The sequence below is a fragment of the Nesterenkonia ebinurensis genome, from assembly GCF_008711175.1.
GTDB lineage: Bacteria > Actinomycetota > Actinomycetes > Actinomycetales > Micrococcaceae > Nesterenkonia > Nesterenkonia ebinurensis.
This window is the reverse complement of record NZ_VWNF01000011.1, coordinates 341512-455283: the sequence shown is the minus strand read 5'-3', so window position 1 is coordinate 455283 and position 113772 is coordinate 341512. Positions and strand designations below refer to the sequence as shown.

Genomic DNA, 113772 nt, shown 5'->3' with positions numbered 1-113772 from the left:
TCCGTGACCTGATCTCCTGACGCCCCACAGACCTCGGGCAACCTTCCAGCCACTTTTCAGCAATGATCCAGCGGGCATGGACACCGGGGGTGCTTGGATCGTCATCCAGGCAGTGGAGGCCCGCGCCGCCGCTAGGGCGAAATGTGCTCAGAGGTTGGCGTTGATGACCTCGGCGACCTCCTCGGCGATGTCCTGCCAGTCGTTCTCACCGTGCACACCAGCGCCGTTGACCGCAATCAGATGGTCATCGAAGAGGATCTCCATGGAGTAGCCGTCGGTACGGTAGAAGGCGGCATCACCGATCCCAGCCAGCTCCTGGACCTCGCCCAGGCTCTCCTCAGTCTCCAGGATGCCTTCATAGACATCAGCATTGGAGACCCGGTCGTCAGGACCGGTCAGGCTGATGCTCAGGAACCCGAAGTCCCACATGTCATCGGGGTGCTCCCACTCCCACTCGCACTGGTCGCGGGTCTGACTGTAATCGAGCTCTTCGATCTCAATGTCATATCCGCCGCCGAGGATCCCGTCCAGCTCGTCCTCGCTCAGCAGGTCGCAGGCAGCAAAGTCGCCGGTGTAGCTGCTGTTGTCATTGTCAAAGGGGTCTTCGCTGTCATCATCCAGGGCGCCGTCGTCATCCTCTTGGTCGAGGGGGTCATCCTGGTCCTCAGGCTCCTCGTCGTCGTCCCCTTCAGGATCGTCGGCGGGCGCGTCGACTTCTTCGTCGTGGGTCTCAGGCTCCTGGCCGAGCTGGCCGGGGGTGCGGTCATCGTCATCGCCGCAGGCTGCCAGGGTGAAGGTGAGTGCTCCGACGCCCAGCAGGGCGGTGAGGCTGCGGGTAGCGGGGTGCACGGTGGTGAAAGTCATGGAGTCGGTCCTGATCCGTCCTGAATTTTGAGTCATAGCCAAGGCAGTCACCAGGTTTACGGTACTTTTCGGAGTCTCACCTAGACGATTCCTGGGCAATCCCTGGGATGGATGCTAAGTAGAGTCCCGCAGCTGGCGCTTGGCGGAGATGACGCCGGTATCAAAGCCACCCAGGTGCAGATTGCCGTGGAAGCGGCCGTGCTCGATCTTGATGCACCGGTTCTGCACTGCATTCAGCCCCAGATCGGTGGCCACCTGCATGGCCTCCTCCGAGTGGATGCCCAGCTGCACCCACAGGGTCTTCGCACCCGCCTCAGCGGCCTCCCGGGCCAGGTCAGGAAGATCGGCAGGTTTGCGGAAGGCCACCACAATGTCAGGGGCCTCCGGAAGATCCTTCAGCGTGGCATAGCCAGGCTCGCCCAGCACAGTCTTGCCCACCAGGCGGGGGTTCACAAAGTACTGCCGGTAGCTGGAGTCAGACTTCAAATAGGTGGCCACAAAGTAGCTGGCCCGGGAGGGCTTATCGCTCATCCCGATGATCGCCACTGACTCCGCGGAGCGCAGCAGCTGCAGCCGGCGGGCCGGGCCGGGCTCATCCCAGAGCCCATTGGGGTGTTCTGAGGTGGTGGGTGTCGCGGTGCTCATCGGGTTGCCTCCTCAAGGGCTTGGTCCAGGTCCCAGATGATGTCTTCAACATCTTCCAGGCCCACAGAAATCCTGATCAGGTCATCAGGTACGCCTGCGGCCACCAGCTGCTCAGCATTCAGCTGCTGGTGGGTGGTGGAGGCCGGGTGCAGGATCAGGGTGCGGGCATCGCCCACATTGGCCAGATGGCTAGCCAGCTGCAGAGACTCGATGAACCGGACCCCATTCTCCCGGCCGCCGGAGATCCCGAAGCTGAACACCGAGCTCACTCCCTCGGGCAGAAGCTCCTTGGCCCGGGCATGGTGTCGGTGGCTGGGCAGTCCGGAAAAGTTCACATAGTCCACGCGCGGATCAGCCTCAAGCCACTGCGCCACCTTCTGCGCATTGGTCACATGCTCGACCATCCGTTGCGGCAGAGTCTCAATGCCCTGGATCAGCTGGAAGGCCGCCTGCGGGGTCAGGCTCGGCCCGAAGTCGCGCAGCTGCTCAGCGCGTAGCTTGGTCAGGAACCCGTACTCGGCAAAATTACCCCACCAGGACAGCCCCCCGTAGGACTCCACATGCTCGGTCATCTGCGGGAACCGGCCGTTGTCCCAGGGGAACTTCCCCGATTCGACCACGACGCCGCCCAGAGTGGTCCCGTGTCCGCCCAGGAACTTGGTCACCGAATGGGTCACGATATCAGCCCCGTGCTCCAGCGGACGGAACAGGAACGGGGTAGTCAGAGTGGAATCGACCACCAGCGGGATGCTGTGCGCATGGGCCACTTCAGCCAGACCTGGGAGGTCCACGATATCGCTGGCTGGGTTGGAGACCACCTCGGTGAAGATCAGTTTGGTGTTCTCCTGAAGTGCTGCCTTGAAGTCCGCGGCCTCGTCTGAGTTCACAAAAGTGGTCTCGATGCCGAACCGGCGCAGTGAGACATCCAGCTGGGTGACCGTGCCGCCGTAGAGCTTGGAGCTGGCCACGATATGGTCGCCCTGCTGGCACAGGGCGGCGAAGACCAGGAACTCCGCGCTCATCCCGGAGGCGGTGGCCACTGCTCCGATGCCGCCCTCCAGGGAGGCGATCCGCTCCTCCAGGGCGGCCACTGTGGGGTTGCCGATACGGGAGTAGATATTTCCGAACTTCTGCAGGGCAAAGAGGTTGGCGGCGTCGTCGGTGTCTTGAAACACGAAGCTGGTGGACTGGTGGATCGGCACCGCCCGGGTGCCGTAGGTAGCATCCGGGATAGCCCCGGCGTGCAGGGCCCGGGTACGGAAGCCGAACTGCCGATCAGTGGTCATTGTGGTGCGTTCTCCTTCACAGGTGCTGTGCCTAGAGTCTGACAGATTTGTTGGATCTTCGGCACGCAGGGTTCGTTCTGCAGGCTCGTGGTGTCGCCCAGGCGCTGACCGTCGTGGAGCTGGGTCAGCAGCCGGCGCATGATCTTCCCAGACCTGGTCTTGGGCACCTCGGGGACCGGGATGACGGTACGCGGTTTGGCCACCGGACCGATCACCTGCCCCACGTGGGCCCGCAGTCGGCTGATCAGATCAGACTCGGCGGCGCTGTGGTGTGGGATGCGCTCGCGGGCGGCAGCAGTGAGCACCACGAATGCGGCCGCGGCATGCCCGGTGGTGGGGTCATAGACTGGGGCGACCCCGGCCTCGACTACATCCGGGTGGCTGACCAGGGCGGATTCGATCTCGATGGTGGAGAGCAGATGCCCGGAGATGTTGATCGCATCATCGATCCGGCCCAGAATCCAGATGTCCCCCTCGGGGTCGTACTGTCCGGCGTCTCCGGCCAAGAACCAGCCGCGGCCGTTCTCAGCATGCGCGTACTTCTCCCAGTAGCTGCTGTAATAGCGTTCCGGATTCCCCCACACTGTCCGGGCCATCGAAGGACCGGGGCGGGTGATGACCACATTGCCCTGCACACCGGGGGAAGTGGGGCGGCCCTGATCGTCGACGACGTCAGCCCGCCAGCCCGGCAGCTCACGTGCCACGCTGCCGGGTTTGAACCCGGGGGACTCCGGGCGTGGGGAGAGCACCGTGGAGCCGGATTCGGACTGCCACCAGGTATCCACCAGGGGCAGGCCGGGTCTGCCGTGCTCATCGTGGCGGTCTCTGCCGATCTGAGTGCGCAGCCAGCGGGCCGCCTCCGGGTTGATCGCCTCGCCCACGGTGCCGGCCAACCGGACCGAGCTGAGGTCATAGTCGGCGGGCACACCGTCAGGGAACCAGCCCATCAGGGAGCGGACCAGGGTGGGGGCGGTGTAGTAGCTGGTCACCCGATGGCGGGCGATGATCTCTAAGTGGCGGCCCGGGTGTGGGACATTGGGCACGCCCTCGTAGATCACCTGGGTGGCCCCGGCGGCCAGCGGTCCGTATATCTCATAGGTGTGCGCGGTGACCCAGGCCAGGTCCGCGGTGCACCAGTGCACGTCCTGCTTGCGCTGCTCAGGGTCCGGGTGGGCGAAGAGCCGCAGGTAGCTGAACAGGGCGCCGGTGAGGTAGCCGCCGGTGGTGTGGACCAGACCCTTCGGCTTCCCGGTGGTCCCGGAGGTGTACATGATGAACAGTGGGGTCTCGGCGTCGAAGAACTCCGCGGCATGCTCGGTGGAAGCGGTCTCCACCACCTCATGCCACCACAGGTCGCGGCCTAAGCCGTCCCCGTTGAGATCCCTGCCGGTCCACGGGATCTCAGAGCCGGTCCGCCGGATCACCAGCACGTGCTCGACGGTGCCGCCGGCATCGGTGGTGAGCCCGGCGACTGCGGTATCGACGTTCTCCTTCACCGGCACGGCCTTTCCCCGCCGGTACTGACCATCGGTGGTGACCACCAGTTTGGTCCCGGTGTCCTGGACCCGGAAGCGCAGCGCCTCAGCGGAGAACCCGCCGAAGACCAGTTGGTGGACTGCCCCGATGCGCGCGCAGGCCAGGGTGATCACAATGGTCTCCACCAGCACCGGCAGGTAGATCACCACACGGTCTCCGGAGGTGAGGCCCAAAGCTTCTAAGGCGTTGGCGGCCTGGTTCACCCTGTCCTGCAGCTGCTCGTAGGTGATATCGGCTCGGTCACCGGGTTCCCCCTCAAAGTGCAGGGCCACGCGATCGCCGAGTCCGGCGGCCACGTGCCGATCCACACAGTTGACTGCGGCATTGAGCCGCCCGCCCTCAAACCAGCGGATCTCCGGGCCGCGGCGAGTCTCGGGATCTGGTGGAGTCCAGGTGTGCGTGGTGTGCCAGGGGGCCTCCCAGCTGAGCAACTCGGCGGCGCGCTCCCAGAAGCGCAGTCGTTCCTCTTCAGTCCGGGGCTCGGCCCAGCGGTGCACATCAGCGGTCACGGCAGCGGTTTGAACGCGCTCTGGTGGAAGACCAGACCGGTGCGGGTCTCATCCACGTTCAGGTCCAGAACTTCCAAGACCACCACATCGTGATCCCCAGCGGTGAATTGGCTGTAGATGCAGGTGCCCAGCTGCAGAGGAGAGTGAGCAATGGTCAAGGCCCCGCCGCCGTCGGCGGTGTACTCCACCCCGGTGAACCGCTGCGCCCGATCCTTGGAAGCGATCTGCCGGCAGAGCCCCTGCTGATCAGCGCCCAGCACCGAGACCCCCAGGCGGGTGGCGCTCTCGCGCAGCCGGGGCCAGGTCTTGGAGGAGTGCTGGACGGCGAAGGTCACCAGCGGCGGGTCCAGCGAGACGCCGACGGTGAAGGTGGAGGCCACCAGTCCCTCGGGGGCGCCGTCGATCTCAGCGCCGACCACCACCACGCCCTGGGGGAACTGGGCGAATGCGGCACGCAGGGCCAGCGGGTCGGCAGGGGCATCGGGCCGTGCAAGGGTAGCGGCGGACAAGCTCATAGAGACTCTCCCATCGATCCTGGCGGTAGCACCCTGCGTGGGCCCGGCGTACACCGAGCCTCCCGGGTTGCTGCGGCGTCACAGAGCCAGATCTCTCGGCCGCTCGGGATGGACCCCTCCACCGTACGACGCCGCTGGGCGAGGCAGCAAAGCCCGTGTCATATTTCGAGACATTCCGCACCGTCCCCGCCGTGCCGGCCCGGGCTGCGTGACGTTTTGTGACCACGGTTTGACGGATAGATATGTTCACCGCGTACAGTAGGCTCTCGCAACAACCAACCATCAAGAGCGACTGAGGGATCTGGCCCGAGGACGTCGCAGCAACCGGCCTATCAGGCAAGGTGCTAACGCCAGAACCGATGGGAGTGAGTATTTCTCGATGACTTCTGCACCCGTGCTTGAGCCGGTCAAGGCACCTGCAGCTCTGGATGACGCGCCAGAGGAGCGGGCGGTGCCCGACGGCTCGCTGACCGTCACCTTCAGGAATGTGGGCCGGAGCTTCGACGCCCGCACCGTGCTACGCGATGTCAGCCTGAAGGTCACACCTGGCGAGGTGGTAGCCATCGTCGGTGCTTCCGGCTGCGGAAAATCCACCCTGCTGCGCGCCGTCGGCGGTCTGGACAGCGGTTTCACCGGCGAAATCCTGATCGGGGACAGCTCGGTGACACCCTACGATGAGCGCACCGCGGTCGGGTTCCAGGAGCCGCGCCTGCTGCCCTGGCGCTCAGTGCGCAAGAACATTGAGTTGGGACTGCCGCGCACACTCAGCAAAGAGGCTGGCAGAGCCCGGGTCGATGAACTGCTGAAGCTGGTGGGACTGGCCGAGCGCGCCCACCTTCGCCCCCGGGAAATATCCGGCGGAATGGCGCAGCGGGCCTCGCTGGCCCGCGCCCTGGCCCGGCGTCCCGGTGTGCTGCTGCTCGACGAGCCCTTCGGCGCGCTCGATGCGCTGACCCGGCTGAAGATGCAGGACCTGCTGCTGGACATCCACGCTCAGACCGGCACCACGGTGCTGCTGGTGACCCACGACGTCGACGAGGCTCTGCAGCTGGCCGATCGGATCCTGCTGCTGGGTCACGGCGGCTCATCCTCCGCCGAAGGCGCCAGCGTCAAGCAGCTGCTGACCGTACCGGGCGAACGTCCCCGGGACCGTGCCTCAGCAGAGCTTGCCAGACTGCGCGGAGAGCTCTACGTCGGTCTCGGCGTGGACTCCCACTGAATTGCCGCCCGTTGATGAGCGGGCCCCTTTACTTTCACCCTTCTCCCATTCCAGAAAGGCCCTCTATGTCCAGCTCACGGCTTGCCCAGCCCATCATCGCCGCCTCCGCAGCCGCAGCGCTGCTGATGGCCAGCGCATGTGTGGAGGGTGAGGGCCCCGGCTCAGGCTCCGACGGAGAGCTTGAGACTCTGACCATCGACTTCGCCACCTACAATCCGCTGAGCCTGATCATCCTGGAACACGGCTGGCTCGAAGAGGAGCTTGAAGAACTCGGCACCGAGGTGGAATGGATCCAGTCCCAGGGCTCCAACGACGCCAATGAGAAACTCAGGGCTGAGGCGATCCATGTCGGCTCCACAGCCGGCTCAGCTGCGTTGTTGGCCCGGTCCAACGGCTCACCGATCCACACCATCCTCATTGAGAACCAGCCCGAATGGGCGGCCCTGGTCGCCAACCCTGACTCAGGGGTGAGTTCCGTCGAGGATCTCGAGGGCGCGTCGGTGGCTGCCACGCTGGGCACAGACCCCTACTTCTTCCTCATCCAGGCCCTGCAGGAAGCCGGCCAGGATCCCTCAGCTGTGGAGGTTCAGAACCTTCAGCATGCTGACGGCCGTGCCGCTCTGGCCAATGATGACGTGGTCGCCTGGGCCGGACTGGATCCGATTATGGCTTCTGCCGAAGCCGATGGAGCTGAGCTGTTCTACCGCAATGTGGACTTCAACACCTATAGTGTGATCAACGCGACCGAGGACTTCATCGAGAACCACCCCGATGTTGCCCAGATCGTGGTCAATGTCTACGAACAGGCACGTGAGTGGGCGCTGGAGAACCCCGAGGGCACCGCAGAGATCCTGGCCGAGTACGGAAACATCGATCTGGAGGTCGCTGAGACAGTGATCCAGGAGCGTTCGAACTTCGAGGTGGACCCGGTGCCGGGTGATGCCCAGTACCAGGTGCTGAGCGAGATCGGGCCGATCTTCATCGACACCGGGGATGTCTCCTCCCAGGACAGTATTGATGAGGCGCTGGAGTCTCTCTTCTCCCCGGAGTTCGCTGAGAACCGTGAGGCGACCACTGCTGAAGGCTCCGAGGGCGGTGCCGATGAGGCCAATATCCAAGAGGACGAGGACTGATGAGCCAGACATCCCTGCACACCCCGCCTGAATCAGCCAGCGGCACTGCGGTCTCCATCGCTGCAGAGCAGCGGGCCGCCGGGAAGTTCACTCCTGCCAAGATCGCCGGCCCGAAAGCTCTGAAGCGGATTCCCGGCGGCAAAGTCCTGATCGGTGCTGTCGTCCCATTACTGCTTCTGCTGCTGTGGTGGCTGGCCACTGATGTTCTCGGTCTCTTTCGCCCGGTGCAGTTACCTGCCCCGCAGTCGGTCTTCGACGCCGGAGTCGAACTGCTCAACCGCGGTGAGCTGTATCAGCACATTGCGATCTCGGTGCAGCGGGTGCTGACCGGGTTCGCCATCGGAGCCGGCTGCGGATTGTTCCTGGGGTCCGTGCTGGGCCTGTCGAAGATCGCCGACGCACTGCTCCACCCCACCATCGGGGCGTTCCGCGCGGTGCCTTCTCTGGCTTGGGTGCCGCTACTGATTCTGTGGATGGGCATCTACGAGGACTCGAAGGTCACGCTGATTGCCATCGGCGCCTTCTTCCCCGTCTTCACCTCAGTGCACGCCGCCCTGCGTCATGTGGACCCGCATCTGGTGGAGGCAGGACGTGCCTTCGGCTTTCACGGATTCCGACTGCTGGGCACCGTCCAGCTGCCTGCGGTGGTGCCCAGCGTCTTCTCCGGGCTGCGACTGGCTCTGGCCCAGGCCTGGCTGTTCCTGGTGGCCGCTGAGCTCATCGCCTCCTCGATGGGGCTGGGCTTCCTGCTCACTGAGTCGCAGAACAACGGCCGGACCGACCGGCTCCTGCTGGCCATCGTGCTGCTGGCGATTCTCGGCAAGCTGACCGATGCTCTGCTCGGGATGATCGAGCGCCGAGCCCTCAAGCGGTGGGCCTGAGCACGTGACGCTTTGTGAATGGAGCGTGACTGCCCCGCCGACTCTCTGCGCACAGTGAGTTTTCTCAACAACCAACCATCAAGAGCGACTGAGGGGTCTGGCCCGAGGACGTCGCAGCAACCGGCCATAGGGCAAGGTGCTAACGCCAGAATCGATGGAGGATCAATGACTGAAGTATTGCCCGTGCCGCCGGAGCTGCAGGAAGCTATCGTTGCCGTCGGCAAAAGTGCCCTGATTCGGGAGCAGGAACGCGCCCTTCCCCACCAGGAGATCAGCGCGCTGGCAGCCGATGGCATCGGACGGCTGCGAATACCAGAGGAGTTCGGCGGATTCGGACTGAACTGGGTGCAGACCACCGAGGTGTTTCTGGAACTGGCCGCGCAGGACAGCAACCTCCCGCAGGCTCTGCGCGCTCACCTGGCCGTTCAGGAAGACGCTCTCTGGAGAGGAGCAGACGACGACGCCGCCCGACGGTGGTTCGAGCGCCTGGCCCGGGGAGAGATTTCCGGCAACGGGTGGACTGAGCCTGGCAAAGGCACATACCACCGCTCCGGAACTGTTGTCTCCCGGACCCCTGAGGGACCTGTGGTCAATGGCGTCAAGTACTACACCACCGGTTCGATCTTCGCCGACTGGTTGGACGTCACTGCCAGGGACGAGGAGGGCAACGAACTCGGGGTGCTGGTCAAAAGAGACCAGCCGGGTGTGACCGTCAGCGACGACTGGAACGGCTTCGGCCAGCGAACCACCGGCTCCGGAACAGCTACGCTGGAGAATGCGGCGGTGGAAGAGCTCGAAATCAGGCTGCTGGCCGATCGTTTCCCCTACCAGACTGCGCTCTATCAGCACATTTTGCTGATCGTGCTGGCAGGCATCGCCGAGGCCGCTGCACGGGATGCCGCTGCGGCGCTGAAGACCCGGAAACGCACCTACTCCCATGCCAATACAGGAACACCTCGCACTGATCCGCAGCTGCTGCAAGCAGTGGGAGAGGTCGATGCCACCGCAGCACTGGCGCGTGCGCAGGTACTAGAGACAGCTCGCTCAATGGACGTAGCTTTCGCCACCCGAGGCCAGGACGAAGCAGCACAGATCAATGCGGCTGAACAGGCGGAGCTTGCCACCGGTCGTGCCCAGGTCGCGCTGCACCGACCCGTCCTGGAGGCGGTGACCCGGATTTTCGATGTGCTTGGAGCATCCGGTACTGACCGTGCCAAGGCGTTGGATCGCCATTGGAGGAACGCCAGGACAGTGGCCAGCCATAATCCGTGGATCTACAAAGCCCGAATCGCTGGTGATTATCGCGTCAACGGCACCGCCCCCGTTCGCCTGTGGAGCGTCGGAGAGCCCGAAGGAGCAAACAAATGAAGGCAGAAACTCCTGCAGAAGCAGGGCACCCCCGCTCGCACTGGAGCGGCACCGCCTCAGCCGAGGAGATCAAGTACTGGGCCGGAGCGGCTCAACGTGTGGCCGAGACCCTGGCAAAGGATGCTGTAGAGCGTGACCACGCCAACAACACACCGTTCGAAGAGGCCCAGCTGCTCAAGGACTCTGGGCTGGTGACCCTCCTGGAACCGGCGGAGTTCGGCGGGGGAGGTGGCCACTGGGAGACGGCTTTCCTCGCCGTGAGGATCATCGCCCGAGCTGACGCGTCCATTGCTCAACTGCTGGCCTACCACTACATCAACGTCGCCAATATTGTGCTGAACATCCAAGCCCCCGCCGACCGGCAGAGATGGCACCGGGCAACGGTCTCAGGCTCCTGGATCTGGGGGGACTCGGTCAACCCCACCGACCCTGACCTCAAACTCATTCCCCACGCTGAGGGCTACCGACTCACCGGCAAGAAGCGCTACTCCACCGGTTCTGCCGTCGGAGATGCGCTGCTGGTCAATGCCACCATTGCCGAAGGGCCGGACGAGGGCAAAGTGCTCTCTTTTGTCCTAGAGAACGGACGTGAAGGGGTGGAGTATGTGGACGACTGGGACTTTCTCGGCCAGCGGCTCTCATCCTCCAACACTGTCCTCTACCACGATGTTCAGGTGGCAGAGCAGGACATTCTCGGCTTTCTGGGCGAGGAGCCTTTCTCCACACTGGTGACTCCTGGCATCCAGCTCGCCTTTGGGAATCTCTACCTAGGGATAGCTGAGGGAGCGCTGGCCAGGGGGCGGGACCTCACCAACCGCCGGCCCAACGCGTGGTTCCTCTCGCAGGCGGAGCAGTACCGCCATGACCCGTTCGTTCAGCGGCTCTACGGGGAGCTGAAGTCCAAAGTCGCAGCGGTGGCCGCCCTGGTGGAGAAAGTCAATCGCAGATTCGACCAAGTGATCGGCCTGGGGTACGAGGTGACGGCGGAGCTGCGCGGAGAGCTCGCCATTGAGATCGCAGAGCTGAAAGTTATCTCCTCGGATGTGGCCACAGACCTGACCCATCGGATCTTCGAGGCGACAGGCACCTCCAGCACAGCCTCGAAGATCGGCTTCGACCTCTACTGGCGCAACATTCGCACCCATTCGCTCCACGATCCCGTCGACTATAAGAAGCTTGAGGTAGGTGCTCATTACCTCAACGGCGAGTTCCAACCCCTCTCCCTCTACACCTGAGAAAGCTAGCACCCTGGAAGGAATATCGTTCATGAGCCACTCCGTCGATGTCTCCCAATCCGGGACCGAGGTCAACACGCCCTACGCAGCAGCTGACACTCGTTACGAACAGTTCGAGTATCGCCGTGTGGGCAGAACCGGCCTTCTGCTTCCCCCGATCTCACTGGGACTGTGGTGGAACTTCGGCGACACCACTCCGTTCGCCGCCCAGCGGGAGATCATCCGGCACGCTTTCGACTCTGGAATCACCCACTTCGACCTGGCGAACAACTACGGCCCGCCCTACGGGGCCGCAGAGGAGAACTTCGGCCGGATATACGCCAAGGACTTCAAACCCTATCGCAACGAGCTGATCATCTCGTCCAAGGCGGGCTGGGACCAGTGGCGAGGTCCGTACGGGAACTTCGGGTCCCGGAAGTACCTGCTAACCAGCCTTGAAGAGTCTCTGCAACGGCTTGGCACCGACTATGTCGACATCTTCTACTCCCACCGCGTGGATCCGGATACCCCTCTTGAGGAGACCATCGGTGCGCTCGACACCGCCGTCCGGCAGGGCAAGGCGCTGTATGTGGGCATCTCGTCTTACTCAGCGGAACGCACCCGCGCGACGGCAGAGATCGCTGACCATCTGGGCACACCGCTGGTCATCCACCAGCCCGCCTATTCACTGCTCAACCGGTGGGTGGAAGACGGACTGCTGGACACTCTGCAGGCGACCGGACTGGGTTCGATTGCTTTCACTCCCTTGGCGCAGGGGCTGCTCACCAACAAATACCTGGAGGATCCCAAAGCTCAACCCGCCGGCAGCCGCTCCACTCTGTTCCAGCACCATCTTGGCGATGACAACATCAACCGCGTGCGCCGGCTCCATGAGATCGCAGAGCACCGAGGCCAGACTCTGGCTCAGCTCGCCATCGCCTGGCTGCTCCGCGAGGGCGGTGTCACCTCCGTGCTGCTCGGTGCCTCGTCCACCACGCAGCTCGACGAGAACCTCGCCGCGGTCAACAACACCAGTTTCACAGAAGCAGAGCTCTCTGACATAGACCAGATCACCCGGGGCGAGTCAGGGATCAACATCTGGTCGGTCTCATCCGACCTTTAAGGAGGCTTGATTGTCCCGCCAACCACTTATCCTGTCCGCTTTCCTGATGAACACCACCAGCCATATCATCGGTGGTGCGTGGCGGCGCCCAGATGCCGAGCAGCATCGGTTCAACGAGCTTCCCCATTGGGTCTCCCTGGTCCAGAAGCTTGAAGCTGCGGGCTTCGACATTGCTTTTTTCGCAGATGTGGTGGGACTCTACGGAGATCACGAGGGCGGTTGGGCCTCACATGTGCGCAAAGGGCTCCAGATTCCCTCCAATGATCCGCTCGTGCTGATCTCGGCGCTCGCGGCTGTGACCGACCGGATCGGCCTGGCCCTCACCTCTTCGGTCATCCAGGCCCACCCTTTCAATTTCGCACGGCAGATTTCTACCCTTGACCATCTCTCCGGAGGCCGGGTCGGCTGGAACGTAGTGACCAACTCCCAGGAGAATGCTCATCGAAACTTCGGTGGAGAAGGACTTGCCAAGCACGATGACCGCTATTCCTGGGCGGAAGAGTACTTGGACGTCTGCTACAAGCTGTGGGAAGGATCATGGGAAGACGATGCACTCGTTCAAGACAAGACCCGGCAGCATGATCGTGGGCAAGGGCTGCACGCTGATCCGGCGAAAGTCGCGAAGATCCATCATCAGGGTGACCGCTACCGAGTCGAGGGCCCACACCTCTCGGCTCCCTCTCCGCAGCGTACTCCATTCCTCTTCCAGGCAGGTTCCTCGCAGAGGGGTCGAGATGTGGCCGCGCAGCATGCAGAGGCCACTTTCTCGATGGCGCCGCGCAGAGACATCGCTGCAGAGCATGCACGCGACGTCAAAGAAAGAACCCGAAAGTTCGGCCGCGGTCCTGAGGATCTGAAGTTCATCCAAGGGCTTTCTTTCGTCATTGGATCAACGGAGGAAGAAGCACAGGCCAAAGCCAAGGAACTCGATGAGTCCATTGACGACCACGCACTGATCGCCCATACTGCAGGAAGTCTTGGGATCGACGTCGGCCACCTGCCCATCGACACTCCTTTGGAGGAGCTGGAGCATACGGAGCAGGCACAGGGGCATCTCTCGGAGATTAAACGCATGGCCCCGAACGGGAAAGTAACGCTGCGAGACCTGGCTCAATTCCGGGCACAGTCCACGCGCGTGACCGGAACGCCGGAGCAGATCGCCGACGCACTGGAGACTTGGCAGGATGCTGGTATTGACGGCATCAATGTCATGAACTCAACGATCCCCGGCTCCTATGACGAATTCATCCAGCACCTGCTCCCCGAACTCCGTGGACGCGGTCTTGCCCGGTCTGCTGATGAGGAGTCTGGGAAGAGGACACTTCGTGGCAGACTCACTGGATCCGATCGACTGCCAGTGACCCACCCAGCGGCTGGCTACTGCAGAGCGTTCACGGACTCCTCCGCTGAAGCGACGGAAATCCCAGCTGAGGAGTTTCTGAAAGCCAAGGGCTTCTGAGCCGATTGTTACGTTCTGTATCGCAGTTATGTTCATTTGGACCTCAACCCGCCTAGAGTGTCCGAGTAACCATCTCGAGCGGCTGAGAGATCTGGATCGTTGACGCCGCAGCAACCATCACCATGTGTGAAAGGTGCTACCGCCAGAACCGATGGGAGTTCCACACACCCCTGTGCTGCACTGTTGATGCGCTGCGGGAACTTCACCATCATCCAGATCCCGGTCGGTCCGGGACTGAGCACTGAATGACTGAGGAGTCCGCCGATGAGCATCACAAACACACAGCGAAAAGCGAGCAGGTCAGCGACTGGGGTCGCGGCCATGACGCTGGCACTGTCAGCCTGCGGTGCAGGCGGCGGGGGAGCAGAAGGAGATGCTTTCGAAGGAGAGCACGAGGGCGAGGAGCTGAATATTCTGCTCAACGCCTCACATGAGGGGGCCGGTGACTGGCTTGCTGAGCAGTTCGAGGAGGAGACCGGCGTCACCGTCAACGTCACCACGGTTCCCTACGACGAGATCGCCTCGCAGCTGACCCTGGACCAGCAGTCCGGGGCCAACGTCTACGACGTCTCAGCGCCTTGGTACGTCTCGCTGGGCGATCTGGCAGCTGACGGAAGCATCCAACCGATCACCGAGTTCGTAGAAGACACCCCCGAGATCGACGTCGACGATTTCATCCCCACGATCTGGGAGCCCTACGCCTATGTTGACGACGAGATCTACGGGCTGCCTTTCGACGGTGATATCCATGCTCTCTTCTACAACACCGAAATCCTCGAGCGCAACGGGTTTGATGAGCCGCCGGCAACTTGGGAGGAGTACGCCCAACAGGTGCAGACCATCACTGAGAACGAAAGCTCTGACGGGATCTACGGTGCAGCAGTGTTCGGCGAGCAGTCCCCGCTGATTCTGGGTGCCAGCTTCGCCAACCGGCTTGCCGGTTACGGCGGCGAGTTCCTCGACGAGAACGGAAATCCAGTGATCAACTCTCCCGAGGCAGTGGCCTCCCTCGAAGCGTTGGAAGAGATCTGGAACTATGCCCTGCCGACCCCTGCAGAAACTGACTTCGGTGCCGGCAACTCAGCCTGGTTCGCAGGCAATGTGGCGTTCATCGAGAACTGGACGGACCTCGGCGTCCGCTCCCAGGACCCTGACTCAGGCTCTGAAGTAGTTGACCAGTGGGGCGTCACCTATCTCCCCCGCGAGAGCGAGGGCGAGGATCCACGCGCCTCACTCGTCGCCGGATTCAGCTGGGTCGTGGCAGGAAACACCGACAACGCCGACCTCGCTCAGCAGTTCATCGCCTGGGCGGCCTCCACTGAGGTCAACTCAGCTCTTCTGACCGCTCTGCCGCCCACGGGTATCGACCCCAACCGTCTCTCGTCCTTGGAGGACCAGACGTACGCTTCGGACTTCCCCGAGTTGCAGGAGGTCAACGAGTCGACTCTGCACGGTGCACTGGCCTGGCCCACTGGTCCTAACGCCACTGAGGCCGCTCAGATCCTCACCGACGAGCTGGCCGCCTACCTTTCCGGTCAGCGGGACTCCGCCCAGGAGACGTTGGACACTGTTCAGTCCGAATGGGAGAGACTCCTTGTCGACTGACACCTTGCAGAGAGCTGAGGCTGCGGTTGCCCCGCCAGAGGCTCCTGAGAAATCTCAGACCTTTCGGCGCCGTCCGCGCATCTCCGAGCGCTTCCATCACAGGCTCTTCATCGCGCCCAGTGTCCTGGTGCTGCTGGTCCTGGCCGCCTATCCTCTGGTGTTCATCGCCTCCGCAGCCCTCACTCAGTCCAGCCTGGGTAACCCCTTTCAGGAGTTCGTCGGCACGGAGAACTTCCAGACAGCGCTGACTTCCTCCGCCGTGCAGAATTCGCTGACATTGGGCACCGGCTATGCTTTCGGCGTCGCTGCCGCCAGCACCGCGCTGGGCACGGCGACAGCGCTGGCTCTGTGGCGGTCGCTGCGTGCCGGTGCTTTCGTACGCACTGTTCTGCTGCTTCCTATGATCGTTCCACCGGTGATCGTCGGTATTCTCTGGAGCTTCATCTTCAGCCCCTCCGGGGGGCTTCTTGACACCTTGATCCGCCGCTTCACTCCAGGCTCTGGCACTTACGCGATACTCTCGGACACGACCTGGGCGATCTTCGGGGTGGCGCTGGCAGACGTTTGGGAGTGGACCCCGCTGGTAGTTCTGCTGGTCTTCACCGCCCTGCTCAGTCAGGACCCCGAAATCACAGAAGCCGCTCAACTCGACGGGGCTAGTGGTTTCCAGCTGTTCAGGCACATCACTTTGCCCATGGTGGCAGGAACGATCGTCGCCGCCTTCCTCATCAGGCTGATTCTGGCTTTCAAAGTCTTCGACCTGGTCTACGTCATGACCTCAGGCGGCCCTGGTTCCTCTACGCAGGTCCCCGCCTACCTGATCTGGCGCTCGGCGCTGCAGAACTTCGATGTCGGCATAGCCGCGACCATCACACTGCTGCTGGCTGTGGTCGTAACAGTGGTGACCATTCCCATCTTCCTGATCACCAAGAGGCTGCGCGATGACTAGTACGATCAACACCACCAACGCTGCCAAGGCGCTGAGCAGCCGACGCTTTCGCAAGGAGATTCCACAGCCCTGTCAGCAGAAACCCTCCCTGTTGGCCAGCGGCTGGGTGCTGCTGAGTCTCGTCGCGGCACTGGTGCCGCTGCTGTACCTCCTGTCGATCTCATTCATGACTCAAGGGCAGATCGCCGCTGGGATTCTGCTCCCCACGGAGCCGGCTTTCAGGAACTGGGCCAACGCATGGCACTCACCCATTCCGCAAGGGGTTCTGAACTCCCTGATTGCGGCCGCCGGTGGCGCGATTCTCACGCTCACCTTCGCGCTTCCCGGGGCTTGGACCATTGCACGGCACCGCACTGGAGGAAAAGCTCTGAGCGGACTCATCCTCAGCCCATGGCTGCTTCCACCGATTGTGGCGATCATCCCGCTGCTCACTCTGCTGCGCATCCTGGGTCTGACGAATACCCTGGAGGGCCTCACGCTTATCTATGCGCTCATCAATGTTCCGGTGGCGATATGGCTCCTCGACGGGTTCATCCGACGTATCCCCATCGAGGTCGAGGAAGCTGGGCGCATTGACGGTGCAAATGAATGGCAGCTGCTGACCCGCGTCGTCGTGCCGATGCTGATCCCTGCGCTCATTGCCGTAGGAGTGATCGTCGCCATCCTGAACTACAACGAGTTCCTCTTCGCGACGTTTCTGACTCAGAGCCAGGACACTCAGACCGTCCCTGTTCTGCTGGCGGGGATGCTCAGTGAACGGGTCCAGGACTTCGGCCGCCTCGCCGCATCGTCCCTGATGGCGGTTATCCCGGTCTTCACCATCGCCGTCCTCCTGCAGCGCTACCTCATTGAGGGTCTGACGACCGGCGCGGTGAAACAATGACGAGTTCCTGAAAGGAAAAACCAACTGATGACTAGTACACATGGAGCACCACCCACCACCTCCTCAGGTAAGCGTGAGATCCTGTTCAACGCTTTCGATATGAACTGCGTAGTGCACCAGTCGCCCGGCCTGTGGCGTCACCCGGAGGATCGGGCGCGGAACTACAACACCATCGGCTACTGGACCCACATCGCCCAGACCTTGGAGAAGGGCCTGTTCGACGGACTGTTCATCGCCGATGTGCTCGGTCCCTACGATGTGTTCGGGGCAAACCCGGAGGCCGCCCTGCGCTCTGGGGCGCAGATCCCGCTGCAGGACCCGTTCCTGTTGGTCTCAGCCATGGCTGCGGTGACCGAGAGTCTCGGCTTCGGCATCACCGCCGGCACCGCCTACGAGCACCCTTATCCGTTCTCTCGGCGGCTGGGCACCCTTGACCATCTCACCGGCGGTCGGGTGGGCTGGAACGTGGTGACCGGCTATCTGCCCTCCGCCGCCCAGAACATGGGCCAGGACGACCAGATGGAGCATGACAAGCGTTACGACCACGCCGATGAGTACATGGATGTGGTCTACAAACTGCTGGAGGGCTCCTGGGAGGACGACGCTGTGGTCGCTGACAAGGAGACCGGCGTCTTCACCGATCCGAGCAAGATCCACCGGATTGAGCACCACGGCGAGTTTTTCAAGACCCCCGGCATCGGCGTGGTCGAACCCTCTCCGCAGCGCATGCCGGTGATCTACCAGGCAGGGGCCTCGACCCGCGGCCGGTCCTTCGCCGGAAAGCATGCTGAGGCTGTGTTCATCAACCCGCCCACCAAGGAGCTGGCCAAAGCCTCGGTACAGAAGATTCGCCAGGCAGTCGCAGACGCCGGCCGGGACCCCTACGACGTCCGCATCTTCGCCATGCAGACCATCGTCACCGGAGAAGACCACGACGTCGCCCAGGCCAAGTACGAAGAGCTGACCAAGTACATCGACCCCGAGGGAGGCCTGGTGCTGATGTCCGGCTGGATGGGCATCGACCTCTCTCAGTTCGACCTCGACCAGCCCATCGGGGATGTCGAGTCCAACGCCATCCAGTCAACCGTCGAAACCTTTCAGAAAGCCTCAGGCCGGGAAGATGAGGCATGGACGGTCCGGCAACTGGCCGAGTGGGTCGGCGTCGGCGGCTTCGGCCCAGTCATCATCGGGGACGGGCCCACCGCCGCCCAGCAGCTGATCGAGTGGCAGGAGGAGACGGACGTGGATGGCTTCAACCTGGCTTACCACATCACCCCGGGCACTTTTGAGGACATTGTTGAGTACGTGGTGCCCGAGCTGCAGAAGCTGGGCCGCTACAAGACCGAGTATGCCCCGGGCACGCTGCGCAACAAGCTGTTCGGCCGCGGCGACCACCTGCCGGAGAACCATCACGCCGCTCAGTTCCAGCTGCGCCGCCGGAGGGATTAGTCAGGAAGATCAGATGAAGTAATGCGGGACTCGGGCGGCTATCCTTGAGAGGTTATGTCCGCAGAGTCCCCCATCCTGACCGCCGCACAGGCGCTCGCCGAGCATCTGGAGGCTATTGAGCAGCCGGTGCGCACCGAGGCACCGCTGAGTGACTCGCAGCTGCTGGCCCGCGCTCTGGCGGCCCGCGGGATCAGGCCCAGGCGGATCGCTCAGGGCAGATGGGTCTTCGAGTTCAGGGGCAATGTGATCGGCGGGTTCGCCAATCGGGTCACTACACTGGTCAGCGCGCATTCTAGGCGAGTGCTGCGCGATCCCGCTCAGCTGACCGCTCACCTGGATCTGATGGAAGTCCCGCATGGGATCCAGTACGACGGGGCCGCCGACCAGTTCCAGCCACCGCTGCCCATCGAGGTCGAACTCGCCCAGGACAAGGGCGAGGACTCAGTGTTACTGCAGGCCTACTGCGTGGGCAAGACCGCAGTCAGCGTGATCACCGCAGTGCCGGATGCGCAGAGCGGCAAGAGCCTCACCGTAGACCTCACCGAACGCGTGGTCGAGGAGATCCGCCAACTGGCAGTGGATGGGCTGCGGGCGGTGCCAGGACTGCTGGCCGGTGCGGTGAACCTGCGGGTGGGCTCATTGGACGGTGCTGCCGGCGGGGTGGTCATCAGCGTGAATGAGACCGCAAGCATCGTCCCGCACCACTACCCGAGCCTGGGGGAGGGCCGGCCGGTGGCCGATGCGCTGGCCGAGCATATCCTCTTCACCGCGGCGCTATAGGGCTATTCTGACTACCGATGCCTGAGACCTATTTTCCTGCTCCCGGAGGTGCCCGGCGCGGCCCGGGACCTCAGCCGCCGGCCCCGCCACCGCCGCCCCCTGCACCCCGGGGTGCATCACGGCCAGCAGTGGAACTGGGGAAGGATCCTTCGGTCACGGCCCGATTCGTCGTTGAGCATGTGGAGCCCAAGTACGATCAGCTGCGCCGGTGGAGCTCTACGCTGCCTCACGATGAGCTGCTGCAGCGGGCAGCTCGGCGCAAGCGGATGACCATCAAGAAGATCACCGAGTCCAATCAGCTGTTCTTCCTCTCCGGTGTGCTGGTGGGTGGGACCGACGGGGTGATCACCTCCCTGGTCAGCCATCAGGCCCGGCGGGTCTACCGGTCCAAGGCGATGACCAAGCGGTACCTCAGCTCCGCAGAGGTTCCTACGCCTAAGGGCAAGGCCATCAACCCCACCGACTTCTCCCGCGCGGTGAAGTATATGAAGGCCCTGGGCAAGCAGGTGGCAGTCAAGCCCTCCGCCGGCCGGGCCGCCAAGGGCATCACCGTGAATGTGACCCGTGAGAGCCAGCTGCGGGCCGCTTGGCAGGCAGCGATGGCTGCCCGGTCGGCCACCTCGGAGTCCCGGTACCTGATCGTCATCGAGGAGTACACCCCAGGCCTGGATGTGCGCTGCTATGTGGTGGGCGGACAGGTGGTGGGTGCGGTGGCCCGGCTGCCGCTCTATGTGGTGGGTGACGGCATCACCAGTGTGGGCAAACTGGCTGACGACGAGATCGCCAGGCGCAAGCCCAATGAATACCTCAAGCCTAGGCAGCCTGAGGTGACCGACTCCTTCCTGGCACCGATGGAGCTGACTCGTGACTCGGTGCTGTCGGCAGGTAAGCTGCAGTTCCTGACCCCGATTGCAGACACTACCCGCGGCGGCGGAGTCGCGGTGGATGTGCTGGACCTGGTCAGCGATGAGCTCAAAGAACTTGCCGTAGACGGCTTATGGGCCATCCCCGGACTGGGTGCGGCCGCAGTGGACCTGTTGGTCCCCGACCTGAGCACTGCTGAGGATGCGGTGGTGCTGGAGGTCAACCCCTACGCTAACATCATGCAGTTCCACTACCCCAGCTACGGGGAGCCTCGGAAGGTCAACGACGCCATTATGGAAGAGATTCTCGAGCGAGCTTCCCGGTGATCCACCCGTCCACCAGAGATTTCTGATCTGCGGAAAATCGATAGGCTGAGACCTATGCCTTCGCGCTCCTCTGGTCGACTGATGCTGGTGGTCACCGTGCTGCTGGTTGCTGCCAATCTTCGCCCGGCCATCACTGTGGTGGGTCCCTTGCTGGAACGCCTCGGCAGCCAGACCGGGCTCAGCCCTCTGGCTTTAGGAGCCCTAGGCTCAGTGCCGATCGTGGCCTTCGGGATGGTCTCCCCGTTCGTGCACCTGCTGGGCCGCAGGCTCGGGTTGGAACGGGCCATCTTCGTCTCATTGCTGGTGCTGACGGCCGGCACTCTGCTGCGCTCTGCCGGGGGTGAGGCTGCCCTCTACGCAGGCACTGCGCTTCTAGCGGCTGCGATCGGTGTGGGCAACGTGCTGGTGCCCGCAGTGGTCAAACGGGACTTTCCGGACCGGGTGCCGCTGATGACCGGCCTCTACACGGCTTCCCTGGTGGCTGCAGCCGCGGTGTTCTCCGGTGGTGCTGTGCCGCTGGCTGACTGGTTTGGCTGGGAGGGCGCACTCGCCTTGCCGGCAGCCTTCGCCCTGCTGGCTGCTGTCGGCTGGGCGATCCGGAAAGCACCGGAGCCTGCACCACAGACCGCCCCGGTGCTGCTGCCCGGTGGCGGCTTGCCAGCCACCATATGGCGCCAGCCCCTGGCCTGGCAGGTCACCCTGTTCTTCGGCCTTCAGTCGACCCTGTTCTACACTCTATTGACCTGGTTCCCCGCCATCCAGACCTCATACGGAATCACAGAGTCCGCCGCAGGGCTATGGCTGGGCATCTTCCAGGCCATTGGGGTGGCCGCCAGCCTGATCACCGGGCGCATCATGCAGTCCACCACTGACCAGCGCGGAATCTCTGCAGTGGTAATGGGGTTCATGGCGGTGGCCCTGCTGGGCATCATGCTGGCACCTGGCCTGATGCCGGTCTGGGCACTGTGCGCCGGGGTTTCCACCGGCTGCTCCTTGCTCTTGGCGCTGACCTTCATCTCGCTGCGGGCTGGTAGCCCCCGCCAGGTGGGCAGACTCTCCGGCATGGCCCAAGGACTGGGGTACCTGTTGGCTGCCTTCGGACCGATGCTGGCCGGAGCGCTCTACCAGGCCGCCGGCACCTGGACCCCAGTGCTCTGGGCGGCGCTGGTGCTGGCTGTATTGCAAGGAGTCACAGGCCACCTCGCAGGTCGCAATCTGCAGTTGGACTAAGGCTTGGCTCCGCCCTCATTGGCCCAGTCGGTGCCCTTGCGTTCGGTGGACTGGCCCGGATCGGAGATCACATCCCCGTTGTAGGTGGTCTTAGTCTGCGGTGACTTGAACTCCTCGGCCTTCTCCTGAACGATGTCCTCAGCCTCGTCCACTACGTCGGAGACCTTCTCCTCGGCCTCGTCAGCCTTCTCAGCGGCCTTCTTCAGCAGGTCTGAGGCAGCCGTAGCAGCCTTCTTGGTGCTCTCAGCCATATCATGAGAGACCTTGGTCGCGGTGTCAGAGGTCTTGGCCACAAAATCCTGGACGTCCTCGCGCTCCCAGGTCTCCTGGGCCTTGGTCTTGACCGACTCGATGCCCCGGTCGAACTTCTCCTTGCCGGTCTTGGTGCCGATCACGTAACCGATCGCCACACCGGCGCCTAGTGAAAGCAGTCCCATGGTGTTCTCCCTTTGTCTCTTCGTCTGCTGGATGATTCAAAACTAACGGGGAGTGCTACCCGATGTCACGGGGGCAATGCCCCTATTGGGCCCTGAACCGGCCCTGATTGTGGCTCAGGGTACGCCCATCCAGCATTGCAGAGACCGGATTACGCGCGCGTTGCGAGCCGCGGGTCCAGCTGATCCAGTGCCCCCGGCACTGGCTGTGCGGGGTCCGAACCCAGCTCCACCATCCGGTTCTGAGCGTCCACGTGTACCACTCGCGGTTCGTAGAGAGTCAGCTCGGCGTCGTCGAGCTGCACATAGGACATGATGATCACCAGGTCCCCGGGGTGCACCAGGTGCGCAGCCGCACCATTGATACCGACGACGCCGGATCCCTCCTCACCGGCGATGGCATAGGTGGAAAGCCGGGTGCCGTTGGTGATGTCCACGACGTCGACCCTTTCACCCTCCAGGATGTCGGCGGCGCGCAGCAGCTGTGCATCTACGGTGATGGAGCCCACGTAGTGCAGATCGGCGTGGGTGACGGTGGCGCGGTGGATCTTGCCGCCCAGCATGGTCCTCAGCATCGTTGCTCACTTTCGATGGTCTTCAAGCTTAAGTATCCAGCGTACGCGGCCGCAGGACTATTCCCGTCCCTCATCCTCGCGCTGGGGCTTCTCCACCAACGCGATGTAGCCGCGGTGGCCCAGCTCCACCAGGCCGCAGCCCATCAGTGAGGCCACAAAGGTGGCGGCCAGCAGTTCAGCGCTGGGCAGTGCAAACAGGTGGTACTGCTGGGAGATGGGCACCAGCAGCACCGCGGTCAGCAGCAGGTACATGGCCACGACCAGGGAGATCCGCATCAGTGTCAGTGGGCGCAGCGCGGTGTTGAGCACCCAGAGACCCACCAGAGTCAAGCAGATGAAGCTGGCGGTCTGGATCTCCGCAGCAGGATCCTCGAACCGGCGGCCGAACCAGGAGACCACCACCATGGCCAGTACAATCGCCACCGAGGGCGGTAGGGCGAAGAGCGCCGACCGCCTCAGGAAGCCGCGCCGGTACCGCTGCACATTAGGCATCACCGCCAGCACGAAGGCCGGCAAGCCCAGCATGACAAAGTCCGCAGTGGAGAACTGGCGCGGCAGGAAGGGGAAGGGCCAGAACGCCAGGGCGAAGAACAGGCCCAACAGCACCGCGTAAGCGGTCTTGGCCAGGAACAGGTTGGCCAGCCGCTCAGTGTTGGCGATGACTTTTCGGCCCTCATCCAGCACTGCGGGCAGCCGGGAGAACCTGCCGTCCAGCAGCACCATCCGGCTCACCGCCTTGGTGGCTGGGGCCCCGGAACCCATAGCAATCCCCAGATCAGCCTTCTTCACGGCCAGCGCATCATTGATGCCGTCACCGGTCATGGCCACCACATGACCATTGGCCTGCAGAGCTTCTACCAGAGCGGCCTTCTGCTGGGGAGTCACCCGGCCGAATACCTGATGAGTGGCTACTGCCGAGCGCAACACCTGGGGATCATCCGGCAATGTGGAGGCGTCCACCCCGTCCCCGTCGAACTCCATGCCGACCTCACGGGCCACCGCGGCCACTGTCTTGGGGTTATCCCCGGAAATTACTTTGAGGCTGACCTCCTGCTCCCGGAAATAGTCTAGGGTGGTGGCCGCGTCCCGGCGCACATTCTCTTTGAAGGTCACCATCGCCACCGGCCGCAGTCCTTCGGGCAGCTGCTCACCGCGCTGCAGCGGCAGGGTGCTGGTCTCATCCAGCGGACCGGCCAATGGAGCGTGGGCCAGCAGCAGGGTGCGCAGCCCTTGAGCAGCGATCCCGTCGGTGTGGCGCAACAATTGGGCCACGTCCACCTCGGCAGAGGCCTGTCCCTCGGTGAGGATCTCCGCGGCGCCCAGTATCCAGTGCCCAGCCAGCTCACCGGCGTCGGCCTCAAAGGTCACCGCTGACCAGCGGCGCATCGAGGAGAACCGCACCTCGTAGACCGGCCGGTGCCGGGGCAGCGCGGTGAACGGGACAGTCAGGGCAGCGGCTGTGGGATTGGCGTCCACGCCGTGACCGAAGTGAGCCAGCACCTGCTGCCAGGGCTCGGTGCCCTCCATCGCAGTGGAGCCGGGGTCCCGCACCCACCCTGTCGGCACCCCGGCCGCGTCCAGGGCGGTGGACCCGTGGAACACGATGGTCCCATCGGTCAGGGTGCCGGTCTTATCCAGGCATACCACATCCACCCGGGCCAGGATCTCCACCGCCGGCTGCTCCTGGATGAGCACCTGGTCCTTGGCCAGCTTCACCGCGGCCACCGCGAATGAGATGGTGGTCATCAGCGCCAGGCCCTGCGGGATCATGGCGGTCACCGAGGCCACTGCGGTCACTAGGGCCTCCCGCCAGGCGCCAGTCTCCCAGGCGATGGCCCAACCACCGTGGGCACGCATCTGACCGTTGAACACCACGGCGGAGATCGGGATCAGCACCAGGGAGAGCCAGAACGCGATCCGTTCCAGGGCGCGGCGGATCTCGGAGTTGATCTTCAGGTACTTCTTGGCCTCGGTGGTGAGCTTGACCGCATGGGCCTTCTCGCCGACCGCGGTGACCACGAATCGTCCGGAGCCGGCCAGTACAGCGGTGCCGGAGAGAATCGCATCTCCGCGCCGTTTGGATACCGGCACTGACTCTCCGGTGAGCATGGATTCATCAATATCCATGTCTTGGGAGGAGAGTACGACGCCGTCCGCGGGCACCTGGTCACCGCGGCGCAGTTCCAGCACATCATCGAGCACCACCTGTTCACGGTGGATCTGAATGATCATGCCATCGCGCAGCACCCGGATGTGGTCCTGGTGGAGCAGAGCGATCGCGTCCAGCTTCCGTTTCGCCCCGTATTCCTGGATCAGTCCGATGATCACATTGCCCACTGCGGCGATGGCGAAGAGCAGGTCCAGCCAGCGGCCCAGCACAATGATGATCAGTGCGCAGATCCCGATGAGCAGGTTGAAGGTGGTCATCAGGTGGGTGCGCAGGATCTCCAGTACCGAGCGAGAGGTGGTGTGCGGCTGCACATTGGCCAGCTGCAGATTGACCCGTTCGGCCACCTGGACCGAGTTCAGTCCTTTGGACTCCAGGACTCTGGGGTCGGGTGCGGACCTCAGCTCCGCGGGATCGCGGTCTTCGGTCTTCGCTTTAGCCACAACAGCCAAGTCTAAAAGGTTCCGCTGGTAGGCGCTGCCGTTGTGAGCATGTGCGAGGGTGCGTGCTGGGCAAGTCTGGCGGAGTGGAGCACATGCCGGAGGCATGTGTGACCGAGCCAGGCGCAGAACCAGTGCGTATCAGCGTGCAGCGCAGCAGGCATGGCCTATTGGCGGGATCTCTAAGGCGTTAACCTGCCTCAGTGCCGCGGACCGAGACCACCAGGTCCTCACCGCTGGCGCCCACCTGAATCTCCAGGTCGAAGGGGTGCTGCTCAGTCTCTTGAAGCTCCTCACCGGTGTGGTGATGCAGGGCCCCAAAGAGCCTCCCAGTATTGCTCGGGAGTGGCTTCGGGCGTGTATATCAATTGTATTGACCTGCTTCACGGCGGCAACGACGGCCGTTGCGGCCAGCACCAGTTCGATGATCCACCCGATGGTGGCCATGTTCCCTCCCCGACGACTTGGCCTGTTCGGGGAGGGGATCACGATCCTGAAGAGCCTCGGAACGGTCGGTGGCGGAAAAGTTTGGCACCTGACGCCGAGGTCGCGGAGGATTGTCGCTTATCAGGACTAAAGTAGTCGTTCTTACGTCAACAGCAAGGCCACAATTACCATCCCGGGGATTCCGAGGATCGTCGTCATCAGTACAGTATCCCTGGCGACAGTCTCCCCGGTCTGATAGCGAACAGCCATGACCAGAGCGTTCTGCGCACTCGGCAAGGATGCTAGAACCACTGCCGCCAGAAGGAGGCTGCCTTCCAGCTGGAAGAGCTGAGCGGCATAGATATAGGCTAGTAACGGATGAATCAGGAGTTTAAAAGGGACAGCTAGCAGTACGTCTTTGCGTCTGCCCGAATGCTTATCCAAGGGGCTGATCCCCACCAGAGAGATTCCGAAGGCTAGTAGCATAAGCGGTATCGCTGCCCCTGCCACCAATTCGAAAGATTCCTGCACGGGTCCCGGCATCCTCCATTCCTGCCATGAAAAGAGGAGTCCTACCAATGACCCGATGATGATGGGGTTGGTCAAGGACTGGGCTGCTGTTTTCAGGAATTTTGGGCGAATCTGAGCGTTGGGGCGGTTTCGGGCGATTGTCCAGTCCATGGTGCAAACGGCTAGGGGGATGAAGACCGCTAGCTGGAACATGACCACGGGAGCCGCCAACGCAGCATCGCCGAGCACATACGCCGCGATTGGGAATCCGAGATTTGCTGAGTTGACCAGAGAAGCGCTGGATCCCCCGATCACCAGTTCCCCCAATGTCCGCTCTCGCACCAGCATTTTGGATAGTAGGAGAAAACCGCACAGAGTGGAAAACGCGCTGAGAGCGGCGATAAGGAACTGCGTGCCGATGACGTCTTGAAACGATGTTCGCGAGATAGTGACAAACAAAAGACATGGTGAAGCGATGAAAAATGCCGCACGGCTCAGGACTGAGGTCGCATGCTCGCCTAGGACATTAACTTTCCCCACGATATAACCGACACCGATAATCAGCCAGATTACGCTGAAACCCGAGAGAACAGCGCTCACTGAGAGCTCCGAGATACTTGAGTAGACGGAAAAATTATACTTTTTGTCCAAAAATATATCGCGTATCTAATATCTTTATTTTTCGACAATGTTTCTTTCTCAAATTCAAGAGTAGTCATGTGTAGCCGGTGTTCCGGACTCCTTTCTTGGAAGTGCACTCGGTGAATTGTAACAGCCATGTTTCGTAGAGTGGCACAGCGTTCCAAATTGAGTGCTATGGTGGCATACACCGGTCATTTTGATGAACCAGCTATCAAACGGAGCGTAATTCACGTGAAAATCGAGTACACCCCACCTACGCGATCCGAAGGCGTAATCCCTCTAGAATTTATTCTCGCCACCCCAGCGAAAGTCGTTTGCTCAGCACTGTTCCTCTCGGGACGAGACCTGGAGGAGGTACGGAAAACCAGCTTCATCCATGCTCTAGTGGTTCACCACATGCACGAGGTGCTGCCAGATTTGATTGATATCACAGTGGACAAAGAAGCTCACACTGTGATGATGAGCCTCACGCCCAGTGAGGACAACGTTGATCACATTATCGACGGGTACCGGGAGTTCTATCGGGAGTTTTCGGAATTCGATGCTGACTGGAGCGCTGAGAGAGAGCGGCTGGTCGCTCTCGGGACGGTGTCCCGCACCGCCAAACTGATCAGTGAAGACCTAGGAAGCGCAATACTCCCTCTTGATGGTCGGCCCCTGGGATACGAACCAGTGTCTGTCAAGACAGCCCTGCCAGCAGCGGATACAGAGGCTTGGCCTAACGGTGACGTAGTGAATTGGAATGCTATTCCAGCAGGGGTCCAAGCAAGGTTTGCTGAAGCCGTAGATGCTGGATTCGCAGATCCTGATGCGCATACTGCCGCAGTGGTCGTCGTGCATAAAGGTGAGCTCGTCGCAGAGCGGTACCGCCCCGGCATTGCCTCAGATACGCAGTTGGAAAGCTGGTCGATGGGCAAAAGTATCACCGCTGCTCTTATAGGTGTTCTCATACAAGAGAGGCGTCTGAGTCTCAACGAACCGGCACCGGTGCCGGAGTGGCACGCGCAAGACGGAGACCCCCGTGCGGAGATTACTCTCAGGGACCTGCTCCAGATGAGTAGCGGTCTGAAGTTTCAAGGGCAGCAGAGTCCTCGGCAGAACTGGGTAATGGGAGTACCCGATCATCTCTATGTTTATGCAGACGTGGTCAACTCCTTCTCCTATGCCGTAAGCCATGGGCTGGAGTTCCCTCCGGGGACCAGCGGGCGCTATCTCAACTGTGATCCTTTGACTCTCGGTTACATTGTGAAGCGCACTGTGGAGAGTCTCGGTGAAGAATATCTCTCCTGGCCGCAGAGAGCCCTTTTTGACCGTATCGGAGTTAGGAGACAAGTCCTGGAACCCGATTGGTATGGCAACTACCTACTGACCGGGTTTGATTACGGCACCGCGAGGAACTGGGCACGTTTTGGTCTTCTCCACCTCCAGAACGGTGTATGGGGCGGAGAGCAGGTTCTGCCGGAGTGGTGGTCAGATTTTGTGAGCAGCCATGGCCCTGGATGGGATGAGCCGCGTTACGGTGGGCAGTTCTGGCTTAACGGTACAGGAGAGTTCGCACTGCCAAAGAGTACCTACATGGCCGCAGGCTTCGGCGAGCAACGGACTTTCGTGGTTCCTTCCCATGATCTGGTGATTGTCCGCATGGGTCACCGGGCTGATACCCCGGCCACCCGTGAGTCGACGAACCGAATGCTGGGCAAGATCCTTGAGGCCGCTGAAAAAGCTTAGGCAACGATTCACGATATTCAGATCTAACAGGCTCTTCTTACGGAGTCCTAGGCCATAAGCTCTGTGCGGAGTTAAGGGGTTGGCTGCAATAGCTCGAATGTATCAGGTGTTCAGCCCACTCAGCCACAGGGTCAAAGGTAATTATTAGCCAATCATTTGACACAATCTGTTCATTAAACTAGTGTTTAAATTTAATGGAATACTGTTCTAACTTAGCAAATACAGTTTTAATAAAATTAGAGAAATATTCACGTAATAAATTAGGGGGCAAGATGGTTTCTCAAGTTGAAGCCCGCACCGAACAACTGGATGCACTTGGCGTCTACGGTGGAGTGTCCGCATCATCTGACCCACGTGCTAGTGCCGTGGGGGCACAGTTGCTTGCCAGCGGCGGAAACGCGGTAGACGCAGCGATCGGTGTCGCCTTCGCCCTAGCCGTCCACGAGCCTGCCATGTCTCACCTAGGCGGACAGGGCAACATGGTGGTCCACATGGTAGAGAGCAACCAGACTCGAGCTATCGACTTCTATGCCTGCGCTCCGGGATCGGCCAAGCAAGACATGTACGAGTGGATCCCAAGCCCCACACAGGGCGGTTACCGGTTCCACACCCGTGATGACCGCAATACTGTCGGACCTTCCTCCGTTGCCATCCCCGGCAATGTCGCAGGATGGATTCGCGCTCATCGCCTTTGGGGGAAACTGCGGCTTAGCGAAGTGGTTGCTCCTGCGGTGCACGCCGCTGAAACAGGATCACGGGCCACTAAGCGCACTGCCAACTTTATCCGGGAGCAGCAGGAGAAGCTGGCCCGATTTGAGGCCTCGGCACAGACATTCCTGAAGGCCGATGGCTCTCCCAAGGTTGAAGGCGAGGTGATCCACCAGCCGTTCCTTGCGCAGACGATCGAGGCAATCGGTCGTGAGGGCGAAGAGTACTTCTACCGTGGTCCGGTCGCGAGAAAGATCCTGGCAGGGGTAGGCGCGGAGAATGGATGGCTCAGTAAAGATGATCTGGCCAAGTATCCAGATAAACTCTTGATTGAGCGGGAGCCAGACTGGGGCACATTTCGAGGACACAGGATCGCTGGGGCTACAGCCGCTTCCAGCGCGCTCCTCTTCAACCTGCTGGCAGTGCTCGACGGTCAAGAGCTTGATGAAACCGTAGACGATGAGGTGGCACAGCACCACTTCATCATTGAGGCCATGAAACTCGCCTTCGCTGAACGTGCTACCCATATCGGCGATACGGATTTCGTCAATGTTCCTCTCGAAGGCCTTTCCTCTCAAGAATATGGGTGGGACCGACGCGCCCTAGTCGATGCTGAGAAAGCGCAGTTCCCCGGACCAGGAAATCCCTGGAACTACCAGCATGCCGTCCCGGATTCCAGGAAGCTCACCGGTGTCCTTCCCGAAGAGCCGGCTCCGATCCAGGGGACCACCCACCACTCTCACGTGGACCAGTGGGGTAACTTCGTCTCCATCTCACAGAGCCTCGGAGATGCCTTCGGCTCTTGCGTGGTGGTTCCGGAAACCGGAGTGATTCTCAACAATGCCATGAAGCTGTTCGACCCGCGCCCTGATGCCGGACTGGCGGGCATTGCGCCTTATAAGCGCCCAATGGCGCCCTGGCCGAGCTTGGTCTTCGATGACAAAGGCCCGGTGATGGCATTGGGAAGTCCCTCAGGAACCAGAATCCCCAATGCGATCGCCCAAGTTCTGATCAACGTGTTCGTTCACGGCATGACGCTCCATAAGGCTGTGGTCCGACCCCGGCTGCACTGGTCCGGAGACGAGCTTGAAGTGGAACGTGACCTGGCGGCCAGGATTGGCGCCGGACTTTCAGCCTTGGGACATGAGGTCAAAGAGCGCGGCGCGAAATCCCCGTGGTTCGGAGCCGTGCAAGCTGTGCGGCGGGACCCGCAGACCGGGCGCTGCGAAGGCGTTGCCGACCCGCGTCGTAGCGGAGCCGCTGTGGGCGTACAATTCGCGCTCCATCACTGAATATCGCTCGAAAAAGTAAACACACAATGAGGGAGAGGACAATGAAACGAAAAGTGACTACCCTGTCGGTAGCAGCTCTATTCATAGCAGGCTGTGCCCCTGATCCTGACGCATTGGACGGCAATGGTGCGAATGGGGAGGAGGGTGGCTCCGGCGGTACTCTCCGGATTGGTCAGGAATACGACCTGGGTACACTCGACCCGGCCGTCCTTTCCGCAGTGGGTGACCGGCAGATGACGGCGAATATATTCGAAGGATTGCTCCGTTTCGAGTACGGCACTCTGGAGATCGAACCCGCACTGGCTACTGCCTGGGAATCGAATGAAGAAGGCACGGAGTGGACCTTCCAGCTACGGGAAGGTGTTCAGTTCCACGATGGCTATGGGGAAATGAGCGCTGATGACGTCGTATTCTCCTTCGAGCGCGTACTGGATGAAGCCACCGGGTCCCCCAACCGATCACTGTTGACCACCATTTCAGAGATCCGTGCCGAGGACGATTACACCGTCGTCTTCGAGATGAGCGAACCGGATCCGAGTTTTGAGTATAAGCTCACCGACTGGTACACCAGCATCGTGAGCCGTGAGGCGGTTGAAGAGCTTGGTGACGACTTTCAGCACAACCCCATCGGCACCGGTCGCTACCAGTTCGAAAACTGGACTCAGGGCCAGGAGACCGTGACGGTAGCTTTCGAAGACCACTGGGAGGGTGAGCCCAACCTGGACGAAGTGATTTACCGCGCGATTCCGGACGCCACCACCCGGCACAACTCCTTCATGGCCGGCGAGATTGATGTTAACCAGGTTACGGACCCAGAAATCTATGCTCAGATTGAGGACGTCGAAGGTGTTTCGATAGAACAGGTCCCAGGACTGATCACCCGGTTCATGGGAGTTAAAGCGGATGAGCCTCCCTTTGACGATGAGCGAGTCCGCGAGGCTATTAGCTACGCCATCAACCGCCCGGCCATGATGGACGGTATCTTCAGCGGCATCTCCACCCCGGCAGAGGGAATCCTCTCTCCCGATGTGGACCACGCGCTCACCGGCATTCTTGACTACGAATACGACCCGGATCGTGCGCTTGAGTTACTGGAGGAGGCCGGTTACGACGACGGAGTGGACGTCACCCTCACCATCGGTGACGTCGATCGGTTCACGCGACCTGCCACAGTGATTCAGCAGAACCTAGCCGAAGTCGGTATCAATATGGAGATTGTCACTGTGGAGAGCCAGACCATGCTGGACCAGCTCCGTTCGGATGATGGCCTGCAGATGTACCTGCTAAGCCGCGGCCAGGACCCCGCACCGGATCGTGTACTCGGCACCTGGTTCCACAGCGACGGAATCCCCAGCAACAACTGGGCACGTATCGACGATGAAGAAGTAGACGCGTGGCTGGACGAGGCGATGTCCACAATGGACATGGACCGGCGCGACGAGCTATTCGGCAATGTCCAGGAGTACGTGGCTGAAGGTCACTATCTCTACTTCATCGATCATGAGGACTTCATCTTCGCTGTTCAGGATCGGGTGGGCGGATTTCAGTCCGACCCCCAGCGCTCGCTCCGGCTCGACGATGTGACGATCCAGGACTGAGAACCAAGGGACACCGATGCTGAAACTCATCGCCAGTCGGATCCTGGCTGCGGTGCCGACTCTCTTCGGAGTCTTGGTAGCAACATTCCTGATTGTCCACCTCATCCCCGGGGACCCCATCTCCGCGATCCTCGGGGATGAGGCCACCGAAGAGCAGATCCAAACGACCCGAGAAGCACTAGGCCTCAACGATCCGCTCTATGTACAATTTGCGAACTATCTCACCCAAGTCCTGCAGGGTGACCTCGGTACGTCAATATCAGGCCGTCAACCTGTGGCAGACCAGATCATGGCGCGCCTTCCCGCCACCATCAGCCTGGCGATAGCAGGGGTGATCGCTTCGGTCATCATCGGTATCCCGCTTGGCATGCTGGCCGCCACCCGCAGGGGTGGTAAAACGGACTTCAGCGCCCTCCTCTTCACCACGGTCGGCGAAGCTGCTCCAGCCTTTTGGACAGGCATCCTGCTCTCCACCGTATTCGCCATCACACTGGGATGGCTGCCCGCTACCGGTGCTGGTACTCCCGGAGATACCTGGTCAGTCATACGATCTTTGATCCTCCCGGCTACTGCGCTCGGACTTGCTGGAATGGCGTTAATCGCTCGTATCACCCGCTCGAGCATGCTCGAGGTTCTCAACGAGGACTATGTCCGCACAGCGCGGGCAAAAGGAGTGCGTGAGTGGGTCGTTATCACGCGGCACGCCCTGCGCAACGCCGCCATCCCGGTGGTGACCGTCATCGGCCTCAACTTTGGGGTCCTCCTGGGAGGGACTGTAGTGATGGAGACAGTCTTCGCCCGCCCAGGAATCGGCAGCCTGCTGGTGAACGCAATCTTCGCCCGTGACTACCCGGTGGTCCAGGGCGTCACTTTGGTTATCGCGGTTTCCTTCGTATTGGTGAACCTCGTGACAGACATCGTCTACCGCTTCCTGGACCCGCGGCTGAGGGACGAGGTGACTAGCAAAGCATGAATAAGAGAGTCCTAAAAAGCAGACCCTTGGTGCTGGGCGGGTTCATCGTGATTTCCGTCGTTATGGTAGCGGTCTTCGCTCCACTTATCGCTCCCATGGACCCGAATTCACAGAGTCTTGAAAACCGACTAAGCGGATGGGGGACCCCCGGCTATATCTTGGGTACCGACCAGTATGGCCGGGACCTCCTCAGCCGACTGATCCACGGCGCACGAATCTCCCTCCTGGCCGGTGTCATCGCTGTCGCTGTCGGCGCTGTCGCAGGATTGGTGCTTGGGCTGCTTTCCGGCTACTTCGGTGGATGGGTAGACCTAGTCATAGGACGGATCTTCGACGTGTTGTTGGCGTTTCCTACTATCCTTCTAGCGCTTGCCATCGTCGCAGCTCTGGGCCCCTCCATGACAAACCTCATCATCGCCATCGGAGTTGCTACCACGCCGCACTTCGGCCGTGTAATTCGCGGAGCGATCCTCGCAGTGCGCAGCCGAGACTACATAGTTGCAGCTGAAGCATTTGGCGCTTCGGACTTCTACACCATGTGGCGCCACGTCCTGCCCAATGTTCTCCCGCCGGTAATCGTGACGACAAGTTTGGGTATTGGCTCTGCCATCCAGACGGAGGCCACACTGAGCTTCCTCGGCTTGGGAGTTTCTCCGCCCACTCCCACTTGGGGAAACATCATCAACGATGGACAAGCCTACCTCGGCATCGCCCCCGGCATCTCCTTATTCGCGGGTGCCGCGATTGTCGTCGCTGTCGTCGGCTTCAGTCTGTTCGGAGACGGCCTACGAGATCTTCTCGATCCCAGGGTGCGCAAATGAACCACATCATGACAGAAAGTGCAGAAGTGACCACACAGAGCAAAGGCGGCTACGTTCTCGAAGTCGATCGCCTTGTGACAGAGTTCGACACTCCCGACGGCACCCTCCGGGCAGTCAACGACGTGAGCTTCGGTGTCAGGCCAGGAGAGACCGTATGTATCGTCGGTGAATCTGGTTCCGGAAAAAGCACCACCATGCTTTCAGCCCTAGGCCTTATCAAGAAGGACGGAGGACGTATAGCAGGCGGGGAAGTCCGTTTCAATGGAGAGAACCTGCTGCGGATGTCCAAAGAACGGCTTCGCCGTATCCGGGGTCGGGAGATCGGAATGATCTTCCAGGACCCTATGAGTTCGCTGAACCCGGTCTTCACTGTGGGCGACCAGCTGGTGGAGGCAGTCCGCCTCCACCAGAAGGTAAACCGTGCCCAGGCACGAAAACGCGCCATCGGCGTCTTATCATTGGTCGGTGTTCCCAACCCCGAGGTTCGTTTTGACCAGTACCCACACCAATACTCGGGAGGCATGCGCCAACGTGCCATGATTGCCATGGCTATCATCAACGATCCCGCTGTACTGGTCGCTGATGAACCCACCACTGCTCTGGACGTCACGATCCAGGCCCAAGTGTTGAGAGTCCTAGCCAAGGCGCAGAAAGAGACAGGGTCCGCCACCATCCTCATCACCCACGACCTCGGTGTGGTCGCAGAAACTGCTGACCGGGTATTAGTCATGTATGGCGGACGAATCATCGAACAAGGAGACGTGGAGACAGTCTTCAAATCTCCTAAGCACCCCTACACCGTGGGTTTGCTGAACAGTCAGCCCCGCATAGACGAGAACGCGGAGCGACTCAAGCCCATCCCGGGTGAGCCCCCAAACTTGGCGGCTCTGCCTTCGGGCTGTGTCTTCTCAGAGCGCTGCGGACTTCGACAGGGACGTGAGGCCTGCACCTCGGAAGAGCCTTCTCTGCAGGAGACTGGCGAATCCGCCAGCCACAGTGCTGCCTGCCACTTCTGGCCCGAAGTTCGGCCGCCCGTGCATGAGCAGGAGACGATCAGCGTGCGCCCTAAGAGCGTAGGGGAAAATGCTCCTGCAGAGACGGTGCTCGAAGTCACAGAGCTGAAAAAGCACTTCAAGACCTCCGGTGGACTCTTCAAGCGCGGGGATAAACCGGTGAGAGCGGTGGACGGAGTTTCCTTCGACCTGCGGTCTGGTGAAACCCTGGGCCTGGTCGGCGAATCTGGATCTGGAAAGACTACAGTCGGGAAAGCTGCCCTGGGCCTGGTCGGAAATGTGGACGGCACTATCGTCTTCCTCGGCAAAGACATCGCCAGATATGGACGATCGCACCTGCGCCCGATCCGCAAAGACCTCCAGATGGTCTTCCAAGACCCCTACGGTTCCCTCGACCCGCGGATGAACGTTCGTAAGATCATCACCGAACCGATGTGGATCCACGGGATCGCTCCAGGTGAGAACGGCGTCGAACATTTGCTGGAGCGAGTAGGCCTTCGGGCTTCCATCGCCGAACGGTACCCTCACCAGCTCTCAGGAGGACAGAGACAGCGTGTCGGCATAGCACGTGCGCTGGGCCTCCGCCCTCGGGTTATGGTTCTCGACGAGCCCGTGTCCGCCCTCGACGTCTCAGTGCAGGCGCAAGTGATTAACCTTCTCAAGGAGATTCAGGCCGAGGACAATATCGCCTATCTGTTCGTCGCCCATGACCTCGCGGTGGTGCACAACATGTCTGACCGCGTTGCCATCATGTACCTAGGGAAAATCATGGAGATCGGCGATCGAGCCGAGGTGTATAAGAACCCCACGCACCCCTACACCCAAGCCCTGCTCTCAGCCGTACCCATTCCTGATCCGGGGGCCAGAGACGGTGAAGGCCGCATTGTGCTCAAGGGCGACATCCCTAATCCCTCCAGCCCGCCTTCAGGCTGCGTCTTCCGCACCCGCTGCTGGAAGGCCACTGAGAAATGTGCCATAGAAGTTCCTGCATTGGAAGATAGGCTCGGTATCGGTCACCCCAGCGCCTGCCATTACCCAGACGTTCCCCAGAAGAATCACAGTGTCACGGCGCGGGTATGACCCTTGCCCGTGCTGATGGGCTGTGAGAAAGCTGAATCTTGCCGGCTTTGGCGCATTGGAGCTGTTTTCACACCGTGATATCGGAGACACTAATCCTGAGAGAAGTGCAGGTTCGCAACCAGCGGCCCTTTAGACAAGGAGATCCATAAGTGAGTGGCAGCAACGGAGTGAACAGTGTCAATACCGCCCTGCGCGTTCTTGAAGGGGTCGCCAAGCAGGAAGCGGTAGGTGTCACCGAACTTTCCAAACAGTTGGGCATCCCCAAGAGTTCAGTCCAACGTATGCTCTACACCCTCCAGGAGGCCGGGTGGGTGCGCGAAACCGGGGAAGATGTCACACGCTGGACCCTAACCAGCCTTATGCTACGCCTGACAGGAGACCGGCAAAGGGGCTTGCGTCGCGCGGTGCTGCCGGTGATGGAGGCCCTACGGGATAAGACCCAGGAGACTATTCATCTCGCCATTGAGGAGTTTGAGACGGCAGTCATCATCGAACGGCTGGTTAGCCCGCAGCCAGTCCGCGCGAACGTGGATCTCGGGCAAGGCGCACCCCTGCTCGCCTCTGCCAACGGCAAGGCGATCATCAGTACCTGGAGGGACGACGACGTACGAACATTAATCGCCAAAGGGTTGAAGAACTATACGAGCGCCACAATCTCCAATGAGCGTGACCTGTGGAAGCAGATTGACTTCATCCGGGAGAAGGGTTACGCCACCCAAAGTGAAGAATGGCGGGAAGGTGTCGCCGCCGTCTCTGTCCCCCTGATCAATGGCAACCGCGCTGAGGGTGCCATCAGTATCTCCACCCCGGCATACCGGATGACCCAGGAGCGCCAGGAAGAATATGGCGAACTATTGATGGCGGCCATCAGCGCTCTGGAGTTCACAGCACCATCGTCAAGTAGCGAGTGACCAACCGCACTGCCGCGGCCCTCGTCTCCCAGCCCTCGGGCTCAGGAATCTCACTTACTACGTCATCCGGTCACTTTTGGAAGTTGGAGGATTCAAATAAGCCCTACACGCCATAACTAATACGAAGAGCCATCGCATCTCCGCGTTGTTTGGTCACCGCGGCGTAGTTCCAGCACATCATCGAGCACCACCTGTTCACGGTGGATCTGGATGATCATGCCATCGCGCAGCACCCGGATGTGGTCTTGGTGGAGCAGGGCGATCGCGTCCAGCTTCCGTTTCGCCCCGTATTCCTGGATCAGTCCGATGATCACATTGCCCACTGCGGCGATGGCGAAGAGCAGGTCCAGCCAGCGGCCCAGCACAATGATGATCAGTGCGCAGATCCCGATGAGCAGGTTGAAGGTGGTCATCAGGTGGGTGGACTCCAGGACTCTGGGGTCGGGTGCGGACCTCAGCTCCGCGGGATCGCGGTCTTCGGTCTTTGTTTTAGCCACAACAGCCAAGTCTAAGGCGTTAACCTGCCTCAGTGCCGCGGACCGAGACCACCAGGTCCTCACCGCTGGCGCCCACCTGAATCTCCAGGTAGAAGGGGTGCTGCTCAGTCTCTTGAAGCTCCTCACCGGTGTGGTGATGCAGGGCCTGGTAGCTGATCTCTGCTACCGGTTCCTCGAAGCTGACATGCCAGCCCTCAGCGTCGAAGGTCAGCTCAAAGTCCTCCGGATCGGGAAAGCTCCACTCGATGGTGTCAGCATCCACCTGGTTGGTGGTGGAGTGCCCAACAGGGCAGCCGGAGGGCATCAGCACCTGCTGGTTGCAGCTCTCAAAGTACTCTGCAAGCTCCTGGTGCAGCAGGGCCACCGCCTCCTCCGAGGCCTCAAGCTCCATGAACACCTGCTCGACAGGGGCACTGGGGTCCTCAGCAGCGACCACCACATGGTCAGCTGAGCCCACCAGCCACTGAGAGTCGATACTGATCTCCGCAACGGTGGGCACCAGGGCGGAGAGCCGGGCAGTCTCCTCCAGAAGGTTCACCGGTTCGCCGTTGATCTGGATCTGCCCGATGGCGCCCTCAGGGGCCCCGGGAACCTCTACTTGGAACCAGGTAACCGCCTGCGGGGCCAACTCCCAGGTGTCGAAGAACCCCCAGGTGGTGCCGGTGTGAGTCAGCGGCAGCTCAGTGGTGAAATCCTCCTCCAGGGCAGTGAAGCTCAGTGCGGCGTCGTCCTCGCCTGCGGCGAGCTGTGCATCAGAGATGCGCTCGGCGGAGTAGGCCAGCGGGCCGGGGGTCAGCAGCAGATTGTCCACCTCATTGTCCCGGGCGAAGCTGGGCACCGAGCTGAGCTGGCCCAGCGCCTCGGAGCTGGCCCCGGAGGAGAGGGCCTCCCAGTACCGCTCTGCGGTGACCTCTGGGGAGTAGAGGCGCTCATTGACTTGCCAGATCGCCACTACTGCAGCCACTGCGGCCAGGATCAGGCCCAGGCCCCAAGCCAGGGTGGGTAGCAGGTAGCCCTTGGAATCCTCTTCAGGCTGCTGCTCCGGTTGCTCTACCGGTGCCAAGAAGTTTGGCACCGGGGAATAGGCGGGGGAGTACCCGTCAGCTGGACGGGAGTGTCGGGATGTGTAGGAGTCATCGCTGCTCACCCGTACTAGCGTAGACCTGTGTGGGGGAATGGTGCTGCTCGCAACGCTGCCTTATAGGTGAAACGACGGTGTAACCTGCTTGAAATTTTAGCCTCTTACAGTAATGCGTACTAACTGTATACAAGCAGTATATCTACGGGATAGGCTATATGTGCCGCTTATCACTCGCTTATTGCGAGGGTGTTTCAGAGAGGAGGGCCAAGAATGTCACCTGGTGCTGCAGTGCTTAGCCACGAGGACCTGAGAGGTGTAAGTCACTCCTCTTTCGCTCAGCTCCTTCCGGACGACACCACGAGTTTCACAGTCCGCTCTCCCATTGACGGGCAGGTTGTGGGCACTCTCCGGGAGACCGGAACTGAGGAGGCAGTCAGTATCGCCGACCAGGCAGGCTCTGCTTTCGGCCAATGGCGCACCCTTCCTGCACGCCAGCGAGCCGAGTATTTGCTGGCATGGGCAGGCCGAATCATCAGTTGCACAGAGCTGATGGCTGCACTGATCACACTTGAATCAGGAAAGACGGCCGCTGAAGCGCGGGCTGAAATCCGATATGCGGCTGATTTCGCACGTCTCAGTGCCGAGGAGATCAGCCGAGAGGCAGGCATCATCCTCCCTGCACCCAGCGATACAGTCTCGCGGGAGGTCGGCTGGCAGGCTCTCGGTCCGATTCTGAGCATCACGCCCTGGAACTTCCCGGCAGCATTGGTTCTGCGCTCCTCTGCGCCTGCGCTGGCCGCCGGATGCACAGTGGTGCTAAAACCTGCCGAGCAAACCCCACTGACAGCCTCGCTTCTGCAACAGCTGTGGGAAGAGACCGGTGCGCCCACTGGAACATTCACCGTTATTCCGACCACGTATCCCGGAACAGTGGTGGCTGCTGCGATGAACTCCGGGATATTTCGAAAACTAACGTTCACCGGCAGTCAAGCTACCGGTACTGCGTTGTACATGCAGGCGGCTCAGCATCTGATGAGAGTCTCCATGGAACTTGGTGGCAATGCCCCGTTCATTATCTTTGAAGATGCAGACCTCGATCAGGCAGTGCAAGAGCTTCTTCGTTGTAAATTCCGGATCAACGGGCAGAACTGCACTGCCGTCAACCGGGTGTACGTCCACCACACTGTTACGGCTGAACTGGAAGAAAAGCTCCGCGCGGCGTATGAGAGTCTCCGCCTTGGTGACCCCCGCCACCCTGAGGTGAATGTAGGCCCAGTGATCAATACTGCTGCCGCAGAGAAAATCCGTGGCCTGGTCCAGGACGCTCAGGCCCAAGGAGCCCAGCTGCTCTGCGGGGGAAGCGTCGATGGCCGGTACGTAGAGCCCAGCCTACTGCGGGGAGTTGAGGACAGCATGCGGCTCTTCCAGGAAGAGATATTCGGCCCAGTGCTCGGGTTGAGTGTGTTTGAGACCGAGGAGGAGGTTCTACATAGGGCCAACCGAGTCGATGTCGGCCTGGCCGGCTATCTGTGCACCTCAGATGCAGCTCGCGCACATCGGGTCGCAGAGCATCTGGAGTGCGGAATCGTCGGCGTGAACAACGGAGCCCCAACAGGGGATGCCTCGATCCCCTTCGGCGGGACAAAGAAGTCAGGGATAGGCCGCTCTGGGGGGAGGTGGGGTGTACTCGAATACATGGAAACTCAATTCCGCCACTTTGAGCGCTGAATGCACAGAAGCTGTACTCGCAGCTAAACCGAACCCACATCTCTATGTAGTACACACGACAGTTCGTCCTTCGCACCGTTCACACAAAGGAACAACAATGACACTTTTTCATTATGCACATCGAATCACGGCACTTGCTCTTCTCGGTCTGCTGTCTCTGAGCAGTTGCGGCGAGGACGCCGGGGAGAATGCCAATGGTGACTCTGATGCTGATCTGGATAGTCCTATCGACCTCAGCATGGCCACTCTGGACCAAGGATCCGGGTGGTACAACTACGGGGTCAGCATCGGCCAGGCCCTCGAAAGCGATCTGCCCAGCGGCTCCGGAGTGGAGGTACTGCCCTACGCCGGCTCCATCGGCAACCCGGAGCTGGTGACCACTGGGGAGGCTGACTTTGCCACAACGTTCAGCGCTGTGGCAGCCTGGGCCTATGTCGGGGAGGAGGGAACCCCCTTTGAAGAGGAGCCTTTCGAAGATCTCAGGATCCTCGTAGGTGGCATTGACCAGTACTACTTTGGGCCGATCGCTCCAGCGAATGCTCCTTTCGACTCCATCGAGGAGATCGCTGAGGACCAGATGGCCCTTGATCTGGTCAGCCAGCCCCGCGGTTCGCTCGGTGATGTCGGAACCAACCTCATCCTCCAAGCGCACGGAGCAAGTGTGAGCGATATCGAGTCCTGGGGTGGCAGCTTTGAGCCCACCAGCACAGATGTGGCCTCCAACGCCATCCGGGACAACAACGCCGACCTGTGGATCCAAGCGATCAATGACGGGCATCCGAATATCACGGAGCTGGCCCAGACCAGCGACATTAAGTTCCTGGAGATCAGTGAGTCCGCCATCGAATATCTCAACGATTTCGGTCTCGAAGGTGCCGTCCTCCCAGCCGAAAGCTTTGTCGGCCAGGATGAAGACGTGCAGCTGGTTGGATTCACCACCGCGATCGTCGCCGGTGCAGACCTTGATGATGACATTGCCTATGCCATCACTCAGAGCATCATCGAAAACGCTGAGCAGCTCAAAGAGGCCAACGCCAGCATGGCGACATTCGATCCAGAGCTTGCGTTCACCGACGAGATGACCGCAGGCGTACCGCTCCACCCCGGTGCAGAGCAGTATTACCGTGACGCCGGTCTGATGGAGTGAGGCAGGACGGCAGAAACCAGGAGAGTTTTAGGTCGCTATGACAACAGGTGCACAGGCGATTGTGAAGACGCTGGCTGAGGCCGGGGTCCGACGGGTCTACGGCGTTCCGGGAGAACATTGCCTAGACCTGGTCGATGAGATACACCGCCGAGCTGAGATGGAATTCGTGGCCACCCGCCACGAGGGGGCTGCTGCCTATATGGCGGAGGCTGAAGGCAAGCTCACCGGAGCCCCGGGTGTCTGCATCGGCACTGCTGCGGTGGGAGCGGCCAACCTCTCCATCGGAGTACACACTGCTCGTCAGGACTCCACCCCACTGATCGCTCTTGTGGGCCAGGTTTCGACACGATGGCGCTACCGGGAGGCATGGCAAGAAGCGGACTTGACCGCAATGTTCCAGCCTCTAGCCAAGGCGTCTCTCGAGATTCCCCGAGCAAACCGGGCGGCCGAACTCACCGGACGGGCAGTGCAGATAGCTCTATCGGATCGACCAGGACCGGTGGTCTTGACCATCCCAGAAGATGTGCAGTCCGAACCTTCTGAGAACAGTTCTGTTCTCGTGCCCAAAGTGCCGAGCTCGGCCTTGGGCACGAGAGCAGTGCAGGAGATTAATCAGTTGCTTGATTACGCAGCACACCCGGTCATCATCGTCGGCGGCGGGACCAAGAACTACGCTGCCTCCGCAGAGCTCTCGTACATAGCGGGCCGAACTGGTGCCAAAGTGGTGGCCGGGTTCCGTCGGCACGATTCGTACCCCAATGACGATCCGCACTTTGCCGGTACCGTCTCGCTCAAAACGCAGCCGGCTGTTCAACAGGCAATGCACAACGCCGATGTGGTCTTGGTCCTGGGCACTCGCCTCTCCGAGCTGACCACCCTGCGATATAGATTCCCCTCCAGCAAGCAGACAGTCATTCATATCGACCCCTCTCCTGAAGTGCTCAGCCGGTCCACCGCGACAACCAACTACGCTTACGTCGCAGACCCAGTGCAAGCAATTGAAGATCTCGCAGCGGCCAGGGATTTTGTCCTGAACACCACTTCCGGGGATGATCAGAGCTCGGCTGCAGCGGAGGACGAAGGCTCTCCCGTCGGTGCTGCACCGCTTGAGACTGTTGCCTGGCACCTCAACCAACTCCTCGACGACGACGCTGTGATCACCTCAGACGCTGGTGACTTCTACCTTCCCTTTGCCCGGGGAATCTGCTACACCGGGGCGCGACGGTACCTTGGGCCCACCTCAGGGGCTATGGGTTATGCGCTTCCGGCAGCCATTGCCGTGGCGAAAAGCAGACCCGGACGAGAAGTTGTCGCGCTTGCCGGTGATGGTGGGCTCATGATGACCATCCAGGAGTTGGAGACCGCAGTCAGATTAGAGGTCCAACTCACTGTGGTGGTAGTCAATAACTCCTCGTATGGCAGCATCCGTCGTCATCAGAATGTGGACTATAGGGGCAGGCTCTGCGGAGTGGAGTTCGGTGAAGTGTCGTTCGCCGCGATGGCTGAGGCCATGGGCGCTCACGGAGTAACCGTCACTGTCGAAGACTTCCATGGCGCATATACACATGCCCGTCAGCGGGAGACGCCCACTCTCCTCGAGCTCAACTTCTCGCCCGATGCCCTGACAAGGTGATTATGACTCTCATCTCACAGTTCCGCCGCTTCCTGACCGTCGCTGCGATCATCGCCATCGGATGGTCAGGATTCCATCTATATGCGGCAGCTTACGGAACCCCGCACTCCATGGTCTTCCGCCCTCTGCACGTTGCCCTGGGCACAGCCCTCGTCTTTGCAGGATCCCCCGTGCTGAGACGGTGGCGGAAACGCGGAGACCATCAGGAAAGCTCGGATCCCTCCCCGGACCGGGAGGCCGACGAGGAAGAGAAGAGTCTTGAACCGCGCTGGGTGACGGGGATGGATCTGGTACTGGTGGCGGCCTCGCTCGGCATCGGAGCCTATTACCTGATGCACTCCCAGCGCATTGCTGAGCGGGTGACCTTTATTGATGACGTCCTGGCCACTGACATCATGGTCGGCCTGCTGCTGATCATCCTGGTGTTAGAGGCATGCCGGCGGGTGGTGGGAGTCAGCCTTTCCATCGTTGCCCTGGTCTTTCTCGGATACCAGATGTGGGGAGACCAGCTAAGCGGTGCCCTCAGGCACCCAGGACTTAACTTGGAGAGATTCATCGACCTGCAGTTTCTCTCCCCACAGGGAATGTTCGGTACCCCAGTAGGGGTCTCTGCAGACTATGTCTTCTATTTTATTCTCTTTGCCGCGTTCCTCGAAGTTTCAGGCGGCGGCCGACTTTTTATCGATATCGCACTGTCGCTGACCGGAAAAGCCAAAGGCGGGCCAGCGAAAGCTTCCATCATCGGTTCAGCGCTGATGGGCTCTATCAACGGTTCAGCGGTGGCCAATGTGGTCGGAACAGGTGTGTTCACCATTCCGCTGATGAAGCGGATGGGGTTCAAAGCACGGTTCGCTGCCGGTGTGGAAGCAATGGCGTCTACCGGAGGTCAGCTGTTGCCCCCGATTATGGGGGCTGGTGCTTTCATCATGGCGCAGATGCTGGGTATGCCGTATTACGAGGTGGTCATCGCCGCTCTCATTCCGGCCCTGCTCTACTTCGCCGCAGGGTTCTTCATGGTCGACAAGCAGGCGAGGAGAGACGACCTGCAGCCGCTGCCCAAGGACGAGCGAACCCCGCTGAAAGAGATTCTCACTCGACTGCATCTGCTGATCCCTTTGGGCTATCTGGTCTACATGATCCTCTCGGGACGCTCCCTGATGGCCTCAGCGTTCGAGGCCATCATCGTCGCTGTCGTCGTCGGTTTTCTCCGGCGGCAGACCTGGTTCACCCCGGTCACTATTCTCACCGCCTTGGAAAGCGGTGCCCGACGAGCCGTCGCCGTCGCGCTTCCCTGCGCGTTGGCAGGCATCGTGGTGGGGGTGATCGTCCAGACCAACCTTGGGCGGCGCTTCACCGACCTGGTGCTGAGCGTCTCCGGTGGCAACCTGGTGGTGGGACTCGTCGTCGTGATGGTGGCCACCATCATCCTCGGCATGGGCATGCCGACCACCTCTGCCTACATCATGGCAGCGGTTCTGATGGCACCCCCGCTGATTGAGCTCGGGGTTCCTGGCATCGCTGCGCACCTCTTCATCTTCTATTTTGCCTGCCTGAGCATGATCACACCACCAGTGGCTTTGGCGGCCTTTGCGGCAGCTGGTATCGCTGGAAGTCCCATTGCCCGGACCGGGATTACCGCATTCGTGATCAGTTTGGCGGCCTATCTGGTGCCCTATGCTTTTGTCTTCTCCCCAGCGCTACTGATGCAGGGCGGGGTTGAGCAGACCGTTTGGTACACCGCCACAGCGTTGCTCGGAGTCTACGCCCTGTCAGCTGCCGTTGTCGGCTATGAATCCGGCCGACTGACTTGGCCCTCCCGGCTCTTCCTGCTGCTGGGGGCAGTCGCACTGATCTTCCCAGGCTACACAGTCAGCGGCATCGCCGCTCTGGCAGTAGCTGGGCTTGTCATCGTTAGGGCGATCCGCAATAGACAACGCCGCACCGAGCAGACCGAGGTGCACGACCACGCTGATACCGCTACATCGTCGATATGACACAACGAGTAAGGAGAATCTCCATGACATCTACTAGCGCCGACTCCCGGGTGCTGATTGCTGGGGCAGGCCCGGTGGGAATGACGGCGGCACTGATCCTGGCTCGGGAGGGGGTGCCGGTCACCGTGCTGGAGGCGGGAAGCGCATTCAGCACCGAGTCCCGTGCCTCCACGTTCCACCCGCCAACCCTGGAGATGCTCGAAGAGCTCGATGTGCTGGATGAACTGATGAAGATTGGTCTCTACGTCCCAACGTTCCAGTACCGTGACCGTGAACGGGGCCTCATCGCAGAACTGGACCTCTCCCTGCTTTCCGGAGACACAAAATACCCTTTCCGGATCCAGTGTGAGCAGAGCAAGCTCACCCAGATCATCTACGAGAAGCTCAAGGATGTTCCTCACGTCGAGGTGCTCTTCGACTCCCGGGTGACTGTCGTGGAGCAGGACGACCACAGTGTCACGGCCGTTCTGGAAAACGGCAAACGCTACATCGGCGAATACCTCATCGGAACCGATGGGGCACGCAGCGCAGTGCGGAAGTCAGTAGGGGCAGAATTCGAAGGGGTGACCTACCCGGAGCGGTACCTGGTCATCTCGACCCACGAGGACATCACGTCGTGGATACCGGATATCTCTTTTGTCAACTACATATCTGACCCTCAGGAATGGCTGGTGCTGCTGCGGACCCCGGAGCACTGGCGGGCGATGTTCCCGGTTCGGGAGGGTGTCAGCGATGAAGAAGCCCAGTCCATGGAGAACGTGCAGCATAAGATGCAGACGATAGGCGATAAGCAAGGGGCATGGCCGATTCTGCATACGACGATCTACCGTGTGCATCAGCGGGTGGCGAATTCCTACCGGTTCGGCCGGGTCTTCCTGGCCGGGGACGCTGCCCATATCAATAATCCGTTGGGCGGTCTCGGCATGAACAGTGGCATCCATGATGTCTACCATCTGGCTCCGCTCATCGCTGGCCGGATCTCAGGGAGCCACGACGATGCGGATCTCGACTCCTATGATCTTTACCGACGACAGGTCAGTGAGGAGTACGTGGCAGTGGAAACAGACAAGAATTGGCGCAGACTTCGCGAGACGAACGAGGAGGAACGTTTGAAGCAGCAGCAGGAGCTCAGGGAGATCGTGGCCGATCCGGCCAGACATCTTGACTATGTCAGAGGAACCTGCATGCTTTCCGAGGTGGCGAACGCACGGTCATGAGTTCACGCAGCACCACATACACATGGTTGAAGAAGTACATCGCCACACTTCCGCGCGGAGAGGGGGTCTTCCTCACAGAGGCGGAAGTTGCTGAACGGGCAGGGACCTCCAGAACACCGGTGCGCGAAGCCTTTATGCGGCTTGAGTCGGAGGGGCTGCTGGAGCTGATTCCGCGACGTGGTGCCTATGTTCCGCCACTGTCCACCTCTGAGATCACCATGGTCATGGAGGCCCGTTCTATGGTGGAGGGCTGGAGTATTCGCCAGGTCATCTCCCAGCCGACTGACGGTTTGGTCGATGAACTCTATGAGCTCATCGAACAGCAGGAACAGGCGGTGAACGACCCCGTTGCATTCATCGACTTCGACCGGGCTTTTCACACCCATCTGATTTGGGCTGCCGGCAACACGGCGATCGCCCGTTTCTACGAAGGGCTGCGGGACCGCCAACTCAGGATGGGGATCTACGCGGTGAGCGCGAACGAAGAGCGGTCGCGGGTGGTGGTGGAAGAACACCGAGCCATTGTGCGCGGTATCGAGCAGACCGACCCTGAAGCGGCCGGCCAGCACATGTCACTGCACCTGAACACCACGCTCCGGGCCATGCTCAAAGCACCGGTCCCTAAGCCTCTGGACATCAGGGACGCTGCCGGAAGAAGGGAAGATGAGTTATGAAGATCGCTCTGCTGCAAATAGCCAGCCCCCGGACAGAAAGCCCCGATGCGCGCCGTAACAGGGTGCTGGACCAGCTGCACGCGGCCCCGCAGGCAGACCTCTATATGCTTCCCGAGTTGTGGCCAGGAGGGTTCTTCGCCTTTGACGCATATGCAGATTTGGCTGAGACCGACCAGGGTCCCACCCTCACTGCGCTCAAACGAGTCGCTACAGAACTGAACGCTTTCATCCATGGCGGAAGCTATGTAGAGACTGCTGGTACCAGTCTGCGGAACACTGCGGTGCTAATTAGCCCCATAGGTGAGGTGATCAGCAGGTACAGCAAGATCCACGGATTCGGCCACCAGTCGGAGGAGCGGGAACGGATGGCTGCTGGGGACACGCTTGATATCGCGGAGACCCCTTACGGGCGAGCCTCCTCGACCACGTGCTACGACCTGCGTTTCCCCGGCCTGTGGTCTCGGCTGGCCGACGGGGGAGCGGATTTGATCTTTGTACCGGCTGCTTGGCCGGCTATACGGCGTGACCATTGGCGGCTGCTGACCTCTGCCCGGGCTGTGGAGAACCAGGCTTTCGTCATCGCATGCAACGCAGCAGGAGAGCAGGCAGGCGTACAGCTAGCCGGAACCAGCAGAGTCGTCAGCCCCTGGGGGGAGCTGTTGGCTGAGGCAGGATCAGAGGAAGAAACACTGCTTGTGGAGATAGACCCCGCAGAGGTGAATAGGATCCGGGAAGAGTTCCCTGTCCTGCGAGACCGTTTAGACAATTACGAGACTGTACGACTGACAGGAACCCCGAGACTATGACGACGCCTTTCCGCCTCGAAGACCTGTTCCCTGGTCATCAGAAGCCCACCACGCTCATTGCCGGGTATACCGGAGCAGATCAACAGAAAGTTCGAGAGCATATTGACGAGCTTTCCTCGCTGGGCGTGGATCCGCCGAAGAACATCCCCGAGTTCTATCCGCTCAGCCCTGCTTCGCTCACCCAGGACAGTCGCATCTCTACCGGGCCCCGCACCTCCGGCGAGGCAGAACCGGTGCTGATCAGAGCCCAAGGACGAAACTTGCTAACCCTGGGATCGGATCACACCGACCGTGAGATTGAGGCACGATCCGTGCAGGAGTCTAAGGCTGTATGCCCTAAGCCGCTTGCCCATCATGCAGTGGAGTTCGACGCCGCCCTAGAGCAGCAGCATTGGAAAGACCTGAAGCTGATCTGTTCAGTCGACGGCGTGCCCTACCAGGACGGCACCGCAGCCCTGTTGCCGATCTTTGAGACGCTCCGCATCTACGAAGAGCGTTTCGGTGCGACGGACGGAGATCTGGTGCTCTTCGGAGGAACTGTTCCCCTGCTCACTGGAACATTCGTTTACGGCCAGCATTGGGAGTTCAGCCTGGAGTTCGCAGGTCAGAGACTGAGCTTAGCCTATGACGTGGCCATAGAACCCGCATTAAAGGAACTATAAGGAGTTTGAATTATGGCTAAACCTGAGATTGAATTCACCCCCAGTGCGCAAACGCCCTGGACCGTATGTGAGGGATTAGTCCCTGAACTGACCGAGCGTGTCCTCACCAGAGACGAAGAAACCGGGGTCGTGACCCGGATTCTGCATTTCGCCCCCGGAACGGACACCTCCCCGAACGGTGTTCAGAAGCATGACTTCTGGGAAGAGGTCTACATCCTCACTGGGTCCATCCGAGATCTCAGGTTGAACGAGACGTTCTGCGCCGGAGACTTCGCGGTGCGACCTCCCGGGATGGAGCACGGGCCCTGGGTCTCCGAGGAGGGCTGCACAACCTACGAGGTGCGCTACGTCAGCAGATAAGGGGAGAGTCGCCCTCGCCTACGCCACTACAGCGTTGGGGATTTCTGGGGTCTCGCTGATCGCTCCAGTACTGCCGGAGCTGGCGGCTGATTTCAGCGTTGAGATCAACCGGATGGCCCTCTTCCAAGCTGCCGTGATGCTTCCCGGCATTGTGACGGCAGTGCTGATGACCAAGCTGTTGAGCACATTCGGGCTCCGTCTGATTCTCGCCGGGGCGCTGGCTATCTATGGTGGGGCGGGGACGGCTGTGCTGGTGGTCGCCTCCTATGAGGCCGCATTGGTGCTCAGAGTCCTCCAGGGTGTGGGGAGCGGCGGTCTGGTCGCCATAGCGTTCGTGCTGCTGCGTCAATTGCCGAAGGCGCGGCGAGGGCGAGCCATCAGCGTCAACGCGTCCATCATGAGCTTCATGATGCTGCTTCAGCCGTTGCTCGGCTCGGCCTTGGGTGCAATATCGCCCCGTACGCCTTTCCTCTTCTACGCACTGTCCCTTGTACTGGCAGCGGCGACACTGATCATCATCCGCTCCGGAAACGACCTGCGCCCCCAACGAACGATCAAAGGGAGGTTCTCTAAGGGGCTCGCCCTCATCATGGCGATGAGCCTCACCCTCAACGTTCTCTTTTTCGGCTGGCTCCTCTACCTGACTCCGATCGTTCTGGAGCTCTTCGGGTGGGGACTTGGAGTGCGGGGAGTTGTCCTGGCATCCCAGTCTGGGTTGGCCACTGTGGTCACCATCGCCACTTCACGACTTCTGCTGAGAAAACGCTACTTTTTGCTGCTGACTGCTGGATGGAGTGCTTTCGGGATCAGTATGGGAGTGCTCGCGCTTACCCCTACATCACTAAGTGCTGTCATTCTGTTGTCTTTCGCCGGTACTTTCTACGGTGTGGTGAATCCAGTTCTGGTAACACTTGCCGCTCAAGGGAGAGCCGTGTCAGACCTTGGATGGTGGCAGAGCTCTAACAGAGCGGGACAGGTGCTGGGCCCGCTCGTCGGGGCAGGTGCCTGGGGATTGATGCCTCTGATAGGTGTCCTGCTTCTAGGAGCGGGGATCGCAGCGATTGGGAGCTTACTTTCTTGGAGGTATCGGCAAGTCCCCCCACCTCAATCTGCTTGAGTGTCAGCCGATGACCGTCCGGTGAAAGTTCTCGTGGCTGCGGCTGGCAGTGGGGCCGCGCTGTCCCTGATAGCGAGACTGATGGGCCTGGCTGCCGTAGCCGGTTGAGGCGGGGGAGGAGAGTCGGAAGAAGCACAGCTGCCCGATTTTGGAGCCCGGCCATAGCTTGATCGGCAGGGTGGCCATATTCGAGAGCTCTAAGGTGACCTGTCCGGTGAAGCCCGGGTCGATGAACCCGGCGGTGGAGTGGGTCAGCAGTCCCAGCCGGCCCAAGGACGATTTGCCCTCCAGGCGGGCGGCCACATCATCAGGCAGGGTGACGGTCTCATAGGTGGCGCCGAGCACAAATTCACCGGGGTGCAGCACGAAGGGCTCCTCCGGATCCACCTCCACCAGCCGGGTGAGGTCAGGCTGCTCGGCGGCGGGGTCGATATGGGCGTACTTATGGTTGTCGAAGAGCCGGAACATCCGTTCCAGACGCACATCCACACTGGAAGGCTGGATCATCTGCGCATCCAGCGGATTCAGTTGGATGCGCCCGGCCTCAAGCTCAGCACGGATGTCATTATCGGAAAGCAGCACGGACCTAAATTACCGCATGTGCAGCACGTAGTGTGTGCTCCCAGCAGCTGGGGTCAGGAGTATTGTTGTGCGCGGCAACGATCAGATCGGTCACAAACGAGGAGAGTCCATGGCAGCGGTCCTGTCCGGTTTCACCGTGGTCTGGCTGATCATCGCGGTGGGATTCGTGCTCGGCCGCCTGCGGGTGCTGGGACCCGAGGCCCGGGTGGTGCTCTCCCGGGTGGCCTTCTTCGTGGCCTCGCCCTGCCTGCTTTTCCTGACCATCTCCGGCTCACCCATCCGTGAGGTGCTGGGCCCCCAGTTCGCCATTGCCGCGATGAGCGCCTTCACCATGCTGGGACTGTTCATGGTGGTGGGCAGGTTCCTGCTGCCCGGCCGCTCTGGGGCCGATCTGGTGATCGGCGGAATGAGCGCCTCCCTGGTCAACGCCGCCAACCTCGGATTCCCGATCGCCGCCTATGTGCTCGGTGATATCAGCCTGGCCGCACCCATCGTGATGTTCCAGCTGGCGCTCTACGCCCCCATCTACATAGCGCTGCTGGACCAGTTGGCCACTGGGAAAGGCACCACGACGCGGGTGCGACCCCGTGCTCGCACGGAGGTTCTCCGCCGGATCGCCCAGACGCTGGGAAACCCGATGATTGTGGGTTGCTTGTTGGGTCTGCTGTTCTCCTGGCAGAACTGGCGGCTGCCGGAGCAGATCCATGAGTCGGTGCAACTGCTGGCCGGGGCCTCGATCCCGCTGATGCTGCTGACCTTCGGGCTCTCACTGGTGGGCTCCCACCCCCTGGACAAGGCGAGCGGGCGGCGGCGTGATGTGCTGATCGCCTCCGGCATCAAACTGGTGCTCCACCCGGGGTTGGCCTATCTGATCGCCGCCTTCATCTTCGGCCTCGACGGGCTGATGTTGCTGGCCGCAGTGGTGATGGCCTCACTGCCAACTGCTCAGAACGTGCTGGTGGCCGCGGTGCGCTACGGCACCGGGGAGGCCATCGCCAGGGATACTGTGCTGGTGACCACCATTCTCGGCATCCCCTCAATGGTGGCTGTCGCCCTGGTGCTGGCTTAGAGCTCACTGGGCACTGATCTTCGTGATGACGGTCGGCCGGGATCGCTGGCCGGTGCTCAACCAATGTGCTGACCTGGAGTGAGGACCCTCAGGGCTTCTCCGGCTCGGTCTGGCAGCAAGCTGTGACTGCTATGGGCCGCAGCGGGCTAGTGATCTGGATGAGCTAACCCGGGTACTGGAACACGGTCCGTTCGGCAATCCGCTGGCCATCTGAACAGCGCCCAGAAAGCAGAACCTGTGCACTCAGGTCAGCTGGTGGTCCGGGAGTTTGGCGTAGCCATTGGGGGCTTTGACCTTGCTGAAGAGTGCCAGGCCGATAGCCAGAATGGTCACCACCGCCACAATGATCGCCTTATCGGCGTTCTCCACATCGGGGTCACCCAGGGCGATCAGCAGCAGCAGGGCGATCAGCCCGGAGGTCATGAAGTCCACACTGCGCCCAGCCGTCTGATAAAGACCGAACAGCTCGGAAGCCCGGTCCGGCGGGGCGATCCGGCCCAGGAACCCGCGCGAGGCCGCCTGGGCGGGTCCTACGAACAGGCACAGGGCCAGGCCGAAGACCCAGAACGAGGTGGTGGGGGTCAGCGTGAGACCGAAGATCTCCCGGTCCACATCAAGGAAGAACAGCAGCACTCCCGAGGCCACCAGAGCGCCCACAGAGAAGCGGATGACCACGAGGGGCCCTACTTTGTCGTCGACCCAACCGCCGAGGATGGCACCTAGGGCGGCGATGACGTTCCCTGCGATGCCGAAGAGCAGAATGTCCCCCGGGGAGATCCCGTAGACAGAGGTTCCCAGGATCGCCCCGTAGGCGAAGACACCAGAGAGCCCGTCGCGGTAGACCGCCGAGGAGACGAAGAACCAGAAGGTGTTCCGGTCGTTGCGCCACAGCCCCACCACAGTCCGCCACAGCCGCTTATACGATTCCCAGATGGTCACCTGCTTCCCGATCTGGTGCTGGTCCGCGGTCTTGACCGGGGTCAGCAGCAGCGGCAGCGCGAAGATGAGGAACCATGCGGCGGCGGCCACTGCCACCATGCGGATGTTGAAGGAGTTCTCGGTGGGCAGTCCCAGCATCCCGCCCTCACCAGAGACCATCCCGAAATAGGCGATCGCGAGAATGAAGATCCCGCCCAGATAGCCCGCGCCCCAGCCGATCCCGGAGACCCGGCCCATTCGTGTGGAATCCGTGATATCGGTGATCATCGCATTCAGGTGCACATTGGCCAGGGTATCCACCAGGTTCATGGTGGCGATCAGGGTCACCCCGACCAGCAGCCAGCTGTCTTCCGGGCGCACGAAGAAGCAGGCTGCCACCAATCCGGTGACGATCAGCGTGAGCACGGTCAGCCAGAGCTTGCGCTTCCCAGAACGGTCTGCTCGCTGCCCGACCACCGGTGCGGTGGCGGCGATGATGATCCCGGCGATCAGGTTCGCGATGGTCAGCCACTGGGTGCCGTTGCTGTTCTCGCCGACCACATTGACCACATAGGGAGCAAAGACAAAAGTGACCATCACAGCCGAGACAGTGGCGTTCCCCCAGGACCACAGGCTCCAGGCGGAGATGACCCACTTGTTCAGCGGCTCGGCGCTGGCGGCAGCCCGCTGTGCGTGCTTCGCCGGCTCTGTGGTGCGGCTCATGAGGCGCATAGTACCCTGAGCCTGTTAACATGGAGGGAACTCCCAGGGAACCGGCATAAAGTATCTCACTCTGCGTATGCCGCTCACCGGGATATGACTTCGGAGTCCATCGCCGCTGCCAGGAACTGAGAGGGTCGCTACATGCTCACCGTGCTTGCTGTGCTGTTCGCAGTGAGCATTCTGGCCCCGGTGTTCTACTCCTGGTGGGGGCGGCGGGCCTTCTACCTATTGGCTGCAGTGCTCGCTGCCTCCTTCGTCTGGACCCTGGCGTATCTTCCCCATGTGATAGAAGCAGACCAGTCCGCCGGAATCGGTGAGCCCAACGCTCCTCCCGCAGAGGTCTTCGAGTGGATCCCTCAGCTCGGGGTGGAGCTGGCTTTCCGGATGGACGCGCTGAGTCTGGTGCTCTGTCTACTGATCACCGGGGTGGGCGCGGCGGTGATGCTCTACTGTGCCCGCTACTTCCCTCCGGGGGAGCGGGCCGCCGGGCCCTTCGCCGCCCAGCTCTTCGCCTTTGCCGCCGCCATGCTCGGCTTGGTGCTTTCTGATGACCTGGTGATGCTCTTCATCTTCTGGGAGCTCACCACAGTGCTCTCCTTCCTGCTCATCGGCTACTCCGCGCACCGGATCTTCGCCCGCCGCTCCGCCATCCAGGCGCTGGTGGTCACCACCTTAGGCGGACTGGTGATGCTGGTGGGTCTGCTGTGGATCGGTGAGCTGGCCGGCTCCTACCGGCTCTCTGAGATCCTCGCAGCCTCCGATGACCTCACCGGCGTGGCCGTGGATATCGCCATGGTGCTCATCCTCATCGGCGCAGTCTCCAAATCCGCGCTGGTGCCCTTCCACTTCTGGCTGCCGGCCGCTATGGCCGCCCCCACCCCGGTCTCCGCCTACCTGCACGCCGCCGCCATGGTCAAGGCCGGGGTCTACCTGGTGGCCAGGTTCGCCCCGGGATTCCACGACACCACCTTCTGGCTGCCGATCGTATTGGCATTGGGCCTGCTCACCATGCTGGTGGGTGCTTATCGGGCCCTGCGCCAGACCGATATCAAGCTGGTGCTGGCCTACGGCACGGTCTCTCAGCTGGGCTTCCTCATCATGGTCAACGGGCTGGGCACCCAGGACGCCGCCCTGGCCGGTATTGCTATGCTGCTGGCCCACGGGCTGTTCAAAGCCGCCCTGTTCATGGTGGTCGGCATCATCGACCACAAGACTGGCACCCGCGACCTGCGCACCCTCTCCGGGATCGGACGCACCCAGAAGCCGCTGCTGATCATCTCCCTGGTGGCCGCAGCCTCCATGGCCGGGCTGCCCCCGCTGTTCGGGTTCGTGGCCAAAGAGGTGGTCTTCGAGTCCTTCTACGGCTATGCGGAGATCAACGGTGCGTGGGGCTGGCTGGTGCTCAGCGGCGTCGTCCTGGCCTCAGCAATCACCGTGGCCTACTCCGCCCGGTTCCTCTGGGGCTCCTTCGCCACCAAATATGAGAAGACAGCGGACGACGGCGCCCGTGAACCTCTGAAGCCCACTGTTTTCCACGGTTCCCCTGATGCGGTGTTCCTGGCAGCCCCGGCCGCTCTGGCGGCGCTCACCCTGGTCTTCGCTCTGGCCCCTGGCCCGGTGCAGCACCTGGTGGAGCCTTTCGCCGCACTCTTCGAGCCGGTGGCCCCGGAGGTGGATCCCACCTATTTGGCCCTCTGGCACGGGCTGACCCCGGTGCTGGGTCTCTCGGTGCTGGCCTGGGCGCTGGGCGCCGGAGTGTTCTGGCTGCACGGCCGGATCACCGACCCGCAGCGGGCCGTGCCCGCAGTGCTGGACGCCGAGCGGATCTACCGGTATTCCATCCGCAGCCTGGACGACTTCGCTGCCTGGACCACCTCCAAGACCCAGCGCGGTTCGCTGGGCTGGTACCTGTTCATCATCGTGGCAGTGGCCACTGCAGTGCCGGCCGGCGTGGTGGCCTTCACCGGACACACAGTGCCCGGGCATGTGATCTTCGCCGAGGAACCCATTCAGGTGGTGCTGGCCGCGGTGATCATCTCCGGCGGACTGGGAGCCATCTGGGCGCCCAAACGCTTCATGGCAGTGCTGATGGTCAGCCTCTGCGGCTGGGGGATCGCCGGGATCTTCGCCCTGCAGGGAGCCCCGGACCTAGCGTTGACCCTGCTGCTGGTGGAGTCGATCATCCTGGTGGTGTTCGTGTTGGCGCTGCGCACACTGCCGGCGGGGATCTGGACTCAGAACCCCACCCGGTTCAAACTGGGCCGGGCACTGCTGGGGGCTGGATTCGGTGCGATCATCATGGTCGCCGCCGCCATCGCCATGGATTCCCGCGTGACAGACCCGGTGAGTGTGGAATACCCCTGGATGAGCTACGAGATCGGCCACGGGTCCAATATTGTCAACGTGACCCTGGTGGACATCCGGGTCTGGGACACCTTTGGGGAGATCACCGTGCTGGCCGCAGCAGCCACCGGGGTGGCCAGCCTGATCTTCGTCAAGCGTCGCGATGTGCAGCGTAGAGCCCTGCATGAGGTGCCCACTGGGTCGGTGGGCCGGGTGCTCTCCGATAAGGCGCTCTCCCCACGGCAGGCCAAGGAGATCCAGGTGGCCCGGTCCTTCGCCACTGTGGCCCGCGAGGCCTGGCTGGTGGCCGGGCGCACCCTGGCCCCGGAGCACCGCTCGATCATCTTTGAGGTGGTCACCCGGCTGATGTTCCATGCGATCATCCTGCTTTCGGTCTATCTGCTGCTGGCCGGGCACAACACCCCCGGGGGCGGTTTCGCCGGCGGCCTGCTGGCTGGCCTGGCCTTCCTGCTGCGCTACCTGGCCGGCGGCCGCTATGAGCTGGAGGCCGCCATCCCGTTCTCCGCCGGTGCGCTGATGGGCTGGGGTCTGGCGGTGGCCTGCTTCACCGGGGTGCTGCCGCTGATCTTCGGCGGCCAGGCCTTCCAGAGCTTCATCGTGGATCTGAACCTGCCGCTGTTCGGGGAGCACCATCTGGTCTCCTCCGTGCTCTTCGACGTAGGCGTCTACCTGGTGGTGGTGGGCCTGATCGTCGATGTGCTGCGCAGCCTCGGATCCGAGATCGACGTCCGCTCCGAACAGGAGAACCGGGCCGGAGCCTCCGGACACAGCATCCACTCCCAGACCTCCCTGGGGGTGGCGCGATGACATCGGCCCCCACCTGGAAGGTGGTCGCATGACCATCAATCTCACCCTGCTGCTGGTGATGGGCGTGATGTTCGCCGTGGGCATCTACCTGATGCTGGAGCGCTCGCTGACCCGGGTGCTGCTGGGCATCATCCTGATCTCCAACGGCGTGAACCTGCTCATCCTGCAGACCGCAGGCCGGGCTGGCCTCTCCCCGCTGGTCCGCGACGGGGTGGCGGCAGATGAGTACTTCGACCCGTTGCCTCAGGCTCTGCTGCTGACCGCGATTGTGATCGCCTTCGCCCTGGTGGCGTTCATGCTTGCGCTGATCTACCGGTCCTGGGTACTGGCCCGCCAGGATGAGGTCACCGACGACGAGGAGGACCGCAGGGTGGCCGCAGCAGTGGGCGCCTACGACCCGGAGGAGGACGCTGAGGTCGGCACCGAGACCAGTGAGTTCATCGACACCATGGATCCCGCCACCGGCTCCATCCGCGCGGTGGATCCGGCAGAGCGCAACGCTGAGGCCGGCGCTGAGAGCAGCGAGGCAGAGCAGCGGAAGGCTGGTGAGAGCTGATGGAGCCCAATCTCATCGAGTTCGTGCCGCTGGCCGTACTGCTGCCTTTCTTCGGCGCGGCCTTCGCCTTCGCTTTCTACCGCAACCAGGCCACTCAGAAGGCCATCACCATCGGCACCCTGATCATCACCGTGATCCTGGAGATCGTGCTGCTGGCCGAGATCTGGCACAGCGGCGCCCATGCGGTGAACCTGGCCGGCTGGCCTGCTCCCTTCGGCATCTCCATGGTTATCGACCGGTTCTCAGCTCTGATGCTGGTGGTCTCCTCAATCATCACCCTGGCAGTGCTGCTCTACGCGGTGGGCCAGGGCGCGGCCGAGGAGAAGAACGACGCCGGCCCGGTCTCTATCTTCTACCCCACTTACCTGATTCTGGTGGCCGGAGTTTCCAATGCATTCTTAGCCGGGGACCTCTTCAACCTGTATGTGGGCTTCGAAATCTTCCTCACGGCGTCGTACGTGCTGCTCACCTTGGGCGGGGGAGAGGTCCGCATCCGTGCTGGGGTGACCTATGTGGTGGTCTCGATCCTGTCCTCGATGCTGTTCCTGATCACCATCGGGCTGGTATACGCGGCCACCGGCACGGTGAATCTGGCTGATATCGCGCTGAAGGTGGGCGAACTCGACCACGGGGTTCAGCTGATGCTGCATGTGATGCTGCTGGTGGCCTTCGGCATCAAGGCCGCCGTGTTCCCGCTGGCGTTCTGGCTGCCGGACTCCTACCCCACCGCCCCCGCCCCGGTCACCGCGGTCTTCGCCGGACTGCTGACCAAGGTGGGCATCTACGCGATGATCCGCACCGAGACCCTGCTGTTCCCCGGGGAACGGATCAACACCGCACTGATGATCGTGGCAGCGCTGACCATGATAGTGGGCATCCTGGGTGCCTTGGCTCAGGCGGACATCAAACGTATGCTTTCCTTCACCCTGATCAGCCACATCGGGTACCTGGTATTCGGTCTGGCGCTGAGCTCCATTATCGGCATGGCCGCCACCATCTACTACGTGGCCCACCACATCACCATCCAGACCACCCTGTTCCTGGTCACCGGGCTCATCGAGCGCCGGGCAGGTTCCTCCAATGTGGACCGGCTGGGCGGACTGGCCCGGATCTCCCCAGTGTTGGCGGTGCTGTTCTTCATCCCGGCGATGAACCTGGCCGGAATTCCGCCGTTCAGCGGATTCGTGGGCAAGCTGGGCATGATGCAGGGCGGCATTGCGGAGAACACCTGGATCACCTGGACCCTCGTGGTTGCTTCGGTGGCGACCTCTTTGCTGACCCTGCTGGCCGTGGCGCGCATCTGGGCACGTGGGTTCTGGCGCAAGGCAGAGGATGTGGAGAACCCGGAGCGGATCCTGGTCCAGAAGTCCCTGGCGCATGCCCGGGCGGCCAATAAGCGGCTGCTGCCGGCTACTATGGTGGCACCCACCGCAGCCCTGGTGGCGCTGAGCCTGGCCTTCACCGTGCTGGCCGGGCCGCTGATGAACTTCTCTCGGGCCGCCGCCCAGGACATGTATGAGCGCACCCCCTACCTGGAGGCGGTGCTCGGCGAGGAGCGGGTAGACAGTGTCCGGGAGGATCTCCTGGAATTCACCCAAGGCCACATCATCGACCTGGACACCGGTGATGACGGGGCTGATGAGTTCGCCCCGGTGCGCACCTCCTTGCAGCCGGATATGGAGACCGACGTGAAGGGTTCCACCTCTGTGGACGAGTACGACGCCGCTGTCGATCAGGGAGGGCAGGACTGATGCGACGCCCACGCACCCCGCTGAAGCTCGAACTGCCGCTGATCCTGTTCCTAGGCGTGTTCTGGATGGCAGTCTGGCAGAGCTTCGACCTGGGCACCTTCATCCTAGGTCTGGTCTACGGCACCATCGTAGTGCGGGTGTTCTACCTGCCCCCGCTGCGCGGCACTGGTCGGCTGAACCCGTTCTGGGGACTGGTGTTTCTGCTGCGTTTTCTGGGCAAGATGGTAATGGCCAGTTTCCAGGTCTCTTGGCTGACTGTGGCCAAGGGGCCCAAGGTGCGCAACTCCATCATCTCCATCCAGCTGCGCAGCCACGACGATCTGCTGGTCACTCTGACCGGTCACGCCCTGGCCCTGGTGCCCGGGTCCCTGGTGCTGGATGTGGACCGCACCACAGCCACCCTCTACCTGCATGCGCTCAACGTGACAGATGATGAGCAGGCTGAGCGGATCCGGCAGGACGCACTGCGCACCGAGGCGCTGCTGATCCGCACCCTGGGCAACCGCTCAGACCTGGCGGTGGTCAAAGCGGAGGCCCGCTTGGGTCGGGTGGCCGGACTCTCCAAGACAGAGCGGGAGGTGATGCCTAAATGAGCATGCTCGACTGGGCCTACTGGATCTCCCAGTTTCTGCTGGCACTTGGTGCACTGTGTGCGGTCTACCGGGTCTACAAGGGGCCTTCGGTGCTGGATCGGGTGATTAGCGTGGATGTCATCCTGATCATCGTAGGTTCGGTGATGCTGGTGGATATGGCCTATTACCGGCACACCGACTTCATCCTCTTCGTGGTGGTCACTGCGGTGATCGGCTTCCTCGGCGCAGTGGCGATCGCCCGCTACGTGGTGGTGCGCACCCCGGATTCGGAGGATACGGTCAGGCAGGCTGAGGCCCAGGCCGCCGCGCTCAACGGGGATCCGACCCCGGAGCCTGAGATTCCGGCGGGCACTGCAGCCGACGGTGCACAGGAGGACGAATCGACCTCCTGGTTCGCTGCACTGGCCAGATCCGGGTTCGTGCCCAAACGCAAGGACGAGAACGACGATGCCGCCGACCCGGCTTCCAGCCGAAGGGAGAAGCCATGACTTTCGATGCGTTTCTGGACGGTACCGCGGCAGTCTTCATGGTGGTCGGCGGGCTGATGTCGCTGGCTGCCGGGATCGGACTGTTCCGGTTCCCGGATCTGCACTCGCGGATGCATGCGGCAACTAAGCCTCAGGTGCTGGGACTGCTGATGCTGGTCCTGGCCGCGGCGATTATGTGGCGGTCCTGGGCCTGGGTGGCGATTGCGGTCCTGGCCTGGGGACTGATGATCCTCACCGCGCCGGTCAGCGCCCACGTAGTGGGCCGGGCCGGTTACCGCACCAAACATATGCGGGCAGATCTGCTCACCGATGATGAGCTGGCCTCTGCGGTGGATCGGCTGAGCCGCCAGCGCGGCGTCCGGCGCGAAGTTAAGGATTAACGAGAAGACCCCGGGTCCGACTGCGTGAGGGGGACGCTAAATATGTCGGGCCCGGGGCCTATGAATCACTCGCACCTTGATGAGGTAGTTACTAATATAGGGGTCCTCCTTGATGAAACACCCCAAAGTCGCTGAAAGTTTCCTGTGAGTTTTCGCGAGTCTTCTGCAGAGCTACGCAGCAGCCTCAGGATGCGGGGTTCCGGGGTGCAGGATGAGGTTCCCCTCCTCCACGGTGACCAGGTGCGTCTTTACCGGGACCATGGCCGGCGGGGTCTCCGGCACGCCGGTGCGCAGGCAGAAGGCGGAAGCATGCATAGGGCACTCCAGGGTCTCCTCCTCCACGTACCCGTCGGAGAGTGAGACCGACTCATGGGAGCACTCATCGTCCAGGGCAAAGAACCCGCCGTCCTCGGCATGGACCACAGCAATGTCTCCGCTGTGTCCTGAGGTCTCGGCACTGACTTGCATGACCTCACCCTCTGAGAGCTGATCGGCTGGTCCGAGATTCACTGTCCGAGTCATGAGTTCAACCCTACTCCGAGCTGCTGAGCTCCAGTGTGGGGATACCGGGAGTTTCGAAGCCGAAGATCTGCCCGTAGAAGCTCAGCGATGCCTCATGGGCCGCAATGATGTTCTCTGCTTTGCGGAAGCCGTGCTGCTCCCCGGCGAACAGCAGATAAGCATGCGGGATGCCCTTGGCCGCCAGGGCGTCGCGAAACATTTCTGCCTGGTTGGGCGGGACAATCGGATCCTCATCGCCCTGGAGCAACAACACCGGGCAGTCCAGCGAATCCACGTGGTTCAGCGGTGCCCGTTCGCGATAGATGTGCTCATCCTCCGGGTAGCGTCCGATCAGCTGGTCCAGGTAGCGGGACTCGAAGTCATGGGTGTCCTGGGCCAGGGCCACGGCATCGGCCACGCCGAAGCTGGAGGCTCCGGCACTGAACGTATCGGTACGGGTCAGGCAGGCCAGGGTGGTCCATCCGCCAGCCGAGCCGCCCTCAATGCCCAAACGCTTACCATCGGCAATGCCAGCCCCCACCAGATGCTCCATCACTGCCACGGTATCGGCCACGTCCACCACGCCCCAGGTGCCTTTGAGCCGGTCCCGGTAGGCGCGCCCGAATCCGGTGGAGCCGCCATAGTTGATATCCACTACCCCGATCCCGCGGCTGGTGTAGTAGGCCACAGCGAGCGAGAGCCCCACCGCTGCTTTGGCGGTGGGTCCGCCGTGCACCTGGGCGATGAACGGCGGCAGCTCACCGGCTGGAGCGGCAAAACCTTCCTGATACGGCCGGTAGAGCACCGCATGCACCTCTTGGCCGGAGATGTCGGTGATGGTGATCGGCTCTGGGGTGGGCAGCAGCCCGGGATCGGGGGCGTTGTCGCGGGATGAGCGAATGGTGCGCAGCTGCCCCAGCCTGTTGGCGTGCAGCGGTGCCACCGAGATTGCAGCGAACTCATCGGCGCGCACTCCGTAGACCGCCAGCAGGCCGCCCTCGCTGACCGCGGCAGAGGCGATCGCGGTATGCGGCAGACCCAGGTCGGTCACCTCCCCGGATGCCGGATCCAGCACGCCCAGCTTGTCGGTGGCGCGGCCATGGATGCTCAGCGTCCGGCCGTCCCGGAAGGGCTCCAGCCAGCTCATGCCCAGCTGCCAGTACGGACCGGCGTACTCCTGCTCGTCGGCCAGGATTTGCTCGGGCTGTCCGCCGATCTGCAGCCGCCACGGATTCCACCAACCAGATCGGTCTGAGAGGTAGATCAGCTCGGTGCCGGACCACCGCGGGTTCAGCACCGAGGTGCCGGTATCCCCGTCCACCACCGTGTGATTGACAACGACGCCGTTGCCCGCCGAAGTATCTGCCAACTCCCCGAGATGCAGCTGCGTACCGTCCCAGGGCATCTGCGGGTGCTCCCAGCTGATCCAGGCCACATGCTTGCCGTCAGGGGAGACCTGCGGGTCGGCCACGAACCGGGCGGACGGGGTGATCCGGCGCACTATGCTGAGGTCCTCAGCCGCACTGCCGTCCAAAGGAACGGCGCCGATGAAACGCTCAATGTGGGGTGCTCCGTCCTCGCCCTTCCGGTCGTAGTGCTGTTCGCAGATCCACCACACCTCTTTTATCCCATCGGCCAGGGTGACCGGGGTGGGCTGGGCCCAGCGCAGTGCGGGTCCGTGGGCGGAGGCAACCTCTGGGCCCGCCGGGCTGATCGGGGTCGGGCCCTCGTCCTGGCGGAAACGGTAGATGCGCTGGTCGGCGAAGTTGACGAACAGAATGAGAGGCAACCCGACGTTGTCGTTTATTGCCGTCCAGGAGGCTCCGCCGTACTCATGGACCCGGGAGCGGGCATTGAAGGGGGCCGGAAGCAGGGTGATAGTTTCAGGGCTCTCGGTATCCTCAGTGACTGCCTCAGCGGTGCGCACAATGGTTTGGCGCCCGCCCTCTGCAGCGAGGGCCTCCGTCCACCAGAGCTGATCACCCACCCATTGCGGGCTGCCGAGCCGGTTGCCGCCGACCGCCAGCTGCTCAGCGCTGATCGGCGAGGGCCATGATCCATAAGGCAGTGTCGTCACCATGTCCCCAACCCTATCCCCGGGACAGTTCAGTGGTCCTTGGTGTAGCCGCGCAGGAGCTCCAGCTGGCGGCGCTCGCGCTTGGTGGGCCGCCCGGTGCCGCGTTCGCGGATGGGCAGGCCGACTTCACGGGGTTTGAGCTGCTCGGGGGAATGGTCCTGATAGGCCAGCCGGGCCACTGGGGCACCCACCCGCTTGGCGTGGGTGTGCACCACTTCGAGGATCACCACGAACCCCGGACGGCTTACGTGTAGCCGCACGCCAGGACTGATCTTCAGTGCAGGCTTGACCGGATCTCCGTCAATCTTCACCTTCCCGGCGCGGCAGGCCTCGGTGGCTGCGGAGCGAGTCTTGAACATTCGCACCGCCCACAGCCACGCATCCACCCGCACCGGGGCAACAGGCCCATCACTCATACCGTCCAAGTGTAGAGCCGCAGCAGGATTGGCGCAGGTGGGCGGATTCAGGTAAAGTAGACCGTTGGTTGTCTCTGCGGTCCTGCTGTGCCCAGAGGAAGGTGCCCGCCGCGGCGTCGTTCTCACACTATAAGCATCCGCAGAGGCTCTGAAGCAACAAACCCAGATCTTCTGTCCCCTCATGAACTGATGCGCGGTCCGCTGTGCGCAGCCGTGAGGAGCCAGCGGGTCGTGATCGGTGTGTGGAGAGTATGGGGAAAAAAGAAGGCGTCATCGAAGTCGAGGGCCAGGTAGTCGAATCCCTGCCCAACGCAATGTTCCGTGTCAAGCTGGAGAACGACCACGTTGTCCTGGCCACCATCTCGGGCAAGATGCGTCAGCACTACATCCGGATCCTCCCCGAGGACCGGGTGGTGGTGGAGATGAGCCCCTACGATCTCAACCGCGGTCGCATCGTCTACCGCTACAAATAAGCAAGAGTAGGAGAACCGCAATGAAGGTTCAGCCGAGCGTCAAGCCGATCTGCTCGGACTGCAAGACCATCCGCCGCGGTGGTGTTGTCCGAGTGATCTGCAAGAATCCGCGCCACAAACAGCGTCAGGGATGACGACGCCGCCCACCGGCGGTGACGTGCCCTAGCAGTACAGCTCAATACAGATGGCAGTGCAGCTCGCGCGAGCTGGCGAGCACACCTCCGGTTCCCGAAGGCCGGAGACCCATAAGGCATCACCTCCGATGCACGGGAACGCACTGCTGAAGACCTTCGGAAGAACACAAGGAGGACTGCCGCATGGCACGTCTGGCTGGTGTCGATATCCCCGACGCGAAGCGCGCGGAGATCGCACTTACCTACATTTACGGAGTGGGCCGTACCCGCTCCCAGCAGGCACTGTCTGCTACTGGGGTTGACCCCAACACCCGCGTGAAGGACCTGACTGACGAACAGCTGGTAGCCCTGCGCGACTACATCGAAGGCAACTTCACCGTGGAGGGCGACCTCCGCCGCGAAGTGTCCTCCGATATCCGCCGCAAGGTCGAGATCGGCTCCTACAAGGGCCTGCGCCACCGCCGCGGTCTGCCTGTCCGCGGTCAGCGCACCAAGACCAATGCGCGTACCCGCAAGGGCCCCAAGAAGACCGTCGCAGGCAAGAAGAAGTAGTCAGGAGTTTCCATGCCCCCCAAGACTCGAGCCGCGGCCCGCAAGCCACGCCGCCGCGCATCAAAGAACATCACCCAGGGTCAGGCGCACATCAAGTCGACCTTCAACAACACCATCGTCTCCATCACCGACACCACCGGTGCCGTGATCTCCTGGGCATCCTCCGGTGAGGTCGGCTTCAAGGGTTCGCGTAAGTCCACCCCCTTCGCCGCACAGATGGCCGCCGAGCAGGCCGCCAAGAAGGCCCAGGACCACGGGATGAAGAAGGTCGATGTGTTCGTCAAGGGTCCCGGCTCCGGCCGCGAGACTGCCATCCGGTCCCTGCAGGCCGCAGGACTGGAGGTTGGCTCCATCTCTGATGTCACCCCCAGTGCTCACAACGGCTGCCGCCCGCCCAAGCGCCGTCGCGTCTGACGCGACTTCTTTCCCCAAGCCCTTATTAGGTGCCTGGTGCGATTCCGCCGCCGAGTCCCGGTGGGCGGCGTCGTACCCGGTACTGCCACTGACAAAAGAATGCATCAAATAGCGGATGCACTCTGAAAGGAATCACCAGTGCTCATTGCACAGCGCCCCACGCTGACTGAAGAAGTCGTCTCTGACAACCGTTCCCGCTTCACCATCGAACCGCTCGAGCCGGGTTTCGGCTACACCCTGGGCAACTCGCTGCGCCGCACCCTGCTCTCTTCGATCCCCGGTGCTGCTGTGACCAGCATCCGGATCGACGGCGTGCTCCACGAGTTCAGCACCATCACCGGTGCTAAGGAGGACGTCACCGAGCTGGTGCTCAACATCAAGAAGCTCTCCGTGTCCTCCGAGCACGACGAGCCTGTGGTCGCCTACCTCCGCAAGGAGGGCCCCGGCCCGGTCACCGCCGCCGACATCACCCCGCCGGCCGGTGTGGAGTTTCACAACCCCGAGCTGCAGCTGCTGACCCTCAACGAAGACGGCAAGCTGGACCTGGAGCTGACCGTCGAGCGTGGCCGCGGATACGTCTCCGCCGCCCTGAACAAGCTGGAGGACTCCGAGATCGGCCGGATCCCGGTGGACTCCATCTACTCCCCGGTGGCTAAGGTCAGCTACAAGGTCGAGGCCACCCGTGTGGAGCAGCGCACCGACTTCGACAAGCTGACCATCGATGTGGAGGCCAAGCCTTCGCTGTCCCCGCGTGATGCCCTGGCCTCCGCCGGCTCCACCCTGGTGGAGCTGTTCGGCCTGGCCAAGGAGCTGAACATCTCCGCCGAGGGCATCGAGATCGGGCCTTCCCCCACCGACGCCGCCCTGGCCGCCGATATGGCCCTGCCGATCGAGGACCTGGAGCTCACCGTGCGCTCCTACAACTGCCTCAAGCGCGAGGGCATCCACACCGTCGGTGAGCTCACCGCACGCTCCGAGGCCGACCTGATGGACATCCGCAACTTCGGTGCCAAGTCCATCGACGAGGTCAAGGAGAAGCTGGCCGAGATGAGCCTTCAGCTCAAGGACTCCCCGGAGGGCTTCGACCCCACCGCAGCCCGGTTTGCCGCTGAGGACGATGAGTACGACGATGAGGCCGACGCCCAGTTCTCCAACTGAGCTAGGCACAAGACATTTTGGTGCTCGCCGCCGGTGAGCGCGACCCACAAGGAGTAAGAGACCATGCCAACCCCCACCAAGGGACCGCGTCTGGGCGGCAGCCCAGCGCATGAGAAGCAGATGCTGGCGAACCTGTCCGCCAGCCTCTTCGAGCACCGCTCGATCACCACCACACTGACCAAGGCCAAGCGGCTGCGGCCCTATGCTGAGCGGCTGATCACCCTGGCGAAGAAGGGTGACCTCGCTGCCCGGCGCCAGGTGGTGGCCAAGATCAGCGCGAACAACGCCACTAACCAGGCGATCGTGCACGAGCTGTTCACCGTGATCGCTCCGGCTATGGCCGAGCGGCAGGGCGGCTACACCCGGATCACCAAGATCGGCAACCGCAAGGGCGACAACGCCCCGATGGCGGTCATCGAGCTGGTTCTTGAGCCGGTTTCACCCAAGCAGAAGGTAGTCCGCGACGCCGAGGCTGCCACTGCCGCCGCCGCTCCCACCGCCGCTGCGGCCGAGGAGGCGGAGGATCGCGACGTGGCCTCGGCCGATTCGGACGAATCCGCAGGGAACCCTGACGTCGACGCTCAGGAGACCGAGCAGGCGGACGAGGCTGCGGCAGAGACCGCTGATGACGCTGCGGGGCAGACTGAAGCCGTTGAGGCTGAGGATGCTGCTGACGAGGAGTCTGAAGAGGACAAGTAGTCCTCACCGACTGGGACTGAGCCCCCGTGCCCATCCACTTGGGTCGGGGGCTCAGCTGTCAGTGTGAATGCTCTCCCCCAGTGAGACGTTGGGGGAGTAGCTTCCTGGGTGTTGCGTTTTGGCTCCCCCCTACGTTTCATTTTGCGCTCCGTAGTGAGCTTATGTGAGACATAGGGGGAGCCAATGGGTTGGGCGGCTCGGTTTGGCTCCCTCAACGTCTCACCCGGCCTCTGGATAAGGTGAGGACCATGCGCGTGAGACTCGACCTGGCCTATGACGGCAATGCCTATAGGGGATGGGCGCATCAGCCGGGGCTGCGCACCGTAGAGGGCGTGCTGCGCGAGGGCCTGGCCACCATCATTCGCCGCGAGGTGCCCGTGGTGGTGGCTGGTCGTACTGACGCCGGAGTCCATGCCCGCGGCCAGGTGGTCCACATGGACCTCACCGATGAGGAATGGGCCGGACTGGCCCGCGGCCGAGAGGGGCTCCAGCCCTCGATCGCCCTGATCCGCCGGCTCAACGGAGTCTTGGGTGGTGAGGACGGAGCAGTGATCATCCACCGCGCTGCGCCAGTTCCCCGTGAGTTTGATGCCCGATTCTCTGCGCTGACCCGCACCTACACCTACCGCATCGCAGACCGGGCTGAACTTCGCGACCCGCTTCGTCGGCATGACACCGCGTGGATCGACGTCGCCAGGAAATACGGCCGGCGCGTAGCGGCGTCAGGGGCTCCTGGTGCTGAGCCGGGCCCGGAGCTGACCGAAACCGGCCCAGCAGCGCAGCTGGACGACCGGCTCATGGATGCTGAGGCCACCAGCGTGCTGGGCCTGCATGACTTCGGCAGCTTCTGCCGGCCGCGTGAGCATGCCACAACTATCCGCCACCTCACTGCGTTCAGCATCGCCCGCAGCAGCGATGGGGTGATTACCGCAAAGATCACCGCCGATGCCTTCTGCCACCATATGGTTCGTGCTCTGATCGGTGCATGTATCGACGTCGGCGAAGGGCGCCGTGAACCCGGCTGGCTCCTGGCCCGGCTCTCGGAGCCCTCCTGGGACGAGCGTGTCCGCTTGGCCCCGCCTCAGGGGCTGGTGCTGGAGCGGGTGGACTACCCCGCGGACGACCAGCTGGCGGCACGAGCCGAGCAGACCCGCGCTGTGCGCTAGCTGTGAGATTTCTCACTGCTTGACTGTGATCCCTTGCTGTTCATCAGAGAAAACCCCTTGTCAGGCGCGCGAAGGGGATGTCGGGTCAGAGGTCGATCTGGGGTAGGTTGTGGCGTGATTCACGCCGGGAAGACATACTCTCTGAGGCTGTTTTTGTCCGGCCGTCACATTGCCAAGATTTTCACTCCGTAAGGACTCTTGACCTCATGAGCACAGACCTCCGCTTCCAGGAATCCTCCGTCGGCGCTGTTGCCTGGATCGTCCTGGTCGCCGCATTCGGCGGCTTCCTCTTCGGCTTCGACACCGCTGTGGTCAACGGTGCCGTGGCCCCCATCCGTGAAGAATTCGACCTCGGTGCACTGATGAGCGGCTTCAGTGTCTCCAGCGCGCTGATCGGCTGTGTGGCCGGCGCCTTCACCGGAGGGGTGATCTCAGACCGGGTGGGACGCCAGAAGGCGATGGTGATCGCAGCCACCCTGTTCTTCATCTCCGCGATCGGCTGCGGCCTGGTCTTCGGGGTCTATGACCTCATCTTCTGGCGGACAGTCGGCGGCGTCGGCGTCGGTATGGCCTCGGTGATCGCCCCGGCCTATATCGCAGAAGTGTCCCCGGCAGTATGGCGAGGCAGACTGGGCTCGCTGTTCCAGCTGGCCATCGTCATCGGCATCTTCATGGCCGCAGTCTCCAACGCGCTTTTCGCCAACATCGCATCGGGCGCGGCTGAGGAGCTCTGGCTGGGACTGGAGGCCTGGCGTTGGATGTTCATGTCGGAGGCCGTTCCCGCACTGATCTACGGTCTGCTGGCCATGAGCATCCCGGAGTCCCCGCGCTACCTGGTTTCCCGCGGCAAGAACGACGACGCTGCCAGGATCCTCGCCGATGTGGTCGGCATCAAGGGCACTTCCGCCGTCGCTGCCAAGATCGAGGACATCCAGCGCACGATCAATATTGAGGCCCGGCAGAAGCTCAAGGACCTGTTCATCGGCGGCAAGCTGATGCCGATCGTCTGGGTGGGCATCGGTCTGGCCGTGTTCCAGCAGTTCGTGGGCATCAACGTGATCTTCTACTACTCCACCACCCTGTGGCAGGCTGTGGGCATCGCCGAGGACCAGGCGCTGCTGGTCCAGGTCATCACCACCAGCCTCAATATCCTCGCCACTATCGTGGGCATTCTGATCGTGGACAAGGTGGGACGCCGCATTCCGCTGGCAGTCGGCTCCGGTGTGATGGCCGCAGGTCTGCTGATGATGGCGGTGGCCTTCTCCCAGGCCACCGAATCTGAGGTGGTCAACGAGTTCGGAGATCTGGAGACCATCGTCACGCTTCCCGAGCCCTGGGGCATGATCGCGTTGATCTCCGCCAATATCTTCGTGATCGGCTTCGGCGCCACCTGGGGCCCCTTCATGTGGCTGATGCTGGGGGAGATGTTCCCCAACCGGATCCGCGCCGTCGCCCTCGGTGTGGCCTCTGCGTTCAACTGGGGATCGAACTTCCTGATCTCCTCGCTGTTCCCGCAGATGGCCGAGCTCTCCCTGGTCTTCGCCTATGCCTTCTACGGCATCAGCGCGCTGGTCAGCCTGGTCTTTGTGCTCAAATGGGTGCCTGAGACCAAGGCCCGGGAGATCGAGGATATGGAGGAAAGAGCCTATTCCAAGATCTGATCAGTGATGCATCGTCGACGGCGCTCGCCCTGAAGTCCTGGGGCGGGCGCCGTCCTTGTCCGGCCCCCATGCTCAATCAGCCGCCGCTGAGGTTCACGGTTTTCAATCACCTCAGAAGAAGCCGAACAAGCTCGGCTCTTCGCTCGGCTCAATCAGTCGTCGATGACGGCGGTGAGCTCGTCCAGGAAGCCGGCGAAGTCGGTGCCCCGGCGCAGCAGCCGCTGCACGGAGTCGCGTTCGTTGAACACCTCCACCAGTTGCTCAAAGATGGTCTGGAAGGCCTCGCGGTCCTCCTCGCTGAAGGCCACCAGCACCACGAACTGCACCCGAGACTCACCCCAGGGCAGTGACCCATCAGCCACCCCCACCGAGAGCGCAGTGCGCCCCGCCGTCATCTTCAGCGCATGCGGGACAGCCAGAGCATCGGTGAACGCAGTGGAGGAGAGCTGCTCCCGGATCACTGCCCGCTCGATATAGTCGCCATCGATCACGCCGAGATCCACCAGGGGCGCCCCCAGACTGCGGATCGCCTCCTCTTCGCTGCCGGCGGTCAGCGGGCGGATGAACGCATCCGGATGAAAGTAGTGCTCGAGCTCTGCCCGCAGCCGGGCCAGTCGGAGTGCCCGACGCCGCCGGGCTGCAGCTGCAGAGATCCGCCCCGTATCAGCATCGGTGAGGAACGGAGGCAGCAGCACCGTTCGCTCATCCGGCACCGGCGGCTCAATAGTGGTCAGCACCAGATCAGTGGTGATCTCCGCCCAGTCCGGATCCATCTCCGTCTCCACCGCCGTGACCTCCACTGAGGCGCCCAGCGAACGGTCGATACGGGATCGCAGCAGCTCGTGCAGCTCGTAGTAGCCGGGGCAGACAATGGTGGCGGTCAGCACGGTCTCGCTCCGACGGGACCGCTCCAGCCGCCCGCCCACATGCATGGCGATATAGGCGATCTCATCATCACCGATGCTCAGCCCCAGCTGTTCACCCACCTCACTGGAGATGGAGACTGCCACCTGGAAGACCATGGGATAGGTCGACTTCAGTGAGCGGGTCAGCGGATTCCGGGACCAGGCCTGCTCCTTGGCCCGGTGCACCAGGTTCTGCACATGCAGGCTCAGCCGACGCAGGAAGTCGGCATGCACAATATCCACCAGGTACTCATGGGCGGCCTGCTGCACGGCCCGGCTGACCGTCGCTTCAATCTGCGGGTCCAGAGCAACCTCAGCATTGCCGCCCTTAGGGGCCACTGCCCGGGTCAGTACCAGGGAGGCCAGGTGGTGCAGATCGCCGGCCCCCATCTGGGTGCCGAAGTGCTTGCGGCTCAGGGTGTTCAGCAGCTGAGCGATCTGCTCCTGCTGGGGCGAGGGGTCCACATGGGTGCCGGTCAGCGGACGGCCGTGGGCCACCCGGTCGGCGGCGATCGCCACATGGAGGATCACGTCGGAGACTGCTAGCTCGTTGACGTAGAAGCCCTGCTCTCCCAGCCGGGTGGCCAACTCCTGTTTGAAGGGGGAGAAGGCAGCGGGGTCGATGGACTCCAGTCCAGCAGTTTGGCGCAAGGTGGTCAGGTCGGAGAAGCCGCTCTCCATCTCCTGATGTGCCAGCCTGGAGACCAGCCGGCGCTGGGAGAGTTCATCGCCCATCAGCACCACCCGGGGGCCGGAGCGCTGAAGCTGCAGCCCGCTGGCGCCGATCAGGTCCCGCACTCGTACCAGGTCAGACTCCACAGTGGCCGCCGAGACATGCAGCCGGTCAGCAGTCCGGTGGATATCAATGCCGGAAGCGGCCTCGAGCAGTTCGCGCACCAGCGAATGCAGCCGGTCCTGCGGAGTAGCACCTTCAGCCTCCCGGCGCAGCCCGGCCAACACCGCCCGCTCCGCACGGTACCCGGAGGGACCGGACTCCACGGCAACTGCAGGGGCGCTGCGTGCATTCAGCTGAGCGATATAGGACCGCACGCTGCGGGGGGTCACGCCCAGCGCATCAGCCAGCGCAGAAGCAGTGGTCCAGCCTTCTGCGCGAAGCAGAAGGCTGGCCAGCTGGTCTGGGCGCCTGCGCATGTCACTCACCCTATGGCACAGCCCAAACTTTCCGCAGGGGCGGAAACAACTCTGAGCCACAGGGGGTGTCCATGTGGGCCGCATCACGGGAGAATCGAATCAACACATCTGTCAACCGGAAGGCAACACCATGTCCGCAACCCGCACTGTGACGGTAGGCTCCTCACACGGCCTGCACGCCCGTCCCGCCAAGCTCTTTGTCGAAGCAGCTCAGGGCACCGGAGTCCAGATGACCCTCGCCAAGGGGGAGAAGTCAGTCAATGCCGCCTCCATCCTCGGAGTGATGTCACTGGGTGTGGAGAAGGGCGACGAGGTGGTCCTCACCGCTGAGGGCGAGAACACCGAGGCTGCTCTGGACGCCCTCGAGGAGTTCCTCAAGACCGATCACGACGAGGCTTGAACCTGATGCCGCCTGCAACCCAGTCCGCGATGAAGGGGACAGGGATTGGTCAGGGGATCGCAGTGGGCCCGGTGGCCCGCATGTCTCCGCCGCCCGCCGCCCCTGCTGATGCCACCAGCACCCTGAACCAGGAGCAGGAGTCCGCCCGGGTCAACGAGGCAGTCCAGGCTGTGTCCGCTGACCTCACCGCCCGTGGTGAGGCAGCCGGCGGCCAGGCTCAGGAGGTGTTGGAGGCCCAAGTCATGATGGCCCAGGACCCCAGCGTCACCGAGGCGGTGGACGCCAAGCTTGCTGCCGGCAAGACTGCGGAGTACGCCGTGCACACCGCCTTCGCAGAGGTCGCCGAACAGCTTCAGGCCCTTGGCGGCTACCTCGGTGAGCGTGCCGCCGATCTGCACGACGTCGCCGCCCGGGTGGTTGCCGCCCTTCGCGGCGAGCCGGCTCCCGGAGTTCCGGACCCAGGGCACCCCTATGTGCTGGTGGCCCAGGATCTGGCCCCGGCCGATACTGCCCTGCTCGATCTCAACCAGGTGCTGGCACTGGTCACTATCGAAGGCGGGCCCACCAGCCACACCGCTATCCTGGCCCGAGGCAAGGGCATCATCGCCGTGGTCGGGGTGAAAGAGGCCGCTGAACTTACCGACGGTGATGAGGTGATCGTCGACGCCGCTCACTCGGCAGTTACCCTCGCCCCCTCCCAGGAGCAGAAAGATGAGGCCGCCGCTCGGATCGAGCAGCGCAGAGCCGCCCAGGCCGCGCCCATCACCGAGGGCGCACTGGCCGACGGTACCCCGGTCCCGCTGCTGGCTAACCTGGGCAGCCCTGAGAATGCCGCTGAGGCGGTGGAGCTGGGCGCTGAGGGTGTGGGCCTGTTCCGTACCGAGTTTCTGTTCCTCTCCTCAGACACCGCTCCCTCGGTAGCCGAGCAGCGTGAGGCCTACGTCAAACTGCTGCAGGCCTTCCCCGGCAAGAAGGTGGTGGTCCGTGCCCTGGACGCCGGGGCGGACAAGCCGCTGCCCTTCCTCAACGACGCCGAGGAGGAGAACCCCGCACTCGGCCTGCGCGGGCTACGTGCTCTATTGGCCAGCGAGGAGATCCTGCGCGACCAGCTCAGCGCGCTAGCCGAAGCGCATGAAGCCACTGAGGCAGACCTCTGGGTGATGGCTCCGATGGTCTCCACTGTGGAGGAGGCTGAGATCTTCTCCCGATTTGCTCACCAGCACGGGCTGAAGACCGCCGGAGTGATGGTGGAGGTCCCTTCCTCCGCACTGGTGGCCGAACAGATCCTTCAGATCTCCGATTTTGCCTCCATCGGCACCAATGACCTCACCCAGTACACGATGGCCGCTGACCGACTGCTCGGCTCGGTGGCCGGACTCCAGGACCCCTGGCACCCCGCGGTGCTGAAGTTGGTCAAAGAGGTCGGCGCCGCCGGCGCCGCCACCGGCAAGCCAGTCGGTGTCTGCGGCGAGGCAGCTGCCGACCCGCTGCTGGCCGTAGTGCTGGTGGGTCTCGGTGTCCACACCCTGTCCATGGCTCCAGCTGCCTTGGCCGATGTTCGCGCCGAGCTGCTGCACCACACCAAGGAGCAGGCCGAGGCCATCGCCGCAGCCGCGCTCTCTGCCCCCGACGCAGCCGGGGCTCTTGAGGCCGCACGCACCACCGCGGCCGCCCACTCCGCCGAATAGTTGAAAAGGTAACCAAAGAAGGTAAGCACCATGTCAACATCACCAGCAGAAACAACAGCAGCTGACCAGAAGCAGCCTGGGAGCTTCCGAGTGGGGGTCCAGAAATTCGGCTCCTTCCTCTCCGGCATGGTCATGCCGGTCATTCCAGCCCTGATCGCCTGGGGCATCATCACCGCAGTGGTGGTCAACATCCACGAGTTCTACGGGCCCTGGACCCCGGCCGATGCACTCGGGGAGACAATCGGCCCGATGATCCACTACCTGCTGCCGGTGCTCATCTCCGTGCAGGGCGGCATGATGATCTACCAGATGCGCGGCGCTGTAGTGGGTGCAGTGGCCACCTTCGGCACCATCGTGGGCTCCGACTGGCTGCTCGGCGACGAGGCCATCCACATGTTCATCGGCGCAATGATCATGGGCCCGCTCTCGGCCTGGATCATGAAGAAGCTCGATTCCCTCTGGGAAGGCAAGATCAAGGCCGGCTTCGAAATGCTGGTCAACATGTTTTCCGCCGGCATTCTGGCCTTCATCATGGCCGTGGTCGGCTTCTTCGTATTGGCCCCGCCGATCAACTGGCTCATGGAGGTCCTCGGTAACGCAGTACGCTTCCTGGTGGAGTCCGGTCTGCTGCCGCTGACTTCGCTGCTGATTGAGCCGGCCAAGGTCTTCTTCCTCAACAACGCCATCAACCACGGTGTGCTCACCCCGTTGGGCAGCAACGAGGCAGCAGGCGAGGCCGGTAAGTCCATCCTCTTCCTGCTCGAGGCCAACCCCGGACCCGGCCTGGGTGTCCTGCTTGCCTTCACCATCTTCGGTGTGGGCGCAGCAAAGGCCACCGCCCCCGGCGCCGCCCTGATCCACTTCGTCGGCGGCATCCATGAGGTCTACTTCCCCTACGTGCTGATGAAGCCGGCCCTGCTGCTGGCTGTGGTGGCCGGCGGCGCCACCGGTGTGACCACCAACCTGATCTTCGACGCCGGCCTGCGCGCCCCGGCCGCCCCCGGCTCGATCATCGCAGTGGTCATCCAGACCGCCTCCGACAGCTACGTCGGGGTGATCCTCTCGGTGATCCTCTCCTGCTCGGTCTCCTTCGCCATCGCCTCGGTGATCCTGCTGGCCTCCCGCAAACGCGACTTGGAGAGCAGTGACCAGTTCTCGGCAGCCGTGGCCAAGACTGAGGCGGCTAAGGGCAAGAAATCCGCCCACCTCTCCAACCTGGCCGCCGGCGCTGCCAATGTCCCGGCCGCAGCTGCGCAGCGGATCTCCACCATCTACTTCGCCTGCGACGCCGGGATGGGATCCTCCGCCATGGGTGCCTCCGTGCTGCGCAAGAAGCTGGCTTCAGTCGGGATCGAGGATGTGCATGTCACTAATAAGGCCATCGCAGCACTGCCCGGCGACGCCGACCTGGTGATCACTCAGCAGACGCTGACTGACCGGGCACGCCCCAAGGAGCCGGGCGCCATCCATGTCTCGGTGGACAACTTCATGAACGCCCCGGAGTACGACGAGGTGGTGGAACTGGTGAAGACCAGTGGTCAGGACGACGCCTCGGCGGGCACCGAAGCTGCCCAGGCGACGCCGGCCATCGCGCCTGAAGACGAGGGTGCAGTGGCCACCAAAACAGCCGTGCTCACCAAGGAGCGGATCCGGATCCACTCCGGGGCCGTCACCCAGGACCAGGCACTGGCCGAGGCCAACGAGATTCTGTTCTCCGCCGGCGCGGTCAGCGAGGACTACCTGCAGGCCATGCGGGACCGCGAGGCCACTGTCTCCACCTTTATGGGCAATGAACTGGCCATCCCGCACGGCACCAATGAGTCCAAGGGCGCCATCAAGGCCAGTGCGCTCTCCGTGGTCCGCTATGACGGCGGGGTGGACTGGTCCGGAGACCAGGTGACCTTTGTGATCGGCATCGCCGGGGTCGGCGATGAGCACCTGCAGATCCTGTCCAAGATCGCCGAGCTATTCGCCGATGAGGCCAAGGTGGCCGAGCTGAAGGCCGTCTCCACTGAGGCGGAGCTGTACGAGTTGCTCAACACGGTGAACTCGTGAAGGCTGTTCACTTCGGCGCGGGGAACATCGGCCGCGGATTCGTAGGAGTGCTGCTGCACGCCGGCGGATACGAACTGGTGTTCTCAGATGTCGCCGCCCCGCTGGTCGACTCGATCAACGCTGCCGACTCCTATACCGTCCATGAGGTAGGCCTTGGGGGTGAGGATAGGGAGGTCACCGGGTTCCGGGCAGTGAACTCCGCCACCGACCCGGAAGCGGTGGCCGCCGAGGTGGCCTCTGCCGATGTGGTCACCACCGCAGTGGGGCCCACCATCCTGAAGTTCATCGCCCCCCATGTGCTGGCCGGACTGAGGCAGCGGGAAGCAGGCGCTGCCCCGCTGCAGGTGATGGCCTGCGAGAACGCGGTGGGAGCCACCGATACCCTGAAGGCTGAGATCCAGCGCCTGGCCGGCGAAGACTGGGACCAGCTGCAGCAGCGGGCGGTCTTCGCCAATACTGCAGTGGACCGGATCGTACCCGGCCAGGTGGCCCCGATCGGGATCGACGTCACCGTGGAACCCTTCTACGAGTGGGCCATCGAGTCCGGGCCCTTCGGCGGGAAGCTGCCGAAAATTCCCGGCGCGCATTTTGTGGAGGATCTGGGTCCCTACATTGAGCGCAAGCTGTTCACAGTCAACACCGGCCATGCCACCGCCGCCTACTTGGGCCACACGGCAGGACTGGACACCATTGCTGCCGCATTGGCCGATGCTCAGGTGCATGCCGGAGTGCAGACCGCCCTGGAGGAGACCTCCGCCATGCTGGTGGCCAAACACGGGTTCAGCGCTGCGGAGATGGCCAGCTACCGGGAGATCATCCTGGAGCGGTTCCGCAACCCCGCACTGCCGGACACCACCGCCCGGGTGGGCCGCCAGCCGCTGCGCAAGCTCTCTGCCGGGGAGCGGTTCATCGGTCCGGCCGCCCAGGCCGCTGAGCGGGGGCTTTCCGTGGACGGGCTGCTGACCGCCATCGGGGCAGCCCTGCACTTCGACCTGCCCGAGGACGAGCAGTCGGTTGAGTTGCAGGCCAAGTTGTCCGCTATCCGCTCCGGAGACCTGACTCCTGAGGACTTCACCACAGAGGTCACTGGGCTGACACCTGAGCACCCGCTGTTTGCCCAGGTTGCCGGCGTCGTCGTCCATGCCGTATAGTTGGCTGCTGTTGTGCGTGTCCAGACCTGCCTGGATTCGTGTCGAGGCGGTCCAGTTGCATGGCCACGCAGCCTCCACGAACCTCGCGGGAGACAACGGGCCCCGAATCATCCCGGCCCTCACCCGGGAATCGGGCAGCGTGCTAGCAAGTAAGACAGTGCATCACGCGCGTCACGGCAGTGCATCTCACACTCTGCCGACGATGCTGCGTGAACCGTAGAACATCGACCGTAAGGCATACCAACCGTGCGTACGTACACCCCCAAAGAAGGCGACGCCGACCCGCAGTGGCACATCATTGACGCCACTGACGTGGTGCTTGGCCGACTGGCCTCCCACGCAGCCCAGCTGCTGCGCGGCAAGCACAAGCCGACCTTCGCCCCCCACCAGGACATGGGCGACTTTGTCATCATCATCAACGCGGAGAAGGTCGCCGTCACCGGCGATAAGGCCGCCAAGAAGACCTACTACCGCCACTCCGGCTTCCCGGGCGGTATCAAGTCCATCACCTTTGAGCAGATGGTGGAGCGTTACCCCACCCGAGCTGTGGAGCAGGCCGTCAAGGGCATGCTTCCGCACAATAAGCTCGGCGCCGCACAGCTGAAGAAGCTGCGCGTCTACGCAGGCAGCGAGCACCCGCACGCCGCCCAGCAGCCCCAGCCGTTCGAGATCGCCCAGGTTGCCCAGTAGTTCGGGCTGCGACACTCTAGAAGACTTTTAGGAGAACCGTGGCTCAGAATACTGAAGAGCTCATTGAAGAAACCGCCGAGGAGCTGACCAGCTACACCTCGGAGTCCGCACCTGCAGCTGAGGACGCCGCCAACACTACTGAGCGCGCCCCGCTCACCGTTCCCGGTGCTGCCATCGGCCGCCGCAAGCGCGCCCGAGCCCGGGTCCGGATCATCCCCGGCACCGGCCAGTGGACCATCAACGGCCGCAGCCTGGAGGACTACTTCCCGAACAAGCTGCATCAGCAGGAGGTCAACGACCCCTTCACCCTGCTCGGACTGGCCGGCAGCTATGACGTTATTGCCCGCATTGACGGCGGCGGCCCCTCCGGCCAGGCCGGTGCTCTGCGCCTGGGCATCTCCCGGGCGCTGAACGGCATCGACCGCGATCACAACCGCCCGGCGCTGAAGAAGGCAGGCTTCCTGACTCGCGACGCTCGTGCGGTGGAGCGGAAGAAGGCCGGCCTCAAGAAGGCCCGTAAGGCTCCGCAGTACTCCAAGCGTTAAAGGAGGCGCGGCTCTCAATTTCTCGCCTATTGCGCTGCTCGCTAAGGCGTCAACCGAGAGCCAGGCACTCTGCCGCTTCGCAGAGTTACAACTCTGTACCGAAATGCCCTGCCCGGGCCCCTGGGCAGGGCATTTCCTTTTTGGGCCGCTAGACTCACTTCCAATATGACCAGATTGTTCGGAACCGATGGGGTCCGGGGTCAGGCCAACGGCTTGCTCACCGCTGACCTCGCTCTTCGTCTCTCCCAGGCCGCTGCAGTGGTGCTGGGGCATCGTCGTAGTCTTGTTGAGCGTCGGCCTGTAGCGGTGGTGGCTCGTGATCCCCGCGTCTCCGGTGAGTTTCTCTCTGCAGCAGTGGAGGCGGGGTTGGCGTCCTCTGGTGTGGATGTAATGGATGCCGGTGTGCTGCCTACCCCTGCTGCCGCATTCCTGGTGGCGGACTTCGAGGCTGATTTCGGGGTGATGATCTCTGCCTCGCATAACCCGGCCCCGGATAACGGGATCAAGTTCCTTGGGGCGGGCGGACACAAGCTCGATGATGCGGTCGAGGATGAGATCGAGGCTCAGATGGCTGAAGCGCCCCTGCTGCCGGTGGGTGCTGAGGTGGGGCGGGTCAAGAGATTCTCCGATGCTGAGGACCGGTATGTGGTCCACCTGCTGCAGTCCCTGGGCGGGGTCTCTCTGAAGGGTCTGAAGATTGTGCTGGACTGTGCCCATGGGGCGGCCAGTGGGTGTTCGCCAGAGGCTTTCGCTGCGGCCGGGGCGCAGGTGGTGGTGATTGGTGCTGAGCCTGATGGGCTGAACATCAACGAAGGCTACGGGTCCACGCATTTGGGGCCGCTGCAGGAGGCAGTAGTGGCCAATGGCGCTGATTTGGGCATTGCACATGACGGTGATGCTGACCGGTGCCTAGCGGTGGATCACACCGGGGCGGTGGTTGATGGGGACCAGATCATGGGTGTTCTGGCTCTTGCACTGAAGGAGTCCCGGACTCTGGTCGATGACACTTTGGTGGTCACGGTGATGTCCAACCTGGGGCTTAAGCTGGGCATGGCTGCCGCTGGGATCCAGCTGGTGGAGACCGCGGTCGGTGACCGGTATGTGCTTGAGGCGATGCGCACCGGGGGATATTCGTTGGGTGGGGAGCAGTCAGGGCATCTGATCTTCTCCGATTATGCGACCACCGGTGATGGTGTGCTGACTGGTCTGCAGCTGGCGGCTCGGGTCGCCTCCACTGGCAAGAGCCTGCATGTTCTGGCTGCTGAGGCGATGACCCGGCTGCCGCAGGTGCTGATCAACGTCCAGGGGGTGGACAAGGCCAAGGTCAAGACGCACCAGGGTGTTCAGGAGGCGGTGGCCGCCGCAGAAGTCAGGCTGGGCGAGTCCGGCCGGGTGCTGCTGCGTCCCTCAGGTACTGAGCCGGTGGTGCGGGTGATGGTCGAAGCCGCCACCGCCGATCTGGCCCAAGCCGAGTCCCAAACTCTGGCTGAGATCGTCAAGACCGAACTGGCCCTCTGAGTATGCCTTGAGACGCTCCCCGGCCAGGAGCAGAGCAGACAGGCACGGCAGATGCTCAGCTCTCGACTTATCGGCATGGCCTGGGCGGGTTGGGTGCCACTGCTACCGCGAGTGCCGGAGGAGTCTGCGTTGAGTGCACAGGGCGCTATTGAGTTGTCAAGCTGCGTGCCCGTGCCTGCCGCGGCAGGGGCTTGGTCTTCACACCTCCTTCTGTGGGGGCTGGGGAAGCGGTGGGGTCAGTGTTCTGGCTAGGCTGCCCCGCCGGTGGCCCATTCGTGCGGGGTATCGCGGCGGGTCCAGTCTGATGGTGGATCCGGTGTCCGCTGAGCCGGGTTGGCCCTTTCTCGGGCGGCTGGCCCTGGTTCGGGGGAAGCCTGCTCGCGTGGATCGGTACCGGCCCCCAGCTCGGGGAGCAGCTGGTGGCTTTTGAGCTCGTGATGGATATGGCAGAGGACCTGGGTGTTCTCTGCGCTGGTGGCTCCGCCGGTCTTATGGGGTGTTTTGTGGTCGATGTCGGATCGGAAACCGGGTTCGGTGCACCCGTGGACCTGGCAAACACCGTCCCGCAGCAGCACAGCAGTACGGAGGTTCCCGGTGACGAACCAGGCAGAGGACTCAGCCTCCAGGAGGTTCGGATTGCTGATCAGTTGGTTGACCAGCTCCGTGGTCACCCCCTGGGCGGTACTGTTATCCGCTTGGTCAGTGGGGTCAGCCCCTGTGCTGCTGGCGGCCGGCACCGTCCCGGTGAGAGGGTTAGCGGCCCCGAGCTTCACGATCCGCACCGGCTTCTGCTTACCCTCAGGAGTAGTCTTCGTGCCGGTGAGGTAGTAGGTGTTGCCGGCTTCCGGGTTGTTGGCGATGTGACGCGCTTCCTCGGCGGGCAGGATGAACCGCCCATCAGTGCTGACTACAGGGGCATCACAGGCCCCGGTGAGGGTGGCCAGGGGGATGGTGATATTGATACCCGTCCCAGCCCGGGCAGGTGCCCGAAGCTTAGTCTCTGAGCGAGGGCCGCCGTTTCCAGATTCAGCGTTGCAGGTCTGCACCCCGGCGGTCAACCAAGCAGCTAGGGTGTCGGCCATCCGGTTGTAGTAGGTGGCCTCCTGCACCTCACCTTCAGTGTTTTTGGCCTTCCGGGGCGCGGTGGCTGCTGTGGTGTGCAGTTGTTGCTCCAAGGGACCTAGCACCACGCTGGGCAGCAGGGCTTTGAGGGTGGACATCCCGTCGTCGTGATGGATGAAGGAGACATAGCGTTTGGTCTTCGCCCGATCATACCGGCGCTGATGCCCCGCGGTATCCAGCTCGGCGACGGTATCGCGGACCATCCGGGCCAGAGTGTTCGGATTCTCCCCGACAACGGCCTGCGCGAACTTGCCATCGAGGGCACCTGTAAGCTCCCGCTGCACCTCAGGCTTACCCGTGTTGGTCTCGATCAGATCCCCGGCCCCATCAGCGACCTTCTCCACTCTGGCAAGATCCACCCGGCCAGCTTGGTAGGCCTCCCAGACCCCGGGCAGCCATTTCTGGGCTGTTTCAGCGGTGGTGAGTATCCGGCGCACCTGATGCTCAGTGACTCCCAGCATCAGGGCGGCTTCACGGTGCACAGCCCTGACCACTGCTTCCCGGCTGAACGTGTGCTTCGGCTGCTGCTCTGCCGCCCGGCGTTCCCGGTAGTCCAGCAGGAGCTGCACCTTCCGAGCCTCCGCCTGCCGGATGAGCACCTCTTCCTGCCACGCCGCAGTCAACTCCGGTTCCCGGACCAGGTAGGCATAAGCCTCAGGCAGCACCGGAGCGCATCTGCTGGCGCTCCGGGGTGTCAGTGGGGCTGTGGTGGGTTGAGTGCTCATGGATCTATTCTATCGTGGTTTGGGTCACTTTTCTAGGATTTATGGGTATATATCCTCGATTATATATGTGTTTTAACTGCTTTGATTTGTTTTGGTATTTCTTGTGTTCCAGTCTAGAGGCAGGCACGGAGATGCTGAATGTCCGAACGTGCTGAGCCGGCGTCGTCCGTCATCAGGATGAGCATCGCACCCATGAGCACATGGTCCCACCGTGGCCGTGCAGGGTTATCCGGCGCAGTTCCGGACGGACGGCAAAATCGTCAGTCTAGACTGGACAGATGACGTGCTTCTGAGAGTCCCCCTCCGCTAGAGTCTCCTGAGAAAGGAGCGCTTAATGCGCCCGCTGAGTACGAACGAAAGCAGAAGCAATGCAGAGTGGCATCATGGGTCTGGTCGGAGTGGTGATCGGAGGACTGATCATTCTTCTGGCCGAGTGGATGAAGGAGATCCGTTCAGACCGTTATTCACGCAAGGCCGGTCTCCGACTGCTGTGCATGGATCTGCACAAGGTCATTGCAGTGACCGAGCATGTGGCCAATGACGGCACCTGGGGCCCTGAGCGTGACCCGCTGCCCACAGAGGGCTACGAGAACCACTCGGCAACACTGGCCAAAGTACTGCCAGCCAAGCGATGGAAACTCGTGGAAGGGGCTGTGCTCGGTGTCAAGCGCATCGAAGGAATCCGGCTGGAGATTCTGCAGGGGAGCCGTACCGCATCTGCTGGTGAGATCGCCGACATCCGTCGGATACGAAGCTTCATTAAGAAGGCGCTCAAAGAAATCGATGCCGAGCTGACATTCATCGAGAACCCTGACCAGCAGCAGCAGTAGTAGTCTGGGCGCACCATGCGCTTGAGTCATCTTCCCCAGCTCCTCACCACAGGGGAGATTCGTGTGCAACTGGACCGAGAGCGCCTTGCGGAGAGTGACCCGCTCATCACGACTGAGGTCACCAGCGTCGGCGATGCGGCCCGCCGCATCTCGCCCCCCTGGTTCTTCAACGGCACTGAATTCTCCAGCTACGGCGACCCGGGTGCGACATGCCACACCATGGCTCATGTGGTGGAGAACGAACTCTATCCCCTGAAGAGGAATGAAATTCCTGATTACCTCATGGCCCTGCTGGCCTATCGGTTGCCTGAGGGGGCGCTGCTGCTGGACGGGAACCACCGGTTCCACGCGCTGACGGACCTCGCCCCTGAATCACCGGTGGTGATCATCACCATCGAAGGGCCCCTCGACCCAGCCGTACTTCCTGATCTGGGGCGCTGGAGCTGAGACTCACCCGCCCTCGGAGTCCAGGTAGTCAGGGGCCGGGGGCTGGTCCCAGTACTGCTCCAAGGTCAGGTCACGTTCGACGACGTCGCGGGCAGTCTCCCGGCCCACATAGCGCAGGTGCCAGGGCTCGTAGCTGAACCCAGTGATCTCCTCCGCCCCTTGGGGATAACGGATGATGAACCCGAACTCATGGGAATTCTCCGCGACCCACTGGCCCTCTGGGGTGTCCCCGAATGCTTGGTTCAAGGTGGTCTCCGCGGCGTTCGGAGTGTCGATGTCCACCGCCAGCCCGGTCTGATGTTCCGAATGTCCGGGCCGGGCGCTTATCCGGTCCGCAGCCTCATGGCCGTTGGCCGCAACGTGCTGGTCGTAGACCTGCACCTGGTAGTCGTAGGAGCGGTATCCGCTGATCATGCTCAGAGAGTGTCCCTCCTGATCAGCGGCGGCGAACAGTTCTTCCAGAGCCTCAGCGGGCTCAGCCCGCAGCTGCATAGCCTCCTGAGGACCGTGCAGGGCAACCTCCGGGGTCACCAGGTCCGAGGGCGCGTAGTCCAGCGGATCCAGGGGGTTGCGTTTGTTCACCAGCACATGGATCGAATTCGGATCAGCGGAGGCCTCACTCACAGGTCTTTCCTCAGTGTCTTCATCAGGATGGGTCTCTGTGCTGCGGTCTGGTTCAGCCTCGCTGGGCCCCCCGGGATCCTCGGAAGCGAGGGTGCTGTGGCGGGACTGGTCAGGGGCTGAGGGACTGGTAATGGGCCCGTCAGCGTCGCAGGCTACGAGCAGCACGGCAGCGACTAGTGTCACCGAAACTGGACGGAACAGACGCATCGATTCAGATTACCGGATGGCAGAGTCGGGTCAGCCCTGTGCTGAGAACTCCGCCAGTCGCCCGGGGCCTGAACGCTAGCCTGGGAGGGCCATGCTGATCTGACGAGCCGTGGCAGCCACCGCGGTACCGTACTCCTGGAACTTATCAGGCGTTATCCGGCTGGAGGGGCCGGACACAGAGATGGACCCTACAGGTCCCAGCTCCCGGCTGATGAGTGCGGCGCCGATGGCGGTGATCCCTGAGCTGAGGCCGCCGGGGTTGATGGAGTAGCCTCGCGAGCGAATCGCCTTAAGTTCGGCCTGTACCTCTTGGGGGTGGACCATGGTGTCGGGGGTGGACGCTGCCAGCGGATGCTGGAGATAGGCACGGACAAACTCCTCCGAGGAATGCGCCAGAAAGGTGAGTCCTGTGGCGGAGGCGTGCATCGGGATCCGTGAGCCGAGGGCTAAGAAAGCACGAAGCACATGGGGGGTGTCCAGACGTTCGATGACCACCATTCGGAGCTCATCGGGCACTGCAAGATGGATTGTCTCTCCTGTTTCGAGCTGCAGGGCGCTCAGGGGGCCGATGGCCACGTCGCGAATGCGAGAACCGCTGCTTCCGCGGCTGGTGACCGCATAGGCGTGAACTGCGATGGACCATTTTCCGCCGTCACGCTCGGCCCGTTCAATCCATTGGAGTTCTTCCAAGGTGACTAGGACTCGTTGGACTGTTGCCTTCGGCACCTCAACCGCCCTGCTCAGCTCCGAAAGCCCGACCGGCTGAAGCTCTGCGACCGCTTCCAGTACATGTATGGCTGTGGTGACGCTCCGTGTGCTCATGATGTGCTCCTTGCCGTCGCTGTCCCACAACCTAACAGATTCCTCATGCGTCCAGACCAGTTGAGGCCTTGGGCTTGAGAACCTGTAGCGCTAGCGGTTTGAGTAGGGGATAGACGAGAATAGCAACAGCGATCAAGATGATGGTTAGGGAGATTGGTCTGGTGAAGAACACTGTGACGTCGCCACCGGACATCATCAGAGCCCGGCGAAAGCTTGATTCGGCGATGGGGCCGAGGACGAATCCCAGCACGATCGTGCCCACAGGGAAGTTGTACTTCATAAGGATGTAGCCGATGATGCCGAAGAGCAGCATTACCCATACGTCGAAGACAGAGTTTCGCAGGCTGTAGGAACCGATGATGCAGAAGATGACAATTGCCGGTCCGAGCAGTGCGTAGGGAATGTTGAGTACGTTGATGAGCACGCGGATTAGCGGCTTGGCAAAGATGAGGGCGAGGATATTCGCCACGAGTATGGCCGCAAAGATGGTGTAGACGAACGTTGACTGTGTGGTCATAAGATTGGGCCCCGGCTGGAAGCCGTGGAGGATGAAAGCCCCGATCAGAATTGCCGTGGTGGCACTCCCAGGGATGCCCAGTGCGAACAGAGGGACCAGAGAGCCCACAGCCCCGGCATTGTTAGCGCTCTCCGGACCTGCGACACCGCGGGGATCCCCTTTGCCGAACTGAGACTTGTCACGGCTGAACCGTACTGCCTGTGTGTAGCCGAGAATCGCAGCTGTCACTGCTCCAGCGCCGGGGAGGATGCCGATGCCGGTGCCGATTACTCCGGAACGTCCCATAGTCGGTCCGACTGATCTGAGGTTGCGCCTGCTCCAGACCTCAACTTTTCCGTAAGCAGTGTTGAACTTGATCTTGGTGTCCAGACGGGATCGACGAAGAACCTCTGGAATAGCGAAGAGCCCGATCATCACCGGAATGAGCTCCAGACCTGCGCCGAGATCAGCCACATCGAAAGTCATCCGCTGAGTGGCTGTCATCGGATCGTTTCCAATAGTTGCCAGCAGCATGCCGAAACCGACGCCGAAGATTCCCTTGGACACCTGGCCGGAAGACAAGGAAGCGACGATGGACAGCCCCAACAGGGCAATGGCGAAGAACTCAGCGGAGGAGAAGTTCATAGCCAGTGCTGCCAGTGGGGGAGTCAGCAATATCATGGCCAAGGTCGCGATGATGGCGCCGGTGCCGGAGGCAAGTATTCCCACTCCCAGGGCTCGTCCAGCCTGTCCTTTCTGCGCCATTGCATATCCGTCGAGGACAGTCATCGAGGACTCTGGAGTACCGGGGGCCCTAAATAGGATCGCTGTGACCATCCCTCCGTAGACCGAGGCAGCGTAGATCACCGTGAGAAGGATGAATGCCTGCGTCGGTTCGAAGGCGTAGGTGATTGGCAGGAACACCACGACCATCATGGGGCCGCTGACGCCAGGAATGACCCCGCCCAACAAGCCGACCAGCGTCGCCAAGAAGAGGATCAACAGGTTTTCCAGACTCAGCAGAGCTGAAAACCCCTCTGCGACAGACGATAGAAGTTCCATGATTAGTGGCTACTTTCCTTGAACTAGAAGAAGAACGCGCTGATGTCGACGAAGGGCCCACGCCCTCGAGGAAGGGGTACGTTCATCAGCACCCCGAAGATCACTGTGGTAAGGGCTACGTAGGTGATGCTGGCCAGTGTGGCCGAGAGAACTTTTCGGACACCTATGGTCCAGGCAAGCACCCAGGCCATGACCAAGGTGGCGACTACGTAGCCGAGGTAGGGGAGGACCGCAACGTAGCCGGCGATGATAACAATCAGGAGGAGGTGGTTGTGCTTGCGCAGAACCTCCGAATCCAATTCATGAGACTCCTGGGCGGAGCTGAAGGGTTGGCCCCCTGCCTCGGGCGCAGGCTGCTGCCTATGCCTCAGTGCAGAGAGTGAGATGATGAGCCCTGCGATGATCATGATGATCGCTGCGGCTGCGGGCCAGAACCGGGGCGTCTGCAGAGCGGTCGCTGTAGAGGATGGGACACCTGCGAAGACAGCAGCAAACGCCGCTACACCGATCCCCAGCCATACCAGTGGCTCTATCGAGACTCTTCGCCCACTTAAGGTGAGCTTCATATGCGACCTGCCTGTGGTGGGTAGGGAGGAGAGACTCACTACTGGCCCGTCTGCTCTAGCAGCGAGGACACTCGGTGGTAGTGCTCCTCGATGAACTCCTCGTACTCCTGGTGGTTCAGCCACCCCTCGCGAAGGTGGATGAACTGGGCTTCCTCATGTTCCTTGTACGCGTCAGACTCATAGACATCCTGGAGAAGCTCTTCGATTGCGAGCACGGTCTCGTCTTCCGTGTCAGAGTGAACCATGATTCCTCGGGTTCCGCCGGTGGTCACGTCATAACCATGCTCGACAGAGGTCGGGATGTCCTCGAACTCATCGATTCTGTCCTCGTTCATCGCGAGAACTGGAAGCACCTCTCCTGATTCAATCTGGTCCACCCACGCCCCGATCTCCTCAGCAGCCCCATGGACATTTCCGCTGAGTAGGGCGGCCAACAGCTCTCCAGCTCCGTCAAACGGCACGTAGGAGATGTTCAGGCCGCTTTCGGCGGCCAGCTCCATAGTGGCAATGTCCGCCTGGGCTCCAACCCCCACCCCACCGAGACGGATTTCTTCCTCTTCGGCCAGCTCAGCGAGTTCATCCCAGTTCTCGTACCGCTCGGGATCGACCATCACGTGCACGATCTCATCCTGGAAGCGGGCGACCGGTCGCAGAAAGTCGTATCCGGGGTCGCCAAACTCGCCTTGTGCAGCAAGCGCTGCGAGGGAGACATCGATGACCCATGTGTACCCGTCGGAGGCGCGATTATCAGCCTCCCGGATGGCGTTGGAGCCGCCGGCCCCCTCCATATTGACCACTTGGACCCTGACGTTGTTCTGCTCCTCCACGATCGAAGCCACTTGGCGGGCAAAGACATCGGCGCCGCCTCCTGGTCCGAACCCGACCAGAATCTCGATGTCCTGTTCCGGGTATGATTCCGGATCTCCTCCGGTTTCATCGCCGCAGGCGGTCGCAGTAAGCAGGCTGACAATCCCTGCTCCGGCGCAGAGCCGCGCAAGAGAAGACTTCATGATTACTCCTTAGGTCAGACGGGGTGAGCTTTATCATGTCCAAACAGTGGTTCATCTGATGAACCATTGGCTCATTTTAGTAGGACGAATGTAACGTACACCACAGAAATACTGGAATCAATCCCCAATCTCGCGGATAACCGTGCTTGCCTCATCTAAAAGTAGTGATGTAGCTTACTTCTAATATCAATAAATGATCCGTTGGTTCACTAGATGAACCGATTGTTCGGCGTGAATGCGTCGCCAGTATCGCGGTATTCCGTCTCAATCAGCGAAAGGGAAATATGAACTTACCTCTGTCTGCGGTTCGGGTTCTTGACCTCAGCCGTGCGCTCGCGGGGCCCTACTGCACAGCTCTGCTGGCGGACATGGGTGCTGATGTGGTCAAAGTGGAGAGCATCCGAGGCGGTGATACGGCGCGTCAGTGGCCACCGTTCCAACAGGAACACAGTCTCTACTTTGACTCCACAAACCGGAACAAGCGCTCCATTGCACTGGACCTCTACTCCGATGAGGCTAAGGGCCTGCTTCACAAGTTGGTGAAGTCAGCGGACGTTCTAGTCGAGAACTTCCGTCCGGGCACTTTGGCCAAGATGGGTCTGTCCGAAGAGGTTCTGCGAGAGCTCAATCCCGAGATGGTAGTGACATCGATCTCGGGTTTCGGAGAGGTGGGTCCGCTGCGTGATATGGCTGGGTTGGATCAGGTGATTCAGGGCATGAGCGGACTGACATCAGTCACCGGACCGGATCGGGAGCACACCTACCGCACCGGGGTTTCTATCATTGACATCACCACAGGCATGATCAATGCCTTCAACGTAGTGACGGCATTGCTGGGAAAGCACCTCGGTGCCTCGGCCAACAAAATGTCCACCTCACTTCTGGAGACTGGACTGGCTCTTTCGGTCTTCCAAGGGCAGCGTGCTCTGAGTCTTGGCACCGCCCCTGAGCCTCAAGGAAATGATCATCCCACTATTACGCCATACGGGGTGTTTGAGACAGGATCAGTCCCTATCACCCTGGCCGTCGCGAATGATAAAGACTGGGCAACTTTTACCGCGCTGATCGGTTCACCCGAACTTGCGACCGATCAACGATTCCGGAGCGGCCAGTCCAGATCAGAGAACAGAGAGCAGCTCAAGCAGTTGATCGAAGAGCAGCTAGGACGGCGCAATGCGGAGGCCTGGGTGGAGGATATCCGTGGGTTGGGCATTCCCTGCGGCCCGATCTATACCTACAGCGAAGCCTTTGCCACCGATCAAGTCGCCGCCCTACAGATGATCCAAGAGGTGCAGCGAGCGGACGGATCTCAGCTCAGTCTCCTGCGTGGACCGATCAACGTCGACGGCGTTCCAGCGAAGGTCCGGACACCGCCCCCGGAACTGGGAGAACATACTGTCGAGATTCTCAGAGAGATTGGGCTGAGTGATGATGAGATTACAGCGTTGGAGAGCAGGGGCTTGGTTCACGCTCCAGCCGGGAGATTGGTGGGGCAGAAATGAGCACCTTGGGCTCCACACACGTTAGTCACGGGGCGATTCACTGCAGGGTCACTGACGGGGTCGCTCATGTTGTCATCAGCAATCCATCGAAGCGAAATGCGTTGACAAGACACATGTGCCTCGAGCTAAAGGAGCTGATGCATTCGTTAAGCAAAGATCCTTCATCAGATCTCATCGCCCTCAGCGGCGACGGCACTGACTTCTCCGCGGGAGCCTCCATCGATCAGCTGCCTTCTATCCTCTTTGAGCCCACCCCCGACGGCGAGTATGCGGATCATTTCTCAGCGGCTGATGCGGCACTTGCTCAAGTTGCCAAACCTACGGTGGCCCTGGTTCAGGGAGTATGTATGGGAGGAGGTTGGCAGATTGCGTCAGCCTGTGACTTCATCTTCGCGTCTTCGAATGCACGGTTCGCCGTGACACCCGCGAAGATCGGGATCCTCTACCCCCGCTCAGGAGTGGACCGCCTTGTTCAGCAGGTGGGCCCTGCCCGTGCGAAATATATTCTGATGACCGGCAAGACCTTCAGTGCTCACCAGGCTCAGAGCCTCGGGCTGGTTGCTGATGTCATCAGCGAGGATCTGTTTCAGACGGAAGCCGCGGCACTGCTGGAGGTGCTTCTCAAACGCTCCCGCTTTACTCAGATTAAGACGAAAGAATACATAGACGCCTCCTCCGCACAGCAAGCGCACCTGGACCCACTATGGTCGCGCAGCTGGGTTGAGATGATTGAGGGAGAGGACAGCGAGATAGGTATCCGGGCTTTCCGTCAGCGGAAAGACCCTCAATTCACCTGGATTCCTGGGTGACGCCCAAAACCTGCGCGCCACCGGAACTTATCAGCCCGGATCGACGTTGTCTTCGGCGGGCACTCCCACACTTCCCAGCCGCCGGAACAGCTTGAGGGCGGGGCCTGGAGGGTGGAAGCATGTCGGCGATGATGCAGCCAGCGGTGGTTCCCCGCGGCCAGTAGCCGCTACTCCTTGCCCCAGAGGATGTTCTTGGCCTTGCCCAGGACGGTCTTGTCCTTGGCCTCCTCCTCGGCTTCGACCTTGGCCTTCTCCCCTTCGATCTTCCGCTCCGCCTCTACCGCGGCGGCGAAGGAAGCGGGGTTGACCACCTCGGTCTGCACCTTGAGCTGGTCGCGGATCTCCTTCAGGAGGGTGATGTTCTCGTCCTCCTCTTCCTCCGGTTCGCCCAGCATGGCGTTGCGGGCAGCGATGATCTTGTTCATCGGCAGGATCACTACAAAGTAGATGGCAGCTGCGATCAGCAGGAAGTTCACTACCGCAGTCAGCAGCACGCCGAAGCGCATCGGCGGGCCATCGAAGCCGGGCAGGGTCACCGCGAACAGGTAGTCGAAGTCCGGGTCCTGAGCCAGCAGCTGGCCGATCAGCGGCATCAGAACGTTTTCCACCAGGGCGTTGATCACCGCGCCGAATGCGGTGCCCAGCACTACCGCGACAGCCAGGTCAACCACATTGCCCTGCTTGATGAACTCTAAAAATCCCTTGATCATGGCCCAATCTTAGACCGCGAACCCGGCCCAAGTGCGGCGAAAATGCCGCGCTGCAAATTATTGCAGAAACTCATTGAATTCCGCCGGCCACAAAGTTTTCCCCAGCCGCGGTGAGCTTCACCGCGACACGCCGCAGCTTCCACAGTTGGGGAAGCTGAGCTCCGCGGCCCCGAATCCCTGTTTAGATTCGTGAACCACCAGCCGCACGCCGATCACGGGGAGAGCAGCATGATCTGGACCGCTCAGGCCAGCACCATCCCGCAGCAGCTCTATACTGCCGCAGACGCCTACGACGACGCCGCCGGCAGACTCCGCAGAGTGCTCGCCAAAGTGCCCGACTACTTTGCCCAGATCGACGCCGCTGAGCGTGTGCACTGGGACTCCATGGCCAGTCGCACCTTCCGAACAGCCCTGGAGGCCCTTCGGATCCCCGGCGAGTTCCTCACAGCGGAGTCTGCGGCCCTGGCTGCCCAGGCTGAGGCGGTCGCCGCCGATCTGCGCAGCTACGGCGACCAAGCCAGGTACGTGATGTCGTTGATCAGCACTGGAACCCACATGGTGGGGCAGGGCATAGAGCTTGCCCAGCAGCAGACGGCCCAAGCCTTTGTCGGGTACACCCTGGACATCTTCGGCTCTAACGACGCCGTCCGATTCATCCAGTTCGCCCAACAGGGTGGTCTCAGCCAGATGCTGGGTCTGCCCCAGTATGAACGCGGGATCCCCATCGGCACACCAGGCTCCCCGGCGGCGCCCACCCACTGAAGAACGGAGAACAGAACTCATGCCCCTGCAGCACACTCTCTGGGACACTATGCCCCCGATCCCAGGCCCGCACGGCACTATCGGGGAGACTGCCGAGCACTACGTGGATAAGGGGCCGCGCACTCCCGAGTTTCGGATCAGCACCTGGGGCGGGCCCACCAGGATCAACCTGATATGGGACTCTCTCTATGAGGCCTCGGTGCATATCCAGGCCGCCGGGGCCACATTCACTGAGCTGCGCCGGGAGGTCATCTCCGTCTATGAGGCTTTCTCCGGCAGCGGCTACTTCCACCTGCACACCGATGTTCCGGCTTGGCACGCCCGCCTGGGTCTGTTGGTGGGCGGTACGGCGGCGGCCGAACAGGCCCTGCTGCACAACCAGACCGGACTGGACAAAGTCCATGAGAACTACCGGGAGGCAGAACAGCTGGTCCAGCGTTGGATCCACGCTGGCATCCGGGTCCTGGAAGTCGGCCTAGCTCTGGAACATGCTGTGCACCGGGAGGGAGATAAGAGCTTGGTCTACGACTGGTTCGCCACCACGCTGGTCTCTGGTGGCGGAGTCACTTTCGATGTGCTGCTCAAGAGGTTCCCCCACGTGGCGGTCATCCTGGCCACGGTCAAAGCCCTGGAAAACAATGCCGGGCTGACCCCCGCGCTGATGGGGCGCAACCGGCAGATCACCGACAGGCAAGCCACCCGCACCTTTGAGCACCAGGCCGATGGCACCCTGCACCACTACCTGGAGCAGATGGACCGGGTGGCCGACCACGGCGATATCGCCATCTCAGTGATCCACCGCCCCAATATGGACCCCGCCTATGCAGTGCACTTCCCCGGGGTCGATATCGACGGGTTGGACATGGAGCACGGGCGCAGCCCGATGAGCCTGGTGGACGGGCTGCACAATGACTCCGAGCATATGGCCGGGGCGCTGGAGCAGGCGCTCGATGAGCTCGGCGTCCCCCACGGTGCTGAGATTCACATGACCGGCTTCAGCCTCGGTGGGCTGCACGCCAGCAATATGGCCAGGAGCTCCGGCTTCGCCGATCGGTATAACCTGCGCACAGTCACCACTATCGGAAGTCCGCTGAAGCACCAGTCCACCCAGGAAGGAATCAAAGTCACGCATTTCGAGGATGTGCGGGACCCGGTTCCGCACATCACCGGGGAGCGGCCACAGCTTTCCAGCGAACGGATGATCATCCAGTACAACCACGCCAGTGCGGAAAGCTCAGTGGAGTCTGTCGCTGGCTCATCCCACACCTGGGAGCACAATGTGGATGCCATCCGGATGATGGAAGAGGGGGAGGACCAGCTCCTGGACTACAGCCAGCAGCAGCACCTGGATGAGTTCCGTGCCCAGCTGTACTTCGAAGGTGAAATAGAGACCTACGTCTTCGACACTCACTGGGAAAAGATGACGAGTCCTGAGCATGTGCTGCCCTGGGAGGCAGAGAGCTACGACGACGTCGCCTACTTCGAGGACGCGCTGAAAGACTCGGTGCGCGAGCTCAGCCGCTGGCCCAAGGATTCAGGTCCCACCCCGGACGGCACAAGCTCACCGGGCAGTGTCCCTTGGGACATCAAGGACCGGAACCTTACCGTGCCCGATCTTCAGGAGTGACGACAAACCGGTTGAGCAGGGCCGAGACAATCGAGACCACGATCGCCCCCAGGATGGCAGACCAGAAGAAACTGTCCACCACCAGGTTCGCCGGGGTCCAGGAGGTCAGCCAGCCGGTAAGACTGAGCATCAGGGCATTGATCACGATCGCGAACAGGCCCAGGGTCAGGCAGGTGATGGGCAGCGAGAGGAAGGAGACGATCGGCTTGATCACCACATTGACGATGCCGAAGACCGCCCCTACGAAGATATAGGCTAGGACGACGGCGCCGGGGTCGTCGCTCCAGCCCTCCATCCGGATGCCGGGTACCAGGAACGCTGCCACACCCAGGGCGAGCGCGTTGAGCAGAATGGCCAGTAGGATTCTCACAGGAATCATCTTCTCACGCCTACCTGGAGAAGCGAGGAGCTCACCGTGAGCATCACAGAACCGGTCACTGCGACCATCGTCCCCCGCCCGGCCGTGGCGGCACTGCCCAGCTACGCAGCAGGCAAGCCGCCCAAGCCAGCCGAGGGGCTGACCCCCTATAAGCTCTCTTCCAACGAGAACCCGCTGGGGCCCGTGCCCGCGGCAGCTCGAGCCGCCGCCGAAGCCCAGGGACTGCACCGGTATCCGAACCCTTTCGGCGAGGCCCTGCGTGCCGAACTGGCCGCCCACTTTGAGGTGCGCTATGACGACGTCGTCACTGGCACCGGAAGTCTGGGAGCACTCACCCAGATCATCACCACTTTCGCCGGCACGGGGGAGGACGGCGCTGCCGATGAGGTCATCTACGCCTGGCGGTCCTTCGAGGCCTACCCCATTGTGGTGGGCACTGCCGGCGCCAAAGATGTGCCCGTCCCGGTCACACCTCAGGGCCGTCACAACCTGGAGGCCATGCTGGCTGCGATCACCGAGCGGACTCGGGTGATCCTACTCTGCACCCCCAACAACCCCACCGGACCTGCCCTGACCCACACCGAGGTCACCGAGTTCCTCACCAAAGTGCCCAGCGACGTCGTGGTAGTAGTGGACGAGGCGTACCTGGAGTTCGTCCGCAGCCCTGATCCGGTGGACGGCCTGGCTCTGTACCGACAATTTCCCAATGTGGCGGTGCTGCGCACCTTCTCCAAGGCCCACGGGCTGGCTGGGTTGCGGGTGGGTTACTCCATAGCCCAGCAGTCCATCACCGAGCACCTGCGCAAGGCGGCAGTACCCTTCGGCGTCAATGCGGTGGCCGAGGCGGCCGCCGTCGCCTCCCTTCGGCACATTGATGAGGTCTACGCCCGAGTTGAGAAACTTGTAGGAGAGCGCCAAAAAGTCACCGAAGCCCTGGCTGATGCAGGATGGCAGATCCCGGAGACCCAGGCGAACTTCGTCTGGCTGCCATTGGGCGCCAAATCCCTTGACTTTGCGCAGGCCGCAGGGGTACAGGCGCTCGCCGTACGGCCTTTTGCCGGCGAGGGTGTGCGGGTCAGCATCGGTGAGCCGGAGGCCAATGACCGTTTCATCGCATTGTGCAGAACCTACAGCGGCCTCCCAGGGGTCGCCTGACACAATGACCCTATGGGAGACACCGATCACATGAGTGCAGCGCAAAGTGAGGTGCAGTTGGCATCTTCGGTGCCGGTGCAGCTGCTGGGTGTTGATGGTGCTTTGGTGGGGCATCCGGTGTTCAGCCGGTATGTGGCTGATCTCAGCGATGAGGTGTTGCTGGGGTTGTATCGGCATATGGTGGTAGAGCGCCGCTTCGATGTGGAGGCCACGTCCCTGCAGCGACAGGGTGAATTGGCGCTGTGGGTGCCTGCTTCGGGGCAGGAGGCCGCTCAGGTGGGAACGATTGCTGCTTTGGAGTCTACGGATCGGGTGTTTCCGACGTATCGAGAGCATGCGATGGCGTTGTATCGGGGGATCAGTGCCGAGCAGCTGATGGCTACGTTTAGAGCGGCGAAGCATACCGGCTGGGATCCGGGGAAGTTTAATTTCAACTGGTATTCGATTGTGTTGGCTTCTCAGGCGTTGCATGCGGCTGGTTGGGCGATGGGTATCAAGCAGGATGTGTCCACCGGAGCCCTGGGTGAGGGTCGGACTGCTGATGAGGTGGTGTTGGCCTGCCTGGGTGATGGGGCAACTAGTCAGGGCGATGTGCATGAGTCGATGGTCTTCGCCAGTTCGTATCAGCTGCCGGTGCTCTACTTCATCCAGAACAATCATTGGGCGATTTCGGTGCCGTTGAAGACTCAGTCTCGGGCCCCGTTGGCACACAGGGCCGCCGGCTATGGGTTTGAGGGCATCCGGGTGGATGGCAACGATGTGCTGGCCAGCTATGCGGTGGCTAAGCACATGGCTGCTCAGATCCGTGCCGGTTCGGGCCCGAAGCTGGTGGAGGCTGTCACCTACCGGATGGGTGCCCATACCACTGCCGATGACCCGACGAAGTACCGCACGGATGAGGAGGTCGAGTCGTGGAAGAGGCGCGATCCTGTGGCCCGGTACCGGAAGTGGTTGGAGGCTGAGGGCATTCTGGATCAGCAGTTCGTTGATCAGGTGGACGCCGAGGCTGCTCAGTTGGCTGCTGATCTGCGTACCGCGGTGCATGAGATGGAGCCGGTGGATCTGGAGCGGGTATTCGACACTGTTTATGCTGAGCCGCATCGGCAGGTGCAGGTGGAGAAGGCTTGGTTGAAGGATTACGAGGCCGGGTTCGCCGAGGACCAGGGAGTCGAGTTCTGATGACTAAGGAACAACCAACGGCGACACTGGCCGCTGATGCTGCTGAGGTGGTGGCCCTGCCGTTGGCTAAGGCGATTAATCGGGCGATGCGGGATGAGTTGGCCGCTGATGAGAAGACCCTGCTGATCGGTGAGGATATTGGCGCTCTGGGCGGGGTGTTCCGGGTGACCGACGGGCTGCAGGCGCAGTTCGGCACGGATCGGGTGATCGACTCCCCGCTGGCGGAATCTGGGATTATTGGTACGTGTATTGGGTTGGCGATGCGTGGGTATCGGCCGGTGGCTGAGATCCAGTTCGATGGATTCGTCTTCCCTGCGTTCAACCAGATCACCACCCAGCTGGCAAAGATCCATAATCGCACTGATGGGGCGGTGAGGGTCCCGGTGACGATCCGGATCCCTTACGGGGGGCATATCGGGTCGATTGAGCATCATTCAGAGTCCCCGGAAGCACTGTTTGCTCATACTGCGGGACTGCGGATTATCACTCCCTCTAGTGCCCAGGATGCTTACTGGATGATACGGCAGGCGATCGTGTGCCCGGATCCGGTGATTGTGTTGGAGCCTAAACGCCGGTACTGGCTCAAAGGAGAAGTAGACCTGGGCAACCCGGCCCCGGATGCCTTCACCGCCCAGGTGCTGCGCCAGGGCACTGATGTGACCTTGGCTGCGTATGGCCCGTTGGTGCCGGTGGCTTTGGCTGCCGCCCAGGTGGCCGCAGACCAAGGCCGCAGCGTTGAGGTGATAGATGTGCGTTCGATCAGCCCTTTGGATGATGAGACCATCGCGGTCTCAGCGGCGAAGACTTCCCGGCTGGTGGTGGCTCATGAGGCCCCTACGTTCGGCGGATTCGGTGCTGAGATCGCAGCGCGGGTCACGGAGCGGGCCTATCACCGGTTGGTGGCTCCGGTGTTGCGGGTCGGTGGGTTCCATATGCCGTACCCTCCCTCTGCGCAGGAGGGTAGGTATTTACCGGATATTGACCGGATGTTGGAGGCTGTGGAGCGCAGCTTCGCCTATCAGAGTGCAGGAGGCCACCGATGAGCCAGACGTTTAATCTGCCTGATGTCGGTGAGGGCTTGACTGAGGCGGAGATTGTTTCCTGGAAGGTCAAACCCGGCGACACCGTGGCGGTCAACGATGTCATCTGTGAGATCGAGACCGCGAAGTCTCTGGTGGAACTGCCGGTGCCCTACACCGGGGTCGTTCAGGAACTAGTCGCCCAGGAGGGTGACACCATCGAGGTCGGCCAACCATTGATCCGAATTGGCTCAGCAGACGACGCCGCGCCGGAAGGGGACCCCGGGGATGCCGGCGATACTTCCGATACCAGTGCTGCGGATACCGGTGCGGAGGCGGCCGGGCCGGTGTACGGCACAGTCTCTGGCGCTGCGGCGTCGCCATCATCTGCGGCTGGGCAGGCCGCTGAGCCTAACAGCACCACCGATACGGTTTCTCCGCAGGCTGAGCCGGCCCCGCGGCAGGAACCGGCTGAGACTCAGGCCCTGGTGGGCTCAGGCCCGAAGGCCGATACCCCCAAAGCTCGTGCCCGGACCCGTGCCACAGCACTGGATCTGGTGGATGTCTCAGACTTGGGTTTGGAGCCGGTCGCCCGGTCAGCCCCGACCGCCGATGGCGGGGACCTCGGTCCGGATGTGGTGCGGCGGGCTTCGCCGCCGGTGCGGGCATTGGCCAAACGATACGGGTTGAGCCTCAGCGAGCTTCTCGGCACCGGGGACAATGGCCGGATCACCCGGGAAGATGTTGAAGCCCAGGCCGAGCAGAAAGCGAAGACCCCACACGATGAGGTTGGTGCGATGCCGCTTTCAGGATCGGCTGTGCCTAGTGGCGGTACACCTACTCCCGTGCAGCTTGGACTCCTCTATGACGGTCCGAGGGAAGAGCGTGTTCAGGTGCGGGGGGTGCGGAAAGCCACCGCGTTGAACGTGGCCGCCTCAGCCTCTACCGTGCCACATGTCTCGGTGTTCAAAGAGGTTGACATCACCGCCAGTATGGAGCTGCGCACCGCACTGCGCGAGGACCCCAGATTTGCGGGTCTGAGTGTTTCGCCGTTGCTGTTCGCAGCCAAAGCGATTATCTGGGCTCTCCGGCGTAACCGGCAGGTCAACGCCACCTGGCAAGAGACTCACTACACGTTGTGCAACTATGTGAACCTCGGTATCGCCGCAGCCACCCCACGAGGCCTAGTAGTGCCGGTAATCCATGACGCCCAGGCGTACACCACCCAAGGGTTAGCCGCAGCGATTACCGCACTGACTACCGATGCCAGAGAAGGTAAGACCACCCCTGCTCAGATGCAGGGTGGAACGGTCTCGATCACCAGCATCGGGTCTCTGGGCCTGGACTTCGGCACCCCTATCCTGCCCCCCGGGCAAGCTGCCATCGTGATGCTCGGGGCAGTACGCACCAAACCCTGGGTGGTGGACGGGCAGATCGTGCCCCGCCAGATCGTGACCATCGGAGGGTCCTTCGACCACCGGCTGATTGATGGAGATCTCGCCGGAGCCTTCATCACCGACATCGCCACAATCCTCGAACAACCAGGACTCCTCCTGGACTGAGTGTGTCCCGGCTGCGGGTGTATGTTGGCACCTTCGGGGCTCCAGCCCTCAATCGCCTCAGAAGACTCCAAGCTGGCTCGAGTTTTCGCTCGGCTTAGTCGGGTCTCCCGCTCGTGCCTCAGTCTTGCAGACGGTGGATAGCCAATGGGCCGGGATCTTCCAGGCCGAGCTGTTCGGCTAGCGGTGCGCCGTCCAGCAGGATCTCCACCTGCTCGGCACCCGAGGCGGCCCGAGCCGTGGTTTCAATCTGCTTGAGCATCTGCCAGGACTGGCAGGATGAGCTGCTGTTGGCGAACCCCGTGAGATGCACCGTCACCGTGCTGCCCTCCTGCTCCACGTCAGTGACCTCAAAGCCTGAGGCTGCCAGCGGGTTGTTGAAGGCCGGGTTGCCGTGTGTGGTGCGATCCAGGGTCAGCAGATACTCCAGGGCGGTCTCAGCAGGGTTGTCGGTAACCACCGGCACGGTCTCCACCAGGGAGATGTAGTCCTGGCAGCCGAACTGCTCAGTCCGGGCTAGCTGCCGCCCATGCGGGGTGTCTGGGGTGTAGTCCACGTCCTCCTCGTAGACCTCCCAGTCGTACCCCGCTGGACTAATCAGGCCGACGGGAAGGGCCACGGTCTCATCGCTGTCGTACTGCGGCTCGGGCATTGGATTCTCAGGAACTTCCTGTGCCTCTGCTGGAGAGTCTCCCTCAACCTCGGGTGAGTCCGGGTCGGACTCAGTGGGATCACTGTCACAGGCGGTGAGGCTGAACAGTGCCGCAGCAGTGAAAGCCGCGGCTGCAGCGCGCAGCGAGGAGGTCGAAGTCATTCCTCAAGGATACGAGTCACCTCATGGAGTCCACGAATCAGCGCTGGGGCGCTTCTGTTGCCCGATTGAGCCGAAAGGCGAGCGTATGGTGGCAGAGATGGCTCGTCCGAAGCGGTTGCGGCCTCCTTGCGCAGCGAAGAACCTGCTCAGGCCGTAATCTCACAGGGTCCCAGCTGAGATGGCCCTTAGGTCGGATGCACGCGCCGCTGCAGCGTGCCGACGTGTTATGGCAATCCGGAACTGGCCTGACAGGACAGAGTCTGGGAGAAGATTGCTGGTGGGGGCCGTGAACGGGGGCGGCCCCCACCAGCGGTTGAGAAGCGCGCCCAAGGGTACTGCACGGAGGGGGTGGGATGTTTAGCACCCGGCGCCTGTGCTTCTCACTTCATATTGTGATGACAGCAGAGGGAACGGAAACTCTGATGTCGTCTTCATATGGAGATGTCAGGAATGGACAGCGGACCATTCCGGGGGGTGTTCAGACGTGAATGCTTCAAATCTGAACAACTCCCTGACTCTCTATACTGGGACCTTCTCCGGGCCTGTGTCAAGCACCGTCTCCGGTAGGCTGGAATCATGCCTATCCGGAACCGCCGCGCCGCAGCTCTGCCAGCAAAACTCTCCCGTTCCTGGCTGCTGATCAACGCGGCAAAAGAGGAAGATTTCGCTCCTGGTCTGGCCAGTGAGGCTGACTCGGTGATCTTCGACCTAGAGGCGTCGGTACCTGATGAAGCTAAGGTGGCAGCACGCGAGTCAGTGATGAGCGCGCTCAACGGCGGTATGACTGCATGGGTGCGAATCAGCCCCACCACCAGCGAGCACTGGGAGGATGATGTGGCTGCTCTGGCCCAGGCCGACGGTCTGCGAGGGGTGATGCTCGCTGAGACTGAGCGCCCGGACCAGGTCACCTACACCGCTATGCGGCTGCGGGCCGGCACCCCGGTCATTGCTCTGGTGGAATCCGCTTTGGGCGTAGAGAACGCCACCCAGATCGCCTCTGCCCCTGGTACTTTCCGACTGGCATTCGGCACTAATGACTTCCGCAAGGACGTGGGTGTCTCCGCAGACCCGATGGCCCTGGCCTACGCCCGCTCACGGTTGGTGATTGCTTCACGGGTGGGCGGTCTGCCCGGAGCGATTGACGGGCCGACAGAGGTCAACGCGGATGAGGCCGCCATCGCCGGAGCGTGCCGGGTGACTGCCTCTGTGGGCATGACCGGCAAGCTCTCGCTCAACCGGGCTCAGGTAGAGCTGGTGAACCATGGGCTCAGCCCGTCTGAGGACGAGGTGACCTGGGCCAAGGAGCTCATCGAGGCCCACGAGCGCGGCGCCTCCATCGGCGACGGCTCCTATCTGCCCCGCCTGGCCCGCGCGCAGAAGATCGCGAGTCTGGCTGATAGCTATGGCCTGTGGAATGCTTGAGTGAGACGTGCATCATGCCATAGTGAACAAGGAGGTTCTGAATGGGCAGAGAGACTTACACCGGTGATGTGGCCTTTGAAGTACGTGGACACCTGGGGATCATCACCCTGAACCGCCCCAAGGCACTGAACTCGCTGACTGAGCTGATGTGCGAATCGATCAGGATTCAGCTGGAGGACTGGGCAGAGGACGATGCCGTGGCACAAGTCCTCATCCGGGGGGCCGGAGACCGCGGACTGTGTGCCGGCGGAGATGTGGCCAGCCTCTACCACGAGATGGTGGAGCTTCAGCCGCTCGACGGCGGCCCTCTCCTGCCTGAGGGGACCCCGGGCTACCAGGCTGAGTTCACCGCTGAGAGCTTCTTCGCCACCGAGTACCTGATGAACCTGAGGATCGCGAAGTACACCAAGCCCTATGTCGCCCTGATGGACGGTGTGGTGCTCGGCGGTGGGGTGGGCGTCTCGGCCCACGGTTCCCACCGAATCGTGACCGAACGCAGCCGGATCGGCATGCCCGAGACCACCATCGGGTTCTCCCCAGATGTGGGCGGCACCTATCTGCTGGCTCGAGCTCCGGGGGAATTGGGCGTCCACGCCGGGATCACCGGTACCCATCTCTCCGCTGCCGATGCCCTACACCTGGGCTTGGCCGACACCTACGTGCCCTCATCTGCGCTGGAGGCGCTGATCAGTGAGTTGACCTCAGCCCCGGTGGAGCAGGTGCTGCCCCGGTTCGCCGAGCAGCCTGAGCCCTCCGGCCTGACCGAGGCCGGCTGGATCAACCAGGCCTACTCCCAGGACAGTGTGGGCGGCGTCGTGCTTCTTCTGGAGGAACTGGGACAGAGCGTACCGGAGGCCGCAGAGACGGCGAAGACGCTGCGCAGCAAATCGCCTACCATGGTGAATGTGGCGTTCCAGGCAATACGTAAGGCCAGGGAACTCAGTCTTGAGGGGGCGCTGAGCCAGGAGTACACCGTGGCGGTGCACGCCCTGCGCTCCCATGACTTCCGGGAGGGGGTTCGCGCCCAGCTGATCGACAAGGACCGGGACCCGCAGTGGAGCCCCGCCTCGCTGGAACTGGTGGATGATGACCTGGTGGGACACTACTTCACCCCGGTGCCGGGGCGCGTGCTCAACTTGCGTTGAACACGCGGTGCTGGTGCCGCGCCTTCGGCGCTCCAACCCTCGCCTGACCGCATAGCTGGCAACCCTCAGCAGCCCTTGTGCATCGAGCCGCAAACGATGTTGCCTACTCGGTGCAGTGGGATCGCAGAAGATACCGGGCAAGCTCGTCTCTTCGCCCGGCTCAACCGGGTCTTCCGCGGCGGTGAGACCCTGCTGCCCTGGCTCTGGATAGAATCTGTGAACAAGCTGTGCTCGCTTCAGAGGGTACAGGCTGCCTGAGCTGCATGCGGGAGGACACCTATGGAGACCACTGAGGGCTCTTCCGCGCTGCGCATCAGCTCCCCGGTGCTGATCTTGGCTGGGCCCTCGCCTGCGCGCAATGAACTGACCCAGCGGCTGCGCAGCATGGACGTGAAGGTCCTGCAGGCCGCCAGCGCTGCCGAGGCATCCCAACTCTGCGCAGAGGAGTCTCCACACCTGCTGGTGCTCGATGCCCGGCTGGCCCGCCGTATCCCGGAGCTGGAGGACGTGGTGGATGACCTGCGCTCAGGCCAGGACGAGACCGCGGTGCTGGCCTGGTTCGACGCCGATGCTCCTCAGGAGGACATGATGGCGCTGTGCAGGCCGATTGACGACCATATGGTCGGCGGGATTGCCGTGGACGAGTCGGTGCGCAGACTCCACTTTCTTACCGGCCGACTGCCGGAACAGCGCAACGGTGAACGGCTGATCGTGGGGGACCTGGAGATGGACACCACCCAACGCACCGTCACTCGGGCTGGGCAAGACATCGACCTTTCGGACACTGAGTTCCGGCTGCTCCGTCTGCTGATGCGGCATGCCCGCACCGTGCTGCCCAAGTCCCAGATCCTGCAGGAGGTCTGGGAGTACGAGTTCGCAGGTCAAGCCAATATTGTGGAGCTCTACATCAGCTATGTGCGCAAGAAGATTGAAGCCGGGATGCCCCGTATGATCCATACGGTGCGCGGTGCCGGCTATGTGCTGCGCCCAGCACGGGCGGCAGAGCGTAGCGATGCGCCTGCGGAGACGGTCGATTAGGCTATCCGGCGCGAGCTGCGCAGTGCCAGCACACCCACAGTGATGCTCAGCAGCGCCAGGCCTGCTGCAGTATAGGCGGTCGCGATGCCTGTCTCAGCGAGGACGCCGTCGGCCTCTTCCTCCTCATCACCTGCATTGCCGTTCTGCTCGTCCTCTTCCTCCTCGGGAGCGGCAGTGGGCTCAGAGGAGGTTTTACTGCTGAATCCGGACAGGTTCAGCTCAGCAAGCTCCGGCATGCCTGGCATGGGCAGGAACACCGACTCGGCCGGGGGGCTGGGCGTCTCCACAGCAGTGGGTGCCCCCGGCGGGGGAGCTGTGACAGTGGGCTGAGCTGTGGCGGTGGCCGGGGCAGTGGTGGTGGGGGAATCTGTGCCGGGCGTGCCGGGTCCGGTGGTCTCGGTGGGAGACGGAGCACCTGTGGTGGGTGGCGTCGTCGGAGTCTCCGTGGGTGAGGGAGAGGGGGACGGCGTAGGTGTTGGTGTAGGGGTGGGCTGAGTGCCGTAGACGGTGAAGCGCACCTGGGTGCGGTCCTCCTGCCCGTCGGGGGTGCTGGCAATTACGGTGAAGTGGTCCACCCCGGTTCCGGAGTATTCTGTCGGCGCGATATAGGTGACCTGATTGCCGGAGATGGACACCTCGCCGCCGAGCTGGGATGAGGTGGAGCCCAGTGTGAATGATGCGTCAGAGAGATTGGCGCTGCAGGGCACCGTGGTGCTTTCGCCGGGGTCCAGGCTTCCGTTGGTGCAGGTGACGGTGAGGTCAGGAGGCGGCGTGGGAGAGGGCGTCTCTGGGGGCGGAGTCTCAGTCTCAGTAGGAGTCTCAGTCGGCTCGGTGGGGGAGGGCGACTCAGTCTGCGGGGACTGGGTCTCCGTGGCGGGACTTGTACCCTCGGGTGACTCAGTCTCAGTCTCGGCGGGAGTGCCGGGCTCGGTTCCCGCGGGGGAAGCCGTGGCAGAGGCTGCGAGGGCAGAACTCAGAAACAGCCCGGTTGTGAGGACCAGGGCTGAAAAAATGCGCACGGGAAAATAATGGGTTCCCCCCGCCGTTCCAGAAACCACACCCCAAGTCTAGGGCATGGCCGCAAGTCAGCTGATCAACTCAGCCGTTCTGCGGGTGACTTGGTGAGGGCGGGGTCGTTCTGGGCCAGGGGCCCGACGACGCTGTCAATAGCATCCAGAGTCGCCTGGTCAAGTTTCACTCCGGCGGCGGCTACGTTGGAGGCGATCTGCTCCGGGCGGGAGGCACCCACCAGCGCGGTGGCCACGTTCGGGTTCTGCAGCACCCAGGCGATGGCCAGCTGAGCCAGGGTCAGCTCGTGATCCTCGGCGACGGGCTCGAGCTTCTGCACGGCTTTGAGAATCTCCTCGGTGAGGTACTTCTCGATGAACCGGGCCCCGCCGGCAGTGTCAGTGGCGCGTGAGCCTTCGGGGAAGGGCGCTCCGGGCAGGTACTTGCCGGTGAGCACGCCTTGGGCGATCGGCGACCAGACGATCTGGCTGATGCCGAGTTCCTTGGAGGCTGGGACCACCTCCGGCTCGATGACCCGCCAGAGCATGTTGTACTGCGGCTGGTTGGAGATCAGCTGGATGCCCAGCTGCTTGGCCAGGGCTGCCCCGGCACGTAGCTGGTCAGCGGTCCACTCACTGACCCCGATGTAGAGCGCCTTGCCGGAGCGGACCACATCGGCGAAGGCCTGCATGGTCTCCTCCAGCGGAGTCTCGAAGTCGTAGCGGTGAGCCTGGTAGAGATCCACGTAGTCGGTGCCAAGTCGCTTCAGCGAGCCGTTGATGGACTCCATGATGTGTTTGCGGGACAGCCCGGTGTCATTGTGGCCTTTGGGGCCGGTGGGGAAGTAGACCTTGGTGAAGATCTCCAGGGATTCGCGACGCTGGCCTTTGAGCGCGTCTCCGAGCACCTGCTCTGCGACCGTATTGGCGTAGACGTCGGCGGTGTCGAAGGTGGTGATCCCGGCCTCCAGCGCGGCGTGAACACATTTGGCGGCGATGTCCTGCTCGATCTGCGCTCCGTGGGTCAGCCAGTTGCCGTAGGTGATCTCGGAGATCTTCAGACCGCTGTTGCCGAGGTATCGAAACTCCACGTGTACTCACTTCCGTCGGGATCGCTGCCGGGTTGGTTCATCTCTCACCCTATCGCTGGATGGTGACAGGGACCATAGACTGGCAGGAGACGAGACAGGAGGTGAGCCAATGGTGCAGATCGAGGTCCTGGGACCAGTCCAGCTCCGGGACGACGACGCTGTGGTGGTGGAGGTGCCGGAACGCAAAGTCCGTGCCCTCCTGGCTGCGCTGACGGCGGCCTCCGGGGAGACCGTCTCCGCCGACGCCCTGATCGACCGGGTCTGGGGCGAGGATCTGCCGGGCAATCCGCAACGGGTGCTGCAGGCCAAGCTCTCCCAGCTGCGCTCCCTGCTGGAGGCAGCCTCCCCGGGCGGCCGGGAGCTGCTGGTCCGCTCACCCGGCGGATACAGCCTGGTGGTGACGGCGGAGACCTGCGATGCCGCGCAGTTCCGCGAGGCTGTGACAACCGCTGCCGGACTGCCCGCCGGGCAGCAGCGGGCCGAGCTGCTGGACTCCGCGCTGAAGCTCTGGCGCGGGGCAGCCTATGCGGAGTTCACCGATGAGCTGTGGCTGGCTGCTGAAGTGGCTGACCTGCAGGAGTCCCGGCTGCAGGCGGTGGAGATGGCCGCTGAGGCGCTGATTGCCGCCGGTGAACCCGGACAGGCAGTTGCGGTGGCGGGGCCATATTTCGCCGAACATCCCACCCGGGAAGGCTTGGCTGCGCCCCTGCTGCTGGGCCACTACCGCAGTCGCCGCCAGCCAGAGGCATTGGCCGCCTACGAGCGGCTGCGCAGCCATCTGGCCGATGAGCTCGGGATTGAACCCACCCCGGAGCTGCAGCAGCTGCATCTGAGCATCCTGCGGCAGGACCCCGGACTCATCGTCCAGAAGCAGCCGGCCAGGTTCAACGGGACCAGTGCCGGATCCCGCAGCTGGCTGCCCTCCTACGCTTCAGCGTTCCTCGGAAGGGAAGAGGAGACCGCCCGGGTGCTGGACCTGGTGGCTGAGCACCGGCTGGTGACCCTGCTCGGCATCGGCGGCATCGGCAAGACCCGATTGGCAGTGCATACTGCCCAGAAGCTGGCCGATGAGACGGCGGCCGAAGTGCGGTTTGTGGACCTCACCGAGGTCCATCAGCGGGACGAGGAGGGCGTAGTCTGCCCGGTGGACCGCATCTACCGGATGACCGCCGAGGCTCTGCAGCTCTCGGCCCCCTGGCAGCGTGGAGAGAATATATCAGCTCGTGTGCTGGCCGCCCTGGAGGCCCGGGATGCTCTGCTGGTTCTGGACAACTGTGAGCATGTGATCAATGAAGTTGCCGCCTTCACCGATGAGCTGCTGCGCCGGGCACCCGGGGTGCGCGTCCTGGCCACCAGCCGCGAACCCATGGGGCTGGCCGGGGAGCAGCGCTTTGTGGTACCACAGCTGCCGGTCAACGGTGGGGACGGTTCTGCGGTGCAGTTCTTCCTGTCCCGGGCGCAGGCGGTGAATTCCACGATTGAGGCTGACCCGGAGATTGTCGCAGCCGCAGCTGAGCTGTGCCGCCGTCTGGACGGGCTCCCGCTGGCCCTGGAGCTGGCTGCTGCCAGGACCTCGGTGTTGTCCGTACCGGATCTCCTGGAGCGGATCACCGACCGGCTGGATCTGCTGGCCCGCCCCGACCGGGCAGCCCCGAGGCGGCAGCAGACCCTGCGGGGCATGCTGGACTGGAGCTGGTCGCTGCTTGAGGAGCAAGAGCAAGCATTGCTGCGCCGGCTCGCGGTGCATCCGGTGTCCTGGCGGTTGGATGTCATTGAGCAGGTCTGTGCCGATACTGAGCAGAGGCCAGCTCTGGGCGGAACGACCTGCCCGGAGGCCATCAACACGGTGATCAGCACCTCGGGGGTGGCGCTGCTGCCGCGCCGTCGTGTGTTGGGCGTCTTGGCCAACCTGGTGGAACGCAGCTTGGTCTCGACAGTGAACGTCGGCGGCGAAGTCAGGTACCGGCTGCTGGAGACCGTGGGGACCTATGCGGCCGAGAAACTCGTGGCCACCGGGGAACGGGATGCAGTGGCAGCCAGGCATATCGACTACTACCGCAACCTGGTGGACTGCGCCCAGGACTATCTCTTCGGGCCACAGGCTCCAGACTGGGTGCAGCGACTTGATGAGGCGAGCTCACATCTGAGCTTGGCCATTGCTGAAGCTCTGCGCCGGAAGGATGGAGCCAGTGCAGTCGGGCTGGTGCTGGCCACCTTCTGGTACCGGTGGATGACAGGCCGGATTGACTCCCTGCTCGAGGAGCTCGCCGCAGCAGCCACCTGCCCCAACCCGGGGGACAGTCCCGGGGAGCGCCGTGCTCACGCTCAGGTGAGAGTCCTGGCCAATACGGTGGAGGAGAAGCCTTCCGGGGAGAAGGTCGAGCAGGTATTGGAAGCTCTGGAAGGATTCGACACCGACGAGCAGAGCCAATTGGCTCGCATGCAGGTCCAGTGGTTCGCCACCAGTGTGATGTTCGGCGATGCTGAGCACCTCGAGCATGGCCGGCAGCTGAGCGATCAAGCCATTGAACATCTCCTTGCGGCCGGGGACCTTCGCGGTGCAGCATTCGGCAGCACTCAGCGGGACTGGTTCCTCCTGGAGTTCTGGGATACTCCCCCTCAGGGGTTGCCGGACGGATACGACGTCGAACAGGTCCTCCGTGACCATGGTGATGCCTATGGCCTGATCCAGGCGCTGGGGGTCCAGCACCTCTGGGCCGAGACCCAAGGGCGAAAAGAAGAGGCCCGTCGCCTGGCCGATGAAGTCACCGCGCTGAGTACCGAGCTGAATCTCGACGGTGAGACCGCCTACTGGCTGTTGGTGCAGGCTGTCCTGCACCTGCGGGAGGGGGACCTCGATGCGGCTGAGGAGCATCTGCAACGCGGTGAGCGACTCGCCCAGCGGGTGGCCCTGATGTACTGCACTACGCTTCACGACGTCCTGGCGGCCATGCTTGCCCAGCGCCGCGGCGATGCCCAGCGGGCCGACCAGTTGCTCGGCGGGTTTTCGGCAGGGAAGCGGGCAAGTGCTCGCCGTATTCTGGGGCGGTACTTTGCCGAGAATGCCCTGCCGGCTCAGCTGCAGCTCAGTCCGGTGTGAGCCGACTCAGCTGGTCCGGCCGCGGCGCATCAGCAGTATCACCACCCCCGCCAGAAGCACCGATCCCAGCGCATAGAAGCCATAGCCGGCTTGGACAGTGGCCGTGAACCCGGCCTCCACTGCCTCCATCAGGGACTGCCCTTCAGCGGCATCGAGCTGTGGAAGCACTGCGCTGGAGGCGCCGAAGCTCTCGGCGGCAGTCTGCACAGCCTGATCGGCGAGGTTCTCGTCGGCCCAGTCGGTCAGTATCCGCCGGTAGAGCGCCAGCGCCCCAGCACCCATCAGTGCGATGGAGGAAGCCATGCTCAGGCTGGCCGTGACATCCTGCAATGCTGTGGCAGAACCGGTCTTCTCCTCAGGTGCTGCACTGATCAGCAGCTGCGAAACCAAGGTGATAAAGGGTGCGCCCACCAGTGCCAGTGCTGTCAGAGTTACGATCAGGTTCAGCAGGCTTGCTTCCGGGATCAGCAGCACGAAGACCGCAGCCAGGATGCCGGTCAGTGCCAAGGGACCGGCAATGGCCAGCCCCTGATGCTTCGTCCGGGCCAGCAGGGGAGTGAACATCGTGCCCACTGTGCTGCCCAGGGCGGGGAACAGCAGCACCAGGCCCGCCTGGAGTGGGCTCAGCTCACGGATGATCTGCAGGTACTGGGGCAGCAGCATCTCGGCCACCGCCATGCTGAAGGAACCCGCAGCGAGAACGATCAGCATCAGCCGGATAGTCCGGATGCGGAACAGGCCGAGGTCTAAAAGCGGGTGCGCAGCAGTCTGCTGCCGGCGGATGAACAGCAGCAGGAGTCCGAAGCCGAGGCCGGCGGACAACAGTGGAAGCCAGGAGAAGCCAGTCGCGGAGAGCTCCTGCAGCCCATAGACCAGGGTGATGATGGCAGTGATGGACAGCACCACGGAGGCGCCGTCGATCTTCACCCTGCGGTCGGCGTGATTGCGCTCCAGCAGGAACGGTCCGCCGATCAGCAGCACTGCGGCGATCGGCACATTGATCAGGAATACCGCGCCCCACCAGAAATGCTCCAGGATCAGCCCGCCGAAGGGCGGTCCGGCCGCCATGCCCCCGGTGAAAGCAGCCATATAGGCGGCGAAGGCGAGGTTGTACTGCTTGGGGTCCCGGAAGGTTCGCCGGACCAGGATCATCCCGGCCGGGGTGAAGGCTGCTGCGGCCATGCCGAGCAGGGCGCGTCCGCCGATGAGCATCTCGGGGTTGACCGCATAGGCCGCCAGCAGCGAGGCCACCCCATAGACCGCCACCGCAGCCAGAAGCAGCCTGCGGGCGCCGATTCGGCTGGCCAGCAGGCCGAAGGTGATCATCGTGGCCGCGCTCAGGAACTCCCCGATATGCAGGATCCACAACTGCTGGGAGCCCACCGGCAGCAGGTCCGCGGCGATGGCCGGCATCGCCAAGTAGAGCACGGTGACATCGGTGGCCAGCATGAACAGCGGGATCACCATGATCATCAGGCCGAACCACTGTTTCACCGTGGCCTTCGGTGAGGGAGCGGTGGGGGCGTAGTCGTTGTCTGTGTTTCCGGTAATGGAGGGGTTCTGGTGAGTTGTCATGGCCCCAGGCTGGACGGAAGACATTCCAGTTCTGTTCCGGCCCCGAAGGATCAGTGCCGGAGCACACCCAGAGCAGAACCGGAACAGTCCCACAGAATCATCAGGGTTACGACACATCCCGATGAGAGGAAGCCATGGAGACATCCCAGGCAACTGCCACCTCGGCAACTGCGCAGAAGGCCACAGCCAAGGAATGGGCGGGCCTGGTGCTGCTGGCCCTGCCGATGATGGCGCTGTCCACCGACCTCACTGTGCTGTTCTTCGCCCTGCCCACCATCAGCGCGGATCTCGAACCTAGTGCGACCCAGATGCTGTGGATCACCCATGTCTATGGGTTCCTGATCGCCGGGTTCCTGGTCACCGCCGGCCGGGTGGGTGACCGGATCGGTCCCAGACGGTTGCTGATGGCCGGGGCGGCGGCCTTCGCAGTGCTGTCTGTGGTAGCCGCCTACTCCACCAGTCCCGAGATGCTGATCGCCGCCCGGGCTGCGTTGGGGGTTGCCGGGGCTACACTGATGCCTTCGCTGTTCTCGATGCTGCGCACTATGTTCCGGGAGGAGAACCAGCGCAGGATGGCGATTGCCATCATGTTCAGCATGTTCACCGTCGGCGGGGCCGTCGGGCCGCTGCTGGGTGGGGCGCTGCTGGAGTTCTTCTGGTGGGGATCTGTCTTCCTGATCAACGTCCCGCCGCTGGTACTGCTGCTGATCGGAGCAATGCTCCTGCTGCCGGGACGGTCAGATCGCGAAAAGACGCGGATCGACCTGCTCAGTGTTGCACTGTCGGTGCTGGGGATGCTGGCGATCGTCTATGGGATCCAGGAGATCGCGGCAAGCCATGAGAACGGGGGCGACAACCTGTGGGCCTATGCGCTCAGTGTGATCGCCGGTGCTGCGGTGATGACACTGTTCGTGCTGCGTCAGCGTCGGCTGAGCGAACCGTTGTTCGACCTCGGCCTGGTGAAGATCCGGGCCATTGCGGTGTCGCTGGTCTGCCTGCTGCTGATGGGACTGAGCATCACCGGAATCTTCTACCTGTTCACCCAGTACCTGCAGTGGGTGGGCGGGTTCTCCCCGTTGCATGCCGGCTTCTGGACTCTGCCGTATATTGCGGTGAACATTTTGGGAGCCGTACTGGCCCCGGGTGTCGCGCAACGGGTCTCAGCGCCGAAAGCTGTTGTCGTAGGAATCCTGATCGCAGGGGTTGGTGCCGGGGCCTTCGCCGTGGCGACTGCCATGGGAGTGCCGGCGCCGTTGCTGGCAATAGTGATCGCTGTTGCCGGGCTGGGTCATGGGATTGCCGGAGCCCTGGTCAGCGACCTCATCATCTCCGGAGCACCAGAGGAGCAGGCCGGTTCAGCGGCCTCTGCCCAGGAGGTCGGCGGCGAGCTCGGCAGCGCTCTCGGCATCGCCATGGGCGGGACGGTCTCGGTGCTGATCTACCGGTCGGTGATGGGCGGCGCTGATCTCTCGGAGATTCCTGAGGGGCAGACTGAGGCGGCTGCTGAGAGCGTCCATCACGGTGTCACCACGGCCGAGGGGCTGGAGATAGGTGGGCAGGCGCTGTTGGAGACAGTGCACGACGCCGTCTCCTCCGGTCAGCAGGTATACGCCACTGCCGCCTCGCTCGTCTTGGTGGCAGTGGCCGTGATGGTTCTGCTCACCTTGGTGAGGAAGACTTCAAAGGGACGCTGAGAGGAGTCAGTCTATGTTTGTGCCAGCTGATTTCGTGCCACCGACCTCACTGGAGACAGCAGAGTTCCGGCTGGAGCCGCTGGGACCCCAACACAATGCCGCGGACCTCGCCGCTTGGACCTCGAGTGTGGAGCATATTCGTGCCACCCCAGGTTACCCGGACGGCTCCTGGCCGCCGATGGAGGGGATGACACTGGAGGAGAACCACGCCGATCTGGTACGGCACGCTGAAGACTTCGCTGCGCGTCGGGGATTCACCTTCACTGTTCTGGACCCAGCTGACGGGGATGTGATCGGATGCGTCTACCTCTACCCCACGAAGTCACCGGACTACGAGGGCACCGTCCAATCATGGGTCCGCGCCGACCGTGCTGAACTCGACGGTCCCTTAGCCGATGCCGTCAGGGCCTGGCTTGAAACGCACTGGCCCTGGCAGCGAGTCGACCGCTGCGGGCGGTAACTCAAGCCGCGGCCAAGGGGTCACTGCCTGCACCGGAGCCGATGAGCACTCGACGTGCCTGGTCCCAGCGGCCTTGCCTCGGGCGTACTACCGTTGAGCCATGGAGCAGCGCATCTCACTGGTTACCCTGGCCGTCTCAGACCTCAGCCGTTCCCGGGAGTTCTACGTCTCCGGGCTGGGGTGGACGCCTGAACTGGAGGCACCCGGCGTGGTGATGATCCGCACCGGAGAACACCTGATCTTCTCGTTATGGGATGCCGAGGAATTCGAAGAGGAAGTCGGCCCCATCTCATCCGGAGCCGGCGTGGCACCCTTCACCCTGGCGCATAATGTGGCCACCGAGGAGGAAGTCAACGCAGTGCTGGCTACGGCAGCAGCTGCCGGGGCGGATCCCGTCTCACCTGCGATGAAGCGCAGCTGGGGCGGCTACAGCGGATACTTCGGCGACCCCGACGGATACCGCTGGGAGATCGCCTGCGCACCCGGACAGGTCAACGACATCGTGGTGCCGAAACCCTGAGCTCCACCACACGAGAGAAGTGCCTCAACTACTCAGACGTGAGGCGAGAATCTCGACGCCGCGGCCCTCCAGATCAGCCACGGCGACCTTCCGGCCGGCAACTGCCATGGCCAGTGCTTCGCTGGAGCCGGCCATCTCCGCACCTGATCCCCAGGACCAGTCCTGATCAGTGGCGCGCAGCCGCAGCCCCTCCAGCCGCCCCCGCGGCACCACACCGCGAGAGGCCTGCTTGGTGGGCAGCCAGTCCAGCACCATGCGCCAATCGGCGAGTTCGACATCGGTATCCAGATCGAGCGGTCGCGCGCAGTCGCGCAGATGTACGCAGCAATCGGTCATCTGGCCCATCGGACCCACACCGGGTGCAGGCACACGACGCTCAGCGTTGCGGCGCAGCAAGCCGGTGAGGTGCGGTACCGGCTGCTGGGCAACCTCGATGGACGCGGTCTCCATGGCATGGAGCACGGATCCTCGTTCACGCAGGGTCCGCCAGAGGATCCCTCCGATGCCCACCGTGAACGGCACCACGGTGTGGCCCAGCACCTCACGGACAGTCCAGGCCTCACAGAGACTCCGAGTGGAGAGCTGGTCCTGGTCGAGAGTGTCGAAGAACTCGGCTAGCAGGCGCCGATTCGCAGCCGTTCGCTGGTCCACCTGATCCATGGGATCATACTTGTCCGTCCGACTGAGTCATGTCCAGGGCTCGGCGTTTGCCCTGTCGGAGCAGAACCGGAGTAAGGTCATCAGACCATCAGATGACACAGAACCTGATGGGAGGAAAAGCACTATGCACAACGTGATCATCTTCGGCGGAACCGGGATGCTCTCGGCAGCCACCACATGGGTCATGCAGCGGGCCGGTCACACTACCGTCATCGGCCGCAGTCAGTACCGGCTGGACCGGCTCCAAGCCGAAGAAGGGGTGGAGCGAACCTCCTTGGTGCCTCTGGACTATCGGGACAGTGCGGCACTGCGAGCCCTGCTGCGGAACACCGTGGGCGAACACGGGCCGATCGATCTGGCGCTGTGCTGGATCCACAGCACGGCATCAGAGGCGATCCCGATCATCGGTGAGGAAGTCTCACTGACCTCAGATGATTGGCGCCTGTTCCACGTGAAGGGCAGTGCCCACGACGACGCCGCCATCCGGGCCCGACCAGCGGTTCCTGAAAGCTGCCGCTACCGGGAGGTGCTCTTGGGGTATCAGCGAACCCGTACAGGCTCCCGCTGGCTGGTCGACCGAGAGGTCTCAGCGGGGACGATCCAGGCCATCGAGCAGGATGCCCATACCACCATCGGGCAGCTGGAACCGTGGTCAGCCCGACCTCACTGACCGTGAGGTGACCCTCTGGTGCCTCTGGGTCAACAGAGGTGACTGATGTCAGTGGCATGAGGCTCACGCTACGCCGAGACCGCAGTGCGCTCGAGGTCTGCCGGCTCTTCCTCTGCGACAGCCAGCTGGAAGTCCAATGCCGGGTAGGGCCGGTTTGCCCGGGCCTCACGCAGCATCGGGGCCCACCAGGCCAGCTCGTCAAGCACCGCCGCCGCGGGGATGCGCAACCCTTCACTGTTCACCGGTCGGCCGTCGTGGTCGAAGACCTTCCAGAAGTCAGCCAGGGAGATGAAGTTCTTGACGGTG

103 protein-coding genes and 4 riboswitches (2 of these 107 cut by a window edge) are annotated in these 113772 nt (G+C 62.4%); of the genes, 72 read left to right on the top strand and 31 right to left on the bottom strand.

Annotated features, from left to right (window positions below; translation table 11 throughout):
- Positions 1–20, top strand: partial view of an adenylosuccinate synthase gene (locus tag F0311_RS05935; protein WP_150461011.1) — the 3' end only. 1267 nt of this gene lie to the left of the window's left edge; only the last 20 of its 1287 coding nucleotides appear in the window; its start codon lies off the left edge, out of view; the stop codon is at positions 18–20.
- 127 nt (positions 21–147) lie between these two features.
- On the opposite strand, the gene F0311_RS17950 is transcribed toward F0311_RS05935, so the two are convergent.
- The 5 genes from F0311_RS17950 to F0311_RS05905 all read right to left on the bottom strand — a co-directional run bounded on the left by F0311_RS17950 (position 148) and on the right by F0311_RS05905 (position 5355).
- Positions 148–864 carry a hypothetical protein gene (locus tag F0311_RS17950; protein WP_191089763.1) on the bottom strand — a complete coding sequence of 239 codons (717 nt, stop codon included), beginning with the start codon at positions 862–864 and terminating at the stop codon, positions 148–150.
- A gap of 114 nt (positions 865–978) precedes the next feature.
- Positions 979–1509 carry a CoA-binding protein gene (locus F0311_RS05920; protein WP_150461009.1) on the bottom strand — a complete coding sequence of 177 codons (531 nt, stop codon included), beginning with the start codon at positions 1507–1509 and terminating at the stop codon, positions 979–981.
- Entirely contained in the window at positions 1506–2795 is a 1290-nt protein-coding gene (locus F0311_RS05915; RefSeq protein WP_150461008.1) for an O-acetylhomoserine aminocarboxypropyltransferase/cysteine synthase family protein, read from the bottom strand. Before F0311_RS05915 ends, F0311_RS05920 begins: the two co-directional genes overlap by 4 nt.
- On the bottom strand, positions 2792–4840 hold the full coding sequence (locus F0311_RS05910; RefSeq protein WP_150461007.1) for an acetate--CoA ligase: 2049 nt from the start codon (positions 4838–4840) through the stop codon (positions 2792–2794). Before F0311_RS05910 ends, F0311_RS05915 begins: the two co-directional genes overlap by 4 nt.
- Positions 4837–5355, bottom strand: a complete 519-nt coding sequence (locus F0311_RS05905; protein ID WP_150461006.1) for a flavin reductase family protein — start codon at positions 5353–5355, stop codon at positions 4837–4839. The genes F0311_RS05910 and F0311_RS05905 overlap by 4 nt, the downstream gene beginning before the upstream one ends.
- Positions 5356–5362: 7 nt before the next feature.
- A riboswitch (SAM riboswitch) is annotated at positions 5363–5470 on the bottom strand.
- Positions 5471–5631: 161 nt separating this feature from the next.
- A riboswitch (SAM riboswitch) is annotated at positions 5632–5721 on the top strand.
- Positions 5722–5734: 13 nt separating this feature from the next.
- On the opposite strand from F0311_RS05905, the gene F0311_RS05900 reads away from it, so the two are divergent.
- The 14 genes from F0311_RS05900 (at position 5735) to F0311_RS05835 (ending at position 21838) form a co-directional block, all read left to right on the top strand.
- Positions 5735–6574: an ABC transporter ATP-binding protein gene (locus F0311_RS05900; RefSeq protein WP_150461005.1), complete on the top strand. Its 840-nt coding sequence runs from the start codon at positions 5735–5737 to the stop codon at positions 6572–6574.
- 65 nt (positions 6575–6639) lie between these two features.
- Positions 6640–7707 carry an aliphatic sulfonate ABC transporter substrate-binding protein gene (locus F0311_RS05895; protein WP_150461004.1) on the top strand — a complete coding sequence of 356 codons (1068 nt, stop codon included), beginning with the start codon at positions 6640–6642 and terminating at the stop codon, positions 7705–7707.
- Positions 7707–8588, top strand: a complete 882-nt coding sequence (locus F0311_RS05890; RefSeq protein WP_150461003.1) for an ABC transporter permease — start codon at positions 7707–7709, stop codon at positions 8586–8588. Before F0311_RS05895 ends, F0311_RS05890 begins: the two co-directional genes overlap by 1 nt.
- A gap of 72 nt (positions 8589–8660) precedes the next feature.
- Positions 8661–8749, top strand: a riboswitch (SAM riboswitch).
- 4 nt (positions 8750–8753) lie between these two features.
- Positions 8754–9956: an acyl-CoA dehydrogenase family protein gene (locus F0311_RS05885; RefSeq protein ID WP_150461002.1), complete on the top strand. Its 1203-nt coding sequence runs from the start codon at positions 8754–8756 to the stop codon at positions 9954–9956.
- Positions 9953–11191: an acyl-CoA dehydrogenase family protein gene (locus tag F0311_RS05880; RefSeq protein ID WP_150461001.1), complete on the top strand. Its 1239-nt coding sequence runs from the start codon at positions 9953–9955 to the stop codon at positions 11189–11191. Before F0311_RS05885 ends, F0311_RS05880 begins: the two co-directional genes overlap by 4 nt.
- Before the next feature lie 31 nt (positions 11192–11222).
- Positions 11223–12293, top strand: a complete 1071-nt coding sequence (locus tag F0311_RS05875) for an aldo/keto reductase (RefSeq protein WP_150461000.1) — start codon at positions 11223–11225, stop codon at positions 12291–12293.
- Positions 12294–12303: 10 nt separating this feature from the next.
- The gene (locus F0311_RS05870; protein WP_150460999.1) at positions 12304–13752 is read left to right on the top strand and encodes an LLM class flavin-dependent oxidoreductase; all 1449 of its coding nucleotides are present in this window, start codon (positions 12304–12306) and stop codon (positions 13750–13752) included.
- 66 nt (positions 13753–13818) lie between these two features.
- Positions 13819–13910, top strand: a riboswitch (SAM riboswitch).
- Between the two features lie 106 nt (positions 13911–14016).
- Complete coding sequence (locus F0311_RS05865; RefSeq protein ID WP_150460998.1) at positions 14017–15357, top strand: ABC transporter substrate-binding protein; 1341 nt, start codon at positions 14017–14019, stop codon at positions 15355–15357.
- Positions 15347–16306: a carbohydrate ABC transporter permease gene (locus tag F0311_RS05860; protein WP_223881158.1), complete on the top strand. Its 960-nt coding sequence runs from the start codon at positions 15347–15349 to the stop codon at positions 16304–16306. Before F0311_RS05865 ends, F0311_RS05860 begins: the two co-directional genes overlap by 11 nt.
- Positions 16299–17189 (top strand): carbohydrate ABC transporter permease, encoded by an 891-nt coding sequence (locus F0311_RS05855; protein WP_150460997.1) that lies wholly within the window; start codon positions 16299–16301, stop codon positions 17187–17189. Before F0311_RS05860 ends, F0311_RS05855 begins: the two co-directional genes overlap by 8 nt.
- A gap of 27 nt (positions 17190–17216) precedes the next feature.
- Positions 17217–18638: an LLM class flavin-dependent oxidoreductase gene (locus tag F0311_RS05850; RefSeq protein WP_150460996.1), complete on the top strand. Its 1422-nt coding sequence runs from the start codon at positions 17217–17219 to the stop codon at positions 18636–18638.
- Positions 18639–18692: 54 nt separating this feature from the next.
- Complete coding sequence (locus F0311_RS05845) at positions 18693–19418, top strand: hypothetical protein (protein WP_150460995.1); 726 nt, start codon at positions 18693–18695, stop codon at positions 19416–19418.
- A 17-nt stretch (positions 19419–19435) separates the two neighbouring features.
- Positions 19436–20608 carry a hypothetical protein gene (locus tag F0311_RS05840; RefSeq protein WP_150460994.1) on the top strand — a complete coding sequence of 391 codons (1173 nt, stop codon included), beginning with the start codon at positions 19436–19438 and terminating at the stop codon, positions 20606–20608.
- A 54-nt stretch (positions 20609–20662) separates the two neighbouring features.
- Positions 20663–21838, top strand: a complete 1176-nt coding sequence (locus F0311_RS05835) for a CynX/NimT family MFS transporter (protein ID WP_150460993.1) — start codon at positions 20663–20665, stop codon at positions 21836–21838.
- Here F0311_RS05835 and F0311_RS05830 read toward each other — a convergent pair.
- From F0311_RS05830 to F0311_RS05815, 4 genes are all read right to left on the bottom strand, one after another.
- Complete coding sequence (locus F0311_RS05830; protein ID WP_150460992.1) at positions 21835–22275, bottom strand: hypothetical protein; 441 nt, start codon at positions 22273–22275, stop codon at positions 21835–21837. The genes F0311_RS05835 and F0311_RS05830 overlap by 4 nt on opposite strands.
- A gap of 149 nt (positions 22276–22424) precedes the next feature.
- A complete protein-coding gene (gene panD, locus F0311_RS05825; RefSeq protein ID WP_150460991.1) occupies positions 22425–22847 on the bottom strand; it encodes an aspartate 1-decarboxylase in 423 nt (140 codons plus the stop codon).
- A 57-nt stretch (positions 22848–22904) separates the two neighbouring features.
- Complete coding sequence (locus tag F0311_RS05820; protein WP_150460990.1) at positions 22905–25457, bottom strand: HAD-IC family P-type ATPase; 2553 nt, start codon at positions 25455–25457, stop codon at positions 22905–22907.
- Positions 25458–26042: 585 nt separating this feature from the next.
- Positions 26043–26990, bottom strand: coding sequence for an AEC family transporter (locus F0311_RS05815; RefSeq protein WP_150460989.1), 948 nt, complete (start codon positions 26988–26990; stop codon positions 26043–26045).
- 216 nt (positions 26991–27206) lie between these two features.
- Here F0311_RS05815 and F0311_RS05810 point away from each other — a divergent pair, with 216 nt between their 5' ends.
- The 7 genes from F0311_RS05810 (at position 27207) to F0311_RS05780 (ending at position 37156) form a co-directional block, all read left to right on the top strand.
- A complete protein-coding gene (locus F0311_RS05810) occupies positions 27207–28760 on the top strand; it encodes a serine hydrolase domain-containing protein (RefSeq protein ID WP_191089762.1) in 1554 nt (517 codons plus the stop codon).
- A 272-nt stretch (positions 28761–29032) separates the two neighbouring features.
- Positions 29033–30760, top strand: coding sequence for a gamma-glutamyltransferase family protein (locus F0311_RS05805; protein WP_191089761.1), 1728 nt, complete (start codon positions 29033–29035; stop codon positions 30758–30760).
- A 41-nt stretch (positions 30761–30801) separates the two neighbouring features.
- Positions 30802–32358 carry an ABC transporter substrate-binding protein gene (locus F0311_RS05800; protein WP_191089760.1) on the top strand — a complete coding sequence of 519 codons (1557 nt, stop codon included), beginning with the start codon at positions 30802–30804 and terminating at the stop codon, positions 32356–32358.
- Between the two features lie 16 nt (positions 32359–32374).
- Positions 32375–33331: an ABC transporter permease gene (locus tag F0311_RS05795; RefSeq protein WP_150460985.1), complete on the top strand. Its 957-nt coding sequence runs from the start codon at positions 32375–32377 to the stop codon at positions 33329–33331.
- Positions 33328–34152, top strand: a complete 825-nt coding sequence (locus F0311_RS05790; RefSeq protein ID WP_150460984.1) for an ABC transporter permease — start codon at positions 33328–33330, stop codon at positions 34150–34152. Before F0311_RS05795 ends, F0311_RS05790 begins: the two co-directional genes overlap by 4 nt.
- A gap of 8 nt (positions 34153–34160) precedes the next feature.
- Entirely contained in the window at positions 34161–36245 is a 2085-nt protein-coding gene (locus F0311_RS05785; RefSeq protein ID WP_150460983.1) for an ABC transporter ATP-binding protein, read from the top strand.
- Between the two features lie 149 nt (positions 36246–36394).
- Positions 36395–37156, top strand: a complete 762-nt coding sequence (locus tag F0311_RS05780) for an IclR family transcriptional regulator (RefSeq protein ID WP_150460982.1) — start codon at positions 36395–36397, stop codon at positions 37154–37156.
- A 116-nt stretch (positions 37157–37272) separates the two neighbouring features.
- Here the strand turns inward: F0311_RS05780 and F0311_RS05775 are convergent, their stop codons facing one another.
- Both F0311_RS05775 and F0311_RS05770 read right to left on the bottom strand, forming a co-directional pair.
- Complete coding sequence (locus F0311_RS05775; RefSeq protein WP_191089759.1) at positions 37273–37653, bottom strand: hypothetical protein; 381 nt, start codon at positions 37651–37653, stop codon at positions 37273–37275.
- Positions 37654–37672: 19 nt separating this feature from the next.
- A complete protein-coding gene (locus tag F0311_RS05770) occupies positions 37673–38800 on the bottom strand; it encodes a hypothetical protein (protein WP_150460981.1) in 1128 nt (375 codons plus the stop codon).
- A 204-nt stretch (positions 38801–39004) separates the two neighbouring features.
- On the opposite strand from F0311_RS05770, the gene F0311_RS05765 reads away from it, so the two are divergent.
- The 10 genes from F0311_RS05765 (at position 39005) to F0311_RS05720 (ending at position 50072) form a co-directional block, all read left to right on the top strand.
- Positions 39005–40462, top strand: coding sequence for an NAD-dependent succinate-semialdehyde dehydrogenase (locus tag F0311_RS05765; RefSeq protein ID WP_150460980.1), 1458 nt, complete (start codon positions 39005–39007; stop codon positions 40460–40462).
- Between the two features lie 97 nt (positions 40463–40559).
- Positions 40560–41609 (top strand): TAXI family TRAP transporter solute-binding subunit, encoded by a 1050-nt coding sequence (locus F0311_RS05760; protein ID WP_150460979.1) that lies wholly within the window; start codon positions 40560–40562, stop codon positions 41607–41609.
- A gap of 37 nt (positions 41610–41646) precedes the next feature.
- The gene (locus F0311_RS05755; RefSeq protein ID WP_150460978.1) at positions 41647–43242 is read left to right on the top strand and encodes a thiamine pyrophosphate-binding protein; all 1596 of its coding nucleotides are present in this window, start codon (positions 41647–41649) and stop codon (positions 43240–43242) included.
- A gap of 2 nt (positions 43243–43244) precedes the next feature.
- Complete coding sequence (locus F0311_RS05750; RefSeq protein WP_150460977.1) at positions 43245–45236, top strand: TRAP transporter permease; 1992 nt, start codon at positions 43245–43247, stop codon at positions 45234–45236.
- A 23-nt stretch (positions 45237–45259) separates the two neighbouring features.
- A complete protein-coding gene (locus tag F0311_RS05745; RefSeq protein WP_150460976.1) occupies positions 45260–46453 on the top strand; it encodes an FAD-dependent oxidoreductase in 1194 nt (397 codons plus the stop codon).
- On the top strand, positions 46450–47127 hold the full coding sequence (locus F0311_RS05740; protein WP_150460975.1) for a GntR family transcriptional regulator: 678 nt from the start codon (positions 46450–46452) through the stop codon (positions 47125–47127). Before F0311_RS05745 ends, F0311_RS05740 begins: the two co-directional genes overlap by 4 nt.
- Positions 47124–47933, top strand: a complete 810-nt coding sequence (locus F0311_RS05735; RefSeq protein ID WP_150460974.1) for a carbon-nitrogen family hydrolase — start codon at positions 47124–47126, stop codon at positions 47931–47933. The genes F0311_RS05740 and F0311_RS05735 overlap by 4 nt, the downstream gene beginning before the upstream one ends.
- Positions 47930–48595: a DUF2848 family protein gene (locus F0311_RS05730; protein WP_150460973.1), complete on the top strand. Its 666-nt coding sequence runs from the start codon at positions 47930–47932 to the stop codon at positions 48593–48595. Before F0311_RS05735 ends, F0311_RS05730 begins: the two co-directional genes overlap by 4 nt.
- A 12-nt stretch (positions 48596–48607) precedes the next feature.
- Positions 48608–48955 carry a cupin domain-containing protein gene (locus F0311_RS05725; protein WP_150460972.1) on the top strand — a complete coding sequence of 116 codons (348 nt, stop codon included), beginning with the start codon at positions 48608–48610 and terminating at the stop codon, positions 48953–48955.
- Between the two features lie 34 nt (positions 48956–48989).
- On the top strand, positions 48990–50072 hold the full coding sequence (locus tag F0311_RS05720; RefSeq protein WP_150460971.1) for an MFS transporter: 1083 nt from the start codon (positions 48990–48992) through the stop codon (positions 50070–50072).
- Between the two features lie 3 nt (positions 50073–50075).
- Here F0311_RS05720 and dcd read toward each other — a convergent pair whose 3' ends face one another.
- Complete coding sequence (dcd, locus tag F0311_RS05715; RefSeq protein ID WP_150460970.1) at positions 50076–50654, bottom strand: dCTP deaminase; 579 nt, start codon at positions 50652–50654, stop codon at positions 50076–50078.
- 109 nt (positions 50655–50763) lie between these two features.
- Between dcd and F0311_RS05710 the strand changes: the two genes are divergently transcribed.
- Positions 50764–51723, top strand: coding sequence for an AEC family transporter (locus F0311_RS05710; protein WP_150460969.1), 960 nt, complete (start codon positions 50764–50766; stop codon positions 51721–51723).
- A gap of 243 nt (positions 51724–51966) precedes the next feature.
- Here the strand turns inward: F0311_RS05710 and F0311_RS05705 are convergent, their stop codons facing one another.
- A complete protein-coding gene (locus F0311_RS05705; protein ID WP_150460968.1) occupies positions 51967–53364 on the bottom strand; it encodes an MFS transporter in 1398 nt (465 codons plus the stop codon).
- A gap of 141 nt (positions 53365–53505) precedes the next feature.
- On the opposite strand from F0311_RS05705, the gene F0311_RS05700 reads away from it, so the two are divergent.
- The 6 genes from F0311_RS05700 to mnhG are packed head-to-tail and all read left to right on the top strand — an operon-like array spanning position 53506 to position 60303.
- Positions 53506–56535 carry a Na+/H+ antiporter subunit A gene (locus F0311_RS05700; protein ID WP_150460967.1) on the top strand — a complete coding sequence of 1010 codons (3030 nt, stop codon included), beginning with the start codon at positions 53506–53508 and terminating at the stop codon, positions 56533–56535.
- 28 nt (positions 56536–56563) lie between these two features.
- Positions 56564–57091 carry a Na(+)/H(+) antiporter subunit C gene (locus F0311_RS05695; protein WP_150460966.1) on the top strand — a complete coding sequence of 176 codons (528 nt, stop codon included), beginning with the start codon at positions 56564–56566 and terminating at the stop codon, positions 57089–57091.
- A complete protein-coding gene (locus F0311_RS05690) occupies positions 57091–58842 on the top strand; it encodes a Na+/H+ antiporter subunit D (protein WP_150460965.1) in 1752 nt (583 codons plus the stop codon). Before F0311_RS05695 ends, F0311_RS05690 begins: the two co-directional genes overlap by 1 nt.
- A complete protein-coding gene (locus F0311_RS05685; RefSeq protein WP_150460964.1) occupies positions 58842–59435 on the top strand; it encodes a Na+/H+ antiporter subunit E in 594 nt (197 codons plus the stop codon). The genes F0311_RS05690 and F0311_RS05685 overlap by 1 nt, the downstream gene beginning before the upstream one ends.
- Entirely contained in the window at positions 59432–59923 is a 492-nt protein-coding gene (locus F0311_RS05680) for a monovalent cation/H+ antiporter complex subunit F (RefSeq protein ID WP_150460963.1), read from the top strand. Before F0311_RS05685 ends, F0311_RS05680 begins: the two co-directional genes overlap by 4 nt.
- Positions 59920–60303, top strand: coding sequence for a monovalent cation/H(+) antiporter subunit G (gene mnhG / locus F0311_RS05675; protein WP_150460962.1), 384 nt, complete (start codon positions 59920–59922; stop codon positions 60301–60303). The genes F0311_RS05680 and mnhG overlap by 4 nt, the downstream gene beginning before the upstream one ends.
- A gap of 171 nt (positions 60304–60474) precedes the next feature.
- On the opposite strand, the gene F0311_RS05670 is transcribed toward mnhG, so the two are convergent.
- The 3 genes from F0311_RS05670 to F0311_RS05660 are packed head-to-tail and all read right to left on the bottom strand — an operon-like array spanning position 60475 to position 63297.
- Positions 60475–60825 carry a non-heme iron oxygenase ferredoxin subunit gene (locus F0311_RS05670; protein ID WP_150460961.1) on the bottom strand — a complete coding sequence of 117 codons (351 nt, stop codon included), beginning with the start codon at positions 60823–60825 and terminating at the stop codon, positions 60475–60477.
- 10 nt (positions 60826–60835) lie between these two features.
- Positions 60836–62884 (bottom strand): dipeptidyl-peptidase 5, encoded by a 2049-nt coding sequence (locus F0311_RS05665; protein WP_150460960.1) that lies wholly within the window; start codon positions 62882–62884, stop codon positions 60836–60838.
- Between the two features lie 26 nt (positions 62885–62910).
- Positions 62911–63297, bottom strand: coding sequence for an RNA-binding S4 domain-containing protein (locus F0311_RS05660; protein ID WP_150460959.1), 387 nt, complete (start codon positions 63295–63297; stop codon positions 62911–62913).
- A gap of 251 nt (positions 63298–63548) precedes the next feature.
- Here F0311_RS05660 and infA point away from each other — a divergent pair, with 251 nt between their 5' ends.
- The 8 genes from infA (at position 63549) to F0311_RS05620 (ending at position 69554) form a co-directional block, all read left to right on the top strand.
- Complete coding sequence (infA, locus tag F0311_RS05655) at positions 63549–63770, top strand: translation initiation factor IF-1 (RefSeq protein ID WP_150460958.1); 222 nt, start codon at positions 63549–63551, stop codon at positions 63768–63770.
- A 20-nt stretch (positions 63771–63790) separates the two neighbouring features.
- Complete coding sequence (rpmJ, locus tag F0311_RS05650; RefSeq protein WP_044493916.1) at positions 63791–63904, top strand: 50S ribosomal protein L36; 114 nt, start codon at positions 63791–63793, stop codon at positions 63902–63904.
- Between the two features lie 183 nt (positions 63905–64087).
- The gene (gene rpsM / locus F0311_RS05645) at positions 64088–64456 is read left to right on the top strand and encodes a 30S ribosomal protein S13 (protein ID WP_150460957.1); all 369 of its coding nucleotides are present in this window, start codon (positions 64088–64090) and stop codon (positions 64454–64456) included.
- A gap of 12 nt (positions 64457–64468) precedes the next feature.
- Positions 64469–64870, top strand: coding sequence for a 30S ribosomal protein S11 (rpsK, locus tag F0311_RS05640; RefSeq protein WP_150460956.1), 402 nt, complete (start codon positions 64469–64471; stop codon positions 64868–64870).
- Between the two features lie 138 nt (positions 64871–65008).
- Complete coding sequence (locus F0311_RS05635) at positions 65009–66028, top strand: DNA-directed RNA polymerase subunit alpha (RefSeq protein ID WP_150460955.1); 1020 nt, start codon at positions 65009–65011, stop codon at positions 66026–66028.
- Between the two features lie 63 nt (positions 66029–66091).
- Entirely contained in the window at positions 66092–66727 is a 636-nt protein-coding gene (gene rplQ, locus F0311_RS05630; RefSeq protein ID WP_150460954.1) for a 50S ribosomal protein L17, read from the top strand.
- 248 nt (positions 66728–66975) lie between these two features.
- Positions 66976–67893, top strand: coding sequence for a tRNA pseudouridine(38-40) synthase TruA (truA, locus tag F0311_RS05625; protein ID WP_150460953.1), 918 nt, complete (start codon positions 66976–66978; stop codon positions 67891–67893).
- Between the two features lie 206 nt (positions 67894–68099).
- The gene (locus F0311_RS05620; RefSeq protein WP_150460952.1) at positions 68100–69554 is read left to right on the top strand and encodes a sugar porter family MFS transporter; all 1455 of its coding nucleotides are present in this window, start codon (positions 68100–68102) and stop codon (positions 69552–69554) included.
- Between the two features lie 152 nt (positions 69555–69706).
- Here the strand turns inward: F0311_RS05620 and F0311_RS05615 are convergent, their stop codons facing one another.
- Positions 69707–71611 (bottom strand): BglG family transcription antiterminator, encoded by a 1905-nt coding sequence (locus F0311_RS05615; RefSeq protein ID WP_150460951.1) that lies wholly within the window; start codon positions 71609–71611, stop codon positions 69707–69709.
- Positions 71612–71741: 130 nt separating this feature from the next.
- Here F0311_RS05615 and F0311_RS05610 point away from each other — a divergent pair, with 130 nt between their 5' ends.
- From F0311_RS05610 to glmM, 7 genes are all read left to right on the top strand, one after another.
- On the top strand, positions 71742–72011 hold the full coding sequence (locus F0311_RS05610; protein WP_150460950.1) for an HPr family phosphocarrier protein: 270 nt from the start codon (positions 71742–71744) through the stop codon (positions 72009–72011).
- Positions 72012–72016: 5 nt separating this feature from the next.
- Positions 72017–73699, top strand: coding sequence for a phosphoenolpyruvate--protein phosphotransferase (ptsP, locus tag F0311_RS05605; protein ID WP_150460949.1), 1683 nt, complete (start codon positions 72017–72019; stop codon positions 73697–73699).
- A 30-nt stretch (positions 73700–73729) separates the two neighbouring features.
- The gene (locus tag F0311_RS05600; protein ID WP_150460948.1) at positions 73730–75754 is read left to right on the top strand and encodes a PTS mannitol transporter subunit IICBA; all 2025 of its coding nucleotides are present in this window, start codon (positions 73730–73732) and stop codon (positions 75752–75754) included.
- A complete protein-coding gene (locus tag F0311_RS05595) occupies positions 75751–76905 on the top strand; it encodes a mannitol-1-phosphate 5-dehydrogenase (RefSeq protein WP_150460947.1) in 1155 nt (384 codons plus the stop codon). The genes F0311_RS05600 and F0311_RS05595 overlap by 4 nt, the downstream gene beginning before the upstream one ends.
- A 246-nt stretch (positions 76906–77151) precedes the next feature.
- A complete protein-coding gene (gene rplM / locus F0311_RS05590) occupies positions 77152–77595 on the top strand; it encodes a 50S ribosomal protein L13 (protein WP_150460946.1) in 444 nt (147 codons plus the stop codon).
- Positions 77596–77633: 38 nt separating this feature from the next.
- Positions 77634–78140 (top strand): 30S ribosomal protein S9, encoded by a 507-nt coding sequence (gene rpsI / locus F0311_RS05585; RefSeq protein ID WP_150460945.1) that lies wholly within the window; start codon positions 77634–77636, stop codon positions 78138–78140.
- A 165-nt stretch (positions 78141–78305) separates the two neighbouring features.
- Positions 78306–79658, top strand: coding sequence for a phosphoglucosamine mutase (gene glmM / locus F0311_RS05580; RefSeq protein WP_150460944.1), 1353 nt, complete (start codon positions 78306–78308; stop codon positions 79656–79658).
- 248 nt (positions 79659–79906) lie between these two features.
- Here glmM and F0311_RS05575 read toward each other — a convergent pair whose 3' ends face one another.
- Entirely contained in the window at positions 79907–81505 is a 1599-nt protein-coding gene (locus tag F0311_RS05575; RefSeq protein WP_150460943.1) for an HNH endonuclease, read from the bottom strand.
- Positions 81506–81888: 383 nt separating this feature from the next.
- Between F0311_RS05575 and F0311_RS05570 the strand changes: the two genes are divergently transcribed.
- Both F0311_RS05570 and F0311_RS05565 read left to right on the top strand, forming a co-directional pair.
- Positions 81889–82335 (top strand): hypothetical protein, encoded by a 447-nt coding sequence (locus F0311_RS05570; RefSeq protein WP_150460942.1) that lies wholly within the window; start codon positions 81889–81891, stop codon positions 82333–82335.
- Between the two features lie 15 nt (positions 82336–82350).
- Entirely contained in the window at positions 82351–82782 is a 432-nt protein-coding gene (locus F0311_RS05565; protein WP_150460941.1) for a hypothetical protein, read from the top strand.
- Positions 82783–82785: 3 nt separating this feature from the next.
- On the opposite strand, the gene F0311_RS05560 is transcribed toward F0311_RS05565, so the two are convergent.
- The 5 genes from F0311_RS05560 to F0311_RS05540 form a co-directional block, all read right to left on the bottom strand.
- A complete protein-coding gene (locus F0311_RS05560; RefSeq protein ID WP_150460940.1) occupies positions 82786–83613 on the bottom strand; it encodes a M15 family metallopeptidase in 828 nt (275 codons plus the stop codon).
- A 75-nt stretch (positions 83614–83688) separates the two neighbouring features.
- Entirely contained in the window at positions 83689–84435 is a 747-nt protein-coding gene (locus F0311_RS05555) for an IclR family transcriptional regulator (RefSeq protein ID WP_150460939.1), read from the bottom strand.
- Between the two features lie 43 nt (positions 84436–84478).
- Positions 84479–85993 (bottom strand): tripartite tricarboxylate transporter permease, encoded by a 1515-nt coding sequence (locus F0311_RS05550; RefSeq protein ID WP_150460938.1) that lies wholly within the window; start codon positions 85991–85993, stop codon positions 84479–84481.
- Between the two features lie 23 nt (positions 85994–86016).
- Complete coding sequence (locus F0311_RS05545) at positions 86017–86559, bottom strand: tripartite tricarboxylate transporter TctB family protein (RefSeq protein WP_150460937.1); 543 nt, start codon at positions 86557–86559, stop codon at positions 86017–86019.
- 38 nt (positions 86560–86597) lie between these two features.
- Positions 86598–87569, bottom strand: coding sequence for a Bug family tripartite tricarboxylate transporter substrate binding protein (locus F0311_RS05540; protein ID WP_150460936.1), 972 nt, complete (start codon positions 87567–87569; stop codon positions 86598–86600).
- 284 nt (positions 87570–87853) lie between these two features.
- Between F0311_RS05540 and F0311_RS05535 the strand changes: the two genes are divergently transcribed.
- Positions 87854–89071, top strand: coding sequence for a CaiB/BaiF CoA transferase family protein (locus tag F0311_RS05535; protein WP_150460935.1), 1218 nt, complete (start codon positions 87854–87856; stop codon positions 89069–89071).
- Complete coding sequence (locus F0311_RS05530; protein ID WP_150460934.1) at positions 89068–89880, top strand: enoyl-CoA hydratase/isomerase family protein; 813 nt, start codon at positions 89068–89070, stop codon at positions 89878–89880. Before F0311_RS05535 ends, F0311_RS05530 begins: the two co-directional genes overlap by 4 nt.
- 167 nt (positions 89881–90047) lie before the next feature.
- On the opposite strand, the gene mscL is transcribed toward F0311_RS05530, so the two are convergent.
- Positions 90048–90590 (bottom strand): large conductance mechanosensitive channel protein MscL, encoded by a 543-nt coding sequence (mscL, locus tag F0311_RS05525; protein ID WP_150460933.1) that lies wholly within the window; start codon positions 90588–90590, stop codon positions 90048–90050.
- Between the two features lie 228 nt (positions 90591–90818).
- Between mscL and F0311_RS05520 the strand changes: the two genes are divergently transcribed.
- Complete coding sequence (locus tag F0311_RS05520) at positions 90819–91352, top strand: hypothetical protein (protein WP_150460932.1); 534 nt, start codon at positions 90819–90821, stop codon at positions 91350–91352.
- Positions 91353–91371: 19 nt separating this feature from the next.
- Positions 91372–92979, top strand: a complete 1608-nt coding sequence (locus F0311_RS05515) for an alpha/beta family hydrolase (RefSeq protein ID WP_150460931.1) — start codon at positions 91372–91374, stop codon at positions 92977–92979.
- Here the strand turns inward: F0311_RS05515 and F0311_RS05510 are convergent.
- On the bottom strand, positions 92954–93358 hold the full coding sequence (locus F0311_RS05510; protein WP_223881157.1) for a phage holin family protein: 405 nt from the start codon (positions 93356–93358) through the stop codon (positions 92954–92956). The two genes, F0311_RS05515 and F0311_RS05510, sit on opposite strands and share 26 nt — an antisense overlap.
- Before the next feature lie 36 nt (positions 93359–93394).
- On the opposite strand from F0311_RS05510, the gene F0311_RS05505 reads away from it, so the two are divergent.
- From F0311_RS05505 to F0311_RS05490, 4 genes are read left to right on the top strand one after another with little or no spacing between them, the layout of a single operon-like run.
- The gene (locus tag F0311_RS05505) at positions 93395–94513 is read left to right on the top strand and encodes a histidinol-phosphate transaminase (RefSeq protein WP_150460930.1); all 1119 of its coding nucleotides are present in this window, start codon (positions 93395–93397) and stop codon (positions 94511–94513) included.
- 30 nt (positions 94514–94543) lie between these two features.
- Positions 94544–95692: a pyruvate dehydrogenase (acetyl-transferring) E1 component subunit alpha gene (gene pdhA / locus F0311_RS05500; protein ID WP_150460929.1), complete on the top strand. Its 1149-nt coding sequence runs from the start codon at positions 94544–94546 to the stop codon at positions 95690–95692.
- Positions 95692–96735, top strand: coding sequence for an alpha-ketoacid dehydrogenase subunit beta (locus F0311_RS05495; protein WP_191089758.1), 1044 nt, complete (start codon positions 95692–95694; stop codon positions 96733–96735). The genes pdhA and F0311_RS05495 overlap by 1 nt, the downstream gene beginning before the upstream one ends.
- Positions 96732–98273 (top strand): dihydrolipoamide acetyltransferase family protein, encoded by a 1542-nt coding sequence (locus F0311_RS05490; protein ID WP_150460928.1) that lies wholly within the window; start codon positions 96732–96734, stop codon positions 98271–98273. Before F0311_RS05495 ends, F0311_RS05490 begins: the two co-directional genes overlap by 4 nt.
- 118 nt (positions 98274–98391) lie before the next feature.
- Here the strand turns inward: F0311_RS05490 and F0311_RS05485 are convergent, their stop codons facing one another.
- Entirely contained in the window at positions 98392–99084 is a 693-nt protein-coding gene (locus tag F0311_RS05485; RefSeq protein ID WP_150460927.1) for a GerMN domain-containing protein, read from the bottom strand.
- 576 nt (positions 99085–99660) lie between these two features.
- Between F0311_RS05485 and F0311_RS05480 the strand changes: the two genes are divergently transcribed.
- From F0311_RS05480 to F0311_RS05470, 3 genes are all read left to right on the top strand, one after another.
- Positions 99661–100506 (top strand): HpcH/HpaI aldolase/citrate lyase family protein, encoded by an 846-nt coding sequence (locus F0311_RS05480; RefSeq protein ID WP_150460926.1) that lies wholly within the window; start codon positions 99661–99663, stop codon positions 100504–100506.
- A 41-nt stretch (positions 100507–100547) separates the two neighbouring features.
- Complete coding sequence (locus F0311_RS05475; RefSeq protein WP_150460925.1) at positions 100548–101651, top strand: enoyl-CoA hydratase/isomerase family protein; 1104 nt, start codon at positions 100548–100550, stop codon at positions 101649–101651.
- A 279-nt stretch (positions 101652–101930) separates the two neighbouring features.
- The gene (locus F0311_RS05470; protein ID WP_150460924.1) at positions 101931–102689 is read left to right on the top strand and encodes a winged helix-turn-helix transcriptional regulator; all 759 of its coding nucleotides are present in this window, start codon (positions 101931–101933) and stop codon (positions 102687–102689) included.
- On the opposite strand, the gene F0311_RS17945 is transcribed toward F0311_RS05470, so the two are convergent.
- Entirely contained in the window at positions 102686–103708 is a 1023-nt protein-coding gene (locus F0311_RS17945) for a hypothetical protein (protein ID WP_191089757.1), read from the bottom strand. The two genes, F0311_RS05470 and F0311_RS17945, sit on opposite strands and share 4 nt — an antisense overlap.
- 74 nt (positions 103709–103782) lie before the next feature.
- Complete coding sequence (locus F0311_RS05460) at positions 103783–104787, bottom strand: aldo/keto reductase family protein (RefSeq protein ID WP_150460922.1); 1005 nt, start codon at positions 104785–104787, stop codon at positions 103783–103785.
- A 109-nt stretch (positions 104788–104896) separates the two neighbouring features.
- On the opposite strand from F0311_RS05460, the gene F0311_RS05455 reads away from it, so the two are divergent.
- Positions 104897–107887, top strand: coding sequence for a BTAD domain-containing putative transcriptional regulator (locus F0311_RS05455; RefSeq protein ID WP_150460921.1), 2991 nt, complete (start codon positions 104897–104899; stop codon positions 107885–107887).
- A 6-nt stretch (positions 107888–107893) separates the two neighbouring features.
- Here F0311_RS05455 and F0311_RS05450 read toward each other — a convergent pair whose 3' ends face one another.
- The gene (locus F0311_RS05450) at positions 107894–109462 is read right to left on the bottom strand and encodes an MFS transporter (RefSeq protein WP_191089756.1); all 1569 of its coding nucleotides are present in this window, start codon (positions 109460–109462) and stop codon (positions 107894–107896) included.
- Between the two features lie 134 nt (positions 109463–109596).
- Here F0311_RS05450 and F0311_RS05445 point away from each other — a divergent pair, with 134 nt between their 5' ends.
- The 3 genes from F0311_RS05445 (at position 109597) to F0311_RS05435 (ending at position 112136) form a co-directional block, all read left to right on the top strand.
- Positions 109597–111156 (top strand): MFS transporter, encoded by a 1560-nt coding sequence (locus F0311_RS05445; RefSeq protein WP_150460919.1) that lies wholly within the window; start codon positions 109597–109599, stop codon positions 111154–111156.
- Between the two features lie 13 nt (positions 111157–111169).
- Positions 111170–111616 (top strand): GNAT family N-acetyltransferase, encoded by a 447-nt coding sequence (locus tag F0311_RS05440; protein ID WP_150460918.1) that lies wholly within the window; start codon positions 111170–111172, stop codon positions 111614–111616.
- A 100-nt stretch (positions 111617–111716) separates the two neighbouring features.
- Positions 111717–112136 carry a VOC family protein gene (locus F0311_RS05435; RefSeq protein WP_150460917.1) on the top strand — a complete coding sequence of 140 codons (420 nt, stop codon included), beginning with the start codon at positions 111717–111719 and terminating at the stop codon, positions 112134–112136.
- Positions 112137–112160: 24 nt separating this feature from the next.
- On the opposite strand, the gene F0311_RS05430 is transcribed toward F0311_RS05435, so the two are convergent.
- A complete protein-coding gene (locus F0311_RS05430; RefSeq protein WP_150460916.1) occupies positions 112161–112796 on the bottom strand; it encodes a maleylpyruvate isomerase family mycothiol-dependent enzyme in 636 nt (211 codons plus the stop codon).
- A gap of 124 nt (positions 112797–112920) precedes the next feature.
- On the opposite strand from F0311_RS05430, the gene F0311_RS05425 reads away from it, so the two are divergent.
- On the top strand, positions 112921–113466 hold the full coding sequence (locus F0311_RS05425) for a Rossmann-fold NAD(P)-binding domain-containing protein (RefSeq protein ID WP_191089755.1): 546 nt from the start codon (positions 112921–112923) through the stop codon (positions 113464–113466).
- A gap of 68 nt (positions 113467–113534) precedes the next feature.
- Here the strand turns inward: F0311_RS05425 and F0311_RS05420 are convergent, their stop codons facing one another.
- On the bottom strand, positions 113535–113772 hold the final stretch of the coding sequence (locus F0311_RS05420; RefSeq protein ID WP_150460914.1) for an NADPH-dependent FMN reductase. The gene runs 419 nt beyond the window's last position; 238 of the gene's 657 nt are visible here — the last part of the coding sequence; its start codon lies off the right edge, out of view — the gene reads right to left on this strand; the stop codon is at positions 113535–113537.

Bases quoted from the DNA above. Each gene is read 5' to 3' on its own strand.
- F0311_RS05455 (WP_150460921.1), top strand. From the start codon at position 104,897: ATGGTGCAGATCGAGGTCCTGGGACCAGTCCAGCTCCGGGACGACGAC.
- truA (WP_150460953.1), top strand. From the start codon at position 66,976: ATGCGCGTGAGACTCGACCTGGCCTATGACGGCAATGCCTATAGGGGA.
- mscL (WP_150460933.1), bottom strand. From the start codon at position 90,590: ATGATCAAGGGATTTTTAGAGTTCATCAAGCAGGGCAATGTGGTTGAC.
- F0311_RS05425 (WP_191089755.1), top strand. From the start codon at position 112,921: ATGCACAACGTGATCATCTTCGGCGGAACCGGGATGCTCTCGGCAGCC.
- F0311_RS05725 (WP_150460972.1), top strand. From the start codon at position 48,608: ATGGCTAAACCTGAGATTGAATTCACCCCCAGTGCGCAAACGCCCTGG.
- F0311_RS05530 (WP_150460934.1), top strand. From the start codon at position 89,068: ATGAGCACCTTGGGCTCCACACACGTTAGTCACGGGGCGATTCACTGC.
- mnhG (WP_150460962.1), top strand. From the start codon at position 59,920: ATGACTTTCGATGCGTTTCTGGACGGTACCGCGGCAGTCTTCATGGTG.
- F0311_RS05565 (WP_150460941.1), top strand. From the start codon at position 82,351: ATGCGCTTGAGTCATCTTCCCCAGCTCCTCACCACAGGGGAGATTCGT.
- F0311_RS05660 (WP_150460959.1), bottom strand. From the start codon at position 63,297: ATGAGTGATGGGCCTGTTGCCCCGGTGCGGGTGGATGCGTGGCTGTGG.
- F0311_RS05620 (WP_150460952.1), top strand. From the start codon at position 68,100: ATGAGCACAGACCTCCGCTTCCAGGAATCCTCCGTCGGCGCTGTTGCC.
- F0311_RS05450 (WP_191089756.1), bottom strand. From the start codon at position 109,462: ATGACAACTCACCAGAACCCCTCCATTACCGGAAACACAGACAACGAC.
- F0311_RS05430 (WP_150460916.1), bottom strand. From the start codon at position 112,796: ATGGATCAGGTGGACCAGCGAACGGCTGCGAATCGGCGCCTGCTAGCC.
- rpsM (WP_150460957.1), top strand. From the start codon at position 64,088: ATGGCACGTCTGGCTGGTGTCGATATCCCCGACGCGAAGCGCGCGGAG.
- pdhA (WP_150460929.1), top strand. From the start codon at position 94,544: ATGAGTGCAGCGCAAAGTGAGGTGCAGTTGGCATCTTCGGTGCCGGTG.
- F0311_RS05445 (WP_150460919.1), top strand. From the start codon at position 109,597: ATGGAGACATCCCAGGCAACTGCCACCTCGGCAACTGCGCAGAAGGCC.
- F0311_RS05680 (WP_150460963.1), top strand. From the start codon at position 59,432: ATGAGCATGCTCGACTGGGCCTACTGGATCTCCCAGTTTCTGCTGGCA.
- F0311_RS05535 (WP_150460935.1), top strand. From the start codon at position 87,854: ATGAACTTACCTCTGTCTGCGGTTCGGGTTCTTGACCTCAGCCGTGCG.
- F0311_RS05520 (WP_150460932.1), top strand. From the start codon at position 90,819: ATGATCTGGACCGCTCAGGCCAGCACCATCCCGCAGCAGCTCTATACT.
- F0311_RS05900 (WP_150461005.1), top strand. From the start codon at position 5,735: ATGACTTCTGCACCCGTGCTTGAGCCGGTCAAGGCACCTGCAGCTCTG.
- F0311_RS05615 (WP_150460951.1), bottom strand. From the start codon at position 71,611: ATGCGCAGGCGCCCAGACCAGCTGGCCAGCCTTCTGCTTCGCGCAGAA.
- F0311_RS05705 (WP_150460968.1), bottom strand. From the start codon at position 53,364: ATGAGCCGCACCACAGAGCCGGCGAAGCACGCACAGCGGGCTGCCGCC.
- F0311_RS05435 (WP_150460917.1), top strand. From the start codon at position 111,717: ATGGAGCAGCGCATCTCACTGGTTACCCTGGCCGTCTCAGACCTCAGC.
- F0311_RS05475 (WP_150460925.1), top strand. From the start codon at position 100,548: ATGGGCAGAGAGACTTACACCGGTGATGTGGCCTTTGAAGTACGTGGA.
- F0311_RS05850 (WP_150460996.1), top strand. From the start codon at position 17,217: ATGACTAGTACACATGGAGCACCACCCACCACCTCCTCAGGTAAGCGT.
- F0311_RS05540 (WP_150460936.1), bottom strand. From the start codon at position 87,569: ATGAAGTCTTCTCTTGCGCGGCTCTGCGCCGGAGCAGGGATTGTCAGC.
- F0311_RS05905 (WP_150461006.1), bottom strand. From the start codon at position 5,355: ATGAGCTTGTCCGCCGCTACCCTTGCACGGCCCGATGCCCCTGCCGAC.
- F0311_RS05695 (WP_150460966.1), top strand. From the start codon at position 56,564: ATGACCATCAATCTCACCCTGCTGCTGGTGATGGGCGTGATGTTCGCC.
- F0311_RS05800 (WP_191089760.1), top strand. From the start codon at position 30,802: ATGAAACGAAAAGTGACTACCCTGTCGGTAGCAGCTCTATTCATAGCA.
- F0311_RS05685 (WP_150460964.1), top strand. From the start codon at position 58,842: ATGCGACGCCCACGCACCCCGCTGAAGCTCGAACTGCCGCTGATCCTG.
- F0311_RS05670 (WP_150460961.1), bottom strand. From the start codon at position 60,825: ATGACTCGGACAGTGAATCTCGGACCAGCCGATCAGCTCTCAGAGGGT.
- F0311_RS05855 (WP_150460997.1), top strand. From the start codon at position 16,299: ATGACTAGTACGATCAACACCACCAACGCTGCCAAGGCGCTGAGCAGC.
- F0311_RS05735 (WP_150460974.1), top strand. From the start codon at position 47,124: ATGAAGATCGCTCTGCTGCAAATAGCCAGCCCCCGGACAGAAAGCCCC.
- F0311_RS05570 (WP_150460942.1), top strand. From the start codon at position 81,889: ATGGGTCTGGTCGGAGTGGTGATCGGAGGACTGATCATTCTTCTGGCC.
- F0311_RS05805 (WP_191089761.1), top strand. From the start codon at position 29,033: ATGGTTTCTCAAGTTGAAGCCCGCACCGAACAACTGGATGCACTTGGC.
- F0311_RS05490 (WP_150460928.1), top strand. From the start codon at position 96,732: ATGAGCCAGACGTTTAATCTGCCTGATGTCGGTGAGGGCTTGACTGAG.
- F0311_RS05750 (WP_150460977.1), top strand. From the start codon at position 43,245: ATGACTCTCATCTCACAGTTCCGCCGCTTCCTGACCGTCGCTGCGATC.
- F0311_RS05920 (WP_150461009.1), bottom strand. From the start codon at position 1,509: ATGAGCACCGCGACACCCACCACCTCAGAACACCCCAATGGGCTCTGG.
- F0311_RS05885 (WP_150461002.1), top strand. From the start codon at position 8,754: ATGACTGAAGTATTGCCCGTGCCGCCGGAGCTGCAGGAAGCTATCGTT.
- panD (WP_150460991.1), bottom strand. From the start codon at position 22,847: ATGCTGAGGACCATGCTGGGCGGCAAGATCCACCGCGCCACCGTCACC.
- F0311_RS05600 (WP_150460948.1), top strand. From the start codon at position 73,730: ATGTCAACATCACCAGCAGAAACAACAGCAGCTGACCAGAAGCAGCCT.
- F0311_RS05875 (WP_150461000.1), top strand. From the start codon at position 11,223: ATGAGCCACTCCGTCGATGTCTCCCAATCCGGGACCGAGGTCAACACG.
- F0311_RS05690 (WP_150460965.1), top strand. From the start codon at position 57,091: ATGGAGCCCAATCTCATCGAGTTCGTGCCGCTGGCCGTACTGCTGCCT.
- F0311_RS05810 (WP_191089762.1), top strand. From the start codon at position 27,207: ATGGTGGCATACACCGGTCATTTTGATGAACCAGCTATCAAACGGAGC.
- F0311_RS05890 (WP_150461003.1), top strand. From the start codon at position 7,707: ATGAGCCAGACATCCCTGCACACCCCGCCTGAATCAGCCAGCGGCACT.
- F0311_RS05835 (WP_150460993.1), top strand. From the start codon at position 20,663: ATGCCTTCGCGCTCCTCTGGTCGACTGATGCTGGTGGTCACCGTGCTG.
- ptsP (WP_150460949.1), top strand. From the start codon at position 72,017: ATGCCGCCTGCAACCCAGTCCGCGATGAAGGGGACAGGGATTGGTCAG.
- F0311_RS05560 (WP_150460940.1), bottom strand. From the start codon at position 83,613: ATGCGTCTGTTCCGTCCAGTTTCGGTGACACTAGTCGCTGCCGTGCTG.
- F0311_RS05730 (WP_150460973.1), top strand. From the start codon at position 47,930: ATGACGACGCCTTTCCGCCTCGAAGACCTGTTCCCTGGTCATCAGAAG.
- rpsK (WP_150460956.1), top strand. From the start codon at position 64,469: ATGCCCCCCAAGACTCGAGCCGCGGCCCGCAAGCCACGCCGCCGCGCA.
- F0311_RS05845 (WP_150460995.1), top strand. From the start codon at position 18,693: ATGTCCGCAGAGTCCCCCATCCTGACCGCCGCACAGGCGCTCGCCGAG.
- F0311_RS05545 (WP_150460937.1), bottom strand. From the start codon at position 86,559: ATGAAGCTCACCTTAAGTGGGCGAAGAGTCTCGATAGAGCCACTGGTA.
- F0311_RS17950 (WP_191089763.1), bottom strand. From the start codon at position 864: ATGACTTTCACCACCGTGCACCCCGCTACCCGCAGCCTCACCGCCCTG.
- F0311_RS05440 (WP_150460918.1), top strand. From the start codon at position 111,170: ATGTTTGTGCCAGCTGATTTCGTGCCACCGACCTCACTGGAGACAGCA.
- F0311_RS05830 (WP_150460992.1), bottom strand. From the start codon at position 22,275: ATGGGACTGCTTTCACTAGGCGCCGGTGTGGCGATCGGTTACGTGATC.
- F0311_RS05865 (WP_150460998.1), top strand. From the start codon at position 14,017: ATGAGCATCACAAACACACAGCGAAAAGCGAGCAGGTCAGCGACTGGG.
- F0311_RS05575 (WP_150460943.1), bottom strand. From the start codon at position 81,505: ATGAGCACTCAACCCACCACAGCCCCACTGACACCCCGGAGCGCCAGC.
- F0311_RS05755 (WP_150460978.1), top strand. From the start codon at position 41,647: ATGACAACAGGTGCACAGGCGATTGTGAAGACGCTGGCTGAGGCCGGG.
- F0311_RS05760 (WP_150460979.1), top strand. From the start codon at position 40,560: ATGACACTTTTTCATTATGCACATCGAATCACGGCACTTGCTCTTCTC.
- F0311_RS05665 (WP_150460960.1), bottom strand. From the start codon at position 62,884: ATGGTGACGACACTGCCTTATGGATCATGGCCCTCGCCGATCAGCGCT.
- F0311_RS05700 (WP_150460967.1), top strand. From the start codon at position 53,506: ATGCTCACCGTGCTTGCTGTGCTGTTCGCAGTGAGCATTCTGGCCCCG.
- F0311_RS05555 (WP_150460939.1), bottom strand. From the start codon at position 84,435: ATGAGCACACGGAGCGTCACCACAGCCATACATGTACTGGAAGCGGTC.
- F0311_RS05550 (WP_150460938.1), bottom strand. From the start codon at position 85,993: ATGGAACTTCTATCGTCTGTCGCAGAGGGGTTTTCAGCTCTGCTGAGT.
- F0311_RS05895 (WP_150461004.1), top strand. From the start codon at position 6,640: ATGTCCAGCTCACGGCTTGCCCAGCCCATCATCGCCGCCTCCGCAGCC.
- F0311_RS05480 (WP_150460926.1), top strand. From the start codon at position 99,661: ATGCCTATCCGGAACCGCCGCGCCGCAGCTCTGCCAGCAAAACTCTCC.
- F0311_RS05795 (WP_150460985.1), top strand. From the start codon at position 32,375: ATGCTGAAACTCATCGCCAGTCGGATCCTGGCTGCGGTGCCGACTCTC.
- F0311_RS05485 (WP_150460927.1), bottom strand. From the start codon at position 99,084: ATGACTTCGACCTCCTCGCTGCGCGCTGCAGCCGCGGCTTTCACTGCT.
- F0311_RS05470 (WP_150460924.1), top strand. From the start codon at position 101,931: ATGGAGACCACTGAGGGCTCTTCCGCGCTGCGCATCAGCTCCCCGGTG.
- glmM (WP_150460944.1), top strand. From the start codon at position 78,306: ATGACCAGATTGTTCGGAACCGATGGGGTCCGGGGTCAGGCCAACGGC.
- F0311_RS05880 (WP_150461001.1), top strand. From the start codon at position 9,953: ATGAAGGCAGAAACTCCTGCAGAAGCAGGGCACCCCCGCTCGCACTGG.
- F0311_RS05745 (WP_150460976.1), top strand. From the start codon at position 45,260: ATGACATCTACTAGCGCCGACTCCCGGGTGCTGATTGCTGGGGCAGGC.
- F0311_RS05840 (WP_150460994.1), top strand. From the start codon at position 19,436: ATGCCTGAGACCTATTTTCCTGCTCCCGGAGGTGCCCGGCGCGGCCCG.
- F0311_RS05915 (WP_150461008.1), bottom strand. From the start codon at position 2,795: ATGACCACTGATCGGCAGTTCGGCTTCCGTACCCGGGCCCTGCACGCC.
- F0311_RS05515 (WP_150460931.1), top strand. From the start codon at position 91,372: ATGCCCCTGCAGCACACTCTCTGGGACACTATGCCCCCGATCCCAGGC.
- rpmJ (WP_044493916.1), top strand. From the start codon at position 63,791: ATGAAGGTTCAGCCGAGCGTCAAGCCGATCTGCTCGGACTGCAAGACC.
- infA (WP_150460958.1), top strand. From the start codon at position 63,549: ATGGGGAAAAAAGAAGGCGTCATCGAAGTCGAGGGCCAGGTAGTCGAA.
- F0311_RS05495 (WP_191089758.1), top strand. From the start codon at position 95,692: ATGACTAAGGAACAACCAACGGCGACACTGGCCGCTGATGCTGCTGAG.
- F0311_RS05790 (WP_150460984.1), top strand. From the start codon at position 33,328: ATGAATAAGAGAGTCCTAAAAAGCAGACCCTTGGTGCTGGGCGGGTTC.
- F0311_RS05740 (WP_150460975.1), top strand. From the start codon at position 46,450: ATGAGTTCACGCAGCACCACATACACATGGTTGAAGAAGTACATCGCC.
- F0311_RS05610 (WP_150460950.1), top strand. From the start codon at position 71,742: ATGTCCGCAACCCGCACTGTGACGGTAGGCTCCTCACACGGCCTGCAC.
- F0311_RS05510 (WP_223881157.1), bottom strand. From the start codon at position 93,358: ATGATTCCTGTGAGAATCCTACTGGCCATTCTGCTCAACGCGCTCGCC.
- F0311_RS05765 (WP_150460980.1), top strand. From the start codon at position 39,005: ATGTCACCTGGTGCTGCAGTGCTTAGCCACGAGGACCTGAGAGGTGTA.
- rplQ (WP_150460954.1), top strand. From the start codon at position 66,092: ATGCCAACCCCCACCAAGGGACCGCGTCTGGGCGGCAGCCCAGCGCAT.
- F0311_RS05785 (WP_150460983.1), top strand. From the start codon at position 34,161: ATGACAGAAAGTGCAGAAGTGACCACACAGAGCAAAGGCGGCTACGTT.
- F0311_RS05710 (WP_150460969.1), top strand. From the start codon at position 50,764: ATGGCAGCGGTCCTGTCCGGTTTCACCGTGGTCTGGCTGATCATCGCG.